Below are 115343 nucleotides of genomic sequence, written 5' to 3' on the forward strand. Positions count from 1 at the left end.
TTTCATGTAGAACCTCCTGCGTTCAAGATACGAGAAAATTCTACTTATGAGCACCTCAGTTTTTCGGGGGGATTACCCAACCAGGCGCACAGCTGGCCAGTTTTGATATGTTCAGGAGTAACTTCGATGACAGACCATCCAAGCAATGTGTAAATCACCCCTGCTCTGCTGGTGACACCATTCCGCCTGTAGGTTCCCAGTAATCGAAAGTCAGGTTGAGTAATGCGAAGAAGCGACGATAAAAGCAGGATTACGGGGCCCGCTTCCTTTGGCTTGAATAAACTAGCTAATGGATAATGATCGGATAGCTTCCGCATAAGCTGGGGTGGAAGGAACCAGCACGCCGCCAGACATTTTCAGCAGAGTCAGCTCCATATAGTGCTAATAAAGACTGGTCTGGTTTGAAGAATTTTAATATTCTTGGTCACGCTTGGCCCTTTTTAGGTTAATAGCCGGATGGTCTAGTTTCGGCATAACCATGGTAAGGCCAAAGTTTGATCAATGTCACGCACCAGTAATTGTGATATTATTGTGTTAGCGAGATATAGAAAACAATCGAGTCTAATCGGATTGATTTTAACAGAAAATAATTCATATCGGTTTTCAATCAAGCCCCAAGCATAATGCTCGGGGCTTTCTCTCAACATCGTGGAGCTCGCTACAGAATGGCCCACATTAACCTTATAAAGCTTAGCCACTAATTTTTACATAAAGCTTGAAATCATGCTTGGCTTTACTGCTTTTGTCTGCCCCCATCTGATAAACTCGAATGGTATAAGTCCCTTTCATCGGCAGCTCACCTTCAAAGCGGTCACCTTTCATAGCACCAGAGAACATGGCATCAGCAGTACTACCAGGAGGAAGGATATTAAAATATGTGTTGTACTTGGTGTCCAATGTCACAAGCATCTTCTGGCCCTTGTTGGCCGTTAACTTATAATCCAAGTTCTGATCACCTTTGATCGAACTGTTAATTGTTGTCTCCGACGTCCCTTTTTTAAACTGAACCTGCTGAGCCTTGCTATCATTTGCAGCAAATGCAGGCCAACTACTACCAAACAATCCAATCGAGCAGGCCAATACTAGCATCGTTTTTTTCACGTTATAACCTTCTTGTTGGGTGAGCCTCGCCAAATTTTACTGATTCAGAGATGAAGGTCTATCTGAAATTTACGTATAAGCTCTAATAACAAAAACAGTAATATCTATTGCTATATCTGTGGTTTCTTACAACCGTCAAACATTGAATAAGCGCCAGAACTTGTCTAATAAAAAACACTGGCTATCAGCCGGTGTTCATCAAAGACATATCCTTTCTCAGGCTTAAATGCGGAATTTCCTGACTACATCTTGTAACTGAGTAGCTAAGTGGTTCAAGTCATGGCATGCCTGGGACATCTGCTTAGCGCCTGCTGCGACTTCTTCCGAAGCATTGCTGATGTTGACCACGTTGCGATTCAGTTCTTCACTCACAGCCCCCTGCTCTTCTGTTGCGGTGGCAATCTGGATATTCATATGCGAAATACTGCTGACAGCACTGCTGATCTCTGCGATTGACGCCCCTGCTTCCCGGGCGGTGGTAACCGTTTCAACCATCATGGTCTGACTTTGCTGCATCGTGGCTCCCGCTTCATTCGCGCGTTCCTGCAGTTCGGAGATGATACCGTTTATCTGGGAGGTGGAGTCTTGGGTTCGTTTAGCCAGCGTTCTGACCTCATCGGCCACGACTGCAAACCCACGCCCTTGTTCGCCAGCTCGAGCTGCTTCAATCGCTGCATTCAGCGCCAGCAGATTGGTCTGCTCCGCAATGCTTTGAATTACCTCCAGCACCATGCCGATATTGCGGCTATCATCGCCCAGCTGGCGGATCACCACTGCAGTATGCTCTATCGCTTCAGCCACCTTCTCGATACGCACGATAGAGTTGTTCACTGTGTTACTACCCTGAAGGGCTGTTGTACTTGCCTGGGTTGCAGCACTAGCAGCATCGTTAGTATTGCGTGCTACCTCCTGCACAGTGGCCTGCATCTCATTCATAGCTGTGGCCAGTTGGTTCAGCTCATGCTTTTGCCCATCCATATTATGGGCAGACTGCAAGGAAACGGCACTGATCTCTTCGGTTGCAGAACCGAGTTGAACCACAGAGCTTGAAACCTCATTGACGAGCATCCGCAAGTTGTCCTGCATCTCGTTCAAGCCCTTGGCCAGCATGCCGAGTTCATCATGGGAAAAGACTTTCATATCGAGCTTGCTGGTGAGGTTACCAGCAGATACCTGATGAATTTGCTCTAACAAAACCATGATCGGATTGCGGATCTGACGGATAAGTAGTAGAGCCGCCAGGATCACAAAAACCACCGTACCTGCACCCATTGAAATGCTGAGTGTCTTGGCGTTGTCATAAACTACCTTGTCATGAGCGGCCATCTCATGAGCAATCCGATCATTTTCTGCACGCAGACTCAAGGCATCCTGCCCAGCCTTTTCCAAGGCTTGCTTAGACTCGTTATTGATAAGGGACTTTGTTTTGGTCACGTCACCTTGCTCAACGGCCGTCAACAGAATGGAATGGGCAGAAAAGTAATCCGATGCAGCTGCGACAAGGTTCTCGAAATATTGTTTGTCCCTCTCTGAGACAAAATCCATCTTGGAATATTGTTGTTGCGCAGCCTCAAAATCACGTTTACTGCTCTCAAAACGTTGTTTGTTGGTACTAATCGCACTCTGATCACTGTCTTGAATACCAATCAGCATGCTCAACTCAGCCCGGCGAGCATCAAGCAAGGCCGTATGCATTTGGCTTGAAGCTCGTATTGACGGAATGACGTTGTTAGTGATCTCGGTTGTATCACGGTAAATGTTCGATAGTTGGGTAACAGAAAACCAGGCAAATCCCAGCATCAGCACCACAAGGGCCGAAAAAACAGTTATCAGTTTATTGCCTATTGTCATTGATTTAAGCATCTGGTTATCCTTATTAACTTTTATGTCAACGTCTTATGTTCCACATTTAATATCGGCATCAAAAGTCAGCACCTTAACAAAAAACGACGACCCTAAACTAATAACATTTCAAACAATACATAGCCCTCTCCTACCTAGCAATAAAATCACCTAACCGTAAGTATAGAATATCGTAACTAAAAATTGATCTAGATTGGCATTGAGATTTTTCCGCTATAACCATGAACATGTGTTAAATCAAATCTGGTTTTTATTACGAGTAAAAAACGAATCCGGCCTCACAAAAATCACATCACACAATTAAATATAATTGACCATCATCTACCGCTCTTTTTAAAATCCCCTGGCTTGCAGAAAATAATAAAAAGCTGAACCATACAGGAGTCTTTTATGAATAAGCTTGTAATACCCGCCATTTTACTTGCCAGCTCTACGCTGGCGCACGCAGATTCAGACACAACAATAAATGGCTTGGATTTTGGTCCCCTGGCACAGCTAGTGGGAACATGGAAAAGCACGGACAGTGGTGGTGTAGACGTAGCTCCAGGGCAAGAAGGGAGCAAGGTTGGTAAGGGTGGACCTGCGGTCGAACCGTACTATGAGACTTTTACCTTCGAGCCCGCTGCGGATGCAAAAAACGCCAGTGACCAATATTTAGTTGCGATGTATTACAAGCAAGAAGTATTCAGAAAAAGTGACAACGGTAAGTTTCATGACCAGCGTGGTTATCTGATTTACGATAAAAAAAATCAGATGATCTACAACTCATACTGCATACCTCGTGCTGTTTGTGTTGTCGTCGAAGGTAAAGCAGGCAATAATGTTGATTTTAAAACAGGGAAGCGTGGAATTGCTGAAAGTAGTTATATGTCAGCAAATGATTCAACAACTGACTTTATGATGTCGCTTGATTTCTCTGTTAAAGATCAGCTCAAGTATAATCAGACGACAAGTCTGCAAGTGTACGGTAAACCATTTGCACATTCTGATAGTGGTACATTAATTAAAATCAAATAATGTGAAGAGCCAAGGTGATTTTACCTTGGCTTTTTTAACTGCAAAATTCATATAGATTCCGTACACAGTTCCAGTTCATCAATAGACCAATTGGTATTCAACACATTTGCATACCATAGCGTCAAAACCACATCCATCTGATTGTTATGCTTCAATGAAGCTGCGGCATCACATGCTGCAATAACTTCTTGCCATAAGTCATCAGGGTTAATCGGTGTGGATTTATCTTTAGAGGAAAGGATGTCGATTGCTGTCGTGACATATTTCTTAGTTTTGATGGCTGTATCATAGTGGATTGGCATAATGCAACTGATGCTACCCAAGCTGCAGAGGGTCAGGAATGTTACCTTCGGGTTGTTTTTATACTGTTTTTTTTCGCCCAAGTCCTCTCCGAACGCTTCGAATATTGCCATATCCCAAGCAGTGATATGATCATAGTTGTTCTGCACCATTAAATGTACGGCCCTAAGTGCTGCCCCACCGTATTTTCCATAGATAATCATAGGCACCCCCAAATTTTCCACATCATATACCACAATTAGCAGGATGAGTTTTTTAATTATCTATTGCTGTTATCGATGAAATCTATTACTGACAACTTAAATTATAATAAAAATAGAACTTGACTTAGATCAAATATATTGTGCTATTAGGCTGCATTAATTGATGTTAATGTCAGAATAAACATATTGGAATATGAAACTGAAAGATGAATCATGCAATTCTTTCTCAACGAGCCCGAACACCTAGGGCTACCTCCCTACATACTCAGGGGCTAGACTGCCCCCCCCGACCTCAATTACTGCTGTTAAGCATTCCAACTCATTATGAGTCTGGCTAGTTTCAGATATTTCTTGAGTTACCACTAAGTAAGAATGCTACGGATATGCAACCTCCTTAACTAGCTTTGTATAGAGAGCCCATACAGTTATCTTATGAATTACCAGGCGATACAGTAAGGAATCCTCATTCCTCCCTTTCTTTAAGCTGTTTCTGCTACCGCCAAGCCAGCTCAAAATCATAAATCTAATGACAATCTCATAATTAATCAACGATATGTAATCTCATATGGCGCTCAAAAATCTAATAACGTACAGTAGTCGAACACTTCACAGGGATAAATAAATGTCGAGTAAACTTCCATTTTTAGACTTGGCTCGCGGTTTGGCTGCAATATTTATGGTGTGTACTCATGTAGTGAGTATTAACACAAAGACTCAAATTGCAGAACATTCTATCTTTGGGAGAGTTATAACATTACTAGGTGAAGCCCCTGCCGCCCCAGTATTCATGGTTGTCATGGGGATTCTATACGCATATAAGAAAGAGCATCAATTTACGCACGATATAAAGCGCTCATTTTCATTGTTTGCTAAAGGGTACTACCTTAATTTATTACGATTAGCAGCCCCCTTTACTCTCGTCTTATTTTATATGCCATTTGATACAAGTGAGCCGGATGATAAATTAACAAACTTTGCCGATGATATCATCTCGAATTTACTTGTGGTTGATATCCTACAAGTCGCAGGCCTATCATATTTGATAATGGCGATAGTCAATAAATTACAACTTAATGATGTTTGCATAACGCTTCTGATACTATTGGTTTTGGTGTACTCCCCTTTTATATGGGGCCTTGGAACCTATGTTCCATTTTGGGGAAGGTTACTCGAACCATTATGGGGTATTAATGGGGAAATGGTTTCATTCCCTCTATTCCCATGGGTCATCTATCCATTGATTGGCATGATCCTTGGTAGAAGATATAGCAATCCACTTACACTAACAACGCAGGCAATGGGGTATCAGTTTGGCTTCGGTGTATTGTTATCCTTTATTGGCATACTCATATCAAAAACTAATATCTCATTTCACTTTGGTGATTACTGGAGAACCGGTCCTGGCGGATTAATATTATACATTGGTTTTATTATGCAATGGCTTGCACTCATGTTCTTTGCATCTCCATACCTTCATAAAGGTTTTTTGAACATAATTAGTTTTATAAGCACACACATCACCAACTTCTATATTGTTCAGTGGGTTATTATTTCAGCAAGCATTGTCGTGCTTGATCAATATAAACTTGATATAACCGAGTCACTCGTAGCTATTATCATAATAATAGCAATGTCGTTTTCAATTTGTAAAAAATTACAGAAGCACAATGTAAACTTATAGTAGGAGAAAACTTATGAAAATATTTATATATATGCTAGGTTTGGTTTTATCTAGTGGTGTCTTTGCAAAGGATAATCGAGATGGGATTGCCTATTCGATAATATCACTTAATCAAAAGATCATAGACTTCGACAATTCATTGAACCTTGATAACTCCATTCGAGAGCAAGGTGTAGATTTTCTATACGACAGCTTATCTCTTGCCAGTGAAGTCTTTATCGAAAAGGCCTCTATCGGTTCCCCATCATTCGTTGATTGGATCACTACATCACGTAAAACAGCCGGTGATAACCCTTGGACACGCTATCGCTCCACAATGATCAAAGGTGAGAGCAGTTATGTTTTAGAAGGTAAAATCGGAGATACGCTTTACCTTGGCATCCAAGTTTATACATTACGTGATGGAAAGAACGTGGCTCTTCCAGAAAAAAATGTTTCAACAGAGAACATCAAAGTTGGGGATAATGGAACTTTCCGTATCGAGATCGGTCCTAGAGCTGCAGCAAATGGGATCACGACTGATGCCAATGACTACATGCTGATTGTTCGCGAGTATTATGCTAATGGAGCCGTTAGAAAAAATGCTCCAGCCGAGTTGATGATCAAACAAACTGATGGTGATTTTGACACTCCATTCATTGCCTCATCATCGGATCGAATTACACGAGCCAGTGCCTTTTTGACTAGTTTGGTTGAAAGCTCGCTTGACCTCACTTCCCAGATGAGTAAAAGCAAAAATACAAGTGCAGAGGTAAACCCTAGACCTGACCTCGTTCAAGCGCTCTTTCCCACCACTGATAATCGCTATGATGGTTTCTACATTCAACTTGAAAATGACAAAGCAATTAAATTGACAGGTAAGATACCTGCCAACTTAAAGTATGCATCCATCACATATTATAATCCTTACTATGCTACTGTTGATTATGAGAAGCATAAGACATACATCACTAAAGATGAATTGGAATTAAATGCAGATGGCAGCTACGAAGTCTATATAACCAAGTTTGACATCAAAGACAAAAAAAACCTCATCACTACTCAAGGATATAACGAAGGCGTTATATCAATACGATACCTTGGCAAAGAAGAACTTGATTTTGAAACCAAGGTTATCGATGTAAATGACATACCAAACAAGGACATTAAGAAGGATGACCGTAATGGTGGTGGCGGTTCAGTACCTGCTGAGTTATTAATTCTAGGTGCTATTTACATGGCAAGAAAGAGCTTGGCAAGCTGACATTAAGCATAAAGCCACCATTACCGGTGGCTTTATGCCACCTCAATACTGACAGGTATATGGGATTTCTGTTGTAAAGCTAATGACCTTTTCTACGGACACAACTGCATCATAATCTTCTGCAAACCCATCGTTCGCCTTCCCTTCATCAACACCATAAAATTCTATATAAACCTTCGGATACATATATCCACTCTCGGCTCTAATTTTGTTTATTGCCTTTTCAACATCATCCATAACCTGGGGTTGTTTCGCATATAACCAAAAGTCCTTTCCCCCACCACAAGGGGTAAAAGCACTTACTTCAAATCCTTCTGAATAAACACCTCGCCAAGGCTTTTGTTCTGTGACCGAACTTGAGCAACCTGTAGCAAGTGAAGCAATAAAAACTGAAAATAATAGCTTTCTCATTGAAAACTCCAATCGAATTGAGGCTTGTAATTTTCTTTTATATCATATCACCAAGTTCCCTTAAAATAAAACTATGACAATCACCCTTACTTGGGTGATGTCATTCTTCTGTCAATATCGCATCGAACATATATAAATAAGACATCGGCTCAGGCCGATGTCTTATTCTTGCTAAACCACATCATTAGTTTACGTTTTGGTTAGCCATTCAATTACTTTTTCCCCTACAAGGGTCTCTTGGCCAGCAAACCAATGATTGGTACCTGGAGCGCATAACGCAAATTCACCCGGATTCATCGGTGCCTTATCTACAGGGCCATCAATTTTCACCAGTGGCGTGTATTGAGCCTTTTCTGCAGCATCAGCATAAAGAGTTGATGAACAGGCATCATTGGTGTGATGAACAAGTAAGGTAGGTTTACCAAGTTGGCTAAAGTCAATTGCTGAAAGCCCTGTGCCACCGGGCGCTTCCTGAGGAGCATCCGCAGGTTTTGCCGCAACCTTATAGCGAGCACTGAGCAAGACTGTGGCATCAACTTCACTTGCCAAAGCACGCGACACATAACCTGCCGAAACCGAACCACGGCTATGACCCATCAGCACAACCTTCGACTTTGGATACCGTTGCTTCAACTCTGAAAGAACTTTTCTCATATCAGTGAAATGTTCTTCAGACTGTCGAAATGACTCACCAAGGCCTTTGCGGTCTGAAGGTGTGTCGATAACCGCTACTGCAAATCGGGGAGAAGTGAAAAGCTCACGCTGTTTTTCTAAAAGGTAAAATTTCTCAGCTTCAGCTTTCCCATCTTTCATCTTCAATCCGATATTACCGTTAGATGAGGGGAAAAAGACGATAAGGAATTCAGGCTCCTGACTTTTCGCCTCCCACAGTAAAACTGGCTGAGTTACACCAGTTCTGGTCTCTAACTGGATCAATTCATCTGCTTTAGCCTGAGTTGTTAATGGCAACATCAACAATGGAATTAGTTTTATTATACTTTTCATCGAATGCTCCTTATTAACAGACTGCGGTTTAGGTGGCTAGCATCATTGATGCTAGCCATTACGGCCACTACCAATGGCGATTGGAATACGATAACTAATATCATGTTCGCCAAACTGGATGTTGATTTCACCACTTTGATGACGTGGGATCTTGATCATGCTCTTCTTCATAGTAAGCATATCGGTGGAAATAACTTCACCATTGCTATTCTTGACAATTACTTGTCCCTTTATGAAGTTGTCATCTTTAAAATTCAAGAAGAGCGATCCTAGATTGTAGCTAACTATAACATTCGCTGGATCTTTCATTACCATATCTGATGCCATCGTACTGGCTTGAGCAGTATTGAGTAGCAGCATGCTAGCGAGACCTGCAAGAATGATTTTTTTCATATGTATACTCCGTGTTTATATGGATGTAACCCAATCAGGCAACCAATTTATCGCCCAAATCTCTAATATTTTATCGAATCCGGTGAATATCATTGTGCTCAACAAAATCAGAGCGATAGCCAGAATATATTTTCCATATCTTGCACTATTACCTATTTTTTTGAGCTGCACACCAGAGGCATAACCGATCCCCACCAGAGGGAGTGCGCAACCAAGTCCAAAGGACAGCATGACAAAGAAAGCCATCACCATATTCTGTCCGGAAGATGCCAAGGCTATGGCTGTACCAAGGGTTGGCCCAACGCAAGGCAACCACACCAGTCCAAGCGACATACCTACAACGAGTTGAAAGGCAGCTCCAGATCCTTGCACATTTCCCCCTGGCATCCTGCTTACAAGCAGGGAGAGCCAGTAAGACATGCGGTCGTTCAGTGCTGGCGTTAGCAACACTGTGCCCATCAACAACATCAAGCTCGCCGAGAAGTACCTCAATATGTCTGGTGAAATCCCCAAGCTAAGCAGAATAAAGGTGATCAGGCTACCGGCAACGGCGAAGGTAACGCTGATCCCCACTGCCAGCAAAATGAGACCCGTGCGTGAGGCCTGCATGGCAGAGCTAGCCACTGCGGGTATCATGGGTAAGACACAAGGCGATAGCAGGCTGAGGATCCCGGCCATAAATGCCAGAGGAATGGATGACATATCCATTACATGGCACTCTCAGCATCTTTCAGAACTTTGAAAATTTTATCTTCACGGGTTTCCGCCACGCTAAACCATATCTGTTTATCCCCTTTATAAAGCATCAGGGTTGATTGGCGAGGCGCCTTGAAATAGGTGACCCAATTTTTCTGTGTATCGAAATTGATAATGAGCTGATTTATTTTACTATTGGGGTTGTCCTTAAAGTATGAGCTAAGGACTTTGTGCTGAGCTTTGCATGTTGGGCACCAGTCAGCATGTACCACCAATAATGTCACTTGATTTTGACGTTGAGCCTCTTTCCAAGCTTGCTCAGTAAAGTCCATGCTTTGTGCGTTATCCATTGCATTAGCAGTACTAAAAAAAAGACCAAAAACAAACGTCATAAAAATTGTGCGTATAGTTCTCTTCATCTTCTACCCTCACTTCTAGATGTTACGACTCACTTCTAAGTAGACCCGACTGACGAGTATTAACTTTCAAAGAATAAAAATTATTTTCTGGAGTAAGTCGCTAAAAAAATGCGCCCGGGAGGGCGCAAAGGCATCAGTACTATTGAGTAGTGAGCAATGCTCGGCATTGATTCAAGTAGTACCAACTCACACCAAGGAACACGATATCCTTAAGGATGAAAAACTCAGTAACGGGGACGCCATCAACCAGTTTCCAAACACCCGGTAAGGTCAACAGGAAGCTCAGGGTCGCCACGAAGGTGACTACAGCCCCCCAGCTACTCCAATAGCCGATGCGTGGCTGCCAGAGCCCTATCACCAACCCTGTGGCGATAACTATCTCAACCAAGCCGATCAGGTTGGATACCCCTTGCTCTGAAAGAAGGCTATAGAGCCAGTTCATCAGAGGATGGCTTGCCACCAGAGGACGAATGGCTGCTGCTTCGGTTGGCGTAAATTTGAACACGCCAATCCAGAGCAGGGTCAGTACTACGCCACCAAGGGCAACCAGAAAGCCTTTATCGTATCGCTGCATACAGACTCCTTAGAGGGTCAGGGCGACGATCGGGAAGTCGATCTCGGTGCCGGCAAGGTGATTGCCGTAGTTAGTCATGGTGTTGACTACTACCTGACCAAGCACCTCCAGCACTAACTCGTCATCCAGCCCGGCGTTGTAGGCATTATGTAGTTGCTCATCACTGACAACCCCCCGTTGGGTGACCAGCAAGATGGCTAGTTGCAGTAAGGCATGATCGACAGGATCTGACGCGTTACCTTGGCGGGCCTCTTTAATGTCTTCAGGCGTGAAGCCCATTTTGTCGGCCAACAGGGTATGTGCGGATAAGCAGTATTGGCATTTGTTGGCTTGGCCTATCGCGAGAGCCAGCAGTTCACGTTGGCGTGCGGTCAATCGCCCTTTGCTCAGTGCGTCAGCGAATGCCAAGAAGCCGTTGAACAGGGCTGGTGAATGGGCCAGTGTTGCATAAAGGTTGGGGACCATACCCAGGTTACGCTGCATGGCGGAAAAACTGGGAGCAACGGGCGGTGAAGGTTGGGTTACGGGTTGAATGCGGCTCATGGTAGTGCTCCTGTGGGTTCATTGAGGTGCAGAGGTAGTTTGCCGCGCATCGTGATATGGTTTATTACCCATAGTCTCTAAAAACTTACTATTCGTCTCAAATATGGATCCTCTTTCTGTTCTTCTGGCGCATACCACCCCACGCGCCCAACTGTTTTTCGCTGGCAACCTGTGCCAGAACTCCAATAGCCAAGACTATCCGGCGGGTGGCCATCTTCATTTGCTGCGAAGCGGTGAGCTCACTCTGTATCACGAGGGTGCGGAGCCGCACTTACTCACAGAACAAACACTGCTCCTCTTTCCGAGCGGGCTTCCCCACCGTATGGAACCCCGCCAACTGGGGGGATGTGACCTCGTGTGTGCCTCTGTATCTTTTGGCCAGGGAAGCACATCACCATTACAACTGGCGCTTCCTGATGTGTTAGTTCTGCCACTGAATGACATGCCAACACTGGCACCACTACTGAACATGTTGTTCGACGAAGCATTTGCTCATCACTATGGCCAAGAACCCCTCATAACAAGGCTGTTGGAAAGCTTATTGATCTTGCTGTTGCGCCATATGGTGGAGAAGGGGCTCTGCCAAAGGGGGATGTTGGCCGGTTTATCAGACCAACGGCTGGCACGTGCGATTGCAGCTATGCATTTACGCTCAGAAGAAGGGTGGACTGTTGCAACATTGGCACAGGAAGCCGGAATGTCCCGAGCCCGCTTTGCCGCACACTTTCAGTCACAGACTGGATTGTCGCCTCTGGGTTACCTGACCCAATGGCGGATGCTGTTAGCCTGCCAACAATTGTTGACTGGGGAATCAATTACTCAGGTTGCGCTGGGGGCAGGATACAGTGGTAGTGTCGCGTTCAGTCGGGCGTTCGAGCGGGAATTTGGAATGAGCCCTGGACGATGGCTCAAAGCAATACAGTGAATTTGAAGAGGATAATAATCCCGCAGTGTGAGTGGGTAATTAACTACGAGTGAGTGGCTCTACAGCAACAGTGGTAGTAGCGAACCTTCCTCTTATGCGAATGATACATATGGCCGCTATACAAGCTTTCTGTTGGTAGCACATCAACCAGTATCCCGCCCTAGAGCTATGGGAAACGGAACATCCGAGAAATAAGGTTGTGATAGTGAAACATAAGGAAGGACTGACGTACTGGATGAAGATATCGGGGTATCACCGTCGCTCGATGAGGCGACGACGTATCGGTTTTCTGGTCGCCTAAGACCAACATAAACGGCTCGCAGAACCAGACCTATATCATCAACCTCACGCTGAGCCTGCGCAGAGATATTGTGATCTCTTACGCCGATGGGTTTATCAAGGACGTTGGTCTGGTCACGGCACCTAGCAAAGAGAAATCCAAGCCCTCTGAATTCGGCAGCGCAGGCGATTCATGGTCAGATGCAGGCTGGGAGGTACCTATCGACTGGGAGTTGCTGGAACAGCCAATTAGTCCCAAGGACCATCTGGTATTGATCTCCCCCCTCCTCCATTCGAATAATTCGCCCTTGCAGGCCAGCGGTAATGGTAACCACGGTTGCTATCTGGCAAGCATAAGCGAAGCACTCAGCAACCTGGTGCTCTCATTGGCCAAGAGAATGAACCCATCTTTTGCTGATGACATCGAGCAGCACTAGGCAGAACTGGAAGATGTGCAATCGAGGCTGGCATCCAGACCTCGACCATGGACGCGACAGAAAAGTTGCAGCTCGTAAAATCGCGCCATGGCCAAGGCCTTTTCCGTACAAACATCGAGAAGTCGAGCCAGTTTGTTGAGTTACCGGAGTCACCGACAAAGCCCTGCTGATTGCCAGCCACATCAAGCCCTGATCAAAATGCGACAACAATGCAGAATGCCTGTATGGGAGCAACGCCCTGTTTCTCTCACCTCACATAGATAAACTATTCGAGCGTGGCTGGATTACCTTCACTGACGTCGGCGACCTACTGTGTGCTGATCTCAGCATCGAACAAACCCTGCTGCAATGGGGCATGAGCCTACAGAGTAGCGTCGGCCATTTTGATCCCAAGCAAGTCATTTACCTCGCCTATCACCGTGAAGTTATATTCATGGGATGATACCGCATACAACTCTCGGTCCACCGCCACCAAGGGGGGCTGGATGATCTGAGTGGTTGTCACCGCCTGCATGAATCATCAAAGCCTTACCACTCAGTTCCGCCAGGGTCAGGCGTGGAGCCAAAACTGGTTGAACAGCGTTACCGACCTCATCGACATAGAGAGGTGGTAAATCCCCCTTGTGGGCATCATCTTGCCAGGGGGCGCCATGGCGCCCTGTTTGCTGGGGATCATAGTGACCACCCGCCGCGCCACCCGCAACGCTTTGCCCATCCTTAATACTGCTGTCGCAGCTCCCGTTTGCGTGCACATGGAATCCATGCAAACCTGCAGGCAAAGAGGACAGTGCCGGAGTAAAGACTGCTCCATATGGACTTTCACTCAACTCTACTTGCCCAACGACAGCTCCACTAGCCAGATCCTTCATCGTCACACTAGCTGCAGTGGCATTGACGCTTACGACCAACACCGCAGCAAGCATCACCTTACTCATTCGAGTATTCATCTTTCTTCCCCTTGCTCTATTACATCGAGGATTAGTCACCCTCGATGTAATTGCCTTTCCCAGCACCAATTGCCAGAGCGCGAAACCGTTCGCCCTGTCCAAAATGTTCGGCAAACTGAGCCGCCGTCATCGTGCTTTTATCGGTAACAGGCTCATCAGCCCGTTTATCACTATCCCAATCACAATCAATGGCATATAGGGTTTTCGCAATACGCCATTCACCCTTGATCACCGCCCCCATTAATGCGGTATGACCGCGCTTGTCACGCAAGCAAGGGTCTGCCCCTCTTTCGAGAAGAGACTTCACAGCCTCCGACTGCCCTTGGTAAGCGGCAATCATCAGTGCGGTGTAACTCTGCTCATTGCGCTCATCGATCGGGAAGCCAGCTTTTACAAATTCATTCAGAACACTCACCTCTCCGCTGCGCGCAGCGGCAAAGAAATATTCTTGTAAGCTGGCAGGCTGCAATTGCTCCGCCTCTGTCGGCTCGCTACCCCAGGCAGGTTCAGACAACCCCACAAGCACCACAAGCAAACTCAGCAGCAAACGGTTAGGTACCATCCTGCACTCCTTCAACATAGTGCCTGCAAGGCCCGGTTCATGATTGCAGGCAGGAACAAGTGGGCCCTGCAGGACTTACCGAGTTACCCCCACCGCCTGCCTGGTGGGGGCAAAATTAGAGTTTGCTCGCGAGTTGTTTGACCTGCTGCTCATCCCCCTTAACGGCACGAGTTAGGGCCATACCATATTCACTGTCTGCTTTGTAAAAGTGGGCCAGCATCTTGTGCTTCACTCCACTGTCACGCACAGCACCGAGATCGGCAGCCAAGTTGCGCACGAGATTAGTCTTTCCTTTAGCATCGAGAGAGCGATAGAAATTGCCGGCTTGGCTGAAGTTATCGGTTTTCTCGATCTGCTTTTGCTGAACTGTACCCTCTAGCGCTGTCGTTACTGCACGCGCCTCTGCCACCATGGTCTTAGGTGCCTGGCTGCTCGGTTCATAGTTCACGTTGCTGATTGTATTGCCAATGTTCATGGCACCATCCTGGTTGTTACTCACAACCGGCACCAATGGACGGTTGATAGGCAACTGTTGATGGTTTGCTCCGAGACGGTAGAACTGGGTGTCACTGTAGGCGAACAGACGCCCCTGAAGCAGACGGTCTTCGGAAGGTTCGATACCAGATATCAGGTTGGCCGGAGCAAAGGCAGACTGTTCGGTTTCCTGGAAAAAGTTGTCAGGAATTCGATTGAGGGTCATGGTTCCTATCTTCTGCTCAGGTACCCCCTCCCACACCTTAGTAGCGTCCAGCGGGTTGTAGCTAAAGTCGTTCAGCTGAGAGGGCTTTAACACCTGAATAGCCAGATCCCATTTCGGGTAGTCGCCGGCCTTGATGGCACTGTACAGATCCCGGGTCAGATGGTTGAAATCCTGACCTTGTAACTTAGCGACCTGATCTAGATCCAGACTGCTCACCCCCTGCCGGCTGCGCCAGTTAAATTTGACGTAATGCACATCGCCCTTGGCGTTGACGAACTTGTAGGCATGCACGCCGAAGCCATCCATTTTGCGATAGCTGGCTGGGGTACCGAGATCGGAGTAAACCTGGGTCAGCATATGAGTAGAGGCCGGATCCTGACTCATGAAGTCAAACACTCGGTTCGGGTCTTGAATATTGTCGACCGGTGAAGGCTTGAGAGAGTGGACCATATCGGGAAACTTGATGGCGTCACGGATGAAGAATACCGGTAGGTTATTGCCTACCAAATCCCAGTTGCCCTGGTCGGTATAAAACTTGGTAGCAAAGCCCCGTGGATCCCGGAGGGTCTCTGGACTATGTTGGCCATGAATAACTGTGGAGAAGCGAACGAAAACAGGGGTTTTCTTGTTCACGGCTGAGAATAGGCTTGCAGAAGTGAGCTCTGGAATAGCATGGGTCACTTCAAACTCGCCATGGGCGCCAGTTCCTCGGGCATGAACAACCCGCTCGGGGATCCGCTCCCTGGCAAAGCGCTGCAATTTTTGGATGAGATGCACATCTTGCAGCAAGACAGAACCATTCTCACCGGCCGTAGTGGAGTGCTGATTATCACCTACGGGCGCACCGTTATCGCGGGTGAGGACATCAGCTTGAACGTGCAATGCAAGGCCAGACATGAGAGCAATTGTCAATTTTGTCATTATTTTCATTTCTTCCCTTATTTTTTCTAGAATTATCCCTGCCTGCGTGCTCAATACTATGCCAGCCATGCATTCTAAAAAAACGATTAAATACGATTAAATCGTTCTGTTTTTACGATTAGGTTTGACTGTGGCTGAAATGAGTGAGAAAGAAATAGGTCACCAACAAGGCTTTGCTGATTGATGGCCATATCTAACCTTGGTGTGAAAGCGACAATGCCGAGCGACTTGATGGCAATAACGGCCTATAGCCCTGCCCTCACATCGGCAAACTGTTTGGTGGTGAGTGGGTAACCGTGAGCGACCCCGGCTATTTGCAGTGCGTAGACAAAAAATTAAGTATTGAGGCAATGGGGAATCAGCTCCCCCTCGATGTTGGAATACTCAACGTTAAACAACTCGAGTATCTCGCTTATCACAGAAGCAAAATATATCGGTCCGCACCGACCTCGGAGTAATGGGAAATAGCCCCTCACCGCGGCGTGTTTGCTAGCAGCTTCCTCAGCTTGTTGACCACAACTTCATCTTTAGGCTGAGGAATCACTACGACTTTGGGTTTGGGTGGCTTGGGGAGCTTGGCAGGCTTGGGTGGCCCCATGGGCGCCCTGGTGATTTTTATCACCCGAACCATCACCATGACCTTTGCTTGCCCATCACTGATAATGCACTTCTCCCGCTTGAACTCTCAGGTAATCCGCGGGTGGGTAATTAACTTGCGGAGGAGCCGTCCTGAAACTGGCATAGATACATTGAACTGGTCACACAACTGCAGGCTGGTGATGAACCGGTCTTGCTGCAGAGCCCAGGCTGCGACCTCTTCAAAGAGTTCTTCTGTTGACATCCTTGTCCTCCCCAGTAAGAAGCGAACTCGCTCCAGCTACCTGTATGTCCCTCTCTTATACAAGCGATCGTTTAGCTTGAGGTTGATATTCTGGAGATTATCAACCAACTAGGACGCAGAGCTTACTACGCCTAATGACTACTAAATCTGTGATCACAACCCAAAATGGAACGCAATCGACTCCATTAATAAACACATATCGGATAAATTCATCAATAATGTCAAGTGTGTTTAGGAGCCAGCCATGCAATATGCAAAATGCACCCTAGATAATAAGAACTGGGAAGCTACATTATTTGAGCAACTTCCTAGTGGAGAGCTAGAGACAAAAAGAACCAGCTTAGTTTGCTCTGAATGTGGTGAGTTTGCTTGGTACAGGAAGCGAAGTATACACGGCCATCCCCCACATTTTTGCGCTCATCATGCTGAGGGTTGCGATCTGAAAGTCGAATATGTCTCATCGACAGAAAACAGAGATGATGCAACAGAAGCTGTTGATAATGTAGAAAACAATGACACGATCGTCGTAAGACTGGATCAGGAAAAAGGCGGTGCAATTGATGTTGTTCAACCCCAGAATCCTCCAATCCCAGGCCAAGGAGAGGGCGGTCGAAGATTTGTCATAGATGGCAATAGTAGGGTTTCATCTCAGCAGTTTACACTTCGTCGAATTTTGCATCGTCTAGTTAAGAGCGAAGCATTCAGGCACTCAGCGAGCCGTATCATCTTCTACAGAACTAACGAAGAAGTGATGCTGGACGGCCAAGTGAAAGACATTGTGGTGAGCTTTGCGGACATAGCTAAAGAGAAGCACAATGACCAGATCAATTTTTATTGGGGTCCTGTTGTATCGGCCAAAAAGACAAAAGATGGGAAAATATGGCTCAACTCTAGCATGAGTTATAACTCTGCCAGCGTAGCAATATTTGAAGATATTGCGGATGACTTCATGCAGTTTTTCGAGGTGGAAGAACTGGACGATTTGCTCGGTGCTTATGTGCTGGTCGCAGGGCGATGCTTGTACAGTAATGGTGGAGATGGCAAGCCCGTAATCTGGTGTGGCACTAAGAACTACATTTTTGTGAAGAAGTACAAAGATCCATATGTCGAGGACGTTTGACGAAACTACACGCCGGCACCACGCCGGCGATTTCCCCATATGTAGGCATCGTTATCCCTCTTGCCTACCCCGCCATTCGCTAACCATCTCGTCCGTTATCTCTTCCTTGTAGCAGATCGGCGCATAGCCACCGGCCCTGCTCTAGGCACTGCGTTTGCCACAACGGCTGCCATTCCTGGCCAAGTTGTATGGGCACGGACAGTTCCCGGGGTAACTCTCGATGGACTCTTGGATAATCTGCTGCTTCACCTGCTCATCAACAAGCCTCACGCCAGGCACTTGCTCCTTAGCGCTGGCGGCACATCCGATGCTCAACAGAGCCAGTAACAGTATGCGTTTCACAACCTACCCTATCTAGTTCTCTTATGGATACCTCTGGTTCTACCACATCGATAATTAATAAATAGCCCACTGTTGATTAATTCCTGATTTGCATCAAAAACATGTCTGATATCACAGAGTTAAGTGACAAATCGCTCAACTTTACGAGATTCGATTGGTAGGCTATTCGACTGGTGCCCATGTCTCACACAGGGCCTTAAGATGGTGAGCTTCAATACCGTCAGACAACTGGTCAAAAGCAGCAATCTGGGGGCTGTAACCTAGGGGCGGTAGCGAATGCAACGCTCAGGGAGCCCTCCCCCACAACAACAGCATCAGATGGACTCGATGCAAACAACCGACAAGGAGAACCCAATGGGTGAATGGTCAGAGTATTTTGAGGATTTTCCGGAAGAGAACCCGGCTAACTGGGTAAACGGAGAGTTCAACCCCCGACTGGCTCAGGAAGTGCGTATTCAAGGGGATCGGCTGAGAGCGACAACCAACAAGGCTCGCTCAGAAATCAACACCGTCATCATGAAGGCTTGGTTAGATACTAAGGCCAAATCTTTTCTTCTAACTGAAGAATGTCCTCAGTGTGGACTGCCTGAGCTGAACACCTACAAGATTAATGACACGTTCTACCTCTGTGAGTGCCAGGACTGTGGAATCCACGGCCTAGGCGAAACTCATGCTTTGGCACTAAAGAACACCTTCGACGCTATCGGAGATGGGCTTGACTGGAGAGATAACACGATTCGGTACGAATGACCAGCATATGGATATCAATACTATTATTCGCACATATACTCGCAATCCTTAATTAAGGAAGATGCGCATGATAAAACATCATAACTTTAAAAGTTTAATATAAGAAATTAGTATTTTGTGTTGTTCGAATGTTTCGCATATCTCTTAGAAGTTTTAGCTCTCTTCATAGTTTTAATAGGCAGGATGCAAATATGGACTCTGATGATAAAAAAGCAGCGACAGGTGCAGTGACTGTTGGCGCTGCAGCAGGTATTGCAAATGCAGGATTAGTTTTCAGCAGTGCTGTTGCCACAGCTAACGCTGCAGGTTTGAGTGGGGCTGCAGCGATTTCATCAGCTCTGGCAACGTTAGGTGGTGGAGCTATAGCCGCCGGCGGGGGCGGTATGGCAGCTGGAGTAACTGCGATAGCTAGTGCAGCGGCTTGGCCAGCAGCAATTATAGCAGTCACCGGTTTTGGTGGTTATCAACTTTATAAATACATTAAAAAGTGAACTACAATAAATTTATAGCGCAGTTACATGCAAATGAATTCACTAATAATTTGTAAGTTCATCTCTGACAAAAAAGCTTAATGGAGACTACATCGCGAGGTATAACAGATAAATAGCTGCGTTACGAGTCTTTACAGTTTTAGTACAAAATGTCCTCAGCGAGTGCCAGAACTGCGGCATTCATGGCAGAGGCGAAACCCATGCTCTAGCACTAAAGAACACCTTTGACGCTATTGGTGATGGACTTGACTGGAGGGATTACACAATACAATACGAATAAAACCACCCCCACATATAAATTTACAAAAATTTCTTATAAAAATACAACACAATAAAAATCATCACTTTAAATTAATGAATAATGGCTTTGTATCATTGCTGTTTACAGCGTAATTTTAAAATCTAAAACAATCAACCTTATATATCCCAAAAATCACCAACATAAAGATTAGGAAAAAATGGCAATTGTAAATGTTATAATTTCAACAACTAACATTGTCGCCAACAAAATAAAAGCAATGCTCCGGGAAAGAGAAACAAATCTAAAGGCACACTACGCGCCATATTATTTAAGTGTAGAGGAAATATTGAGCAGGCACTTAATTGAAATTTCATGGCGGAACAAATACATTTCATCTTTCAGCTCATCTTCAAACGATGACGACATGCGCCAACAAATGATTGATATAAAAGAACACAATGATTTTATATCTGAAGCAGCATCAAAATCTGCAAATGGAATGACATTAAATGACATGCAAATAGAAATATTGAATCTAGTTACAAAACTGCAAGGTATTGTATCCCCATCTTTAATAGAATCTCTAAATCAGTACTCAGAAGAATTAAGAGATGCTCAATATCTTGGTGAATGTGACTTTCTTACTGACCCTTGTCAAAACACGCTTAATCTTACCAGAGACCTCAGAGCAAAAATTCCGACCATTCACAAAGATTCTGACATCGAGTGAATAACAAAATATTTTTGTTGATAAATTGATAAAGTCAAAGGGGTTAAATGTATATTGAATCACAGGAAAGAATTTACTATAGCAATAAAAACCCAATTCCCTTAGATGATGTAATTACATCACTCCAAGGATACTCAGAGCTAATTAAGATGCTCCCATCAGTCTTGGAGCACCTCGATAAGAGCCTGCTCATAAACGACATAAAGGTGTATGTTGATGAGGTTAAAAAAGGCAGCCTATGGGAAGTGCTACTGATTGGGCTGGCATTTGGTAGCCAACAGTCATTAGATTATCACTTAACAGGTGTAAATGATTGGGCTCATGAGAAACTTATGAATGCTGGAATCACTGATAAAAACATACGGAATGGATTGATTGTTTTAGTCGCAATCTTAGCTGTGTCAGGAGCATCGATGGCCTTTGACTACATGCAAAAGCTACTTGGTGGACGTGATGAAAGCGCTTCAACGATTCAAACTAACAACAACATTTTTATTAATATAGGTGCAGAGGCATATGGCACTACACCTGATGCTATCCAAGCAGCAATTTCACATGCAATTGATGTTCATGGTCAAGCAAAAGTGGCAAAAGAAGCTAGGAAAATAATTTTCCCTGCAAAATTAGAATCCGGTTCAGAAATTAAATTTTTCTCAGGAGCAAGCGATTCTGATGTACCAATAATTACTTTTGATAAAGATCTTGTTGCTGCTCTACCTAGTTATGACTTTGATGATGGCGATGTTTCTATTCCCCAAAATGATGTTGAAGTTTTTATAACTAGCATGGATCTTGAACGACATAAGACTGGCTGGGCAGCACATATCCCATCGATATCGGAGAATAAGAGGATTCCAATTAGCTTCAACAACGATGAAAATCTAGAACAAATTGCATTAGACCGTAACTACAAAGCTAACATTACAGTAATTTATAGCAGAGATAAAAAATCTGGAGATCTAAAACCTAGGCGAGCATTGATTATGTCTTTATCTCATAAGTTGGATAAAAATTTTAAGAGCATATCCCAATAGGCTGTTCAACGGCAAATTGTATAGAAAAAACGGGCAATTCAGTTTTCATTTACTCTTACTGACATGTAAGACAATTTCCCCAGAGATCTAGATAAATAACTGCCATTTATAAACTCATTAAAATAGTCATTGCATCACATTAATCCATACAATACAAATCAATTTCTTGTAGAGAAAGCAATATGCAATTTAAAGAAAGAGCCATCACAGATAACATAATTAGCATTAAAAACATAGATACTCCAATATATCGAATCTTTAGCCTTTCACGAATTAAAGAATGGCTTAGAAGCAATGAGCTTGTGTTAGTTAACCCAGGAAAATGGGATGATCCTTTTGAGAACTTTTTCCTAAAAAGTAAAATTGATATAGGTGGCGGTGAAATAGCTAGCTTAGATGCTCTGGCGAATGATTGGTATGGCCAGTGCTGGACAACCAATGAAGATACAGATGCAATGTGGCGGATATATAGTCATAACAAAGATGGTATCAGAGTCAAAACTACAGTTCGAAAACTATTCACTTCTATCTATGATGAAAAGGACACATTTGCATCACTAAAATATTTCATAGGTAAAGTTGATTATAAAACCCAAGATGAGATTATTAACATAATACATGAGACGCCTTTTTCAAGCGTCATTTTTGGAGGGCAAAATAATAAATTCGCCTCTCTTCTATGCATAAAAAGAGAGGCATTTTCACACGAACAAGAGATACGAATTCTAATCAACGACGTTGACCAAAAAAAAGGTGACGCTGGTTGCTACCGTGTGCATTTAGATCCGAGAAATGTCCTTGATGAGATTTGTATTGACCCCAGAGCCAACAATGCTCAACTCAAAATAATAACAAGTGAAATCAAAGCTTTAAATGTGAATTTACCTATTATTCAATCCAACCTTTATAAGATATCTTTACCTGATTTAAAACTCTAAACGTATTGATTTTACTTATCCTGTTAACAGCTGACGCTGGCCTTAAACCGGCGTCTCTTATGATTGTCTCCTGAAGAACGCTTACAACCCCTGTAGCCCAGTCTTCGGTTAATACGGGCTCAGCAAGCCCTCAGGTAAACTTCCTTGCTGCCTCCCAGCCTCTTCTGGCCTCGACGCGAACTACCGCCGCTAAAATAATATAGTGATCCCGCCATTATTGGTACCTCACCAACTCAACAGTTAAAAGCAATTATGTTAAAACATTGACATATGTGGAAAGAGTCAATTGTATGAAAACACTTTATATAATCGGCAATGGATTTGACCTCTGGCATGGTTTACCAACAAGTTATCGCCAATTTTATGATTTCGCACAAGACATTCTTGATGAGGTTGAAGAGCATTACATATTTAATCCTAGTAGAGATATCCCTTGGTATGACTTTGAGAACGCATTAGGTACATTCAATGCAGATGGATTTTTTGATTACCATAATGAAATTGATGTAACAGCTGAGGACTTTAGGTCAAGCTTCGCATTCGCGTTAGAGGATGAGCTTGTGGAAGCATCGGAAAGACATGTTACTACAATAAAAGATGCATTTATTGAGTGGATAGATCAAATTGATGAAACACAAGCAACAATAAAAATGAAATTCAATGATAATGCCATCTTTATAAATTTCAATTACACATCAACACTCCAAGCTGTCTATGATATTGAAGATAAAGACATATTGCACATTCACGGCTGTGCAAAGAAGTATGATGAATTAATTTTCGGACATGGAGAAGAAATAACAAGCAATCCCGAAATAGATGAAAATGGAGACAGCAACCGCACCATGTTCTCCGATGCTGAAAGCGCAGCAAAATATCCTCTATACGCGTTTAAAAAACCAGTCGATGAAATTATAAAAAACATGACTAATTATTTTGAACAACTCGGCGATGTAACAGAGATTGTCATTATTGGCCACTCATTAAATAAAATAGACTTACCGTATTTTTGTCGGATTTCTGAAAAAGCTACTGGCGCAAAATGGAACGTCGCTTGTTATACAGAAAGCGACAAGACCTATTATTTGCAAGCTTTGATAAATTGTGGTATCAGCCAAGATAAAATCAATACACTTTCATACAATGACTTATAGTGTGTACAGATCTAGTTATCACCTGGCACCTCAGGCCGATGTCCTTCTACCTCTCAACAACTTCACTTGCGCACATCTCATCCGTTTTACCTCCTCCACCACTCGCTCAGGTGCCATGTCGACAACCAACCAGTGCCCTGCCCCACGCAGGCAATCGGTGTGCCCCAATGCCGAAAGCTCATCTGCCACCTCCAGCTGTACCCTCTCCCCACTCCAGCCCCGAACGGCTGGGTAGACAACTACCCTGCAGAATTTCGCAGCCTTGACCGCGGCAATCACATCTTGGTTGAACATCCCTGAATCCCCCCTGTGATGGTGTATCCACGCTCTCGACGGTCGGTGATAATCCGCTCCATCTCAATCTTCACAGCTTCGCGAGTAACTTCACCGTCACGTTTTAGCACGATCACGGTCGCCTCCATCTCGCATGCCCCAATGGAGAGCAGGAGCTGGCGTGGCTCAGGAGGTAATCTGCGCAATATATCTGTCCTCACTTCTGCCGGGCGCGGCGCGAACTGGCGCTCGATGTCAGCAGCCATATCAAGCACCACCTCCCTGATCTGAGCTGGTGTAAACCCACGCAATACGCAGCCCCAGGCCAACACTACACCGCGGGCATTGGCGTCCAGGTAGTTTGCGCTTGCCGGCCAGCTACCAGCCATCATCGGCAACAGCTCCTCAGCCATAAACGCCGCCATACGGTCGCTCACCAATGGCCGTTCCTGCATCCCAGGCAGGGCTGTCACGTTAGAGGGGTGTGTTGTCGTCATAGACCCCCCTCCCCGACTCTCTGAGAGCCTGTGCTGCGTTCTGGGCCGCCTGCAGGTTTGCCAGTGGCTTTCGCTGTGCTGCCGTCCTAAACGGGCTGGCAGCACGACGCACCCAGTTTCGCCATGTTTTCTCCCAATCCAGCTTGGTTGCTTTGGCCCCGGGCAGTGACTGCCAGTAATCGGCGAATGTAACGGCCTCAAGGAGGATCCGCTCTCGTGGCCATCCAGTTTCTTGACTGGCCCACCTCCCCCACTCTGCAGGTAGGAACCAGTCATTCGGCAAACGAGTTCCTCGTCGTGGAGATGAGCGCTCGGCAGCGCGCTCCCCCTGGGGGGATATAGGGGGGATCTTTGGATCAATGACTGGATCTAAAGAGTGACTGATTCTATGTGCAGCTCCTGCACTATGAGTCTGTGCAACTCCTGCACATGCTATGTGCATCTCTTGCACATCTGGATGAGCAGGAGATTCACCATCAAGTGTCAGCATGTAGACATTTGACCTCTTCCCATTGGGGCCTCTTCGGGCCTCCTTAACCAAAAGGCCCGCCGCACAGAGCGCATCGATATGACTGATCACTGAGCGACGCGAAATCTCACATTGGTCAGCGATATGTTCACTGCTTTAAAATTTGCTAGAGCAGGCCAAGTGCTTGAAACAGACAAAATTGCCATGCACTGAGTTTTTATTGTTGCTTTCGCCATAGTCAGTAAAGAAGCTAGACCTCAATAAATTGCATACATGTGTCGAGCACCGCGTTATTTCCCAAATCGATGCAGTTTGAAGGGATCTTACTGAGGACTCGGTGATCTGATCACCACCATCCCCTTCAAGTCTGCATCATGGGCACGTCGCTTCATCCCATCACCAACTGGCCTCAATTCAACAAGTTTTTGATTAATCGTGGTTCACTCACCTTCAGGATTGATACCGAGGTCATGCACAACTGATTTCACCAAGACCATCACGGGCTACGGGGCCGCAACCAGCTATACAGCGACCAGAGCATCTGCACCTTTGATGCTCAAGAGGAATTTCAACCTCACTCTGCTGGCCACTCAGGAAATACTCTACTCCTTATTCGCGTTGATGAATGTGCCGCTGTGTCTGTCGGACTATAGGGGTGCCAGCAAGCGGATAAGCACGGTGACGGTGGCGTATCGGCAGCCATTTAAAGCAAAGGTTACCGATCAGGTATCGACTCAACCGGGCTGAAGGTGTTTGGTGAAGGCGAGTGGAAGGTCAGAAAGCATGGTGCTGAGAAGCTGCGAGTGTGGCGCAAGCTGCATCTAGCGGTGGACCCTGCAACCAACGACATCGTGGCAGCAGAAGTGTTATTGGGGAATGTCCATGATACCGAGGTGCTGCCAACCTTACTCAATCCACTGCGGCGCAAGTTGGGCCGTGTTTATGCGGATGGTGCCTATAACAGCAAAGCCAGCCATCAGCTTATCTCGCGCAAAGGGGCGACAGCCTGTATCCCGCCTCGAAAGAACGCGGGATTCTGGAAAAAGGGGACCCCAAGAAATGAGACTGTGCTGGTGATGCGCAAAGAAGGGCTGGCGCACTGGAAGAAGATATCGAGGTATCACCGTTGCTCGCTGGCAGAGACGGCGATGTATCGGTTCAAACAGTTGCTGGCGGGGAAAATCAGTCTGCGTAACTACGACGGCCAAGTGGGAAAAGTAATGGCGTGTGTAAGCGCCATAAACAAACTGAACACTCAGGGTTTTGCCTGTTAGACAGCCCCGAATGTAGCAGTTACCAAAGGCTGGGGTTGTTGCTGCTTGATGATTGATTTGGGAAACAACGCCGTCGAGCACTATCAACAACGTATCGATGGCGCTCGGTCTCATTGGAGGAAAATATGATGCGCTCAATAAAAAAGAATGCGGCCACTTACCTTTAAAATAAACTGTTCTCAATTGTTAAACCATTCAAACCTTAATAAACAGTAGCCTTCCCTCAACACTACTGCATGGCTTCCTCTAAAACTTAAAAAAACTTGAGCGTTAAGCAATTATCACCCCCAAGAAAACATTGACCTTACCTACATAACAAAATTTAATTTCACGCCATAAACAACTGCTCTTAATAGTACTACATCTTGCCGTAAGCCTTTAGCGTAAGGAATTTGTGCAATCTGACGGCAACCCCTGAAATGACAAGGTTCAGCGAAAATGTGTGCTTCATATCACCTGTAGAAGCGGTACGAGTACAGTGTTCTACCATCCAGTTGAACTATTTAGTTCAACAAGCTGTTATGCCGCAAGGGACATCAACAGACCAACCCATCACCATTAAAACACCATTCTTCATGCAGGTTAACTCCAAGCTTTGCTTGATGGCATATAAAGGGTCTATTGCCGTATTATGGCAATTTTTATCGAAAAATTTCCCAGATTTTCGCATGCAAATCGTTGTGGTTTTATCATGTACACAAATCCTAATCATTTAAAAATGGCTCTTTAAAAAACAAAGCTTTAAGCTAATGAAACTACTATCTCAATGTCAAAAATCTGTGCCACTATATGGCAATGAACATTTGGCGCTGCCATATGGTGGCAGACACTTCTACCCAACGACTTGCTGAGCCTGTTCACCATACAGACAACTCAGAAAAACCATCAAATTATGAAGATAAAACGACTGGATATGCAATAACCAACCCTTCCATAATCATCTCAGTATCTTGTTCAAAGATAGTACAATGGGACACCATTAATTATAACCAAGCCATCTTTTTAAACCCAATCGAATCCCAGTTAGAGGGTGACTTATTATGCATTTAATACATGCCTTTGACGCTATCTTGTAGATACTCATGAATTATACCTTTTCATTCTGACCTTCATTTACATCCCCTGTATTTCAATATGAAATACGAACCATATAGAAAACTATCTTAAACAATATGAATTGCTGAGTTATTACTTATACTATCTCACTTGGTGCCACACTGTGATGATATATTTCATTATATGATTAAGATTAAGTGGCATGGCTATGGATTTTATCCGCTGGGATGAAAATTTCAATACGATACGTCTTGTCACCCAGAGTGGGGATTGAATAGTCCTGTATCTAAAGCATAATAAAAACAAAGATTTCACCAATATCTCACCCTGGTAATTAGAATATACAGACCTATTCAACTTGGCGACTCTGGATGTTATTAATCACGCGGGAGATGGTACGCGAGGCGGTGAGTATCTACAACATGGAGCGACCGTATTATATGTTGAAATACAGAGTCCCCGATGTGGTACATCGGGAATTTTGAGTGAAGAATGCTAGTTGAAATTGTGTAAACCGGCATTATTGCCCAAATAGATACAGCTTGAATGGAACTAACTCAGAACTAGGTGACATGATCGGCGTTGTTTCCCAAATCGATGCAGTTTGAAGGGGACTGACTGAGGACTCGGTGATCTGATCACCACCATCCTCTTCAAGTCTGCATCATGGGGACGTCGCTTCTCCCCATCACCAACAGGCCTCAATACAACAAGTCTTTGATTAACCGTGGTTCCCTCACCTTCTGGGTTGATACCGAGGCCATGAGCAACTGGTTTATCCACGACCATCATGGGCGGCGGGGCCGCGGCCAACTCTACACTGACCAGACCATTTGTACCCTCCTGATGCTCAAGGGGATTTTCAGTCTCACTCTGCGAGCAACACAGGGACTACTCGACTCCCTGTTCGAGTTGATGAACCTACCGCTGTGCGCACCGGACTACAGCTGTGTCAGCAAGCGCGCTCGCACGGTGAAAGTGGCCTATCGACAACCCGCCAAGGGGGGTATCACCGACCTGGTTATCGACTCGACCGGGCTGAAAGTGTTTGGTGAAGGCGAGTGGAAGGTCAGACAACACGGCACCGAGAAGCGGCGAGTCTGGCGCAAGTTGCATCTGGCGGTAGACCCGGTGACCCACGATATCGTGGCGGCAGAAGTCTCGCTGGAAAATATCCATGATGCCGAGGTGTTGCCGACCTTGCTCAACCCACTTCGGCGTAAGCTGGGACGTGTTTATGCGGATGGTGCCTATGACAGCAAAGACTGCCCTCAGCTTATCTCGCGCAAAAGGGCGACAGCCTGTATCCCGCCTCGCAAAAGCGCGGGGTTATGGGAAAAGGGACATCCAAGAAATGAGGCTGTGCTGGTTATGCACAAGGAAGGGCTGGCGAACTGGAAGAAGATATCTAGATATTACCGTCGCTCGTAGGCAGAGGCGGCGATGTATCGGTTCAAGCACTTGCTGGTGTGGAAAATCAGTCTGCGAAAATACAATGGTCAGGTAGGGGAAGTGATGGCGTATGTGAACGCGACAAACAAACTTAACAGCCTTGGCCTGCCCGTCAGACAGCCCCGAGTGTAGCGGTCACCTGGGCCGGGGGGGTCATGACTAGTTAGCTGATTTGGACAACAACGCCATTCCATACCCAACAAGCAAGAACTAAAACGAGCCAAAATTGTTATTGAAATTTACATATCATGACCATAAGCCATATTGTTTCATAGCCATTTTCATTGCTTTTATAATACACAAAAACAATTATTGAATTGATTTTCGCAGTATGAAAATGACGACTTGTTTTTCTATATCATAAAAGCAAACCGTCTAAAAATATGGTAAATTGACACATATACCAATCATGTTTAACCTCCTAAAAAAATAGGAGGCCATATGAACAACAATGAACCAGCACTAATAAGGACAAAAACACTATTAAAAAAACTTGGCATATCCAGATCGACGCTCTACAGATGGATTAAAGAAGACAAATTCCCACCACCTATCAATAAGGGCTTTTATTCTGTCGCAGCGATAAATAGCTGGATATCAAGGGGAAATCACTCATCTTAGATGATGAGTCACACCATCCTATGGTTCACTTATATTTAAATATCCTGCAAGGATTTTATTGCTTCCATTAATTTTGTATCCCATAACTCATATGCCTCACGTTGCTCATCAATCCAATCATGGAGATTGTAAATAGCCATGACACCCGGCATCCTGTGGCCAAGAATTTTTTCGGTTACCTGTGGTAGAACTCGTTCCTCCGATAAACGCGTACTCAACGTTCGACGCATGTCATGCATACGCCAATACGGTAAATCCAGTTTATCTCGCACACGCTCTGCTAACTGGATGAGAGATGCGCTACTCAATGACTGCTTTGGATTCACCGGCGAGCGACATACTGGCCCTCCCTTTAGCCGATCTCTCGCTGCCGCCTCTTGCAGCAGCATCATCACCCTGCTGGGAATAGGCCGACGTATTGGCGCCCCACATTTGGCGCGAGCAGCGGGAACCGTCCAAATTTGCTCCTCCATATTGAACTCACTCCACTGTGCACCCAATGCCTCGCCGCTGCGACAACCAAGCAAGATCACCAATTTGGCTGCCAATTTTAATCCGCGGCTGGCCCTGCTCTGTTCAAAGGCAATCCAAATTTGAGCGAGTTCTCGCATGGTCAGCACACGAGTACCTCTCTCGGGTTGAGAGCCCACATCTTCGGTGCGTAATTGGAGCACCGGGGAGCCACCAATGAGATTACGCCGAATACAAAAACTAAGAATGGATTTTAACCTGCGCAATAAATGCCCAGCGTTTTTCGGCTTTTTCTTGCCAATCTTATCAAACCACTCCAGCCAGCTCGAAAACGGGATCTGTTCAACCGGAATACCAATAAACAGAGGTTCGAAATAGCGCTGCATGGTATGCTCATAGAGCATGACCGTACGGGGCCGCAGCTTGGGCAGATGGTGCTCACGAAAATGCTCGCAGCACTGTTTCAGTGTGACATCATGCTTCTGGTGGAGCTTATCCCAGAAAACTCTGGGATGTTCATTACGCTCAAGTGCACCACGGATTGCAGGGATCAACGCCCTGGCATCAGCGAGTTTAAGGTCGGGATAGCGTCCAATTTTGAGTCTCGCCGCTTTTCCTTGCCAGCGATAGCGATATTGCCACGAGATGGTGCCTCGCTCGGTGACCCGAGCTGACAATCCATCACGGTCTGACAATTCCGTCTTGCCAAAGTAGGGCTTACCATAGAGGGCCCGTAGCTTCGTATCAGTAAGTGGCATATGACTCTCCTGTGACTGGTCATCTGATTTTTCACTGACACATTAACGCGTCCTAACGTGTACACAGATATGTACCAAACTGGTCTGAAACGGACTGAATCAAGGTCGGACAAAGTGAGACAATCTGAGATAACACTCCGTATAACGACTTGTTTTTCAAGCATATAGACACAATTCAGAACCACGAAATGAACCAGCAGACAAATCCTACCTTCTATTTCCACGACTACGAAACCTTCGGCATCAGCCCCGCCAAGGACAGGCCGTCGCAGTTTGCCGGTATTCGTACCGATGCGGATTTCAACATCATTGGCGAGCCGCTGGTCATCTACTGCAAGCCGCCGGCGGACTATCTGCCAGATCCGGAGGCGTGCCTCATTACCGGTATCACGCCACAAAAGGCGATGAAGGATGGGCTGTGCGAGGCGGATTTCATTCGCCAGATCCACGAGCAGTTCGCCACGCCGAATACCTGTGTGCTTGGCTACAACAGCATCCGCTTCGATGACGAGGTGACCCGCTACACCCTCTATCGCAACTTCTATGACCCCTATGCCTACGCGTGGCAAAACGGCAACTCCCGATGGGATATTCTCGACATGCTGCGGGCCTGCTATGCCCTGCGGCCAGAGGGAATAGAGTGGGCGTTTGACGATGAAGGCAAGCCGAGTTTCCGGCTGGAGAAGCTGACGGTCGCCAACGGCGTGGCGCACGCCAATGCCCACGACGCACTCTCGGACGTGCTGGCTACCATCGAGATGGCCAAGCTGGTGAAAAAAGCCCAACCCAAGCTGTTTGGTTATCTCTTTGACCTTCGCAACAAGAACAAGGTGAAGGCGCTGATTGACGTGGTGACCATGAAGCCGCTGGTGCATGTCTCCGGCATGTTCTCCCCCTGGCAGGGTTGTGCAAGCTGGGTCTCGCCACTCGCCTGGCACCCCACCAACCAGAACGCGGTGATCATGGTGGATCTGACCCGTGACCCCACCCCGCTCATTGAACTCTCCAGCGAGGAGATCCGCGAGCGCCTCTATACCAAAAAAGAGGAGCTGGGGGATCTGGCAAGCATTCCGGTGAAACTGGTGCACATCAACAAGTGCCCGGTGCTGGCACCGGCCGCCACTCTGACGGCGGAGCGCGCCGACCAGCTGGGCATCGATCGGGAGCAGTGCCGCAAGAGCCTGGATCTGCTGCGCGCCCACCCCGAGGTGCGGGAAAAACTGGTGGAAGTATTCAATCAGGAGTTCGCCGGCAGCAGTGACGGCGATCCCGATACCCAGCTCTACGCCGGTTTCTTCGGTCACGGCGACAAGTCCACCATGGATCTGGTGCGTGCCACCCCCGCGGATCTGCTGGGTGAGCGGGAGTTCGCCTTTACCGACTCCCGGCTGCCGGAGATGCTGTTCCGCTACCGCGCCCGCAACTGGCCACACACCTTGAGCGAAGCAGAGCAGAAACGCTGGCGCCTGCACTGCAGCGACTACTTCAGCCGCCGTCTGCCGGACTACGTGCCCCGTCTCGAGGCACTGGCCGAGCAGAACCAGAGTAACGAACGGAACTTTGCGATTCTAAAGAGTCTCTACCACTATCTGGAAGATTTATGAGTTGTGAGTAGTTTCACAATAAATCCTTCCCGCCCATCCCCTTCTTCAGGTCATAATGACGAAGGGGATTTCCCCAAAAACCAATATCTTGCAACATCCTGAGCGGATGTCTCCCAAGCAAGAGATCTCTTTGGCCGAACGGAAGCCATTTGCTGATGCCTCGTCACCACGCACTGCTCGGATTACTGGCCCTGCTGCCGCTGGCAGCCAACGCCGCATACCGGTTCGATGTGCCGGACTATCTTGCTCGCCTGCCCGAGCAGACCTATCGCATCGTAGAACAGAACTTTAACACCCTTTATCAGCAGACTGATTTCACTCCCCTGATCACCAACAGCTACTTCAACGGTTCCCATCTCTACAAGTTTGTCGGGGTACCGCTGGCCATCAGCGCCCAGTCAGGTTTCCAGCTGGAGGTGTTTGGTCAGGTCTATAACCGCGCTTCGCAAGCCTATATGCACCTGAGCGAGGATATGTCCCTCTATCGGGTGATGCGGGTCGATCTGATGGGGAACCCCAATGATCAGCTGGCCATCGGTTTTGGTCTGGGGGTGCCCATCACCCCGTTGCTGACCCTCAAGGCGATCGCCTCCGGCAGTGATATCCCGGGCTATGGCTCCGCCAAATACGCCGTCGGCTTTGAGTGGCGTTACTGAAAAACATGGCTGATAACCGCTGGTTGAAACAATTCAGGCTCCGTGTAATGGAGCCTGAATTGTATGTGGTGATGTTGTGATCAGGCGTAGCGGATCACCCGCCCCTCGCCCCCTTGCAGGGTGACAGCCGTACCGACAGCCTGCTCCTGCCAAAAATCGGTTCCCCCTTCCGGCAGCAGAAACTCCTGTGGTTGCCCCTCCCAGTTGAACAAGCAGAGCAGAGTACCGCCCTCGGGCAGGCTCACTTCGCCGCAGGCAAAATCCATCGACTCGAAACGGGCAGAGGGTGCACGAGCAGCACAAAGACCCAGCAGCTTGCGCAGTTGCACCGCCTGCTCCTCATCGAGATCTTGCAGTCGATCACCGGCCAGCATCATGCCGCCACTTGCCACCAGCGCTGCCAGATGGAAACTGTAATCCGCCTTGCTTGCCTGCTGGCTCGGCAGATCCCGCAGACAGATGCAGTCGGGGTCGAGGGCCCAGAGCTTGTCATTCTGCCAGGCACGGCAGAAGGCCTCGCGGGCAATTTGGCGATAGCGGTGACCATTGCGCTCCACGTCATCGCTCACCCGCATGCCGTGCACCAGCCCAAGGCTTGGCCAGATGGGGGCATTGCAACCGAGCAGGAAAGCACCTTCACCTGCACCACGCAGGATGGCGGCCATGCCGCGCCGATAGGCTTCAACCCGGGTGGCGGCCGGATCATGGAAACGGCCACCGTGGATAGCGCCCCAGAAGTTGGCATCGAGCTTGAAGTAGTGGATGCCCCACTGCTCACGCAAAGTACGGAACACCCGCTCGAGGTGCGCCTGCACCTCGGGGTGGGTACCGTCCAGCACATACCAGGGGGTGCAGCGCCAGCCGCCATAGGTGACCCGCTCGGAGGGCAACGGCAGGCCGTCATCCCCCTTCACAAACCAGTCGGGGTGATCCTGAAACAGCTGCGAAGTGGGCTCTGCAATAAAGGGAGCGACCCAGAGGGCGGGCTCGCAGCCAGCCCCTTTGATCTCTGCGGCCAGCGAGGCCACCCCCTGCTCGAACTTGGCCGACGGAGTGAGCCAGTCGCCCATCTTGGCCTGATAGCCGTCGTCGATCTGCACATAACGCAGGGCCGGGAAACGCTCGGCACGCACCTGCAGGTTCTCGCGAATATCGGCAGCGCTCACCTCGGCGTAGTAGTGATACCAGGAGCACCAGCCGCTCGGGCGCTCACTCACCTTGCTGATCAGCGAGCCATGTTCGACCTCGATCAGCCGTGCCAGCTCGGCCAGCAGATCCTCGCGCTCCGCTCCTTCGAGGCAGATCAGCGCCTCGCTCTGCCAGTGCTCACCGGCCGCGAATTCCCGCCCTTCGCAATTCATCAGGATCTGCAAGCGACCATCGGGATAGAGGCGAAACTCCCCGCCAAAACGGTGGCAGCTGGCAAAGGCGAGCAGCAGCCACCCCTTGCCATGCTCCACCAGCAACAGGTTGTGAATGGTGTGATAGCCATTGTCATCGGTGATGCGATAAACGCTGGCATCGGGACAACGGCCGACATATTGCGGTGATTGCCAGCAACCCTTGGTCTGGGCCAGCATCTGGAATCCTTCGCCATAGATGGCGCTCTCCACCGGCAGGCCAAGCTTGCCGTCAAACAGCACCCAGCGCTCAACCGGAGTGGCATCAGAACCGGTGTTGTCGAGTCGCACCCGGCACAGGGGCCCCTCCCACTGACGAGTTTGCAGCAGATGGGGTGGCAACGCAGTATCGTTCGCCAGCTGGCGAACTCGGGACAAGAGGGATGTCATCACTACTCCTTGTAGTTCGAAAAGGGTTCTATCAGGCACTTTTCAAAAAATGCCAATCAAATCAGCTTCAAACGAACTGATTTCAGTTGTTATTGTTTTAATGCCGCGACCCGGCCTCTCTGGTAAACTGCGATTTTCTTCCCAGTCGATGAGGTTCACGTGATCGCGCAACGCGCCTTGCTGTACTTTCGTGACTTTTTGGTCATCGTCGCCTGCCTGCTGGCAGGTAAATCCGTGGCAGCCATCCTGCCTTTCGCCTTTCCCGGCAGCATCATCGGCATGCTGCTGCTGTTCGTGCTGCTCTCCCTGCAACTGATCAAGCTGCACTGGGTCGAGCTGGGGGCAGGCTTGCTGCTGCGCCACATGGGCGTGCTGTTCGTGCCGGTTGCGGTCGGACTGGTGGCCTGGCTTGAGCCCCTGCGCCAATCCTTCGGCGTCATCATGCTCTGCATCGTGCTCGGGATCGTACTGATCCTCGCCACCGTCGGTCGGCTCTACCAGAGGATGAACAAATGATCTTCTGGCTCGCCATTCCCTTAACGCTCGCGCTCTATTTCGCCACTCGCGCCCTCTATCGCCGTCTGCCCTGGCCCATCATCAACCCTGTGCTGGTGCCGACCGCGGTGATCATCGGCCTGCTGCTCTGGTTTGATCTGCCCCTTGAGCAGTACGAGCGCGGCAGCAGCCCCATTACCATGCTGCTGGAGCCCGCAGTGGTGGCGCTGGCGCTGCCGCTCTATCAGCAGGCGCGCCAGATCCAGGCCAAGCTCAAGCCCATCCTAATCTGTACCCTCGCCTCCGTCTTGATCTCGGTGTGCACAACCCTGCTGATCGGTCATTTTATGGGCACAGATCCGGCGCTGCTCGCCTCCCTTGCCACCAAATCCATCACCACCCCACTCGCCATGAGCGTCAGCCAGTCCATTGGCGGCATTCCCGCCATCGCGGCGGCCGTGGTGGTGGTAGTGGGGATTGTTGGCGCCCTGATCGGCTACCCGCTGCTCAAACTGCTCAAAGTGACCGATCCGGAAGCCCAAGGGCTCGCCATGGGGGCCTGTGCCCACGCCATCGGCACCGCCACCTCCGCCGAGAAGGGGATCACCCAGGGGGCCTTTGCATCGCTCGCCATGGTGGTGTGCGGGATCCTCACCGCGGCCGTCGCCCCGCTGCTGTTTGCCATCTATCACTGGCTGATCTGATCACCCCATTGACCACCTGTTGACCATTCCGGGGGACCTGCTGGCCTCTCGGGGTGCGACCTGCCGCACAATTTGCACAAGACAAACGTTTCCATTACCATCCCCCTCCGTTTGCCCGTCAGGGCGTGAGCCTGCTCACACATTTACCCGAGCTTGCTCCCTACAATGGCCGCCCAATTGGCCTTTGAGGACACACTATGCATCCCCGTTTTGCCAAGCCATTCGATACCCTCTCTGCCCCGCTCAAAGCAGCCGTGCAGCCCATGCTGGATAGTGCCGACTTCAACGCCCGCTTCACGCCGGAGCAAGTCGCCACCCTGAAAGCCGCCACAGGTCTCGATGATCGCGCCCTGCGCCTCGCCCTGTTGCCGCTGGCCGCCGCCTGTTCTGTGGCACCCATCTCCAAGTTTTATGTCGGTGCCATCGCCTGCGGCCTGAGCGGCACCTGGTACTTCGGTGCCAACATGGAGTTTGCGGGACAAGGTCTGTTCCACTCGGTCCACGCCGAGCAGTCCGCCATCTCCAACGCCTGGCTGGGTGGCGAGACCGGGATATCTGAAATCACCGTCAACTACACCCCTTGCGGCCACTGCCGTCAGTTTATGAACGAGCTGAGCACCGCCAAGATCCTGAAAGTCTCTCTGCCCGATGACCTGAGCGCCCTGCAATCCTTCCTGCCCCACTCGTTTGGCCCGGCGGATCTCGACATCACAGATGCGCTGATGAGCCCGCAGGATCACGCAGAGCTTGAGCTTCAAAGCGAAGACCCGCTGTGGCAAGCCGCGCTGACAGCTGCCCGTCAAAGCTACGCCCCCTATAGCCAGGGCTATGCCGCGGTGGCGCTGCAGTTTGCCGATGGCCGCATCTTCTCTGGCCGCTACGCCGAGAACGCCGCCTTCAACCCCAGCCTGCCGCCGATGCAGATGGCCTGCGCCCATGCAGTGCTTAATGGCGAAGATCTCGCCACCATCCGCCGCGCCGTGCTGCTGGAGAACAAAAACGGCCAGATCAGCCAGCGTGACTCCGCCCAGTCCACCCTCAAGGCACTGGGCTCGGTCGAGCTGGAGTATCAGGCGGTCTGACCCCCGACTTTGCTTAGATAAACAAAAGCCCCCGCACCTTGGTGCGGGGGCTTTTTTACTGGGCTGTTTAACCGGGAACGGCCCTTGGTCTTCACAGCTTGGCGCGGTTGATCACCCCGTCTAACCGATTGCTGATCAGACCGGTTTCAGCCGCGCAGTGAAGTGGCGCAGCAGCGGCGGCTCGTAGTCAAAGGTGAGCCCGCGAATGTCGCTGGCCCGCGCTTTCACCGCGATCAGGCAGTCGGCCACATAGTCCATATGATCCCGGGTGTAGACCCGGCGCGGAATGGTGAGACGCAACAGCTCGAAGTCCGCAGCCTCCTGCTTGCCGGTGGCGGGATCGCGCCCCAGCAGCAGGGAGCCAATCTCCACCCCGCGCACGCCCCCTTCCAGATAGAGCTCGCAGGCGAGCGCATGGGCAGGAAACTGCTCGGCCGGAATATGGGGCAGCAGCTTCTTGGCATCCACAAACACCGCATGGCCGCCGGTGGGGGTCTGGATCGGGATGCCCGCCTCAGCCAGCCGCTCACCGAGATAAGCCACCTGACTGATACGGTAGGTGAGATACTCCTCATCCATCCCCTCGCGCAGGCCGATGGCGAGCGCCGCCATGTCCCGCCCGGCAAGGCCGCCATAGGTGACAAACCCCTCCATTGCCACGCAGCGCACCTGCACCGCGCGAAACAGGTCGAGATCTTCCTTGAAGCAGCAAAGCCCGCCGATATTGACCAGCCCGTCCTTCTTGGCCGACATGGTGAAGATGTCCCCCAGCGCAAACATCTGGCGCACTATCTCCTTGATGCTGTGCTTGGCATAGGCCGGATCCCGCTCCTTGATAAACCAGGCGTTCTCGGCGAAACGGGCGGCGTCGATCACCACCGGAATATGGTGGCGACGGGCCAGTTCGGAAACCGCCTCCATATTGGCCATGGAGACCGGCTGACCACCGGCGCTGTTGCAGGTCACCGTGATGATGATGCCGGCCACGTTGTCGGCCCCCAGGGTTTCGATGGTGTCGGTCAGGCGAGGAAGATCAAAATCCCCCTTCCAGGCGTAGGGGGCCGTGGTGTCGAGGGCTTGCGGGGTGAGCAGGTTGATGGCCCGCGCGCCAGCCAACTCCACGTGAGCCTTGGTGGTGTCGAAGTGGTAGTTGGAGATAAAGACAGGCGCCTTGCCCTTGCAGCGCTTGACCAGCTCGGGGAAGAGGATCTGCTCCGCCCCGCGCCCCTGGTGGGTGGGCATCACATGCTGGTAGCCAAAAATGTCGCGCACCGCGCTCTCCAGCTCGACGAAGTTGCGGCTGCCCGCATAGGCCTCATCCCCCATCATGATGCCGGCCCACTGGCGGTCGGACATGGCACCTGTGCCACTGTCGGTCAGCAGATCGATATAGACATCCTCGGCCAGCAGCAGAAAGGGGTTCCAGCCAGCGGCCTGGAGGGCGGCGCGGCGCTCGGCGCCAGTGGTCTGTTTGATGGGCTCGACCATCTTGATACGAAACGGCTCGGGTATACGACGCATAAAAGACTCCTCACCGGCGCAAGGCCAGTGTGTTTAAACCAGGAATTGGCAAAGAGGCCGGGGCGATCAGGGTCGTCCGGCTGACAAATTCAAACGGCGGGTGCCGCCAATCAGCGGTGAGGAAAATCGAAGGTGAGAATGGGATCCCGGGTATACCAGTGGGCGAGCAGGCAAGCTGCCTGGGGCGTAGCTGTCATGATTGGCATCACTCCCCTCCATATCGGTTGTAGACAGTCGGTGGCCAACAAGATCCATTGATGAATGCTGCCAACAGGCAGCCTCGCCACGTTAACGGCTGGTTAATTGGCAAACAAGGGGCGCACCGACGGGCTGTGCGCCCGCTCACAAAGTGCGCATCTGCGCGGCAAACTGGCAGTGAGGTTGATCCGTCCACGCCTCCGGTTCGTTATTCTCCCTACCCACACGCCACATCCCCCATCAGCCAAGGCCGTAAGCCATCATGCATCGCAAACCCCATCTGCCCGAGAAGATCTGCCCCGTCTGCCAGCGCCCCTTCAGCTGGCGGCGCAAGTGGGCACGCAGCTGGGAGGAGGTTCGCTACTGCAGCGAGCGCTGTCGCCACGCTCGTCACCGCAGCCAGCAACCTGAGGGAGAGCCAACCTGATGGAGCTGCGTCTTATTCTCGGCGATCAGCTGAACGCCGCTCACAGCTGGTTTCGCACCCCGGATCCGGCAATCTGCTATCTGATGGCAGAGCTACGTCAGGAGACTGACTACTGCCACCACCATCGTCAGAAGGTGCTGGCCTTCTTTGCCGCCATGCGCGCCTTCGCAGCAGCACTCACCCAAGCGGGCCACCGCGTCTGTTACCTGTCCCTGGATGAGAGCGCCCGCTGGCCCGATTTGCCCGGCTTGCTGGAGGCTCAGCTCGAAGCACATCAGGCCAGCAGCTTTGCCTGGCAGAGCCCGGATGAGTGGCGCCTCGCCAGCCAGTTGAAAAGCTGGGCGGCGGGCCTTGCCATCCCTGCCACCGAGGTGGAGAACGAGCATTTTCTCACTCCCCGCGATGGCTGGCAGCGCTACCCCCACAGCCGGATGGAGTTCTTCTACCGCGCCCTGCGAAAGCAATACCGGGTGCTGCTCGATGAGCGCGGCCAACCCCTTGGCGGGCGCTGGAATTTTGATGACGAGAACCGCGCCAAGCTGCCGGATCGCCAGCCCATCCCGGCCCCCCTCACCTTTGCCAACGAGGTGAGCGAGATTGATGCCATGCTGACCCGCCACGGGGTCAGTACCATCGGCGAGGCGGATGCCAGCAAGCTGCCGTGGCCCATCACAAGGCGCCAGAGTCGCGAGCTGCTGGCCCATTTTCTCACCCACTGCCTGCCTCACTTTGGCCGCTATCAGGATGCCCTGAGCGAGCGGGGCTGGAGCCTGTTTCACAGCCGCCTGTCGTTTTCCCTCAACAGCAAGATGCTTCATCCGCTTGAGGTGATCCGCGCCGCCGAGACCCACTGGCAGGCCAATCAGGGCACCATCACGTTGGCGCAGGTGGAGGGGTTTATCCGCCAGATCCTCGGCTGGCGCGAGTTTGTCCGCGCCCTCTACTGGGAAAAGATGCCCGACTACAAGCAGACCAATTTTCTCGAGGCCAACCGGCCGCTGCCCGGTTTCTTCTGGAGCGGCGAAACCAGGATGGCCTGCGTGCACCACGCCATTGGCCAGTCTCTTGAGCACGGTTACGCCCACCATATCCAGCGGCTGATGGTGACCGGTAACTTTGCCCTGCTGGCGGGGATCGATCCTGACGAGGTGGATCAGTGGTATCTCGGTATCTATGTGGATGCCATCGAGTGGGTGGAGCTGCCCAACACCCGCGGCATGAGCCAGTTTGCCGATGGCGGCCTGATGGGCAGCAAGCCCTACGCCAGTAGCGGCGCCTATCTCGAGCGGATGGGCCACTACTGCAAGGGGTGCCACTATCAGGTCAAAGCCCGCCACGGCGATGGGAGCTGCCCCTTCAACAGCCTCTACTGGCACTTTCTCTGGCGCAATCGGGACAAACTTGGCGGCAATCCCCGCCTCGCCCTCCCCTATGCCAACTGGGATGGCCAAGCCGCAGAACAACAGCAGGCCATTCTGGCAACGGCGGAGCACTACCTGATCAAGCTGGAGCAGTTGTAAGCGGGCCATGTTCCCTGACACATGCCCTGACAACAGTGCAGCGATTTACGCTGGCAATCAGGCTCACCATCGCACCAAACACCAGCTTGTGACAGGCAAGCAGACAGAGATCCCAATCCTGCGCAGAGCGGTTGAATATCCTGTGGCGGCTGATTATGGTGGTGGCCACATCAGGAGATCAGTCAAGGAAAGACGATATGGAGATAGTGGTTCTCGGTGGTGGCGTGATTGGGGTAACCAGCGCCTGGTATCTGGCCAAAGCGGGTCACAAGGTGACCCTGCTGGAGCGGCAGAGTGGCGTCGCCCTTGAAACCAGCCATGCCAACGCCGGGCAGATATCACCGGGTTATGCGGCCCCCTGGGCGGCCCCCGGCATTCCCCTCAAGGCCGCCAAGTGGATGCTGCAAAAGCATGCCCCCTTCACCGTGCGCCCCACCGCCGACCCCTTCCAGCTTCGCTGGATGCTCAGAATGCTCGCCAACTGCACCCCGACCGCCTATGCCACCAACAAGGGGCGCATGGTGCGTCTGGCCGAATACAGCCGCGACTGCATGAAGCTGCTGCGCGACGAGCTGAACATCGATTACGAAGGGCGCCAACTCGGCACCCTGCAGCTGTTTCGCAGCCAATCCCAGCTCGATGCCAGTCAGCGCGACATCGAGGTACTGGAGGAGTATGGCGTCCCCTACCAGTCGCTCGATGCCAGCGGCTGCGAAGCGGCAGAGCCTGCGCTGGCGCGGGTGCGCGGCAAAATCGTCGGCGGCCTGCGTCTGCCCGGCGACGAGACCGGCGACTGCTTCCGCTTCACCAAGGCCCTGGCCCTTGAAGCCGAGAAGCTCGGGGTCAAATTCGTCTTCAACTGCGACATCGACGAGATTGAGCAAGCCCGCGGCCGCGCCGTGGCGGTGCGGGCGGGCGAGCAGCGCTATCGCGCCGATGCCATCGTCTGTGCGCTTGGCAGTTATGCCACCGGTTTTCTGCGGCCGTTGCTGCGCCCGCTCGGGCTGGAGCTGCCTGTCTATCCGGTCAAGGGCTACTCCCTCACCCTGCCGATGATCAATGCCGAGGCCGCGCCGCGCAGTACCGTGCTCGATGAAACCTACAAGGTGGCCATCACCCGCTTTGACGAGCGGATCCGGGTCGGCGGCATGGCGGAGCTGTCGGGCTACAACCTCGCCTTGAATCCGAGACGCCACGACACTCTGGCCATGGTGGTCGGCGATCTCTTCCCCGCAGGGGGCGATATCAGCAAGGCCGAGTTCTGGACCGGCCTGCGTCCCATGACGCCGGACGGCACCCCGCTGGTGGGGCCAAGCCCCATTCCCGGCCTCTGGCTCAATACCGGCCACGGCACATTGGGCTGGACCATGGCGGCCGGTTCGGGTCAGCTTCTGTGCGATCTTATCAACGGCAGCGAGCCCGCCATCAGCGATGAGGGGCTCACTTTGGCCCGTTACGGCTAAGCGCCCAAGCTGTCGGGCTGTTTCACTCGCCAACTACGCCCTCAGACAACAGCAGAGGACGTTCTCAACCGCTTTATTGACAGGCCACCGCCAAAAACGGTGGCCTTTTCGTCTGATATTGACCTTCTCCCTCCCCGTCTGCCTGAGCGGTGCGCTGGCTGCCGGTTAATGCAGCAAACGGCACAGAATATTGCGCAATTCGACTTGCGCAAGCCGCCACAATCCGTAATGTGGATAGACGCATTTTTCGCAGCGCATATTTTTTAAATGGCCTGTAAACCGCTTGTAAACAGGCGTCGCCAGACAAGGGGTTACGGGTGTCACCGCGAGTTTCTTTAGCAGCAATCCAGGGTAGGACAATATGAAAAAAGTAGGTTTGGTCGGTTGGCGTGGCATGGTGGGATCGGTTCTGATGAGCCGGATGCAGGAAGAGCAGGATTTCGCCCATATTCAACCCACATTCTTCACCACCTCCCAGGCCGGTGAGGCCGCTCCCAACTTCGGCGTCGATGCCGGTACTCTGCAGGATGCCTTCGATATCGCGGCGCTAGCCAAGCAGGATATCATCATCACCGCGCAAGGCGGCGACTACACCAAGGATGTCTATCCGCGCCTGAAAGCCGCTGGCTGGCAGGGTTACTGGATTGATGCCGCCTCCTCCCTGCGGATGGAGAAAGACGCCGTCATCATTCTGGATCCGGTCAACGGCGACGTCATCGAGCAGGCCCTGAACGATGGCATCAAGACCTTCGTCGGCGGCAACTGCACCGTCAGCCTGATGCTGCTGGCCCTCGGCGGCCTGTTCAAGGCCGATCTGGTGGAGTGGGTGAGCGTGGCCACCTATCAGGCGGCCTCCGGTGGCGGTGCCCGTCATATGCGCGAGCTGGTTACCCAGATGGGGATGCTGCGGGATGAAGTGGCGGTCGAGCTGGCGGATCCCGCCTCCGCCATCCTCGACATCGAGCGCAAGATCACCGAGAAGACCCGCTCCGGCACCCTGCCGGTAGACAACTTCGGCGTGCCGCTGGCCGGTGGCCTTATCCCCTGGATTGACACCAAGCTCGACAACGGCCAGAGCCGTGAAGAGTGGAAGGGTCAGGCCGAGACCAACAAGATTTTGGGTATTGAAAACGCCGTCATTCCGGTGGATGGTCTCTGTGTGCGGATCGGTGCCCTGCGCTGCCACAGCCAGGCCTTCACCATCAAGCTGAAAAAAGATGTGCCGCTGGCAGAGATCGAAGCCCTGCTGGCTGCCCACAACGACTGGGTGAAAGTGATCCCCAACGATCGCGATATCACCGCCCGCGAGCTGACCCCTGCGGCCGTTACCGGCACCCTCAGCATTCCGGTGGGTCGTCTGCGCAAGCTCAATATGGGCCCGGAGTATCTGGCCGCCTTTACCGTGGGTGACCAGCTGCTGTGGGGCGCCGCCGAGCCGCTGCGCCGCATGCTGCGCATCCTGCTGGCGCGCTAATCCGCCACAAAAGCAGAGACAACAAGGGCGGGGAGTCACACTCCCCGCCCTTTTTCATTGCCAGTTTTTATAAGCCCTGTAGCAGACTCTCACTCTTGCAGTCACTTAAGCAGAATGCGCTGGCAGCCGCTGTAGATCTCGGCCCGCCCGGGGCGGCAAAAGCCCACCAGCGTCAGCCCGGTCTGCTCGGCCCGCTCGACCGCAAGCTCGGTGGCAGCGGAGATGGCGAGCAGGATCTCGACCCCGGCGCTGGCGCACTTTTGCACCATCTCGAAGCTTGCGCGGCTGGTTACCAGAATGGCGCCGTCACGACGACCCGTGCGGCACAGATGGCCCACCAGCTTATCCAGCGCAATATGGCGCCCCACATCCTCGCGGATGGCGAGAATGTTGCCTTCCCCATCCAGATGCACCGCCGCATGGGTGGCGCCGGTGCGCTGGCCCAGCAGCTGGAGCGGGCGCAGCGCGGTCAATACCTTGTCGATATGGCCCACCGCCAGACGCTGACTGTCGGGCAAGCTTGGCTGGGTGCGGATCACCTGCTCCAGACTCTCGCTGCCGCAGATGCCGCAACCGGTACGGCCCGCCAGCGTGCGCCGCTTCTCTTTGAGGCGATGAACGCAGCGATTGGCCAACGTGATATGCAGCTCAATCCCCTGACAGCCGTCAATCTGCTCGATGTCGTGGATATCGAGCAGGCTGTCGATGATCCCCTCGGATAGCGAAAACCCGATGGCGAAATCCTCCAGATCGGAGGCCGAGCACATCATCACGCTGTTGGCGATGCCGTTGTAGACCAGCGCCACCGGCGTCTCGGAGGGGAGCGCCATCTCGCTGTCGCAGGTCAAGGTATCGGCGCGGTAGTGCACCACCTCGCGATGGATGGCGCAACGGGCCAGCTCGTTCTGTTCGCTCTGCTCGCTAAGCTCGTCACGCGCCTCCAGCTCAAGTAGCTCTCTCATGGTGCGACCCCGTCAATGATCTCGGGATCTCTGGCCGAAATACCGAGCCGCTTCATTTTCGAAAGCAAGGTGGTGCGCTTCATACCAAGGCGGTTGGCCGCCCCCCGCTCGCCAGCGACGATGCCGTTGCAGTCACGCAGGGCGGCGATGATCGCCTCGCGCTCATCAATCGGCCCCTCCTCGGCAAAGAGCGGTGTGGCGGGCTCGTCATAAACCAGGGTCTCAATCTTGTGGTAACCCTTGAGGGGCATCAGCTCATCGGGCGAGAGGTTGAGCACATGGCCACGGGTCATCACCACGGCGCGCTCGATGACGTTCTCCAGCTCGCGGATATTGCCGTACCAGGGGAGTGACACCAGCATTTTCATGGCATCGGCGGGGATCGAGGTGATGGTGCGGCGCATCCGCTTGGCGATCTTCTTGATAAAGAAATTGACCAAGAGCGGAATGTCCTCGCGCCGCTCCCGCAGGGGCGGCAGCTCGATGGGAAAGACATTGAGGCGGTAGTAGAGATCGCTTCTGAAACGCTTGTTCTTGACCATTGAGAGCAGATCGCAGTTGGTGGCGGCCACCAGCCGCACATCCACCGCGATGGGGTTGCTGTTGCCTACCCGCTCCAGCTCGTGTTCCTGCAATACCCGCAAGAGTTTGGGCTGCAAGTCCAGCGGCATATCCCCCACTTCGTCGAGGAACAGGGTGCCTTTGTGGGCCCGCTCGAAGCGGCCGATGCGCTGGGTCAGAGCGCCGGTAAAGGCCCCCTTCTCGTGGCCAAAGAGATCGCTCTCGATAAGGCCGGTGGGAATGGCGGCGCAGTTCACCTTCACCATCTCGTGGTCGTGGCGGGCACTCAGGGCGTGAATGGCCTGGGCGATCAGCTCCTTGCCGGTGCCGGTCTCGCCGAGGATCAGCACGGTACTGTCGCTCTCGGCCACCAGCCGCACCTTCTCCAGCACGCTCTCCATCACCGTGCTCTGGTAGATGATGTGGGGAAACTCCCCCTGCATCTGCGGCTCGTTGATGCGAATGGTCTTCTCTTTTGCGCCGTTGGTGTTGGAGATCTCCTGCTGCGCCTGCACGTTATTCATGGCTATGGCGGTGCGCGCCGCCACCTGCTCCAGCAAGGAGATATCGATATCGGCAAAGAAGTCGGCGTTGGGGTGCGAGAGGATCAACACCCCCAGCAGGTTGCCCCGATAGCGCAGCGGCAAAATGCAGGAGCTGTCGGCCTCGGGCGGCAGGATCTGGGAGGTAAAGCGGCAGCGATTGCTGCAACCGTGGCCGTGTTCGCGATAGACAAAAAACGGCTCGCTGTGGCCAAGGGCCCCCTGCAGACACTTCTTTTCAAAACAGGAGTGATCGATGATGCCCGGCTGATCGCTCTGGTGCTGATTGACCAGATAGCTCTTGAAGCTGTCGGAGGTGGCGTTGTACTCCGCCAGACACAAGCTGCTGATGCCAAAGTGGTGGTGCAGGATGGTAAACAGGCTCTTGGGCAGCTCGGCGATGCGCACCAGTTTGATTACCGCGTTGGTCACATCCACCAGAATTTTGCAGCTGTCGCGCTCAAGACGCAGGGAGTTGGCCTGCTCCAGGGTGCGCTCCTTGTCGAGCACGTTCTCCAGCGCAATGGCGATAATGGCCGCCAGCTGGGTCAGCTTGGCGAGTGTCTCCATGGTGAAGCTGTCGAGCTGGGTGTTGATAAACTCGACCCCGCCAAGGTGGCTGCGGGCAGTGGTGATGGGGAGCTGGCAGTAGGAGCGCAGCCCCCCGTAGACCCCTTCGCGATCCAGCGCCGGACAGCGATTCTCAAAGCGGGCGGCAGCGAGAATGATGGCCTGTTCCGGGGTCTCTTTGGTAGGGCGGGGGGAGAGGTGCAGCTCTGCCTTGGGGCAGACCAGATGCTTTGGGCCGGACTGTCCCATGAAGTAGAAGATGGCCTCCTCGTCCGCACCCATGTTGAGGACCAGGTTGACCCGGGTCACGCCGCCGAAGCTGGCATCTATCTTGTTGAGTTTGTGGATAAAATCATCGAGCGTCACGGCCGACAGGAGGGATTTGGAGAGCAGGAGGAAACCGTCGTCCCAGATGGGAGAGATCTCGTCCAGGGGGATGGCACTCACATTTAGCATTGCGGCCTCACGTTATATCGATTTAGTCACCAGTCAGGCTGTCCATGCCATCGCATCACGACAAGCACCCGTCACCGAAATAAATAGCCACAGCCCGTAAAAACGGCTGCCAATAAGAAAAGCGGTGACGAAAATTGTCGCATGTTGCAATTCCAGAGTTGTTATTAACGAACGACAACAAAAAGTAACATCGTTATCGGGGGATATATTGGAATGGCAACTCATCATAGATGAGCTCAAATTTCATTACAATCCGATTTAATATATCTGATGGCCATATTTAACCGGTTATTTCATCAGTTCTTGATCTCAATTAAGGCGCCCGAAAAGTGGGCCGCCGTCAACTGTCAGATCTGCCTCTCCTCTTCGCTGACTGCTTCACTGGCTGCGGGTTTCAAGATGGCGTTTGCTGCCCATTCATCGGCAGTTTATGAGGTGATGATCCGGCTGTGGCAGCACTTCAGACCACCGAAGATAAAGAGGGCTGACAGGCTCTGGAAGGCCATCAGCAGCCAGCTGGCGTTGTCGGCAAGCTCGGCGGTGACGCTCTGGTGAGTGAGGTAGATCAGCAGGGTGATCACCCCCAGCAGCAGGCCGTTGATCAAGGTGGTGGAGATAAACCCGATCAGCCAGGCACTGGAAATACTCAAGGCAGAAAATACGCTGCTCATGGCGAGCCTTGCTGCCATAAAACAGCCGAAAAAACCGAAGCCGAGCAGAAATATCATCTCGTCGCGCCAAATATAGCAACCTATTCCCAGCAATATCGCCGCCAGATAGGTGCCAATATAGAAAAGTCCGAATAAGCGACCAATTTCATGTTGCATCATTTACTCCCCTTTTTTTGGGTAATAAAAGGGTGCCCGACTCGATAAATCCGAGTCGGGTTCCCTTATTTGTGCAGAACCTCTTTTTTAGGGCGGTCAGCCCTTGGCTGCGCTGCGCAATTTCGCCTTGAGCGCGCTGTATTCAGTCTGGACGTACACTTCCGCCTCAGGCTGATTGTCGATGCGCTCTATCTTCACCGCGCAGTACTTGTACTCCGGCGTGTGGGAGACGGGATCGACGTGCTCGATGGTGAGCTCGTTACAGGCCCCGATCCACCACTGGTAGGTCATATAGACCACCCCGGCGTTGACCCGGTCGTTGTAGTTGGCCCGGGTGATCACCTTGCCACGGCGCGACGAGATCCAGACCAGCGCCTGATCCTTCACCCCAAGCTTTTTGGCATCGCTCGGGTGGATCTGCACATAGCCAGGCTCATCGGCCAGGGTCTGCAGCGCCGAGCAGTTGCCGGTCATGGAGCGGCAGGAGTAGTGACCCACCTCGCGCACGGTGGAGAGCACCAGCGGGTACTCCGCACAGGGCTGCTCCAGCGGCGGCCGCCACTCGGAGGCAATCAGCTGACCCTTGCCGCTCGGGGTGGTGAACACGTTCCCCTCGAACAGGGTGCTGGTGCCCGGGTGATCCTCGGTCGGGCAAGGCCACTGCACGCTCTTGAGATCGGCCATCTTGTCGTAGCTGACCCCGGCGTAGAGCGGGCAGAGCGCACGCATCTCGTCCCAGATCTCTTCGGTGTTGTGGTACTCCATGGGATAACCCATGGCGGTCGCCATCAACGAAAAGATGGCCCAGTCCGGTTTCACGTTCTCAGGGGGCGTCACCGCCTTGTAGAAGCGCTGGAAGCCGCGATCCGCCGAGCTGTAGACCCCTTCATGCTCGCCCCAACTGGTGGCGGGCAGAATGACATCCGCCATCTCGGCGGTCTGGGTCATGAAGATATCCTGCACGATCACCAGCTCCATCCCCGCCAGAGTGCGGCGGAACTGACCCAAATCAGCCTCGGTCTGGGCCGGATCTTCACCGAAGATGTAGAAGGCCTTGCACTTGCCCTCCTCCACCTTGTGGCCAAGCTCCGTCAGACGATAGCCGGGCTTTTGAGAGAGGGATTCCACGCCCCACGCCTTGGCGAACTTGGCGCTGATCTCGGGATCGGCCACCGACTGATAGCCCGGGAACTGGTGGGGCAGCATCCCCATGTCACAGGTGCCCTGCACGTTGTTCTGACCACGAACCGGCCCGCAACCGGTGCCGCGGCGACCGAAGTTGCCGGTCAGCAGCGCCAGACCCGCCAGCCCCTTGACCACGTCCACCGCCTGACCGTACTGGGTCACCCCCATGCCCCACAGGATCATGGAAGCAGGCGACTCGGCATAGGTGCGAATGGCGGCGCGGATATCGGCGGCTTTGAGGCCAGTGATCCCCTCCACATATTCCGGGGTGTACTTGGCCACCGTCGCCTTGAAGGTCTCGAACCCTTCGGTGTAGTTGGCGACAAAGGCCTTGTTGTAGAGCCCTTCATTGATCAACACGTTGGCGAAGGCGTTAACCAGCGCCATGTTGGAACCGTTTTTGAGCGGCAGCCACTGATCGGCGATGCGGGCGGTCTCCACCATACGGGGATCACACACAATCACCTTGGCCCCGTTTGCCTTCGCCTTGAGGATATGGCGGGCGACGATGGGGTGAGAGTCAGCAGCGTTGTAACCAAACACCAGCAGGCACTTGGTCTCTTGAATTTCGGGAATGGCGTTGCTCATGGCGCCGTTGCCTACAGTTGTCTCCAGACCGGAGACTGAGGGTGCGTGTCACACCCTCGCGCAGTGATCGACGTTGTTCGTCCCAATCACCGCACGGGCAAATTTTTGCATCACATAGTTGGCTTCATTGCCGGGGCCACGGGCAGATCCGGTGGTCATGATGGCGTCCGGGCCATATTTCGCCTTGATGGCAGCCAGGCGGCTGCTGGCGAACGCGATCGCTTCGTCCCAGGAGACGGCCTCGAACTTGCCACCGCGCTCACGGCGGATCATCGGGCTCTTGAGACGGGGGGTCAGCAGGTTGGTGTCGTTCAAAAAATCCCAACCGTAATAGCCCTTGAGGCAGAGCTGCCCCTCGTTGGTCCGGCCGTTGGCGCCTTCGGCCCCCACCACCTTGTCGTTTTCAACCAGCAGGTTGATTTTGCAACCGGTGCCGCAATAGGGGCACACGGTAATGACTTTTTTCATGACTCACACTCTTGTTTGTTAACGAAAAACGGCTCGGCAAGCCCGCTCACACCCGCGCCGGCATCGCCAGCAGTGCCTCGGCACTGGCCAGCTGTTTCTGCCGGTTCAGGTTTTCAAGATGCTCCGGCGTGACCAGCCGCAGCGCCTGGGTCGGACACACCTCGACACAGGCCGGGCCCGCCTCGCGGTGACGGCAGAGATCGCACTTGAGCGCCTGCGCCTTGGTCTGCGGACGCTTGAAGAGCGAATCGGCAGCGGGTGCCACCTCTTTGAGCACCACCGCCATGGCGCCGTATGGACAGGCCACCACGCAGGACTTGCAGCCGATGCAGCGCTCCTGCAACACCTTGACGCAACCATCCTCGCTGACGATGGCATTGTTCGGGCAGGCCATGGCGCACGGCTTGTCTTCACACTGGCGGCAAAGCACCGGCGTGGTCACCTTGCTGCCCACGATCACCTTCAGGCGCGGCTGAAAGTAGCTGTCCCTGGAGACCAGATGTCCATCCTCGATGGCAAGATGCAGGCCGCCCTCCCGCTCAAGGGTCCCGCTGCAAGACCCTGACTGGTGTGAAACGGCGCAGGCCACCTCACAGGTACGACACCCAATACAGAGACTGGGATCTGCAATCACGAAGCTGTTCATAGAGAGGGATCCTAAATGGTTCGTTACACCGGGCCGCCCGCCGACAGGCAAAGAGGCGGCCAGCCCCTCACAAAGCATTTATCAGACCAAAACGGGAAAATGGCGCGATAAAAAATCACAAGCAACTGAAAATAAAGGAGTAATAAGAAAACGTAGCGTGCTATTTATCACCGCTGACGAGGGTGACGACGGGGTGGGAAGTGTGATCGACATGACAAAAGTGACGAGCTCGACACTGGGTGACGGGGCCCTGCCCAATGGATAAACGGGAAATCATGGGGAAATAAGTCGCTATCGGTCAGAGGGAACCAAACCGTGCAACATAGTACATTCCGCAACAGGAGATAAAGCGGCAACCCCTTGTTTAACCCGGCTCTCGGCTGTGGAAGGTACGCAAAGCAAAGGGAGCAGAAAAGCCCTTCTACTAACAATTTTATTGAGCAAGATCGGGTTTCTAATGCCTCCCTCTTCTGTTTTTTAATCGACCAGATAGCATGTCCCAGATGGCAACCAGCTCCGTTTAGAGTCGTTCCTATGAAACGGGTAGTTTAAACAATGCAGATAAATAAAAGCAGACTGGAGGGTAGGAGTTTAGGAATAGCGACTTTTCCAATAAAATCGTGTTAATAATTATGGGTTATTTTATCTAGGCCTGACTAATTTTATAATAATATGTATTGATATACAGAAATTAGTCACATTGAACAACATGACTAGTACAGAGATTAGACCATGAATGAGAACTTAGAACTAAACAAGATAATATCAGATGCTTATGATGATGCACTGAAGAAAAGAGGAATTGCAAACATATTGATTGCAGGAAAAACTGGCGTAGGTAAAAGCACTCTTATAAATACTGTTTTTCAAGGTCGACTAGCATCGACTGGACAAGGAAAGCCCATTACACAATCAACTAAGAAAATAACAAAAGAGGGTGTACCAATATCCATTTATGATACAAAAGGGTTAGAAGTCAAAGACTATAACCTACATTCCGCACCTGATTTAGGAATAAATTTGTCGGTAGCGTTCACCCAATACCTCCAAAATGATCTGCTGGTCTCCTGTTAGCTCCGTTATCTGAGGCGGGGCTTCTCCCAGTCGATACTCATGGATGCCACCAAAGCGCAAAAAGATCCAACGGGCGGTTGGCTGCTGGGTCGGCTTCTTTTTCATATCTGCCACACTGCGGTTCTGCGCCACTAACCCCTGCCGGATCCGGTGCTCCAGGGCCGCATAAATCATCAGGCTACAGGTCATCACCATCAGCAACGCTTCAATTCGTTCCGGTTTTTTCAGGTACAGTGAGGAGGTTAAAAATTCCGGGCTCTTGAGAAAACGAAAGCCTCGCTCGACATTCTGCTGTGCCTTATAGGTGGCCAACAGTTCGGCCATGGTCAGCGTGTCGCTGTGGTCATTGGTCGCCAGGATGAACACCCCGGTCTGGTTGCGAGCCGCTTCAACTTGCGCCAAGCTGGTTGCCGCCACACCACTGATGTGAAACTGGTAGCTGACCGGTGCTTCCCCCTTTTTCGGTCTGCCACAACCGGCATAAACGGGGTCACTCACCACCTCGGCATCCAGTTGCAGCAGCATCAAGCTGGCGCTAAAACGACTCAATTCGGCCTGTGCATCCGCTTGGCAGGCAAAGCGTTTGGCACACAATTTGGCGAAGGCTTTGAGCTCGCGGGTGCTCTCTTTAAGCAGGTTTTTAGCCAATGTTTGCTGCTCACGGTTGCTGGCCTGTTCGCTGCGCACCAGCAACCAGCGCTGCGCGACGCCGGCATAATGGGCGGATTGCCAACAGCCATGATAACCATTGCCCAGCGCAACCAGCGACTGGGTGCCAATCGTTGCCACGGCCTGCTTGGCCTCGTTCAACGTGACCGGCACCCGGGTGACAAACAGTTGCTGCTGTTGCGCCAGCAGTTGCAAGGTCTCGGCACAATACAGTGCTGCATCGCCGACCAGATAACGGCAATCCTGCGCAGCCTTGAGGCTGCTCAAGTGGCGACGAACAGTCTGGGCAAAGGCTTTGGTGTCGTTACTGTTGCCACTGAGGGCCTGCATGTAGATGGGTAGCCCGGCCTGATTTTCACAGATGAGTTCCAGGATAACCTGGTTCAGCTCTGGCCGATGATCTCGACTATAACCCCGCACCAATTGCAGCTTGCCGGTCTGCTCGCCATCGGCCTGGTCATAGGCGCCATCGACGTGGAAGCTGGTGATATCGAGGTGCACAGCGGTGCTTTTGAGCCCCAGCCGCTCGACGACTTGCGCCGCCATCACCTGATACAAGGTGCTGACATCGGCGTCGAAGAGGGCATCGAGACAGCGCCCGAGCACATCATCATTGAGGTCATCAGCACAGATCCCGGGGCCGATCAGGCGCTCAACCGGCTTGTTAGCGAAAAATTGCGGGAACATGTGCAGGGTGCTGCTGTGAAAGCCGAGGCCGTTCACTATCATGGCGACCAGCGCTTGACCATGTGAGACCTTGAAAGGGGGCGTTTTGGGGAGCACGGCATCGATCATGCGGGCAATGCCCAGTTCTTGGCAGAGTGCGGCGACCAAACCAAGGTGATCGAGGTTACGGATAGAGATAGCGGGAGCGGCCATGATGATCTACCTGCAAAAGAGAGTAATAGATCAGAATGGCCGATCGCCGTCAAGCTTTGAAAAAGCCAAAATTAGGTGCGGAATGACGGCTATAAACCAATTCTTGACGAATTAATGGGGTTTATAAAAATAAACAACGGACATACCGATCATCAGCAACATATTCATGCTGCATGGATTTGTATCGCCGAAGGTGCGCGACGCATTGAAGAGGCAGAAATATCTTTAGCAAGAAATCTTTCGGAGTTAATGCCTGTTATTATAGTAATAACAACAGCATCATCGGATCAAGGTTTTAAAAGCATTGTTGAAGATTTATTCCCATTTGCGAAAAATGTAGTCAGAGTAAACTCGGTTGCATTGACTCTTGATGGAGGATATACAATACCTGTTCATGGACTTGAAGATCTTATAGATATAACGATGGAGGTGATACCAGAAGGCCAAAAAAAAGCTTTTGCAGCATCCCAGCAAATTAAACTGGAACATAAGCTCAATCAATCTCATAAAATTGTTGCAGCTGCCGCAACATCTGCAGCGGGCATTGCAGCTATTCCTATTCCATTTTCCGATGCTGTTGGCATTGTTCCGATTCAAATAGGAATGCTCGCAGGTATCAGCCTCGCTTTTGGATTAGATACAAACAAGGCATTTTTAGGTTCATTAGTAAGTGGTACATTTACTGCAGTTGCTGGTAGTCTCGGCGGCAGGGCCGCTGTAGGTGCATTGTTAAAGTTTTTCCCAGGACTAGGAAGTACTGCCGGCGCTGCGATTTCAGCCACCGTAGCTGCAACGGTCACAACAACATTTGGTGAAGCCTATATTGCGACCCTGTATACACTTTTAAAAAATGACCCGGACAAAAAGCTGACTGGGGAAGATGTTGCAAAAGCATTTAAGGAAAAGTTAAAGCAATAGTCTAATAGTTATTTAAAGGGTAGGTCTGCCTATGATAAATAAATATATATTTATTAATAGCGAGATAACACAACCTTAGCATATAGAGAACATCCTATTGAGTTCCAGTAGCCCTCGCGATTTATCACGAGGGCTACTTTATACTAAGCCTTCTGCCCCTCAACTGAGTACCTATTAAAGATATCGTGAAAACCTCAATAAGGAATCAGCACCGTAGAGTGCAATAAGCACAGCTAATTGTGCCTCTTGCATTTTAATTAATGGTGCAATTCACTTCGTTCATTGCACCCTACTTGCTACTTGCTTGCTGTTTCTTGACAAATACAGACTCCATTGCTACCCAACCCCCTCCCCCTTGTCATACTGACAGCAATTAATTAGTCACCATTTTATCTTCTGTTTTTCACTCAACCCGGTAAAAAAATAGTGGCCAAACCACTTCCCCAGATAAAACAAACGGTTGCCCGCAGAGCACATGAATATTTCAATCAATGGCCAATTAATAACCTTACTCAAAAGGACGTTTTGATTATTTATACCTGAGCATGAACCCGCAGAGTGTGTGTCATTATAAGCTTAACGACAGATGAACAGACTGTGTCCCATGAAACGCATCTTTATATCCGATTAGCTCCCTTCCCATCGCAATCCTTTGATTTCCCCCCGATGTTGTATCCACACATACCTGATGTGTTCGGGGCGATCTGCTGTGGCAAACGTGTAAACATCAAACTGACAAGATGAACTCATGAACTGTGATAAACAACAAGCCATGTCCGGCGTTATGCTGGCGGCGATTGGCGTAGTCTATGGCGATATCGGCACCAGCCCGCTCTATACCTTGCGCGAGTGCCTGTCAGGTCAATTCGGGTTCGGCGTCGAGCCGTCCTCCATTCTCGGCTTTCTCTCGCTGATCTTCTGGCTGCTGATCCTGGTGGTGTCGGTCAAGTACCTCTCCTTTGTGATGCGGGCCGACAACGCCGGCGAGGGTGGCATTCTCACCCTGATGTCGCTGGCGACCCGCAACGCCTCCACCCGCTGGACGCCGCTGCTGATCATCCTCGGCCTGATTGGCGGCAGCTTCTTCTATGGCGAGGTGGTGATCACACCGGCGATGTCGGTGATGTCGGCCATCGAGGGTCTGAGCATTCTCACCCCCGCCCTCGACCCCTATATCGTCACTCTTTCGGTGCTGGTGCTGACCCTGCTGTTTGCCATCCAGAAACATGGCACCGCCATGGTGGGCAAGCTGTTTGCTCCCATCATGCTGATCTGGTTTATGACGCTGGCGGTGCTGGGGCTGCGCGGCATCATCCACAACCCCGAGGTGCTGGGTGCGCTTAACCCCATCTGGGCGGTGCGTTTCTTTATCCAGTATCAGACCACCTCCTTCTTTGCCCTCGGCGCCGTGGTGCTGGCCATCACAGGGGTGGAGGCGCTCTACGCGGATATGGGCCACTTTGGCAAAAATCCCATTCGCCTCGCCTGGTTTATTGTGGTGCTGCCCTCGCTGGTACTCAACTACTTCGGTCAGGGTGCGCTGCTGCTGAGTAACCCCGCCGCCATTGCCAACCCCTTCTTCCTGCTCGCGCCTAAATGGGCGCTGGTGCCGCTGCTGCTGCTGGCAACCATGGCGACGGTGATCGCCTCGCAGGCGGTGATCTCCGGGGTCTTTTCGCTGACCCGACAGGCGGTGCGCCTCGGTTATCTCTCCCCTATTCGCATCGTTCACACCTCCGAGCAGGAGTCCGGCCAGATCTATATTCCGGTCATCAACTGGATGCTCTATATCTCGGTGGTGATCGTCATCATGAGCTTCGAGCACTCCAGCAATCTGGCGGCGGCCTACGGCATCGCGGTGACCGGCACCATGGTGCTCACCTCCATCCTCTCCTGCTCGGTGGCCAAGAACAGCTGGCACTGGAACAAGTATCTGGTGGCTATCCTGTTTGCCGCGCTGCTCTGTATCGACGTGCCGCTCTTTGCCGCCAACCTCGCCAAGATCTTCTCCGGCGGCTGGCTGCCGCTCACCCTGGGCGCGGTGATGTTCACCGTGATGACCAGCTGGAAGAGCGAGCGTTTCCAGCTTATTCGCCGCCTGAACGAGCACGGCAACTCCCTTGAGCCGATGATCGCCTCGCTGGAGAAATCCCCGCCGACCCGGGTGGCCGGCACTGCGGTCTATATGTCGCGAGTGGTCAATGTGATCCCCCATGCGCTCCTGCACAACCTCAAGCACAACAAGGTGCTGCACGAGCGGATCATCCTGCTCACCCTGCGGGTGGAAGAGGTGCCCTACGTCCACAATGTGCGCCGGGTCTGCATCGAGCAGCTATCTCCCACCTTCTGGCGGGTAGTAGCAAGCTACGGCTGGCGTGAGACTCCGAACGTGGAGGAGATCTTCCACCGCTGCAACGCCGAGGGGCTCAGCTGCCGGATGATGGAGACCTCGTTCTTTATGGCCCACGAGTCGCTCATCATGAAAGACCGCCCCTGGTATCTCTATCTGCGCGGCAAGCTCTTTATGCTGCTGCAGCGCAACGCCCTGCGCGCCCCGGATCAGTTCGAGATCCCGCCCAACCGGGTTATCGAGCTGGGTTCGCAGGTGGATATCTGATGGCGGGTTGATAGCCTCTTGATGGCATTTAAAACGTCAGCAAATAGAGAGGGAGGCATTGGCCTCCCTCTTCTTTTCCGTTAACCCCGATTACCGGCCCCCTCATCCCCAACCCTTCTCCCGCAAGGGGAGAAGGGGGCAAACCACGGCAAATCGAACCAGCTCATTTTCCCTCACACAACAGCCGTAGGGTGCAACAAGCGCAGCGCCGTGCACCGCGAACATATTTGATAGCGGTGCAATTCACTGCGTTCATTGCACCCTACTTATGCTGCCTTTTCCGGGGTGACGAACCCTCTTGGCGGCTTCGTCACAAGTGACGAACGTCACAGTTCGACAGCCACACCAGCGCGTTCACTCAACTACATGAAGATTTTTATTTATTTAAAAACAGTCACTTAAAACCAATTTCCCTGCAAAAACCAATCTGGCCCGTATCTTGCCAACCTGCCCCTACTTTCTCCGTTCGCGACACGACAAGGTAGGCTATGAACCGCTTCGTTATCGCTGACCCCAAGCTTTGTATCGGCTGTGGCACCTGTATGGCGGCCTGCAGCGAGGTACACAAGGCGCAAGGTTTGCAGCAAGCCCCCCGTTTAACCGTTATGCGACACGAGCAGGCGACCATGCCGGTTCAGTGCCGTCACTGTGACGATGCCCCCTGCATCAAGGTGTGCCCGGTCGAGGCAATTCGCCAGACCGGCGATTGCGTGCAACTCAACGAGTCCCTCTGCATCGGCTGCAATCTCTGCGCCGTGGCCTGTCCCTTTGGCGCCATCCAGAGCGGCGGCAGCCGTCCGGTGGCCGTGGCCACCAGTTACGACACCTATATCCCCTGCTCCATCCGCTCCAGCAACCCCTCCACCTCTGCCGGCCTGCGCTGCTTTGGCGAGGATCTGCTGAGCTGGGAGCCGGGGGTGCGCAGCATCGCGGTCAAGTGCGACCTGTGCGAGTTTCGCGCCGATGGCCCGGCCTGTGTCGGAGCCTGCCCCTCCCAGGCACTGAAGCTGGTCAATGACGGCGACACCGAACGCGCCGCCCGTATCCGTCGCCAGCAAGCGGCCGACACCAATCCCCAAGGGGCTTCTGCCTTCTCGGCGCCCGCCACGGCGCTCCCTGCATCCGATTTATCCACCACAGAGGGAGCGTGCTGATGTTGTCCCCCCTTGTAATGGCTACGCTCCTGCTCTTTTTGCTGGGCGCTGCCGCCGGTTTGCTCCTGCAAAAACTGCCCGCACTGGCCAACCGTCTCAATAGCGGTTTTGCCCTGCTGGGCTCGCTCGCGGGTCTGGTCGCCGCCATCCAGATCTTTGCCCAAGACGCGCCCGTCGACGGCCAGCTCTGGCTGCTGGGCTCGGTGCATCTGGATATGCTGGCCGCGCTGATGCTGCTGGTGATTAGCACCGTCGGCGTCGCCGTCGCCCTCTACTCCTTTGCCTATATCCGCGAATATCAGGGCAAGGGGGATGTGGCCATCGGCGCGCTGATGAACCTCTTCCTCTTTGCCATGGTGGGCATGGTACTGGCCGACAACGCGCTCGGTTTCTTGCTCTGCTACGAGTTGGTGACCCTCACCACCTACTGGCTGGTCAAGACCAACCCCGAGGCCACCAAACAGAGCCGGCTTTACTTGGTGATGAACCATATCGGCATGGCGCTGGTGCTGATCGCCTTCTGGCTGCTCTGCCGTGAAAGCGGTTCGCTGGAGTTCGCCGCGCTGCGCGAGCACCATCTGGCGGGCGCATTGGCCTCTCTGGTGTTCCTGCTCAGCTTCTGCGGCTTTGGCCTGCGCGCTGGTTTCGTGCCGCTGCACGGCTGGCTGCCGGTGGCCGAGCCCGTTGCGCCGTCCCATATCTCGGCGCTGATGTCTGGGGTGATGGTGAAGCTGGGTCTCTTTGGCATTTTGCGAGTCAGCATCGATTTTCTCGGTGCCAGTCAGCTCTGGTGGGGCTATGTGGTGCTGATCTTCGGTGCCTGCTCGGCAGTGCTCGGGGTGCTGTTTGCGCTGGCCGAGCACGACCTCAAGCGGCTGCTCGCCTACCACACGGTGGAGAACATCGGCATCATCCTGATGGGGATGGGCATCGGCATGATCGGCATCGCCAACCAGCAACCGGCACTGGTGGTGCTGGGGCTGCTCGGTGCCCTCTATCACCTGCTCAACCACGCCATCTTCAAGAGCCTGCTCTTTATGGGCACCGGCTCTGTGATGTTCCGCCTGCACACTCGCGACATGGACAAGATGGGGGGCCTCGCCAAGCTGATGCCCTGGACCGCGCTGGCGTTCCTCATCGGTGCCATGGCCATCTCGGCGCTGCCGCCGCTCAACGGCTTTGTCAGCGAGTGGTTTATCTACCAGTCGCTCCTTTCCATGACCAAACTCGGCACCTCTGTCGTCGCGCCGCTCGCGGTAGTGATGCTGGCGGTGACCGGCGCCATGGCGGTGATGTGTTTCGTCAAGGTGTACGGCATCTGCTTCTGCGGCGCCCCGCGCAGCGAACACGCGAGCCATGCCCGCGAAGTGCCGGGCGCTATGGTGGCAGGCACCCTGCTGCTGGCCGCGGTCTGTCTGGTGCTGGGTCTGGGCGCCCCCTGGATTGCCCCCCATATCGCCAGCTATGGCCAAGCCTTGGTAAGCGGCCAGATGAACGTGGCCACTGGCGCCACCCTGCTGCCGCTCGATAGCTCACAAGCGATCCTCTCCCCGCCCGTTATCGCCATCACTCTGCTGGGGCTGTTCCTCATTCCGCTGCTGGTACTGGCCATCTTCAAGGGGCCCAAGCTGGGTCGTCGTCACGCCGGTACACCTTGGGCTTGTGGTTATGCCTACGAGGAGCGCATGAGCCTCACCTCTGGCGGTGTCACCCACACCTTGCGCCAACTCTGCACGCCGCTCTATCGCAAGCAGCCGCAGCTCGATCTGGCCAGTGCCCTGCACGGGGTGAGCGATACCAGCGGGACGACCGGCTGGCTGCTGCACGGCCTTGTGCTGGCGCTCTTTATCCTGATGGCTGTAGGAGTCTGATATGCCTGTTCTTGAAATGCCGAGCTGGGGCATGGTTGCCCTCGCCCTGACCCAGGCCATCGCCATGCTGGCGCTGGCGCCGCTCGCCACAGGTTTCAACCGGGTGCTGCGGGCCAAGATGCACTCCCGCCAAGGGCCGGGCCTGCTGCAGGATTACCGGGATATAGCCAAGCTCCTGCGCCGTCAGGAGGTAACTCCCGAGCCTGCAGGCATCATCTTCAACCTGATGCCTGCGCTGCTCATCGCCGCCCTCTTGCTGGTGGGGATGGCGCTGCCGACCCTGACTCACGAGTCCCCCTTCCCCATCGCCGGGGATCTCATCACCGATATCTATCTGTTTGCCATCTTCCGCTTCTTCTTCTCCCTCTCCGGGCTCGACAGCGGCAGCATGTTTGCAGGGATCGGCGCCCGCCGCGAACTGACCCTCGGCATTCTGGTAGAGCCCATTCTGGTACTCGCCTGCTTCATCATGGCGATGATGGTGGGCAGCTCGGATCTGGGCAATATCAGCAGCTATGTGGCGACCCAGCCGCTGGCCGCGCCCATCGCCACCCTGCTGGCCGGCGCCGCCTGCGCCTTCGCGGTGTTTGTCGAGATGGGCAAGCTGCCCTTTGACTGCGCCGAAGCCGAGCAGGAGTTGCAGGAGGGGCCGCTCACCGAATATTCCGGTGCGGGCCTGGCCCTGCTCAAGCTCTCCATCGGTCTCAAGCAACTGGTGGTGGTGCAGCTCTTTCTGGTCATTTTCCTGCCCTTCGGCAAGGCGGCCAACTGGAGTCTACCTGCGCTCATCGGCGCGGCGCTGATCCTCGCCTGCAAGCTGCTGGTGGCCTTTTTGCTGGCTGGCATCATCGAAAACGCCATGGCCCGTACCCAGTTCGTGCGCACCCACAAGCTCACCCGCTTTGGGCTGGGGCTCGCCCTGCTGGCGCTGCTCGCCTATCTGGTCGGGATCTGAACCATGCCCGCCAGCACAGCAACTTTTTCCGATTTCATCATTTGTGAATGCTCATTCCCGAACATTAAAGTGAGAACTGCATGACCATCGCCATTTCGGATCGCATCGGCTGCGATTACATCCAGCAGGTGCGAGCACAACTGCCCCACGCCATCGTCGACGAGGAGTGGCAAACCGCCGATCAGGCCACCATCACCGTCAAGCCCACCAGTCTGGTGGAAACGGCCAGCCTGATCTTCCACCAGCTGGGGGGCTGGCTTCCGCTCTCCTTTGCCAATGACGAGCGCAGCCTCAACGGCCACTTCGCCGTCTACCACGTCTTCTCCATGGAGGGCGACACCAAGTGCTGGATCACCGTCAAGGTGCTGGTAGATGCCGATACCCAGGAGTACCCCTCCATCACCCCGACCATTCCGGCGGCGGTGTGGGGCGAGCGGGAGATCCGCGACATGTACGGCCTGCGTGCCATCGGTCTGCCAGACGAACGCCGTCTGGTGTTGCCGGACGACTGGCCGGAGGATATCCACCCGCTACGCAAGGACGCCATGGATTATCGCCAGCGCCCGATGCCCACCACCGACACCGAGACCTACCCCTTCGTCAACGAACTCGGCAGTGATGCCAACCGCATCGTGCCGGTCGGCCCGCTGCACATCACCTCGGATGAACCGGGCCACTTTCGTCTGTTCGTCGATGGGGAAGACATCATCGATGCCGACTACCGCCTCTTCTATGTCCATCGCGGCATGGAGAAGCTGGCGGAAACCCGCATGGGCTACAACGAAGTGGCGTTTCTGACCGACCGGGTCTGCGGCATCTGCGGCTTTACCCACAGCGTCGCCTACACCACCTCGGTGGAGAACGCCATGGGTATTCCGGTGCCGGAGCGGGCCAAGATGATCCGCGCCGTGCTGCTGGAGGTGGAGCGCCTGCACAGCCATATCCTCAACATCGGCCTGTCGAGCCACTTTACCGGTTTCGACACCGGCTTTATGCAGTTCTTCCGGGTGCGGGAGAAATCCATGACCCTGGCCGAGCTGCTGACCGGTGCCCGCAAGACCTACGGCCTCAACCTGATTGGCGGGGTACGCCGCGACATCTTCAAGGAAGATCGCATCAAGGGTGCCCAGCTGGTACGCGAGCTCCGTGATGAGCTCAAGCCCCTGGTGGCCATGCTGCTGGATACCGCCAACATCTCCTCCCGCCTCATCGGTATCGGCAAGCTCGAGCCGCAGATTGCCCGCGATTTCAGCTGCGTCGGCCCCATGGTGCGGGCGAGCGGCTTCAAACGTGACGTGCGCCGGGTCCACGACTTTGCTGGCTACCGCGAGCTGCCGATGGAGATCCAGACCAAGGCGGGTTGCGATGTGCAATCCCGGGTACTGGTGCGGATCCACGAGCTCTACGACTCCCTCGACATGATTGAGTTTGGTCTTGAGCACCTGCCGGAAGGGCCACTGCTCACCGAAGGCTTCACCTACCAGCCGGGCAAGTTTGCGCTGGGCTTTACCGAAGCGCCCCGCGGCGAGAACGTCCACTGGAGCATGACCGGGGATAACCAGAAGCTGTTCCGCTGGCGCTGCCGCGCCGCCACCTACGCCAACTGGCCTGCTCTGCGCTACATGCTGCGCGGCAATACCGTGGCGGATGCGCCGCTCATCATCGGCAGTCTGGATCCCTGCTACTCCTGTACCGACCGGGTCACCCTGGTCGACCCCAAGAAGGGCAAATCCACCGTGGTCTCCTACAAGGAGATCGAGCGCTACGGCATCGATCGCAAAAACTCTCCGCTGAAATAAGGGGTCATCATGATCAAGCTGTTCAAGACCATCCTCAAGGCTGGCACCCCGACCGCCAAGTACCCCTTCGCCCCTTACGAGGTGAACCGGGATTTTCGCGGCAAACCCAAATATCAGGCGGATCAGTGCATCGCCTGCGCCGCCTGCACCAAGGCCTGCCCGGCCAACGCGCTGGTGATGGAAGTGGATATGGAGACCGGCGAACGGCGCTGGGAGATCTCCATGGCGCGCTGCATCTTCTGCGGCCGCTGCGAGGAGGTCTGCCCGACCCGCGCCATCGCCCTCTCCCCCGAGTTCGAACTGGCGGTGACCAACAAGGCGGATCTCTATGAGGAGGCCCGCTTCGCGCTGGCCCCCTGCACCCTGTGCGGCACCTACTTTGCCCCGAGCAAGCTGGTGGCGCTGGTGGAGGACACCCTCAAGCAGGCGGGCACACCGCTCGCGACCCCGGAGCGACTGCACCACTGCCCCGACTGCAAACGAAAACAGAGCATGCTGAGCCAGCCTGACTCGGCCCTGATCACACCGATAGCCACACCGATGGCCGCACAAAAGGAGTGGATGTGATGAGCAAGATCAAAGGCATAGAACCGGTTGTCGGCCATGCCCATACCCGTGCCGTGCCGCTGGCACAGGATCCCGAGATCACCAAACTCAAGAAGACCCTGCTCAAGGACATTCGCCGCTCGGCCTATGTCTACCGGGTCGATTGCGGCGGCTGCAACGCATGCGAGATCGAGATCTTCGCCACCATCACCCCGCTGTTCGATGCCGAGCGTTTCGGCATCAAGGTGGTCGCCTCCCCCCGCCACGCCGACATCCTGCTCTTTACCGGCGCGGTGACCCGGGCGATGCGGGTACCGGCCCTGCGCGCCTACGAGGCGGCGCCCGATCCCAAGATCTGCATCGCCTACGGCGCCTGCGGCTGTGACGGTGGCATCTTCCACGACCTCTACTGCGTCTGGGGCGGCACCGACAAGATAGTGCCGGTAGATGTCTATATCCCGGGTTGCCCTCCGACACCGGCGGCTACCATCTACGGCTTTGCGGTGGCGCTTGGTCTGCTGGAACAAAAACTCAAAGCCACCAGCCACGAGGTGCAACCGGGTGAACGGGTTGAGCTGCGCCACACCGGCATCCCCAACGAAATCCGGGTGATGATCGAACGCGAAGCGCGCCGCATGGCCGGTTATCGGCAGGGGCGGATCATCGCCGACGAGTTTATGGCCCTGCTCGAAGGGGCGACCCAGCAGGATGTGGATCTGCGTATCCAGAGCTACCTCGATCAGCACGACGATCCGCGCCTCTCGGAGATCGTCAACAACCTCGCAAACGCCTGCCTCAACCGGGCGGCCGGCAAGGGAGAGGCGGTACATGGCTGACGAGGTTTTTTTCTACCGCCTCTCGCGCAAGTTCGTCGACGAGCAGTTCGACGTGCCGGAAGAGGCCAAGGAGGTGATGTACTACAGCCTCGCCATCGGCCATCACCTCGGCATCGTCGATTGCCTGCGAGCAGACCTGGTCTGCTCGCTGATCGGTTATCGCGACTGGGTGGCCAAGCTGCCAGAGGGAAGTGAAGCGCGCCGCAAGATGGAGGGATTTCTCACCTTTGGCGAGATCACCATCTATCGCGAGCACTGCCATATGCTGGCCTGCGCCTTCGACCGACTGCGCAAAGCCGACAATCTACTCGATGAGCAGGAACTGGGCTGGACCAACACCTTTATGGATCAGCTCACCGCCCTCTTTAACGACCCCCATATGTACCTGATGGTAAGGAGCCGCTGATGGGCTGCAATCTCGTGTTGACCGTGGGCAATGCCATGATGGGGGACGACGGTGCCGGCCCTTATCTCGCCGACAAGCTGCAAGCCGCCCACCTGCCCGGCTGGATCCATATCGATGGCGGCATCGCGCCGGAAAATGTGGTCTACAAGGTGCGGGAGCTGCAACCGGAGCGGGTGGTGCTGGTGGATGCCGCCGAGATCGGCGAGAAGGCGGGAACCCTGCAGGTGATCCCCCCCGAGACCATCGCCGAGATGTTTATCTTCTCGACCCACAATATGCCGCTCAATTTCCTGATCGACGAGCTCAAGACCTTTGTCCCCGAGGTGATCTTTGTCGGGGTACAACCGGCCATCGTGGCGTTCTCCTTCCCGATGACCGAGATGGTGAGCGAGGCGATGGATTATCTTTATCAGCACCTTGATGCCGCCAAGGATACCGACTTGTTAATAGAGAAACTGGATCAGTGGAATATTGCCAACGCCAAGCGGTGATTATTTATCGAGTTGTTAACGACCGTTATTGACTGACGCTTTTGGCAATGTGATCGAGGCCCGATGTTAAATTAAAAACATCGGGCTAATTGTGCTGAACTTGATATAAAACAAGGTTCTTTGAATTTTTCAAAAAATCGCTAACCCTCGCTTTTTTATGACAAAAAAAGCGTTGCCAGTCACAGAGATTTGCCACAAAATGGCGGCCGTTACGGAAGTTGATGGGGTCTGGTGGCCTCCTCGGTCTTCAAAACCGATGTGAGCCGAGAAGGCTTTGGCAGGTTCGATTCCTGCCTCTTCCGCCAAATTTATCTATTGAAAAAATACTCTCTCGCTAAGTTTGTCAGCCTGAATATTATTTTCATCGCTTGTTCAATATGTTTGAAGTAATACCTTAAAAAAGGTGCTTGCCGCTTGCCAATATAATCCGACATCAGGTTATCTCGCTGGCCAAAAATTAATTTATCAACATCGATGAAACATTAATTTATACCCGATCATTGATGCACCCCGTTTGCAGTCATCCGCAAATCGCCAGCAGTGCCATAACCCGTCAGCTCGGCCTCTCTATCGGCAAACCGGTGCGCATCCCGAACCCACGCACTGCACTGGTAATCCCATGCCGAACTCGTCTCACGCGTCAGCCATCCCCCACCGCCAGCCCGCATCAGGTCAGGCTGCCGACGATTCACAGCCAGATTCACAGCAACTGCCCAGCCAGCAACAAACGCGACGTTTGCCGCAAGTGGAACAGCTGCTGCAGCAACCCTTTCTCGCCGGGTTTATCGAGACGCTGAGCCGCCCGCTAGTGACTCAGGCGGTGCGCGACACTCTGAGCGAGCTGCGCCAGAGCGAAGATTTTCGCCAGCATGGCGTCGCCCCCGAGCAGATCGAGGCGCTGATTGCCAAACGCTGCCAACAGCAGTTGCGCCAGCGTCAGACCCGGGTGATCAACGCCACCGGCACCCTGGTGCATACCAATCTGGGGAGATCGCCATTAAGTCATGAGCTGTGGGACGAGGTGCGTGACCTCAACACCGGCTACAACAATCTGGAGCTGGATCTCGCCACCGGCAAACGCGGTGGGCGCAAGGGGCTGATCGCCCCCCTGCTCCGTTGCCTCACCCAGGCCGAGGATTCGCTGGTGGTCAACAACAACGCCGCTTCGCTCTTTTTGCTGCTGCAGGAGGTGGCCAAGGAGCGCGAGGTGATCGTCTCGCGCGGCGAGCAGATCCAGATTGGCGGCGGCTTTCGCATCCCCGACATTCTGGCCCTCTCCGGCGCCAAACTGGTGGAGGTGGGCACCACCAATATCACTACCGCCAAAGATTACCTCGATGCCATCACCGATCAGACCGCGCTGGTGCTGATGGTGCACAGATCCAATTTCGCCATTCGCGGCTTTACCGAATCCCCCGATATCGGCGAGGTGGCCCGCGCCCTGCCCGAACATGTAGTGCTGGCGGTGGATCAGGGCTCCGGCTTGACCACCGAGGAGTTTGCACTGGATGAAACCTCGGTGCGCCAGTACATCAAGGCGGGGGCGGATCTGGTCTGCTACTCCGGCGACAAACTCTTGGGGGGCCCGCAAGCGGGCATCATCAGTGGCCGCAGCGACCTTATCAAGCGGCTGGAAAAACATCCCATGATGCGCACCTTCCGCCCGAGCCGCATCGTCTACTCCCTGCTCGAACGTCTGCTCATCCACAAGCTCAACAAATCCCCCATCGGTGAGGGTATTGCCCAGCGCACCTTGAGCAACCCGGCCGCCATGCAGGCGAGAGCCTCCCGGCTGATGGCCGCCCTGCCCGGTTGCTTTGTGCCGGTCCCGGCCCAGCTGGTGGTGGGTGGCGGCACCTTGCCGGACGAGTTCTATCCGGCGCCCGCGCTGGAGTGCACCGACCCGCGTCCGGCCCAGCAGCTGCTCGATGATTTGCGCGAACTGCCGGTGCCGGTCATCGCCACCGTGCGCCAGCAGAAGGTGCTGCTCAATATGGCGACCCTGCTGCCGACCGAGATGGAACTGCTGATCGCCCAACTCAGGGAATTGCTGCTGCCCGCCCCGTTCAATGCAACAAATGCAACCGAGGAGCCCTGATCCCATGACCCCCTATCGCGCCGTTATCGGTCTTGCCGGCCACGTGGATCACGGCAAGACCCTGCTGATCAAGGCCCTCACCGGCATCACCACGGCCCGCGCCCACGAGCAGGCCATCGGCATGACCCAGGATCTCGGCTTTGCCCACTTTGACGACGGTCAGGGCAACACCATAGGCGTCATCGACGTGCCCGGCCACGAGCGCTATATCCGCAACATGGTGGCAGGGCTCTGGAGTCTGGATCTGGTGCTGCTGGTGATTGCTGCCGACGAGGGGTGGATGCCGATGACCGGCGATCACCTGCGCCTGCTCAAGGCGATGGGAGTGCCGCGCCTCTTGGTCTGCATCAACAAGTGCGATCTGGTCTCCCCCGACGAGCTTTTGCTGTTGGAAGAGAGCCTGCTGGAGCGGGTGATGGACGAGAGCGGCATGGTGCCCGATATCGTTAGCGTCAGCGCCAAAACCGGCGAGAATATGACTGCCCTGCACACCGCCATCGTCTGCCAGCTGGGAGATATGGCTGAGCATCATGCTCCCCGCGAACAGGCCGCCCCGCGCCTCTATGTAGACCGGGTCTTTACCGCCAATGGCACCGGCACCGTGCTTACCGGCACCTTGCAACAGGGCTGCCTCAAGCTGGGGGACAAGCTGCGCCTCTACCCCGCCGATCGGGAAGTGCAGGTGCGCTCCCTGCAGGCCTATCACCAGAGCGTCGACGAGATCGGCGCCGTCTGCCGGGTGGCGGTGGGCCTGAAAAAAGTGCCCCACAAGGAGGTGGCCCGCGGCCACTGCCTTACCAGCGCCGCTGGCCAGTGCGAGGCGGCAACCCACCTTATTGTGCGACTCAACGCCGAGAGCCTGAGCGGCAAGGCGCTGCGCACGCAGGAGATCGAGGTGGCCCTTGGCAGCTGGCATAGCCGGGCCCGTTTCGTGCCCATCAAGGATACCCGGCTGGCGCGACTGATCTTTACCAGCCCCATCCCCTGCTTCTTTGGCCAGCCGCTCGCCATCATTCGCCACGGCAGCAGCGAACTGCTGCACGGCGCCCGCATCGTCTGGTGCGGCGACATCCATCCCGCCAGACGCAAGGCGCTGCACACCCTGCTGGGCGAGCTGCCTGATGACTTGGAGCGCTACAACCCCGCAGCCTTGCAGCTAGGCCTCAATGGCTATGTGCTGGCCAGCCGCTTTGACCAGCAGCCAGAGCAGATCACCCCCCTCGGTGAGTGGCTGCTGGATAACTGCTGGCTGGCCCAAAGCCGCGACCAGCTGCTCGCCACGCTGGCCAGCGAACCGCTCAGCGCCGCCGAGCTGGCAACCCGCTTTGGCATCGCCCTGCCGGTCATTCAGGCCCTGCTCCAGCAGCTCAAAAGCGAGCAGCTTGTTCGCCTGCACCATAACAAGTGGCAGCAGGGCAGCGGCGAGTCGGAAGATGATCTGGGGGAAGAGGCGCAGCTGGTGCTCAAGGTGGTGCGAGATCAAGGCAAGGAGGGTTACGAGCCCGGTAAACTGGGCCCCGGCGGCGTGGAGCTGGATCCCTTTATCACCCGCAAGCTGCCCGCCGCCCTGCAGCAGGGCTTGCAGCAAAAAGGCGCCCTGCAAAAGCAGCTGCGCAATCTGGCGCGACTCAAGTATCTGGTGCAGCTCGATGGCCCCATCTACTACGACGCCGAGCTTTACAACCAGATGGTCGCCGCCGTGCTGGCGGGCCAGCAGGTGGGAGATCTGATCGACATGGCATCCCTCAAGGAGATCACCGGTTTGTCGCGCAAATACGCCATTCCGTTCTGCCTGCGCATGGAGATGGATGGCTGGGTGCGGCGCGAGGAGAACGAGCGCCGGGTACTGCGTTTGCCGCAGACTCAAGATGAGATGGAGCCGGCATGATCGCCACCATCGCCCCCTCTGGCTCTGCCAATCCTGTGGCCAACCGGCTGCGCCGCGAATTTCATATCGACGGCATCGTGCAGGGGGTCGGCTTTCGCCCCTTCGTCTATGGGCTGGCACTGCGCCACGGCCTTGCCGGCTATGTGTTGAACGATGCCAACGGCGTCACCATTGGCGCCGAAGGATCGCCCGAGCAGCTCGCCAGCTTTGCCCGCGAACTGCGGGAACTGGCGCCGCCGCTCAGCCGCATCGATCATTTCAGCGAGCGGGAACTGCCCCTTGCTCATGATCCCGACTTCGATGGCCAATTTCATGGCCAGTTTCGAATTAAAGCGAGCCAGCAGCAGAGCTCTGCAACGGTCGCCATCTCGCCGGATCAGGGGATGTGCGAAGCGTGCGCCACGGATGTGGCCAATCCCGCAGATCGCCACCATCGCTACCCCTTTACCAACTGTACCCACTGTGGCCCGCGCTACACCATCATCCGCCGCCTCCCCTACGACCGCCCCCATACCGCCATGGCGGGCTTTGCCATGTGCCCGCGCTGCGCGGCGGCCTATGAAAACCCGCTGAACAGACGCTACCACGCCCAGCCGGTGAGCTGCCCCGAGTGCGGGCCGCATCTCAGCTGGCGAAATGGCCGTGGCGATGCCTTGGCCGAGCGCGAGGATGCCTTGCAAGCAGCTGCCCGCGCCCTGCAAGCAGGCAAGCTGATTGCGGTCAAGGGGATGGGGGGTTATCACCTGATGTGTGATGCCCGCAATGAACAGAGTGTGGCCAGATTACGAACACTCAAGCGGCGCGCGCGCAAACCGCTGGCGGTGATGATGGGCTCCCTTGCCGAGGCCAAATTGCATGTCACCGGCAGCGAAGACGAGTGGCAACTGCTCGCCTCTCAGGCCAGACCCATCACCTTGCTGCGCAAGCGCATTAACGATGATCGGCTCTCAGAATCTGGACCGTCAGCCGCGCCGCTGGCCGCGGGGATCGCCCCCGGCATCCCCTACCTTGGCATCATGCTCCCCTATACCCCGCTCCATCAGCTGCTGCTGGACGCCTGCGCCATGCCGCTGGTGGCCACCAGCGCCAATGGTCGCGGCAGCCCAATCCTTATCGAGTGCGAGGCGGTGGTCAGGGAACTCGGCAGCGAGATTGACGGCATCCTGGATCATAACCGTCCCATCCTGCACCCTTGCGACGACAGTCTGGTGCAGTGGGCAGGCGGGCGGCGCCAGACGTTGCGCCTCGCCCGGGGCTATGCCCCCTGCACTCCCACCCTACAAGAGGCGGTCAAGGTGCCGCTCTTGGCAGTCGGGGCGCAGCAGAAGAACCAGCTGGCGCTCGCCTTCGGCCGCCAGCGCATCTACAGCCCCTATATCGGCGATCTGCACAGCCTGCCGATGCAGGAGCACTTCGAGCAGACCCTGGCCACCTTTCGCGATCTCTACGATCTCAAACCCGAACTGCTGGTCTCGGATCGCCACCCGGGCTACCTCAGCCACCAGTGGGCCAAACGCTATTGCCAGGATCAGGGTGCAACCCATCTCGAGGTGCAGCACCATCACGCCCACCTGCTGGGGGTGATGGCCGAGCACAACATCACGGGCCCGGTGCTGGGGGTTGCCTTCGATGGCACCGGCCTTGGCGATGACGGCACCCTCTGGGGCGGCGAGCTGCTGATCGCAGACGTTAAGGGCTTCGATCATGTTGCCCACCTCAAACCCTTCAAGCTGATCGGCGGTGAGGCGGCCATCCGCGAGCCGGTACGCCAACTGCTGGGGCTGCTGTTTGAATCGCACAGCCCTGAGCAGATCAGCGCCCTCGATATTCCGTTGATCAACAAACTGCCTATAGAGCGGATCAGCAACCTGCACCAGCTCTGGCAGCTGGGTCGCAACACTCCCTACACCAGTTCCATCGGTCGAGTGTTCGATGCGGTGGCGGCGCTCTTGGGGGTGATCGACACCCCGGATTACGAGGGCGAAGCGGGGCTATTGCTGGAGGCGGCTGCCTTGCAGCTGGCCCCCGATGAACAGCCCTTCCCCCTCGCCTTTGATCTGAGCCAATCAGCGGAGGGACCACTGCATATCGAGTGGGCCGAGCTCATCAATACCCTTGTCAGCGAGCGGCGCCAAGGCACCGCCACTGCCAGCCTGGCCGCCGGTTTTATCCGCGCCATCAGCAATCTGGTCATCGCCCTTGCCGAGCGCTTCCCCGGCTATCCGGTGGCGCTCGGGGGCGGCGTCTTTCAAAACCGGGTGCTGATGGACCAGCTGGTGCCCGCTCTCGAAGCAGCCGACCGGCAGGTATTGACCAGCGAAACCCTGCCGCTAAATGACGGTGGCATCGCCGCCGGTCAGCTCTGGTTTGCCATCCACCATCTTGCCACGCATCAGCCTGTCACCACCGGCTGTGCCACCTTGTCGGAGTCCTGAAATTCATGTGTCTATCCATCCCCTCTCAGGTGGTGCAACTGCACCCCGAAGATAACTGCGTCACCGTCGATACCCTGGGGGTGCAGCGGCGCGTCAGCTGCATGCTGCTCGAAGAGCCCCTCCAGGTGGGCGACTATGTGCTGCTCCATATCGGCTTTGTGATGAGCAAGATTGACGAAGAGGAGGCGCAGGCCAGCCTCGAGAGCTTCCGCCAGATGGTGGCCCTGATGCCAGAGCAGGATATTTTGCCATGCTGACCTTGAATGATCTCTTTCAGGGCTTTCGCCAGCCCGAGGTGATCCGCGCCCTCGCCGCCCAAATTACAGAACTGGCCAAAGACCTGCCCGAGCCGCTGCGGGTGATGGAGGTGTGCGGCGGCCACACCCACACCATCATGAAATACGGCCTGCACCAGCTGCTGCCGGCCAGCATCGAGTTCGTTCACGGCCCCGGCTGCCCGGTCTGCATCATGCCAAAAGAGCGCATCGATCAGGCCATCGAGCTGGCCCGCCAACCCAACGTCATTCTGGTCACCCTGGGGGACATGATCCGGGTACCGGGCTCCAAAGGCACGCTGGCCCAGCAGCGCGCTAAGGGGAGCGATATCCGCCCGGTCTATGACCCCCTCGATGCCCTGCGTATCGCCAAAGAGAATCCGGAGAAAACCGTGGTCTTCTTCGCCATCGGCTTCGAGACCTCTACCCCGATGACCGCCGCCTTGCTGGCTGCCGCTGAAGAGCAAGAGGTCGATAACCTCCTGTTTCATATCAACCATGTGCTGGTGCCCCCCGCCATTCATGCGGTGATGGCCGACGGGGTGGCCAAGGTGAACGCCTTTATCGGCCCCTCCCACGTCAGCGTCATCACCGGCGCCGATATCTACCTGCCCATCGTCGAACGCTATCAGGTGCCTGTGGTGGTGAGTGGCTTCGAACCAGTGGATGTGATGGAGGCGCTCTTGATGATGGTGCGCCAGAAGGTGGAGGGTCGCTATGCGCTGGAGGTGCAGTACAGCCGCGCCGTCACCGCCAGCGGCAATAAAGCAGCCCAGCGGATGGTCGAGCGCTTTTTCGAGACCCGTGAGCACTTTCGCTGGCGAGGTCTGGGGGATATCAACGCCTCCGCCCTGCGCCTGCGCGATGCCTTTGCCAAACGCGATGCGGAGCGCCACTTTCAACTCAATCAGACTCCCATCGATGACCACAAGGCGTGCCAGTGCGCCGATATCCTGCGCGGCCTGGCCAAACCGAACCAGTGCAAAGTCTTTGGCCGGGGCTGCACCCCGACCCAGCCCATGGGCAGCTGCATGGTCAGCTCCGAAGGGGCCTGCAATGCCTACTACCGATATATGGGGATCCAGGAACAATGAGAGAAATACAACTTAGCCACGGCGGCGGCGGCGTGGAGATGAACCAGCTGATCAACCAGCTCTTCTTTCGCCACTTTGGTAACGAGATCCTGTTGCGCGGTGAAGATGCCGCCCTGCTGCCGGTGAACGGCCCCGTCGCCTTCACCACCGACAGCTTTACCGTCTCGCCACTGTTCTTCGAGGGGGGCGATATCGGCAAACTGGCCATCGCCGGTACGGTCAACGATCTCGCCATGATGGGGGCCAAACCCGAGTATCTGAGCTGCAGCTTTATCATCGAGGAGGGCTTTCCCTACGCCGATCTCGCCCACATCGTCGAGTCGATGGCAGCAGAGCTTGCCAAGAGCGGCGCCCGCATTGTCTGCGGCGACACCAAGGTGGTGCCCAAGGGAGCCGCCGACAAGATCTTTATCAACACCAGCGGGGTCGGCACCTTCCCTCTGCCTGAGCAGAGCAGGGGCATCTCGGTACGCAACCTCAAGGCCGGTGACGCCATTCTGGTGTCGCGGGATATCGGCAGCCACGGCGCCTGCATCCTGATGGCCCGTGACGCCCTGCAACTGGGATCCGATCTCAAGAGCGACTGCACCACCCTCTGGCCGCAGGTCGAAGCGCTGCTGCAGGCTGGCATTACCCCTCACGCCCTGCGCGATGCCACCCGCGGTGGCCTCGCCGCCGTGCTCAACGAGTGGAGCACCGCCTCCGGCGTTGCCATCGAGCTGGAGGAGTCCACCATTCCGGTGTGCGATCCGGTACGCGGCCTGTGCGAGCTCTACGGCTTCGAGCCCCATGATCTCGCCAACGAGGGGACCATGGTGCTGGCCCTGCCTGCCGAACAGGCGCAGGACGCACTGGGCATCTTGCGACAATTCAACCCCGCTGCCAGCCAGATCGGCGTGGTGCAGGCAAGCGATCGCCACAAGGTGATCCTCAACAACCCCTGGGGCAGCCGCCGTTATCTGGAGCTGCCGCAAGGGGAGCTGCTGCCGCGGATCTGTTGAGCAACCATGCCGTTCCGTCAATTACAGGGAGGAGTCACGGCTCCTCCCCATATCGGTTAAGGAGCTACCATGCACGAAATGTCTCTGGCCATGGCCGCCATCGATCTGGCGGCCGAGCAGGCCACCCAGCGGGGCTTTAACAAGGTGACCGCCCTCTGGCTCGAGGTCGGCAGCTTCTCCTGCGTCGACCCGGACACCATTGCCTTCTGTTTCGAGGCGGCCGCCAAGGGCACCGCAGTCGAAGGAGCCCAGCTGCACTTCCTGCACCAGGCGGCAGAAGCCTGGTGCTACGACTGCAACAAGACGGTCACCCTCACCGAGCGCGGGCAGGCCTGCCCCGAGTGTGGCGGATACAAATTACGAGTCGCGCAGGGTGATAGCCTGCGCATCACCGACATCGAGGTAAGTTGATATGTGTAGCGTATGCGGATGCGGCCAGGCGCGGATCGCCGGCCATGAGCACGATCATGAGCATCATCACGAACATGAACATCACCATGAACATGGTCATGAGCACGACCATCATCATGCTCATGACGCCCATCACCATCATGACCACGAGCAGAGCGCACCACGCACCCTGATCATTCACCACCACTACCACCATCAGGGTGATGTTCATCATCACTACCACGGGGTACGGGCTCCCATAAGCCACGAGGGGCATGTTCAGCCGCATGAGCACCACCATGATCATCCCCACCACCATCCTCATGATCATGCCCACTCTCATGATTACGGGCATGACCATAGCCATGACCATGACCATGACCATGACCATGACCATGACCATCAGCAGGGTGATCTGCACTACGGCAAAGGGGAAGCGGGATTGTCGGTGCCCGGCATGGGGCAGCGCCAGCTGATCGCCATCGAGATGGATGTGCTGGCCAAGAACAATGCCTTGGCGGCCCATAACCGCGAGCACTTCGACGAGGCGGCCCAGTTGGTGCTTAACCTGGTGTCGAGCCCGGGTTCAGGCAAGACCACTTTGCTGTGCGAAACCCTGCGCCAGCTGGCCGACAAGCGCCCCTGCGCCGTGATCGAAGGGGATCAGCAGACCAGCGCCGATGCGGATCGTATCCGTGCCACCGGCGTCCCTGCCGTGCAGATCAACACCGGCAAGGGCTGCCATCTGGACGCCAAGATGGTCCACGACGCCTGCCACCAGCTGCCCGCCAATGAAGGGGGCATCCTCTTTATCGAGAACGTGGGCAATCTGGTCTGCCCCGCCAGCTTCGATCTCGGCGAGAAGTACAAGGTGGCGATCCTCTCCGTCACCGAGGGGGAAGAGAAGCCGCTGAAATACCCGGACATGTTCGCCGCTGCCCAGCTGATGGTGATCAACAAGATCGATCTGCTGCCCTACGTCAGCTTTGACGTGGCCCGCTGCATCGAGAACGCCAAACGGGTCAACCCCTATATTCAGGTGATTCAGGTCAGCGCCACCACCGGCGAAGGGATGGATGCCTGGCTCAACTGGCTGGCCAGTGCCTGAAACTGAACCGGATAAACACCGTTGCTAACTGTGGATAGCAAAAGAGGGAGGCTGATGCCCCCCTCTCTTTATCTGCGCGCTTTGCCAACGGTTCTCTCTGTACAGAATGGCCAGCGTTTTATACTCGCCCCCCTCACCCTGGCCCTCTCCCCAGGGAGAGGGAATCGGTTTGTGGATGCCGACAGCATGCAGCAACTATACGACTCCCTCAAACGCCTCAGGGGGCACTTCGAGCATAACAACCAGCCATATTTTCAAACCCCAAGGTTCTCCAAACCCTAAACCCCGAGCCTGGCGAAATGGCACCTTCTGCTCCCTTCTCCCCTTGCGGGAGAAGGGCTGGGGATGAGGGGGAAGCCAATCCTCAGGCCGCATTTTCAGCCAATACACCAGTCACGGGCTGCATCTCACCAAAGCGCAGCACCCGATGGCAGATCTGGCGCAGCAGCGCCTGCTGGTGACTGAATATCACCATGCCAAGCCCGCGCTGTTCGCACTCAATCATCAACTCCCGCCAGAGCTGGCGCTGAATTTGCGGGTCCAGCTGGGCAGTCACCTCATCGGCAATCAGCAACCGGGTGCGGGGATCGAGGGCGCGCAGCAACGCTATGCGGGCCAGCTCGCCACCGGAGAGCTGACCGGGTTTACGACCAAGCCATTCAGGCTTGACCATAAAGCGGATCAGCATGGCCTCATCGGGACGCCACACATCCCACAGCGCCTGCCCGGTGGTGCGATAGGGATTGAAGGTGAGTTCCGGGTGCTGGGGCACCAGCTGGATGGGGTTATAACCTTTTACCTGTTCAGGCACCGGCTGCCCATCAAGCAGGAGCAGCCCGCCGGCCCCAACCGGTTGCCAACCTGCCAATACCCGTCCCAGCGTGGTCTTGCCATGGCCACTCGGCGCAGAGATACCGAGCCGCTCGCCCGCTTTCACCGTCAGCGATAAACCCTGCCAGAGGGGGCGTTCCCCCTGAGCGATAGTGAGATCCCGTACTTCAAACATCAGGAAACCTCCGGCACAGAGAAGAGCGCATTGAACTCGGGCAGCGCCTGCCAGTGGGCACGGAGCATCTCGCTCCCCTGCCCCTGACGCAGATGGTGGCAGCTCAAAGTATCGCTCACCTGCCCCTGATGCAGCGCCACAATGCGATCGGCAAAGCGGGCCGCCAGCGCCAGATCGTGGGTGACCCAGAGGATACCGCTGCCCTGATTGGCCAATTCACGCAACTGGCCGAGCAGCAGACAGGCCAGCCCCTCGTCGAGCCAGGCGGTGATCTCGTCTGCCAGAATGTAGCGGGCGCCGCCGAGCGCCGCAGTGCAGGCCAGAATGCGCTTGGCCATGCCGCCGGAGAGCTGGCGCGGGTACCTGTCCAGGGTGGTCGTGGGCAGCTGGTAGCGCAGCAGCTGCTCACCGAGCCGCTCGCGGGAACCGTTCTGGCCGCAGAGACGTGCCGCACGGCCCAGCTGGCGCTCCACCGTCAGCAATGGATTGAGGGCGCTTACTCCCTGTGGCACATAGCAGAGAGTGTGACCGCGCAAACGGGCCCGGCTGGCGTCGCACAGGGGTGTGCCATCGAGGGAGATGGCGCCGAGCATGCGCAGGTTGTCCGGCAGCAATGTCAGGGCGCTTTGCAGCAGCAGGCTCTTGCCCTCGCCGCTCCCCCCCACCAGCGCCACTATCTCCCCCGGCGCCAGTTGCAGGCTGATATCGGTCAGCAATGGCTGCCAGCTACGCCGCCCCAGCCAGGAGTAGTGGGCCGCCTCTATGGTCACCTGATCAAAACTCAGCATGGTTCACTCCTGTGCCACAGCAGCTGTTGCAAGGCGCGGGTAGCCTGATCAAAGAGCAACACCAGCAGCAGCAACATCAACCCCGGGAATAGGGCCAGCCACCAGCCGCCACCGGCCAGATAACGCAAGGCATCAGCCAGCAGCAGGCCCAGCGAAGCCTCGTGGGCTGCCAGCCCAAAACCGAGAAAGCTCAAGGCCGCGCTGTGCAGCACCGCATGGGGAAACATCAGCAGGGTGCCGATAAACCACTGGGGCAACAGCCCCGGCAGCAGGTGGATGCGCCAGCGACGCAGCGCCCCCATCCCCTGACAGCGGGCCAGCACCACATAGTCGCTGCAAGCGATCCGCCGCGCTTCTGCGCAAAGAATGAGCGCCAGCTTGGGCCAGTGGGTCAGCGCCACCGCCAGGATCACCCCGCGCATACCGCCCCCCACGGTAAAGCAGATGAGGATCAAGAGCAGCATATGGGGCAGCGCCAGCATGGCGTCGATGAGCAGCCGCACCGCCGCATCACATCTGGGATGAACGAGCGACACGCTTGCCGCCACCATGGCCAGCAGGCCACTGCAGAGCGCCGTGCTGATGCCGAGTTCCAGACTGGTGAGGGTGCCTTGAAAAGCCCGCAACCAGAGATCCCGCCCCATCTGATCGGTGCCGAACCAGTGGGCCAGCGAGGGGGGCTGCTGGCGCGCCAGCAGATCCATCGGCACATCCTGATGAGAGAGGCTCCAGCCGTAAGTGACCAGCAGCGCCAATCCGAGCAGGGCAAAAACCAGCCTCAGTATGGAGGGAAACGGATTAAACAACATGCTCACCCTCCCAACCCCGATTGATGCGCGCCAGCAGCAAACTGGCCACCGTGTTGCCAATAAAGACCAGCAGGGTGCAGAAGAGCACGATTCCCATCAGCAAGGGGATATCGCCCCTGAGCCCCGCATCCACGGTGGCCTGGCCGAGCCCCGGGTAGGAGAAGACCTTTTCGGCCAAGAGCGATCCGCCAATCAGTTCACCGAGGGAGGCAAACTGCAGGCAGAGCGCCGGGGTCAGGGCGTGGCGCAGCACGTGAAAACGCAGCATGGGCCAGCCGCCATCCCCCTGAGCGCGGGCGTAGCGGATAAAGTCGCTCTCCAGCACCTCGGCCACCCGCCCCCGGGTATGCAGGGCAATGTTGCCCAGCCCGAGCAGCGCCAGGGTAGTCACCGGCAGCAACAGATGGCGCGCCCGTAATCCCCAATCGGCCTCATCGGCAGCGAGCCCCGGCGTCCAGGCGCAGCAGACTGGCAGTAGTGGCCAATGCACCGCAAACAGGGCGAGCAGCAAGAGGCCGACCCAGAAGGTGGGCAGGGAGGCGAGCAGGTAGGCAAAACGGCAAATCAGGCGATCGGGCCAGCGGTTGAGATAGCGACCGGCGCAGAGGCCCAGCAAAATCCCGAAAAAGCCGGAGAGCAGCCAGGCACCCGCCAGCAGCAGGAAGGAGGCGGCAAAGCGCTGGCCAATTACCTCACCCACAGGCGCGTTGTAGAGCATGGAGTAACCGAGATCCCCCTGCAGCACCTGGCTAAACCAGTGCCAGTAGCGCAGCCAGAGCGGTTGATCCAGCCCCCAGCGAGCGGCGATGCGGACGTACTGCTCCGGCGGCACATGGAGCAGATCGTTGCCGATATAGGCCTTGATGGGGTCGATGGGGGAGTAACTCAGCAGCACAAAGGTGGCGACCGAGACCAGACATAACAGCCCTGCCAGACGCAGCAGGGCTTTTAGCAACAGATAACCTGAATGACTCAAAGGCGAACTTAACGGCACGTCCACCGCCAATCCTGCAGGTTGTTGAGCAGGGACCAGCTACCGTGGATTTCCGGCGCCCCCTTGCCAAGATCGATGCAACGGTTGGCGAGATAGGTGTGCTGCACATTGAGCAGCCAGGCCCAGGCGGCATCTCCCTGCACTCCGGCGCCGGTCTTGCCATCCCACTCCACCTGCTGCCAGAACGGCACGGCAGCCTGCCAGTTTGGAGCATCCAGCGCCTGCTTGAGGTGGCCATCCACCACAGGGTTGCTGTAGTAGCCCGGGTTGTAGAACTCCACGCCACCGGAGCCGCTCTGGTAGTGGTGATAGAGCTCCATGGGATCCAGACTCCCCCACCCCATCAGCACCGGGTTGGCGTGCATCTCCCGCTCCACCTGCTCCCAGCTGCCGGACTTGAGGCTCACTTCGAGGCCGATGGGTTTGAGCATGGCCCGCACCGCTTCTGCCAAATCCCGGCGGGTGCTGTCGCCACTGGAGTACCAGAGGGTAAAGGCGGCGCGCAGATTGCCCTTGTGGCGAATGCCATCGCTGCCCCTCTTCCAGCCTGCCTCATCGAGTAGGGCGTTGGCGTGGGCGACATCCCCATCCTTGAAGGCGGTGGCTTTGTTCAGCCAGGGCAAGCCTTCTACCGCGCTGTAGGCGGGGATGGCATGTCCTTCCAGCAACTGGTCGGCCAGCAGCTTGCGGTCGATGGCGTAGTTGATGGCGCGGCGCACCGCCACGTCCGAGGTCACGTCGTTGCCGATGGGATAACCCTTGGCATCCTTGCCGCCCGCAGGCGGAATGGGGAAGACGATGCCGCGGTTCTCCACGCTCGGCCGCACCCAGAGCCTGAGGGCGGCAGGCACGGTGGGCGCCAGCGACGGGGCAATGCGCACCACATCGAGCTGGCTGCTCTGGGCAGCAGCATAGGCGCTCTCTTCATCGATAAAGACAAACACTAGCCGTTTGAAGTCATTGTTGCCGCCAGCGTAATAGGGGTTCGCCTCCACCACCAGTTGCTGGCCGGGCAGGAAGCTCACCAACCGGTAAGGGCCGGCACCGACCGGCTTTTGGGCATATGCTTTTGCGTCGTAATCCTTCTTCGACACTATCCCCAAGGATCCCAGCACGTTGACGAAGGTGCTCTGGGGGGCGCTAAGAGTGATGGCAACCTCGGTGGGCGAGAGCACCTTGGCCGAGACAAAGTTGCCCATGTCGATCTTGCCGCCGCCCTTGGCCGCGCTGTTGTAGGTAAAGGCCACATCCTCGGCGGTGAGCGGCGCGCCGTTGGAGAATTTCAGGTCAGGCTTGAGGGTAATGATCCACCCCTTGCCATCCTTGCTCGGGGTCACAGCCTGGGTGAGCACATTCTGCCAACTGAGATCGGCGTTCTGCTTGAGCAGCGGGCTATGCAGCAGCAGGTAGCTGCCGTGGCTCCAGCCAAGCAGAGGGTCAAATCCTTCGGTGGGTTCGGCTCCGATGGCGAGCTTGAGCTCGGCAGGCACAGGTTGGGCAGCGGCCAGCGCCGCGTGAGAAGCGGTGCCCAGCAGCAGGGTCAACAGGGCGGTAGCGCTGGATCTGGCGTAATGGCGAAGGGAATTGCGAGAAACAGTCATGGGGATCCTTCTTGTTTTGTACCACTCACGGATCATCACTCAAAAAAGAGGCGGAATGCGTGTCTGAACATGGGAGTGAGGGGCCAAAATGGCCCCCTATTCTAAACTTGATTTCGCGTGAAACCTAGCGACTATGCCGGTTGACCGCGCCGGGCACCTAATAGCCGTCTGCGACCCAGATCCACGCCGCCAGCCCCTTGTTGTACCGGCAAGGAGAGCAGCATCTTGAGGGTGCTGCTCACCAGTGCTCGCCCCTCCCCGGCCCCGAGATGGGGATCGAGCGGCGACATCAGGGAGCAGGCCAGCAGCTGACCACTTTCGGGCAGATCACCCACCATAAAGGTCATGTTGCCGCAGGGGAGCTGCAGGGCGAGTCGATCGCTGCTGCTGCGCACCGGCCAAAGCTGATCCGGCCCCGGCAGCACCACCACGCTCAGCATCCAGGGGGTGAGCACACAGCCAAGCCACTGACCTTCAAACAGCACGCACTCCGCCACTATGGGCATGTCCGGGTGATAGAAGGGCAACGCCTGCATCTCTTCGCGAGCGATCCGCTCGTACTGGGCTACCAGCAGAGGCGCAGGATTGCTGGCAAATCCGGCAAACTCCTGTGCCGTCTCCGGTACTATCTCCAGCACTCTATCAACCTCGCTTAAATGGGACTGCGCCATAGGCCCTCCCGCGCTTGTTCAGCTTTCTCCTGCTCAGAGAGCGGGATGGCAGGGGCACCGACACTGGCCAGCAGGGTCAAGATCCGATCCGTCGCCTCCCCCATGGCCGCCGCCACCACAGGGGTGAGGCCGATGCGGGGCTCGAGGGATTCGGGTTCTATGCCGATCAGAGTGAGCCGCTTGGGCGACTCCCCCGTCATATGCAACGCCGAGAGCACGTCCGCCAGCCCCAGCTGATGGGGGGAGATCTTGCGGCCAAACAGGGTCGGGATCTCCTCATCTTTCAGAGTCACTACGGTGCCCGGCGGATTACCGCTGCGCACCGCATCCGCCAGAATGATGTGATCGCGACTGGCCATCGCTTCGAGCAATTCCATGCCGGCGGTACCGCCGTCGAGCAGCTCGATGCCGGGGGCGAAACGGTAGTTGCGCCCCAGCGCCTCGACGATGCGAACCCCTACCGCCTCATCGCTCAACAGCAGGTTGCCGACGCCCAAGATCAGGATGTTCATCACAACACCTTCACCTGAGTTGTTTCGCCATTCTGGGTATCCACCACGTGCACCGCGCAGGACATGCAGGGATCGAACGAGTGGATGGTGCGCACCACCTCCAGCGGTTTGGCGGGATCCGCCACCGGGGTGCCCACCAGCGCCTGCTCGTAGGGGCCGGGCTCGTCATTGAAGTTGCGCGGGCCCGAGTTCCAGGTCGATGGCACCACCGCCTGATAGTTCTCGATCTTGCCGCCCTTGATGACGATCCAGTGGGAGAGCATGCCACGCGGCGCCTCTTCAAAGCCCACTCCGCGAAACTCTTTATCCGACGGGATCTCTGCCTTGATGTAGGCGGTGGTGTCCCCCTTGCCGATGTTGTCCACCAGCGCCTTCCACTGGTGCGCCAGGGTATCTTTGAGCACGCAGCAGCGCACCGCTCGACCGATGATGCGACCCATGGTGGAGTGCAGCTGTTCAGTCTTGATGGCAGAGCCGGTGAGCGCCTTGTAGATGCCGTTCAGCTGATCGAAATGCGCCACCGTTTCCGGGTGTTTGGCGGCGAGCTTCACCAACAAGTCTGCGAGCGGCCCCACCTCCACCACCTTGCCGTAGAAGGTGGGGGATTTGACCCAGGAGTATTTGCCGTCATCCTGCCAGCCGGTGTAATTAGGCTCGGTTTTGCCCTCCCAGGGTTTGAGGGGCTCGTCATCCTTGTACCAGGCGTGCTTGTTGCTCTCGGCGATGCCGTCCATCAACCAGCCATCCTGATGACTCTCGATGGGGCGATAACCCGCCAGATTGCCATTCTCGATATAGCCGCCCGGCATCAGGAAGCTGCCGCCGTTGGCGTCGGTGGGGAGCTCCGGCACGCTCAGGTAGTGCTTGGCCCCCTGCCCCAGATGCAACCACTCGGGGTAGTGGGCGGCTATGATGGCGGCATCCACCTTGTAGACCTGCTCGATAAACTCGCCGAGCCGGTCGATAAAGCTCTTCACATAGAGCAGCCGCTCCAGGTTGAGCACGCTAGGTGCATCCAGATTGATGGGGTTGGCCACGCCGCCCACCGCCAGATTCTGGATGTGCGGGCTCTTGCCACCGAGGATGGCGACAATGCGGTTGGCATCGCGCTGGTACTCCAGCGCCTGCAGGTAGTGGGCCACGGCGATTAGGTTTACCTCCGGGCTCAGCTTCATCTCCTTGTGACCCCAGTAACCGTTGGCAAAGATGCCGAGCTGGCCGCTCGCCACCAGCGCGCGGATCTTGTCCTGCACCTTGGTCAGTTCATCGGCACTGTTGAGGGACCAGGTTGATACCCCCTTGAGCATGTCCGCCGCTTTTTGCGGATTGGCCTCAAGGGCCGCGGTGATGTCCACCCAGTCCAGCGCGGAGAGCTGATAGAAGTGGACGATGTGATCGTGGATGTTGTGGGCCGCGATGATGAGGTTGCGGATGTACTGGGCGTTGACCGGCACCTTGGCGCCGATGGCATTCTCCACCGCCCGCACCGAAGCGATGGCGTGGATGGAGGTACATACCCCGCAGATGCGCTGCACTATCATCCAGGCATCGCGCGGGTCGTTGCCCTTGACGATCTCCTCCATCCCGCGCCACATGGTGCCAGACGACCAGGCTTTGGTCACTTTTCCGCCTTCGATTTCGCAGTCGATACGCAGGTGCCCCTCAATGCGGGTGATGGGGTCTATGGTGATACGTTGGCTCATACGTTGGCTTTCCCTCGGGCCTGATAATCTTGGTGAACACGTTCAAGTGATGGCAGTACCGGCAGCAGCCGGATCAACAGCAAATAGGCACACACCTCGATGGCAACGAAGCCCAGAGAGATCAGCACCTCCTCCGCGGAGGGGAAGTAGTGGTAGCCATTGCCGGGGTTGAAGGCGAGCAGGGAGTAATCCAGTCGCCAGAGGGCGGCGCCCAGCAGCATGCTGAGGGCCCCCAGGAACAACATGCGCGAATCCCGGCGGCTCTTGTCCCAGTGGAACACCAGCAGCGGGAAGATCATCAGCGCAATCTCGCTCCAGAACATGATGGAGAAGCGATTGAACTCGGAGAGATACTCCGACTTGTCGTGGATGACGATCTCGGCAAAGCGCAGCGCCACAAACAGGATCAGGAAGATATCGATCACCTGGGTCAGTTTGTAGAAGAGCGACTTCTCGTTGGGGCCCCGCCCCGCCAGTCCCGCCTGCACCAAAGAGCCCTCAAATACCACGATGGAGAAGCCCATGATGAAGGCGGTCAGCAGCGAAAAGACCGGCAGCAACTCGTAGCTTTGCCAGAGCGGATGGATCTTCTCCCCCGCCACTATCATCAACGAGCCCATCGAGGATTGGTGCATGGTGGGCAGCAGAGCCCCCAGCGCCAGCACGAAGAACATGATCTTGTTGAGGCGAATGAGCGACGCCTTCCAGCCGAACTTCTCCAGCAGCACGGGCGCAAACTCCAGCGCCATCACCCCGATATAGATGGTCATGCAGACCGCCGTCTCGAACAGCACCGAGGAGGTGTTGAAGTGACCGGGCAGGTAGAAGTACGGCAGGTTCCAGTAACGCCCCACATCGATGGTGATGGAGAGGCCGCCCAGCGAGTAGCCGAACAGGCTCGCCAACAGGGCCGGTCGCACCAGCGGGTGATACTCGCCCCGGTTGAACACATAGACAGCCCAGGCCAGCGCCCAGCCGCCACAGGCGAAACCGGTACCAATCAAGAGATCGAACGAGATCCAGAGCCCCCAGGGGTAGCCGCCATTCAGATCGGTGACCGAGCCCAGCCCGAAGACGAGGCGTTTCAAGATCAACATGCCGCACAGCACGGCAAAAGGGGCCAGCACCAGCACAGGCCAGCTGACCAGCTTGCCGCCGAGGGGATGTGCCTTGTGATTACTCATGATCCTTGCCTCCCTTTGTAGTGCCCTGATCCTTGATCTGCGCACGCCCCTGATCATGGCCATCATCGTGATGATGATCGTGACCATTCTTGGTGTTGCGGCGAATGAGCACCGAGAGGCCAGTCAGCACCACCATGGGCAGCACCATCCCCTTGTAGAGGGTGTGCTGGATATGCTCGGAGCGGGCACCGGAGGAGAGCTCCGGCAGATCGGGCATGTCGAGCTTGGTATAGGGCACCCCGGCCAGCACCAGCACCTGGGTGCCGCCCCCCTCTTTCTCGCCATAGACGTAAGGCTGGTAGTTGGGCACCTCGTGCAGGTAAGGGTCGTTGGCAGAGAGGGTCTGGCGCGGATAGGCATATTCGCTGCCCGGAGTCGCCAGCAGACGACGCTTGGCCTCGGCCATCAGCTCCTCGCGGGTGCCGAAGATGACGGCGCCGGTCGGGCACACCTCGACACAGCCGGGCAACTTGCCCTGATCGATCCGCTCAAGCCCCTTCTGGTTGCAGAGCTCGCACTTGTGGATCGCCCCCAACGGGTTGTCGTAGTCATATTTGGGTACATCGAACGGGCAGCCCACCATGCAGTAGCGACAGCCGGTGCAGACGCTCGGGTCGTAGTGAACGATGCCGGTCTTGGGATCTTTTGTAAGAGCCTGCACCGGACAGACAGAGACGCAGTTGGGATCGACACAGTGCATGCACTGCTTCTTGATGTAGGCGTAGCCATCCACCAGCTGATCCTTGTGCTCGCCAGTGCCGCTCTTCCACACCTGAATGATGTTGTTGGTGTAGGGGGTCAGCTTGTCGTTGTTGGACCAGGTTTGCGCCCCGGCTGGATTGGCCGGGTTGCCGTTGAGGCGCTGACACTCCGCCACACAGGCCTGACAGCCGACGCAGAGGGTAGAGTCATACAACATGCCGAGCGCGCCAGGAATGGGCGGCTTGTTCTTGGCCGCTGCCAGTGCGGTGCCGGGTACGGCTGTGCCCGCCGCCAGTGCACCGACGGAGGCGAATTTGAGGAAGTTGCGTCTGTTCACGGTTACTCCTCCCGTGATGGGTGCTGCCCGGCTTCGTGGCGCTTCTGCTGGCGACCGAGTTCACGCACCGTCATCAGACTCACCCCCACCAGCACCCCGAGGGCGCCACCGATAAGGCCGGTCGCAGTGGGCGAGGTATAGCCCCCCTCCTGAATTTTCACATCGGGTTTATCCACCCTCGGAGTCGGGTTCTCTACCTTGGCAAGCTGGAAGATCCCCTTGCTAAAACCGACCCCCTGCTCGTTGCAGCCATAACAGGGGTGACCGATGCCGACCGGCCAGATGCCGCCGCCCACATCGCAGAACTCAAGGGTCGAGCAGTTGCCATAGGTCTCCGGCCCTTTGCAGCCAAGATGGTAGAGACACCAACCCTGACGGTGACCCTCATCACCAAACTCCTTGGCAAAACGCCCTGCGTCGAAGTGCGGACGACGCTCGCAGTTCTCGTGGATCAGCCGCTCATAGGCAAACAGCGGGCGCTTCTTGCTATCCAGCGCCGGCAGCTTGCCGTAGGTGATGTAGTAGGCAACCGTGGTGAGGAAGTTGTGGGGATTGGGCGGGCAGCCCGGGATATTGATGATGGGAGTGCCGATATTGCCGAGCGCCTCTTCAAGGCTGACGGCGCCGGTCGGGTTGCCACCGCTGGCAGGCACACCGCCCCAGGCGGCGCAGGAGCCGATGGCGATGACCGCAGCCGCGTCGGCGGCTGCACGGCGAATATGGTCGACGATAGGCTCACCGGCCACCATGCAGTAGACGCCACCATCCTTGAGCGGAATGGAGCCATCCACCACCAGCACATACTTGCCTTTATAGCGCTTGATGGCATTGTGCTTGTTCTCTTCCGCCTGATGACCAAAGGCCGCCGAGAGCACCTCGTGGTACTCCAGCGAAATAGTATTGAGGATCAGGTTCTCGATGGTGGGGTGCGTGGCGCGCAGCAGTGACTCGGTACAGCCGGTGCACTCCTGCGCCCCAATCCAGATCACCGGCGGCCGCTCGGGGCTGGTGAGCGCGGTGGCCATCTTGGCGACGGCATGCTGACTTAATCCCAGGGTTGCGGCCATCCCGGCACACAATTTCATAAAATCACGGCGATTAATCCCATGAGCCGATAAAAAATTATCCTCGACCATTCTACTTATTCCCGTAGTGAGCACTTGTTTGATAAATGCTTAATAGCGGAAATGCTAAGGACTCACCCACCCTGCAGTATTGATCTCTATCAATTTCGACCGGCTTACCCCTATTTTCATAGCGAGCCACATCACAAATGAAATTAATTACCCCCAAAGAGATACTTAGCAACTCCGTAAATTTTATGAACTTAATTGGATATTAAATAATTAATCGCCGCATATCCTCTCTTTCACTGTGAGCCAAATTAACATGATTGAAATCTTGGCTATACCGCTTATTTCACAATACTGATACCCACCAATAAATGATCCATTGAATATATCTTTACTCATCTCATTGCATATTCCATACAGTCATCCACGGGACAACCTCCTGACTTGCCTCCCCATACCAGGACTGTCTCACGGCCAGCTGCCACCGGTAGCAAGCACGGCCTGCACGGCACGATTTACCTGCATGTCGCTTGGTTTCAGTTTGCATTTTACCTGCGCTTCAGTGCGACACGTTCTACTGCGAGCCCACACAGCACAACCCCGCTTGTCCTCCCTGACGTTTAACACCGCTTAATGAAAAGATGCCGCCGAGGTATGCATATCAGTATGACCTCCCCCACTCTTTATTGTCTTGGATGCTGGTGAGTAAAATATCGCGCTCACGGATATGTTTACGCATCATCATGAATCTGCATTCAAATTAATGATGAGAGAAAAGGCAAGGTGGAAGGCTGCCTGCAACATAGTGTACATATTTAACTCGCGATGCATTCGCTCATCTGGTTACAGATGTTACCGCCCGCCTTCACACTATTTACCTTCACGTCACCCCGTTTAATTAACCAGAGCGTAAATATCCATCCCCATTGATAAAGATGATAATTATTCTTGTTCAATGGCAACCCCAAAAAATGAGTTGGGATGACGATAAACATGACAAACTATAAGTGTATTAATCATCAGCCTAGCAGTGCCCCCAGCCACTACCTTGCCTGATCGAACTCGAACTCGTTGACAGCCCTGCTCAGCTCGTGAAATTCAGCCCGCAGCGGCCGCCAGCCTCCCCCTGACTGCCTCTGATAACCACGCCATGGAGCCTTGTTTCTGGCTGGCCCAATGGACACTTGCCAAGTGCGGGAATTGAACAAAAAAACGATAAAAATCAAGATAGATAGCCAAATGAAATGACATAATTGACTATAGTTCAATCAAACGTTTGAAAAACGTGACCACTTCACATGGGCCCAGCGCAATGACCACTGAACGGGAACAGTTGATCCGCTCACTGTTTGATGAGTACATCGAGATGTATTCATCACGGGATGATCGGCTCACCACGCGGTTTAGCGACAATTTCAGCGGTTTTGCCGGCAGCAGTGATGTTCTGGTTACCGATAGGGATGAGTGGATCCGGATAACCCGCCGCGATTTTGCCCAGATCCCAGGCAGGATCCGCCTGGAAATACTCGATGTGACCCTGCAAGATCTGGCCGCCGATGTGGTGGCGGTCACCGCCTTCTTTCATATCCATCTACCGAAATCAGAACCTATCCTCTCCCGCAGAACCGCCAGACTGGTATTGATTTTTCGACACGAAGCCATGGCGTGGAAAATTGCTCACAGCAGTATCTCCATCCCTTACAGTGCGGCTCGGGAAAGCGAAATTTACCCGATGACCAGTCTTGAGGAGCGCCAACATGAGCTGGAGCTCATTATCGAGCTCAGAACCAAGGAGCTGGCGGAAGCGAACCGGAAACTGGAAGCGCTCAGCAATACCGACGGGCTCACCAACATCGGCAACCGTCGTCTGTTCGACAACTCATTGAACCAGGCCTGGGAGCGCTGTATTCAGACAGAGATGCCGATTGCGCTCATCATGCTCGACATCGATCATTTCAAGCAGTTCAACGACCTCTATGGCCACGTTGCCGGTGACGAGTGCCTTCGATTGCTGGCCCATACCCTGGCGCAATCCGGGCGCCGCTCGGGGGAGTTGGTGGCCCGCTACGGCGGAGAGGAATTTGTCATCCTGTTGCCACATGTCGAGCGTCAATCCGCCTATGAAATTGCCCAACATATCCAGCGACTGATTTTTACACTCGCGCAGCCACACGCACAAAATGCCACCGGTCTGGTGACCGTTAGCATGGGTGTTGCCTGCCTCAGACCATCGAGTCACTGGCAGCCATCTGAACTGGTCAAACTGGCTGATGCTGCGCTCTACACCGCCAAATCATCCGGCCGTAACTGCATCAGAGTGGCGGAGTCACCCAGCCTCCCGCAACCAGTCTGCCCATAAGTCCCTCATGCGTGACCATCCTCCCCGTGGGGAACCACTGCGCGCTAACCATGCACGGCAAGGCTCAACGCATCCCATCGCAACATACCTTCCCACTGATCCAGTGTGCTTTGATAGGTATCTGCCGCGTTGTAATGGACCATGGCATGCAGGCGAGCATGATGGCCAAGTCGCTTGACCACGTCGGGCATGGCATTGAGGCTGGCCAGCACCCGCGCCAGATCGCCGGGATCGTTTGGCTGATATTTGCGGCAATTCACGTCATCGGCGAGGTGTCGGTCCCACCAGGCGCCATCGGCCGGGATCACCACGCATAATCCTGCCGCCATGGCCTCCAGAATGGAGAGGCCAAACGGTTCCTGATGACTGGTGGAGACAAAAATGCCGCATCGAGATCGGATCTCGTCAAGATTGGCGGGGTTGGCATACCAATAGGTGTCTGGCAGTTGTGGCTGGGGCTGGCTGCAGGGTTGCAGCGTGCCCTTGGGCTGCAGATAGCACACCATCAGCTCGGGGCGAGCGTCAGGGATCAGTTGATGGGCGGCCAGCATGGTCTCCAGCCCCTTCCAGCGTAGCAACGAGGCCGCCCACAAAATACGAGGCCCCCCCAGGGTCGCTTTGGGCCAATCAATCTCGCTCAAGCCGTTGGTAAATGGCTGCCAGTGTGACGGGAACTCGGTCTCGCCAAGCCGGGCCAGCAATGCCGCCAGGGAGCTGCGGGTTGATTCGAGATAAAACACAAAATTCGCCCGTTGCAAGGCCCTGGCAGAGAGCCCCGAGCACCCCACAGGGCCATGGATCAGCTGAACCACCCGGCACCGCAACCAGCGGGCCGCCCAGTAACAGCAGAGATCCACCCCCGGCCCGGACGCCGCCACCAGGCACTTCACCTGCCCCAAGCGCAGCACAAGCCAGAGGATCAGCAGGGTCTGCCACCCCTGTTTGAGCAGATAGCCGATGCCGGACTCCCGCCCCTTCAATATGTGGGGCAGCCAAAGAGGATGATGCTGACAACGGGGCCAGGAGTCGGGATCCTGGGTCAACACATGGCATGTGAGCCCGGGCATCCGTTTGGCCAACTCATCGAGCAGCACTTCGGTCGCAACCTTGGAGCCACCGCGAAACGGGATAGGATCCACAACGATGACCTTTCCGAACACCGGCTCAGTTTGCATGCTCATCTTGCTGCTCCCTTACTCTGGCACCTTGCGGCGGCCAAACCCCAGTTGCACTCTTTGCGCCACTCTTGCCATCCCACTCGCCAGCATATTGCGCCCTCTGGCAAGGAGTCGTTGCCCCGCCCAGTGAATGAATGGTCGGAAGGGTGTGGAGGCCGTGGCGTGCCAACGACCAGCCAGTGCGGCGTCCCACACCGCCGTGACCCCGTCGACATAGCGCGCCACCGTAAACAACTGTGCGGCACGCAGCTGAGCAGCCCGCCCCATTTCACATCGGCGCTGCGGATTGCTCAATTGCCGCCAGTGATCAGCCATCTCGGCCCAATCCCCCGGGGTTGCCAGCAAACCGGTCACCCCCTCCTCCACCACTTCGGGGATGCCGCCCACTCGGTAGGCACTGACCGGGAGCCCCAACATGCCCGCCTCCGCCAACGTCAGACCAAACACCTCCTCACGGGCGCCGGAGACCAGCAGATCCACCCCGCCCCGCAAGATAGCCGCGCTGTCCGGTCGCTCGCCGAGAAAGTGGACCCGCTCGGCCACCCCGAGCTCGACAGCCAACGCCATCAATGCTTCCCGCTCCGGACCGCTGCCAATAATCAGCAACTGGGCCTCCTCCCCCGATGCCATCAGGGCAGCCAGCGAGCGGATCAGCAGATCAATCCCCTTGCGTTTGATCAGGGAGCCAACGGTTGCGATGATCATATCCCCCGGGGGCAAGCCCAGCATGCCGACGACCGGCCAGTGAGCTCCGCCATTCAGGCGAGCGGCATCCACCCCGTTGGGTACCCGGATCAACCGCTCGGCCGCGCAGCCATCCTGGCGCCAACCGGTCAACACCGGCTCGCTCACCCCGATCAGCACGCTTGCCTGATGAACCCGCAGGCTGAATCTGTCTCTTGGCTGGTAACGGGCATGGAGGTGGCACACCAGCGGTACCTGCAACGCCCGACAGACCCCCGCCAGCCACTGACAAGGAGCCGCGCTGTTGGCGTGCACCAGCCCAATCTGCCGTTCGGTGATGAGCTCTCTGGCTCGCCGGGAGAGGCGCCGATGGGCCGCAAGATCAAAACGGGGCGCCTGCCATCCCAGCAGCAGGCTGAACGGCTCGACCATGGTTTCTACCCCGAGGGTGGCCACCTCTGCCGCCAGCGTCGGGCTATTGCACCAGAGCAACGGCGTAAAGCGGCTGCGATCGAGGTGGGCCAGCAGATCCAGCAGGCAGCGTTCGCTGCCGCGGATCCAGTCCTCTCCGTAGTGAACCAGCAAAACAGGGGTTGCGTTCATCCTCTTGCTCCCTTTGGTGGCACTGCCGGCAACCGGGTTGCCTCCTGATGCTCCTCAGCGGTGGCCTTCACCTCTGTGGCCGCCTGCTGCACGTACTTGATGGCGGCGACGGCCAGCGCCAATTCCAGATAGATGGGCCAGGTAAACCCCTGGGTCAGGAAGGATCCCGAAATCACAAACCCTACCATGCTGGCCATCACCCCCTGCATCGCCGTGATCACTGCAGGAGGCATGCCAGCAAGCTGACAACGCCAGCAACTGCGCAGGGTCACCGTCACCATGCCGATAAACAGCGCCAACCCGACAAAGCCGGTTTCAGCCAGCACCCCGAACCAGGTGGAGTGCACCGCATGATTAAGCCCATCCCAATGGGGGCTGTAGAAGAAGTAGTTGTAATAGAAATTGGACAAGCCCACCCCCACCAGCGGGTGGCCCAGCGCCATCCCCCAGGCCGCTTGCCAGGCGTAGATCCGCCCCATGGCCGAGGCATCGACCCCGCTCTCGGCGGCGCCGCCAGATGCCCGGTCGCTGATCCCGGCGGCGGCAAACAGCACCACCAGCGCGACCATCCCCAGCGAGATCAACAGGGTTTTCGACTTCACCCGCTGCCAGGCAAACAGGCCACCAACGGCGCAGATACCCAGCAGACCACCCCGGCTCTGGGTGGCGATAATGGCGGCCGCAGTCAGCGCAAAGCCAAGCCCCCCCAGCAAACGCCCCCCCACCCCATTGCCCTGATTGAGCAGCAAGCTCAGCGAAAAGCCGGCAGGAAAGAGCAGCACCAGCGCCAGATCGTTGGGATCCCCCAGCACAGAGCCCAGCTCGCGCCCTATGGTCACCCGGGTCCCCTCCACCAGCCCAATTCCGCTCGCCTTGTTGTAGAGGGCCACCAGCGCCACCAGACAGCCCGCCACCACAAAGGTGCGCACCGCCAGCGCAAAATCCCCCGGGGTGCGCACCAGCCAGGCGGTGGCCAGGGTCATCAGATAGATCTTGCTGTAGCTGCCGGTCCAGGTGGCGATCGCCTCGCCCCGGTTGCTGGCAAACAGCACACCGATGGAGACCATCACAAAGAAGGCCGTCAGCCAGCTCAGGGCTGGACTCCAGTAGGGCTTGATCCGGCCGGTCAGCAAAATGTGCCAGACCAGCGCACCGATGGCGGCCAGCGAGAAGAGCAGCGGGATCTTGAGGGGATAGAGCTGAGGGAATACCTCATGCAGCCGGAAAAAGGAGAAAGTGACAAACCCCAGCACCATCAAGAAGGGCCAGCGCAGGGCAAACCAGATGGCGGGAATGGCAAGGCCGAGCACCGGCAGCAGCAAGGGATGGGGCAGCCGCCACCAGAGCAGAGCCAGCACCAGACAGATGGTGCTTGCCCAGATGGCCGACGTTAGACGAGCCATGATCCTGCCCACCATTGGCCGAGCCAGACCATCGCCAGCGCCCCGAGGGAACTGGCCCAGAGGGTGGAGAGGCGATACGGCAGCGGCAGCAACCGCTGGCTCACCAGATAAAAGGCCAGCGCCCGCACCAGATAGACCAGCAGTAGGGTCCAGATCACCCCGGCGACCCCGAAGGGGGGGATGGCGAGCAGAAAGCCTGCGACCCCAAGGGCGCTGCAGCCCAGATTGATCACCATCTGGGCATTGCTCTTCTCGCCGCTAAAGCAGCCGACATTGAGCAAGTCCGAAACATTGCGCACCGCCATGCCCAGCACCAGCAGCGGAATATAGGCGATCGCCCCGTGATAGCTCTCCGGGGTCAGCCAGCGAATAAGCAAGGGGGCGGTAAGCCCGACAATCCCCGCGGTGACAAACCCCAGTACCGACCCCATCACGCTGTAGTGGGCATTGAGTCGCAGTCCATCCGGCTCGCGCAGCAGCATGAAACGACGGGGATACCACCAGAGGGCAAAGGGTTGCAGCAACAACCCCACCGCCAGCGCGAGCTTGCCCGCTACGGCGTAGTAGGCAAGCAGCGCCTCCCCCACCACATCGGCCAGCAGCCAGCGATCCAGTCCGCTCAGGGCAAAACCTGCCAACCCGCTCACCACCAGGGGCAATCCATAGCGCAGCAGCGGCCGGTAGTGTTGCCAGTCAAAGCGGATCCCGCTATCTCGCCACTGCCAGAGGCTCAGCAGCAGCGCCAGTGCAACGCAGGTCAGGGTGCCGGAGGCCAGCACCCCGCTTACTCCCCAACCGAGCCAGAGCCACCAGCCGGTCAGCACCGACTGGATCACCGCCTTGCCTGCGGTCGCCACGAAAAAGAGCCGCGCCTGATTGCGCATCCGCAGCCATGCCAGCGGCACGCCGATCACCCCTTCAAACGGCAGGGCGCAGAGCACCCAGCGCACATCCGCAAGGCGGGTTTCAACTGGCAGCCAGGCTTGCACCACAGGCGCCAGCAGCCAGAGCAGCACCAGACTGGCCAGGGCGATCAGCCAGACCAGACCAAACATGCGGGCCACCACCTGCTGGCGCTCCTGCTCATCTTTCGCCAATCCGGCAAAGCGGTAGAGGGCATCCACCAGCCCGAAGCCCAAAATAAGGGAACCCAGATTGATGAGAGTCAGCAGCACCTCCAGCTGGCCGTATTCACGAGGCAGCAGCTGATGGGTCAACACCGGAAGCATCAGCAGGGAGATCCCCTTCATCAGGAGCAAGCCGCCGGCGTAATAGAGCATGGCAATCTGGTTTACACCAAGTTTCATAGGGCCTCCCAGCCACCCGACGCATCCTGCTCCGGGTCAGCTACCGCTAATGCAAAGCCCACGCCACTCACTCCAGCCCTGAAGCGATAGCCCCTCTGTGCGGCTGAACCGGCCTGAACAAGCCCAGAATGAGACTAGCATTTGCGTTTTGCACAACGCTGGCTGCAAATTGCACCGACCGGCGCAATCTGCCCCTCCTCTTAGCCCCATTTGGCCCGATCTAGCTGGGGCCGTCCTGTTGGCCCGATCCCTGCTTTCTGCTTAGCGAGCAACGGACTGCACCAGAGGGAGAGGTCGCCATGAATACCATCAACCTGCACCGGATGAAAAGCTGGGCCAAACAGGGGGAAACGCCACTGGCTCGCCGGGTATGGCGACTGGCCAAAAGTGCCCGCCACTGGTCATTCCCCGTGATCCCACCCCTGCATCGGCTGCTTTATCGGCTCTATCTGCTGGGCAGCAACGCGCTGGAAACCCTGACCCGCACCCTCTGGTGGACCCCCTTGTTTCAATCTCGCCTCACAGCCCCCGCGCCACGCCTCTATCTCTATGGCGGCATCCCCTATATCAGCGGTCCGGTCACCATCGAAATTGGTGCCGACTGCCGCCTCAGCGCCGCCATGACCATCAGCGGCCGGGCATCGAGCCAGACGCCAAAGCTGGTGATTGGCCGCAATGTCGGCATTGGCTGGCAGACCACCCTGGCGGTGGGTAGCAAGATAGTGCTGGGGGATAACGTCCGGATTGCAGGGCGTGCCTTTCTGGCGGGCTACCCGGGGCACCCGGTCAACGCCCGCGATCGCGCCCGGGGCCTGCCGGATCGCGATGAACAGGTGGGGGCCATTGTGCTGGAGCAGGATGTCTGGCTTGGCACCGGGGTGATGGTGATGGCCGGTGTCACCATAGGCGCGGGCACCATTGTCGCCGCTGGCAGCATCGTCACCCGGGATCTGCCCGCTGGCGTGCTGGCAGCGGGTGTACCGGCCACCGTACTGCGCCCCTTGCTGCCACAGGATCACAGCGACCTCGCACACGCTTCGGAGACCTTGGCATGAAACCACACTCACTGCCGCAACTGGTGGTGCTGGGCGAGGATTGGGGCCAGCACCCCTCCAGCACCCAGCACCTGATCAAGCGTCTGTTGCCCGATTATCAAGTGCTCTGGGTCAACTCCATCGGCATGCGTTGCCCCCGCTTTACCCTTCATGATCTCACCCGCATCGTCCGCAAACTGGGGGCGGTGCTGCGCGGCGCGCGCCATGCTGGCAGCCAGTCGGTTGCGCCAATCGACGCCAGCAGCCCCCGGGTTCTGCCGCCGCTCGCCTTGCCGCTGCCGGGCAGTCGGCTGGCGGGCAAGATCAATGGCCACTGGCTGGCGGCGCAGATCCGGCGCCAGTTGCCCGAGCTGGATCGCCCCTTGCTCTGGATCTCCCTGCCCAGCGCCGTCGATCTGATTGGCAAGCTCGAAGAGCGGGCGGTGATCTACTACTGCGGCGATGACTTCTCGGCGCTGGCGGGGGTGGATCATCAGGCCATCGCTCACTGCGAAGCCCGACTGGTGGAAAAAGCGGATCTCATTCTGGCCGCCAGCCCCGCACTGGCCAGCCGCTTCCCCCCCCATAAAACCCGGCTCCTCAGCCACGGGGTGGATCTCGAGCTGTTTATGCCCCCCAGAGAGCGGCCGGCGGATCTTCCCTCCGGCCGCCCCATTGCCGGATTTTACGGCAGCCTGAGCGACTGGATTGATATCCCCCTGCTGGCAGAGACGGCGGCCGCCCTGCCCCACTGGGATCTGGTGCTGATTGGCCCGGTCCAGACCGATATCTCCCCCCTCAAGGGGCTCCCCAATATCCATCTGCTGGGGCCCCGACCCCACCACACGCTGGCGGCCTATGCCCAGCACTGGCAGGTGAGTTTGCTGCCCTTTGTCGACAACGCCCAGATCCGTGCCTGCAATCCATTGAAATTGCGCGAGTATCTGGCCGCAGGGCGCCCCATCGTCAGCACCGATTTTCCGGCTCTCGATGGCTATCGGGATCAGATCCAGCTCCCCCACGATGGTGAGAGCCTGGCCCAGGCCATCAACCGGGCCGCCTTTGATCAACCCAATCCGGGCTGGTTTCAGGAGAGTGGCTGGGAGGGGCTCACCCGCAGCGAAGGGCGCCACACACGCCAACAGCAGGTGGCCCTGCAAAGCTGGGATCACAAGGCTGCCGAGCTGAACAACTGGTTGAAGGGGCTGGCCGGATGAGCAGAGGGCTTTGGCTGGTTATCCTGCTCTGCGCCAATGCAGCGATGGGCGCTACCCGGCTGGAGGGGCTGACCCCGCTGCCCCTGACAGGCAACCAGACACCCCAGCGGCTCGATCTGAGCACCCACAGCTGGCCAATAGGCAGCGATGATGAACTGGTGATCGAGGGCCATAATCCCAGCGCCCACCCGCAAACCCTGATCCTGCGTATCGACGATGAGGCCTCGGTCAACTACCGAAGCCGGGTCAATCTGGAGCGGATTGTCGCACCCGGCCCCTTCACCCAGCGCTTTGCCTTGAGTGAGTGGCGCACCAGCCAACCCAGAGCGCTGGCGCTGGACAAACTCACCAAGCTCTATCTCTTTATGGCCGATAACGCCCCCTCGCTGACCATTCACCGCTGGTACTGGGTGCCCGGTCTGACCCTGCCTGAGGGCACCATTGCGCTGGATCTGGGGGCGGCGGCTGCGCCCCGCTTTACCGGCTTTGAGGCCCTGAGCCCGGGGGATCCCCGGCTGATTGGCCACCCCACCGCCATCTTGCGCCCCTCCGGCGATGCCCTGGTGCGCGATGGGCTGCGCAATCTCGACGGAGTGCGACTGGACTTGGCCAAAGGGCGCTACCAGCTCACCCTCTGGCTCGATGATCCCGGTGAATGGGAGTATCTGCCCCACCCCTTCGAGCGCAGCGTGCTGGTCAATGGCGAGCCCATCTGGGCCGAACAGTGGCAACCGCAGGAGTGGCTAACGCAGCGCTATCTGGCGGGACAATCCCGCGAGGCACTGCCAAATCCGGATCCCTGGCAGCTGTTCGGGGCTCGTCAAGGCGGCCCGGTCCATGTCACCCTGAACCACCCCGGCGGCCCGCTCACTATTACACTGGTGGGCCACTCACCGGATGCCAAATACCTGGCAGGGCTGCTGCTTGCCCCCTATCCGGCCAGCACCAGCAAAGAGGCTCTCCCGAATAGCGGAAAAGATCGCGCCGTATTGGCTGACGCTACCGCAAGCGTGCTGACCAAGCAGCGCCAGCTGTTTTTGGAGAAGTGGACTCTGGCCCCCTATTCCCCAACCCCAGCCCCAGCTTCGCAGCAGCTCAGCCTCACGCCGATTACGGATGCCGCCCCAACCCTGCAGATCGCCCCGGCATCTGCGGCCGATGCGTTGCAGCAGGCTTCACAACCCGTGCTGGCCGCCCGTGGCAGCCAGCTGTTGCTGGAGTTTGCCATCCACGCTGCCACCGACGATCCGGCCCCCTTGCTGGTGATCCAGCCCCCCGAACAGGCAGGATCACCGCTGGCGCTGACCCACTATTACGGCAAGTGGCATCTGGTTCGCCCGCAGGCGAGCGGCACCCTGTTGGCCCCCTCGGATCAGGAGCTGGTCGAGGGGATCGCCGGGCTCACCCTGCTGGCAGGCGTACCTCGGCGTCTGGTGCTGCAGATCACCGTCCCTCGCGATGCGCCTGCCGGTCGCTATCTGGGCAATATTCAGCTGCTGAGCCAACAACAACTGGTGCAATTGCCGCTAACTATCGAGGTGCTGCCGCTGACCCTGCCCGCAGCCAGCAAGCCGGTCGGCATCTATGTCGAAGCACCCCCTTATCTGAATTGGCTGAGCCCCAATCCCGAGGCGTTAAAAGAGCAGATCGCCGCGGCCAGTCGCTGCGATCTGGCGCGGCTCGCCAAACTCGGGATCAGCGGCCTCTCGCCCGCCCTGCCACAGGATGAAGCGGGGATGCGGGAGATCATGGGAGAGGCGGCCGGGCTCGGCTTTGTGCCGCCCCTGCTGGCCTATACCCCGCTCAAACGCTGGGGGGGAGACCCTGCCAGCCAGCTTGATCAGTGGCAGGCCCGGCAACAGGGGCTGACCGCCAGCGGCTTGCCCCCGCTGGCATGGAGCCTCTTTGATGAGCCCGATCTTGCCACCCTGCCCGCCATCACCACCCTGGCGCGGGAGATGAAACGGCTGGATCCGGCGGTGATCCGTGCGGGTCACTTCAATCATCCGGGTCAGGTTGGTCTGCTGGCAGAGGTGGAGATTGCCCTGATCAACGCAGGCTTTGGCGCCGACAAGAGCGATGTGGCGCGAGTGCGCCAGCACAAGGTCACCCCCTGGTTTTACAATCTGGGCACCCCGAGAGCCGCCGGGTTTTACCTGTGGCAAAGCGGCGCCGAAGGCTATTTGCAGTGGCATGGCCGCATGCCGACCGCCCTGCCTTATGACCCCACCGACGGGCGGGAGAGCGACTTTATGCTGCTCGGCCCGCAAGCCTGCGAGGCGCACCGCCTCTCCCACGATCTGCTGCTGTTGCAGCAAGCCATCGAAGATCTGCGCTGGCTTGCCTGGCTAGAACAGGAGGCCCGCTATCAAGTAGAGGCCGCCGTGCTGCTGGAGCGCCTGCGGGATCAGCTGCCGACCCGCTGGCAGGTGGCAGAGCAACTGCCCTCTGCCGCCTGGATCCAGTGGCGCCGCGAAATTGAACAACTGGCCAAGGGATTGAAAACATTGCAAACTGGTGCCCACTCATCCTCCTGAAGTGACTGCGTATGGCCAACCAGACTCCCCGCTCCACAGCCAAAGACAGCGCCCTGCGCCGCCTGTTGCCCCTGATGCTGCCGTTGCTGATCCTCACCGGTTGCGCCCGTCAGGAGCCGGTCAATGAGACCCTGCCAATCCTCAACCAGTTGCGGGAACAGCAGCTGGCCGAACAGCCCCAATTGCAACTGCAGTACCAGAAAGCGGAGACGCAACTTGCGGCGGATCAGGAGCAGCAGTTGCATCAGTTTTTGGGACGCAAGGATCCGGCCCGGATTGCGCTGATAAGCGGCCCCGGGCTGCAAACCGACATGCTGGAGAGTGCGCGGATGGCGAGCGTGCGCCTGACCGCCCTCACCCGCTTGCTGGGAGCTCGCGCCATTGAGCTGGAGCCCCGCTATGACCCCATGCTGGCCCCCAATACCTTGCTGATCCGCATTCTGCCAAACGGCGAATCGGGGGCGGTCACGCCAGCGGCGGCGCAATAAGGCCGAGGCAGGTGGTCGGCAAGGCCACCCGATAGAGGGGATAAGGGGCCAGCCCCCACAATTTGCGCCAACCCTGGGTAAGACGGTACGAGAGCAGCGGCGGGCTCTGGTGTAGCTCGCCTAAAAACATCACCCCCTGACTCATCCCTTCACCCGCCAGCGTCACTGACATCGCCTCCCGATCCGGCGCCACCAGCATGGCCTGCAGCAGACCATCACAACGAGGATGGGCCAGCTGATAGCTGACATAGGTGCCGCCCAGTACCGGCGTAGCCACCCGCAAGCGCCATCCCAGCTGGACCAGCTCCATCAGCATGGGCTTGGCCCCCTCATTGATCGTCCGGTTCTGATAACGCCAGCCCATGGCGGCAGCACTGCTCAGCGCCACCAGCAACAGCAGCAGATATCCCCTAGATAGACGCATCATGGCGCCCCCTTAGAAACAGGATGGTCATCACCAGCAACATGATGGCCCACTGGTAGAGCTGGGCCAGCGAGCCGGTATGCAGCCAGCCATACCAGCGCAGATCCAGGCTCATCAGCACCAACCGCAGCTGATTGGCCCCGATATAGAGCAGGCAGACCAGCAGCAACATGGGCCACTGCCGGTAGAGGGGGCGCTCCGGCGCCAGCCAGCAGCAGGAGACCAGCCAGGAGAGCACCACCAGATAGAGTTGAGAAAACGAGGAGCACCCCTTGAGCACAATCAGGGCATGGCCCCCCAACCGCTCGATGCGATTGCCATCAAGGCGAGTCTCCCAGCCCAGCAGCTGCAACCACTGGCCTACCCCCCAGGCATCGAGGGCCAGCACAGGGCCAGAGAGCAGGGCAAACACCTGCTGCCCCCACAACACCGCCACGGTAAAGGCGAGCACAATCTGCAACACCGCCCGCTCATCGCCACTCTGATGACGGCGCCATAGCGAGGCCACCAGCAACAGACAGGCCAGCGCCTTGCAACTGGCGCTGGGGATCAGGATCAGCAGGATAAACAGGGCGAGCGCCAGTGGATGCGGGCGCCAGCTCGGCGCAACCCGCGATGCAATTTGCCACCAGATAGCAATCAGCAACACCACCAGCAAGTTGAAGTGGCCCATATTGAGCCACACCATGCCCCACTGATTGGCCAAACCAAGTAGCAGCCAGTTGGGTGCCCACTGCCAGGGACGGATCTCCATCGCAACTCCTGCCGGTTATCAGCGCTTTTGAGTGCTGTCGCAAGTTCCATGCCTGCCCGGCCTCACCCGGATCAAGCCAAGTCAGAGGATGCAACAAAGCTGGCACGCTTTATTCATTCCCCCTGCTGGCACTAGCGCCAGGGAGAAGGAGTGAGCAATGAAACTCAAACCGTTGGTAGGGCTGCTGGGGATGTTGTTGGTAACCTCCCCCGCATACGCCTTGACCGAAGTCGATACCGAACTGCAACTGCTGATGGATGTGTCGGGCAGCGTCAGTTCATCGGAATTCAATTTGCAGTTACAGGGCTATGTGGACGCCTTTTACAGTCAGGATGTACAGAGCGCCATCCTCGACACCAGCGGCGGCAAACTCGGGTCCATCGCCGTACAGATGATCATGTGGAGCAGCAGCAACCAGCAAAGTCTGATGACCGACTGGTTCCACCTCTACGACATGACCTCCATCAACAACTTCGCCGCCACCCTGGATGCCCTGGTGCGTCCCTATGCGGGGATGACGGCCCCCGGTTCGGCCATGGCCTTTGGTGCCCAGCAGTTTGATACCAACAACTTCACCGCTGCCCGCCAGGTGATGGATGTGTCGGGTGACGGCATCCAGAACAACGGGCTGGATACCTCTACCGTGCGGGATCAACTGCTCGCCTCCGGCATCGATACCATCAACGGCATCACCATAGGTCAGGACTACGCCGATGGGGTGCTGCAAGAGTGGTATGTGGAGAACGTGGCGGGAGGTCAGGATGCGTTTGTGATCAATGCCACCACCTTCGCCGACTTTGGCAATGCGCTGGAGCTCAAACTGGCAGCCGAAATTGAGGGGGGCATTATCCCGGAAGGGGCACTGGCCGCCCCCATCGAGGAGATCCCGCTGGCCGCCCAGCTGCTGCTCGGTATGCCGCTACTGCTGGCCTGGCGCTATCAGCGCCGATCTCAAGGCCGTCCGCAGCAAGCCAACTGGCAACAAACGCCAGCTATCGGCTAGCTAATCATCCCGTGTGTCGCGATTAGGGAGCCATGGCTCCCTGATTTTTTTGTGGCGGTGATGACCTGAATACAGCGCGAAAAGGCTAGTCGCCCTGACGAAATTCGCCCGATTGACCAATATGCCAAGTCTGACCATATGGATGATGCGCCGCTTGTTTTTCTGAGGGCAACAACGATAACGCCTTCAGAGTGGATGCGATAAGTTCACTCTTGCCAAGAGCCTGGCGTAGAGAGAGCGCCTCTGACAGCACGGCGCGAGCGTTATCATAGGCGCCGGTCTGTACGAGAGCCTTGCCAAGATGATGCAGTGCGAAATGCCGCATAAGGGATTTTGGTTGCAACCGACAAACTACTTGGGTGGCCAAGCTGACAGCTTCATCTGCACGATCGAGCCGCTGCAAAACCTGTACCAGGCGTAGTTCTGAGCTAACGCGAGCAGCATCGTCCTCTGAAACCATCTGCGCGGAGATCACCTCTCGGAGAATGGCTTCTGCCTGCGCGGCTCGCCCCACACATAGCAACATAAAGGCGGCAGCGCTCCGAGCTCTTGAAGCATCTTTTGATAATGCAGCACAGGGATGTAGGTCTAGGGACTGATTGGCAACAGCCAGCATGGCTACTGGGTCTACCGCTTCGGGGAGCAGAAAAGGAGCGCACAAGCGGTATTCCGTACCGGTGCCTGCGACGCAAAACGTGTAGCCATCAGTGAGCGCCATGGGTTGATTCATCGATCCTCACGTTTGAAATAAGCTGCCTTGCAGCATTCGATACTTGCAGCAAGCAAGGGCTGTAGGTTCGATTAGCACAGCGTAATCGGACGTTCGCGGCCTTTCTGCAATATTTCTATTCAACTCGCTAAAACCCTCCCATCTTGCCACTTCTCCCCTCCCACCAAAAATCACCCTCGAACTGGCACCAGTTGGGACGTTATTGCCACATTGACGTGAAGTTTCACTGCGAGCGTCCGATTACGTTTCGCTAATCGAACCTACGAGCTACTTAAACCAATCAGACCGGCCGTAATCCCAAAAACAAACCGAACGAAAAGTGGCACATGTTTTTGTCCCATTGAGCAGATTGTTAGGCTTATGTCCAACATATACTCATAAAATCATTAAGCTCTCTAACATGTTCAGGGGATACATAGATAGAAATTTTTTCAGATCCTATAGCTTTAGCCACAGCGTAGCGGTGATGTCCACCTTGAAAAATCACTTCGTTATTCTCGACAGGTTTAATGATTGGTGGAGTAATGGGATTACCCTCAGATAAATACACGATCATCTCAGCTAGTTTCGATTGACAGCCCAGCTCCCATAATTCATCACCATCTCGTCGACTATAATGACACAAATGTTTATCGAATTCCAATAAAGGCATGTGGCCAAGAACAAGTCCTTTAGGGTACATTTTTTCAAAATCAGTTTGTGTTACACCATCAAAGCAAAACCTTTGAGATTTCAACCGGTAGTCCCAGTTGAATTCGATTGCTGGCCACTCTTCCGGTGGTTTATTGTAGAATTCTTTTGATTTGTTAGAAATCCGCTCATTTTCATCGACTTCACGTCTATAGTGTTGAGCACTGTCATATCCCAATATTTGAGCTAATTCATCATGAATTTTGTTCATATGCTCCTCTGATAATCCTAACAGCAATTACATGGAATGCGTTATTGACATGTTGACAACTTGTTCCACCTAACTGTATCCACCACTCGTAATTATAATCAAAAAATCATTTTAAAATGATTTTACACTAACACCTCACACCTACTTCACGCCCACTCAACTTGTACTTCCGAGTAAAACCACCGTCAAGAATCGTAAACAGAAAATGAAGCCTATCTCCTCTTTTATTGGCTTGCCGCGATGTTTACTCCACCATCCGTACAATATAAAAAAGGCCTTATCACAAGGCCTTTTCAGAAATATCCAGATTCAGACTGGCAGCCCGCTTTTACGGCTATCAACCCGGTTCCGGTGACAAGGGCAACACCTGCCCATCCAGCGCATGATCACTATTGGATGGATAGTCCGGCACTGGCTCGCAGTAGGGAATGCGGCTTAGCACCGGCGCCTTGACCAGGGCGGCCAGTTGATCGGAGCGGCGCAGGCTGGCATCCGCCAATTCGGCCACCAGCGCCAGACCGCAGCCCAGCCCCAACCCGCCAACAATGCCCGCCAGCAGAAACAGCCAGAGCGGGTAGTTGCTCGGCTTGCTGGGGGCAAAGGGTTTGTCGATCACCTTGATCCGCTCCCCCTGCTCGAAGTTGCCCAGATCGCCGGTCACCTTGGCCTTCTCATAGCGCAGCAGCAAATCCTGATAGAGGGTGCGCTTGACCGCCAGATCCCGCTCCAGCTCGGCGAGCTGGCGCTCGGTATCTCCCTGGGAGTCGACCACCTTGTCCAGTCCATCCAGCTGGCTCTTCAGGCCGGCGGCGTTTTGCTCCGCCTCCGTCAACTGCGTCTGGGCCAACTGCCACTCGGGCCCGCGCGCCATATCCGGTTGGGATTTGAGCTGCTCGAACTCCTGCTGCAACTGGTCAATCTGATAGCGCAGACTCTGTACCTTGCTGTGCTCGTCGCTGTAGCGGGCCCGCAGCAACACCAGCTCGGTGCGCATCAGCTGCAGCTTCTCATCCAGCTGGCGGGCCAGCTGGCTCTCCTGCCCCAGCGATAGCTGATCGACCCGGGCCTTGGCCTGCTGCAAGGTGATCAGGCTCTCGGCGTAACGCTCCTGCAAGCCATAGAGACGGGCGACGTTGGTACTCTGCTGCTGGGGCAAGGCGCTGGCATGCTCCCGTTTAAAATCGGCGAGCAGCTGCTCGGCCGCTTGCAGTTCGCTGCGGCGGCTGTCGAGCTGGCTTTGCAGGAAACGTTCGGACGATTCCGCCGACTCACGCCCCTTGCTGAGCAGGTTGAAGAAAAAGCGCCGCGAAATGGCTTCGAGCAAACCGGCGCTGTTGGCCGCCGAATCCGCTTTTACCTTTATCTCGATCACCTCATCGCCGATCAGCCGCAAAGAGACGGCACTCGAGAGCCAGTCCATGATGGCATCGCGCTGAGCTGGCGGGGTCTCGTCATTGACCAGACCGCGATCCCGCGCCACCCCGTCCAGCACATAACGGCTGCGCAGCAGGGCTTCGAGCACCGCAAAGCGATCCTTGAGACTCTCCTGAGTGATCAGATCCTTGAGGGTCGGGGTCTGGTTGGCATCTTGCGGCACCATAAAGGTGGTGCGGCTCTCATACTCCTTGGGGGTGAGCAGGCCGACCGTCACACCCACCAGCGGCATCACCAGCACCGGGATAACCAGCAGATAGCGACGGCGCCAGGCGGCAAAGAGAATGATGTAGAGGTTGTAATAGAACTGGACAGGCATGGCATCACTCCCTGAGAAAAGCCCTCCCCCCGTACGATGCAAAGGCAGTGCCACCAGAGGTGGCTGATCCCCTCTGTGAGCAGATCGCAAGAGTGGTACAAGATTCGCATTCTCCCGCTATCCGGGGTGTCACCCCTTCCCTTGCCGGAGCGCGAACCATGTTGTCATCAACCCCGTCGCACAGACCCCATCCCCGCGGGAGCGCCAGCGCCCAGCCCGTCGTACAACCTGTTCTGCAACCTGTCGTTCAAATCGTGCAGCACCTGCAGCCCGGCGGGCTGGAGACCATGGTGCTCAACCTCACGCAGGCGAGCCCTGCCGAGCAGCCGGTGCATATCATCTCCCTCGAAGGGCGCAAAGGGGATGTGCTAAGGGCATGGCCCGCCCTGCATCCCTTTGCTGGCAATATTCACTGTCTGGAAAAGCCCGCAGGCTGGTCGCTGGCAACCCTCTGGCGGCTCACCCGACTGCTGCGCCAACTCAAGCCAGCCGCGGTACATACCCACCATCTTGGGCCCATGCTCTATGGCGGCCTCGCCAGTCGGCTGGCCCGGGTGCCCACCCTGGTACACACAGAGCACGATGCCTGGTATCTCGATGATCCCCATCAGCGCACGCTGGCCCTCTGGGGACTGCGCGCCTTCAAACCCATTCTGGTGGCCGATGCCACGCCAGTGGCCAACCAGCTGCTGGTCAAGCTGGGCCAGCTGTCGCCAACCGTGATCCCCAACGGCATCGATGAGCTGCGCTTTGCCCCGGGCGTCGCCGCCCTCGCCCGTCAGGAGATGGGGCTGCCGCAAGGGGTCAAGTTGATTGGCTGCGCCGCTCGCCTTGAGTCGGTCAAGGGACATACCTTGCTGCTGGAGGCGATCCGCGCCCTGCCACAGGAGGTGCATCTTGCGTTGGCTGGGGTCGGCAGTTTGCAAAATGCGTTGCAACAACAGTGTCAGCAACTGGGGATCGCCCATCGGGTCCATTTTCTGGGGCTGGTCGAAAACATGCCGCGCTTCTATCAGGGGCTGGATCTCTTCTGCCTTCCCTCGCTGGCGGAGGGGATGCCGCTTTGTGTGCTGGAAGCACAGGCGTGCGGGGTGCCGGTGGTGATGAGCGACGTGGGGGCGGCCAGAGAGATCGTCTGTCAGGCCAGCGGCCATATCCTGTCGGAGCGGGATCCCGGCCGCCTTGCCCAGCTTCTGGCACAAGGGTTGCTGCAGTGCCATAGCCTGCGTGCCGTCACCCGTGAGTTTGTGTGCCAGCAAAGCAGCTTGAGCCGGATGGCTCAGGCCTATCAGCAGCTTTACAGCCGCTGATCAAGCGACCCGATGACCAGAGGAGCATCCCATGGAATGGATCATGATCGTGTTCTGGCTGTGCGCTGTACTGGTGGTCTACCACCATGTCGGCTATCCCCTGCTGCTCAAATTTGGTGGTCGGCAGGCGCGCAAGGTAGCCAATCCACCCCGCCCTCTGGATCGGGGATTCAAAACAGAGGCCGCCGATGAGGCGCTGCCGACCATCACCCTGCTGATGCCGGTCTACAACGAGGCGGCGACCATCGCGGCCAAGCTGCAAAACCTCGCCAGCCTCGATTACCCCGCCGACAAGCTGTGGGTGCATGTGCATTTCGACGGCTGCAGCGACAACAGCTACCCCATTGCGCTCAGCCAGCTCGGTGATCCCGCCCTGCAGCAGTTGCAGATCAGGCTGTTTGATCACCCCCGCAATCGCGGCAAGGTCGCCGTGCTCAACGAGGCCATGACCCGGGTGCACAGCGATCTGGTGGCCCTCACCGATGTCTCGGCCCTGCTGCCCATCGACAGCCTGCTGCTGGCGGTCGCCCATTTTGCCGATCCCAAGGTAGGGGTGGTCGGGGAAGCGTACCGCTTCTGGCAACCGGGCTCACAGGGCGAGGAGAGTTACTGGCACTATCAAAGCCAGATCAAGCTCTGCGAATCGGCCCTTGGCGGCATGCTGGGAGCCCACGGGGCCTTTTACATGATGCGCCGGGAGTGCCTCACCCCGCTGGCTGCCGATACCATCAACGACGATTTCATCCTGCCGATGCAGGCCATCGCCAAGGGGTATCGGGCTGTCTATGACAATCGCTGCGCCGCACTGGAGCTGGAAGTTTCCAATGCCGCGCTGGAGGCAACACGGCGCAAGCGGATCGGGGCCGGCAACACCCAGCAGCTGCTGCGGTTGCTGCCCCTGCTGCACCCCAAGTTCGGCTGGGTTGCCTTCAACTTTGCCAGTGGCAAGGGGCTGCGAGTATTGATGCCGCTCTGCCTGACCCTGCTGTGGCTCTGCGCCATCCCGCTGGCCACCCAATCCCTGCTGTTTCAGCTGTTGCTGGGGCTGCAACTGCTGGGGTATCTGCTGGTCATCCTGATCCAGCTGACCCCTGTGCACCCCTGGCCCAATCTGTTTCGCAAGATCCACTATCTGGTACTCGGACACTGGTACAACGGCATGGGCACCCTGCGCTACTGCCTGCGCGCCCCCATACGTTTCATGTCACAGGAGAAAGCCGTATGACACACCCCATTCCAAGATTGACCCTGGTGGTCAAACGCAGCATGGATCTGCTCGGTGCCACTCTTGGCCTGCTGCTGACGCTGCCACTGTGGCCGCTGATCATGCTGGCCATCCGGCTCGATAGCCCGGGGCCTGTGTTCTTTCGTCAGTTGCGGATCGGGCGCAGCCATGCCACCCATACCGAGCTCTTTTTCATGATCAAGTTTCGCACCATGCGCGCCGACGCCGAGGCGGCCACCGGGCCGGTCTGGTGTGGCAAGGGGGACAGCCGGATCACCCGCAGCGGCGACTTTCTGCGCAAAACCCGGCTCGATGAGCTGCCGCAGTTTATCAATGTGCTCAAGGGGGAGATGTCGCTGATCGGCCCCCGTCCGGAGCGACCCGGGATCGCCAACCGGCTGGAAGATGCGGTGCCGTACTTTATCGAACGCACCTATGAAGTGGCCCCCGGCATTACCGGTCTGGCACAGGTCAATCAGGGTTACGACGAGTCGCTCGATGATGTGCGCAGCAAGCTGGCGTTCGATCTGGCCTACTCGGTTGCCCTGCTCCACCCCTGGCGCTGGCTGGTGCAGGATGTGCATATCATCGGCAAGACGATCGCCATCATGGTTGGCAAGAAGGGGCGCTAATTCTGCCAATCTCAGCAACGCCTCAACCCCACTAGGCCATTGCTACTGCAATGGCCTTTTTTATGGCGCATCCTTGTGGCACGTCCGCGGTGATCACCGAGAAGTCAGCGACCTGATCGCCATCATCTGGCCCCATCCACAGGCCTGATGTCCGCTTGCCCCACCGCAGAAATCCTAGCGTTGCGTGATCACCGAAGCAATCCGCCCCCTGCAACCCCTAACACCGGCACATAAAAAAACGAGTGGCCAGCGGCCACTCGTTTTTGGCGGGTTTCCCCTTGGGGATTCAGGCGCCGTAGACAGCCAGAATATCGGTCACTCTGTTGCTCACGCTGTACCCGCGGGCGATGGTGTTGCGGGCCGCCTGACTCATTTTGCTGCGCACCACCCCATCGCTGCGCAGCCAGTAGTTGACCAGCTCCGCCATATCCCGCACATGGCCGGGCTCCACCAGCCAGCCATTGGATTTATGGTCGATCAGATTGACCAGCCCCCCCACCGCAAAGGTACAGACAGGTATGCCGTGAGCCATCGCCTCCAGGGCCACCAGCGGCAACCCTTCAAAGCGGGAAGTGATGCAGAGCAGGTCGATGTTGTGCCACTCATTGGCCATGTTCTGGAAACCATGAAGCTGGACGCGATCACCATACTGCTGCAACAAGGCGCTTTTCATGGGACCATCCCCGTAGAGATGAAACGCCCCGTCCGGGCAGAAGGCGGCCAGCTGGCAGAACACCTCCGGCCCCTTTTCCGGCGAGAGGCGGCCGACAAAGGCAATCCGGTTGCCAGTTACCGATGCCGGTGTCGCAGGCATGGGGACAAAGTTGCTGATCACCGTGCTTGGCACAGGCAATTTGCGAGCGATGGGCTCGCTTACTGCAATACACTTCGCAAAACGCGCTGTGGTGCGATCCAGCCAGCTGTAAAACTTCAGCAACCCTTCCCCGTCATCCCCACTGTGAAAAGTCGAGACCACCGATTTACCGGTAAACCAGGCTGTAAGCCGCCCCAGCACTCCGGCCTTGTAGCCGTGGGTATGGATCAGCACAGAAGCCGGCTGGCGGGCCAGACGGCGCATAAAGTCGCGGCTGTTGTGGCACACCTCGTAGGGCAAGCCCTGTTGTTTGAGCAGGGTCGTAAAGGGGGTCATACCGTGGTTGCTCACCAGCACTATGGTGGGGCGAAATCCTCTGGCCAGCAGATCGTTGGCCAAGTGGATAATGTGAACTTCTATTCCACCGACCTGACGCGCATCGATGGCCAGCCAGATCTGCTGCATGGGTAACATAAGGCCCTCCTCCCGTGGCTCCATGCCACCTGAAATGAGGCGCTGCATAGAGCGGGCCAGTCAGGCAAAGAGGGGCAGGATCAGGCGCCGGGACAGGCGACCAGCAGGAGGGTCATGTCATCGAGGGCGGCATCATTGATGCGTTCATCAAACCAGCGGGCAATGCGATGAGCCAGTTGCTCAAGACCGGGCCCCGAAGTCAGGCAGATCTCTTTTAGCTGCGACTCCCAGCGCTGGCGCTCTTCTGCGTCACGGCTATCGAGCAGGCCGTCGGTCCAGAACAGCAGGATCTCGCCGGGCTTGAGCTGACGCTCATTGGTCACGAAGTGGGGATCTGGGCGCAAACCGGGCAAGGGGCCGGTCACGCCGACCTGACGAATGGTGCCGGGCCCGACCAGCCAGGGCGCCGGGTGGCCCGCGCTGGCCCACTGCACCCGCCCCTCGTTGCCGAGCTCAATACAGAGGGTGGTGAGCAGGGTAGCCCCGAGGAGCGGATCACTGTGAACCGCATTGGACAAGATGGTCAGCAAGCGGGCGGGGGCGCGCTCCAGATCGTGGGCGGTCAGCAAACCGCGCAGATAACCGGCATAGGCATGGGCGAAGAACTTGGCTTCCGCATCGTGGCCCATCACATCCCCGAGCCACAGCACCCGATCCTTGACCAGCAGAAAGTCCCCGCCCCCCACGGTGGCCGCGCGGGTTTGCAACGCCAGCTGGTATCCCCCTATGGAGGTGGCGGGCAATAACGGGCGCAGCGCCGAGGTCATGCGCTGATCCAGCTGTTCGCCCCATTGCGACTTGAGCTGCTCCGAGCGTTGCAGCACCCGCGAAACCGCCAGCAACAGGTCCTGCTTGGTGATGGGCTTGACCAGAAAGTCATCGATCCCCAGCGCCCCCGCCCGACTCTGGGTCCACTGATCCTGATGCCCGGTCAGGAAGATAAAGGGCACCCCCTTCATCTTGGGATCCTTCATCAACTGCTGGCGCAGCCCAAAGCCATCGATCCCCTCCATCTCGATATCGGAGAGCACCAGCGCGGGAGGTTGCTTCCCGAGCGCCAGCAGGGCGGCATGGGAGTCGGCATAACTTTCAACCCGGTAGTGCTCATGGAGATAGGCGGTGAGCAGGGCACGCATCACCTTGTCATCGTCGATCACCGCGATCACCGGCTGTTGGTTGACCGGGCCCTGCTGGCGAAGGGTCACACGATTGCGCTCACCGTCGCGAGAGAAGTGCACCTCGGCAAACAGCTGGTGCACCAGCGCCAGCCCGTATCCCCCCTCCTGCAGTTCATCGGGTAACGGCGCACTGGCAAGACCGGGTTGCGGGCCGCCATCATCCTCCAGTATCAGACTCAAGCCGGTTTCATCCTCTTTCAGCGTGAGCCAGAGCCGGGTCGCGGGAGGAGCTGTGTGTTTGACGCTATTGGTGGCCAGCTCACTGAAACAGAGCAGCCAGTTGGCTTGATCCTTTGGGGAGACCTGAAACAGGGAGAGTCCCTGCGCCAGCCGGTTGCGCAGTTCGCGCACCGCCTGCAGGGTTGCCGGAGCAGATCGCAACCAGTCATCCATATCGGGCCTCCATCAGCGGGCGATCAGATCCGGAAATTGAGCAAGGCACTGCGCCGGCACCAGCGCTTGAGCCATTCGGTCACCCGGTTACTGGGCAGCCGGTTGAGTTCGCGCAGGATCTCGCTGGCCAGCCCCGGGTTGAGTTTGTCGTTATAGACAGCGCCAATCAGATTGGCCTCGGCACGGGTCAGTTTATCCACCGCACTTTGTACCACGGTCGTCGGCGTCACTCCCGCCAGCACCACCAGCAGCGCCCCTTCACAGGCCCCACAGACCTGATCGGCCGGAATATTGCCCCGATTGAGAGCAGTGAGCGGTGAGGTATCGAAGATCACCACATCGTAATGCTCCAGCCAGCGAACCAGCAGTTGACGCAAGGTATCCTTGTTGCGAAAAGCCATCAGATCCTTGCCCGGCGCCGGGAGCAAGGACAAGGAGCGGCCAGTGGCCACTGGCTCGGGCACATCATTGGGCCCCCAGGCAACCGCCGTGGCGCGGCCGGGATGATAGAGGTTGAGATCCACCAGCAGGGTGCGCTGCCCATCCGCCTCCGAGCGCCTTGCCAGCGCATCGCAGATGGAGCTCACCCCCTCTCTCCCTTCTGACGAGGTGACAGCCAGCGAGCGGATCCCGCGGGCGACCGTCGCCGCGTAGAGGGATTCGAGCTCCAGATATTGAATGGGGATGCTCATATCAAAGCGTCCCGACCAGGGCCACCACCGAGATCGTGGTCAAAATGTCGCGCATGCCATCCATGAAGATGGCCCAGTTGCTGCTTTTGCTATCAGGGATAAAGACGGTGTCCCCTGCACGCAGCACCGGCAACTGGCTAAAGTCGGGCTCTTTGGCAAAGCCGTCGAGATCGAAGCTGCGGGCCTGATCCCCCTGACCACTGGTAGCCATGTTGATCACCACAATCTTCTTGATATAGGCGCTGCTGGTCGGGCCCCCCGCCTCTGCCAGCAGATCCAGCAGGGTCATGGAGGAGTCAAAGCGGTAGCGACCGGGACGGGCAATCGCCCCCAACACCCGAATGGTGTTCTCCTTGGGCTCGTCGAGCCAAGGGCGATTCTTCTCCGGCAGGTAGATGGAGTCGCCGGGCAGCACCTTGGGCAGCAAGGTTTCATCGCCAGTTTCAAAGTAGAGGGCAAGGTCGAGCTTGCTGACCCGCGCCGTGCTGCCACTGCGATGGGCGATACGCACATTGCGCAGATCCGCCGCCGCAGTCGGACCATCGGCGGCCGACAGGATGTCGATAAAGCCCATCTGCTCATTGAAGGCATAGCGACCGGGGGCCCCGACCTGACCGAAGATATAGATGGAACTGTCCGGTGACTGGCGCACCCACTGGGACTTGTTGTCACTGGGATCGGTGGGCAACTCGGGGATCATGATGGTGAATCCGGCCCGGATCTTCGGCAGGCTGGCCAGCGCCCCCCCCTGATGAAGGAACTTGTCGAGATCAAACAGGGTTGGCGTGGCCTGCCCCCCTTCGGCGGTCAGGATCTGCACCTTGGCGATATCGGCCCGCTCGTTGGGGCCACCGGCGTGGGCGATCAGATCCAGCAACGACATTTCGTCAGACCATTCATAGCGGCCCGGGATCCGCACCGCCCCCATCACCATCACCGCCCGCCCGGGGGCCACCTTCAACCAGGACTTCTCGTTGATATCGGTCTTTTCCGGCACAAAGATGGCATCACCGGGTTTGACTTGGGGCAGCGCCTTTTGCATCCCCTCGGTATAGGCCTGCAAGTCGATGGGTTCGATCGTGCCATCGGTGCGCAGCAAACGGATCTGGCGACTCTCGGCATAGCGGGTCGGGCCACCGGCATTGGCCAGAATATCGAGGAAGGAGTCCCCTTCCCGCCCCTCATAGGCGCCGGGTTTGAACACCTCGCCCATGATGTAGATGGTGCGCGCTCCCCGTTTTATCTGCTCTTCATCCTTGGGCACGAAGATGGTGGCGCCCGGCGCCAGATTGGGCAGCAGCTTGTTGTTGCCGGAGTCGAGATAGGCTTTGAGATCGAACAGTTCGGGGGCATCACCATTGATCACCCGGATCCGCTCCACCCCGGCAAAGCGGGTCACCCCACCGGCCCGCATCAGCAGATCCACGATGGAGTTGCCGCTCTTGAAACTGAAGGCGCCGGGGCTGTTGACCTCGCCAAATACCTTGATCGCCTTGCCGGTATCGCCATCCCCGCCTGCCGCCAGGGTTGCCGCATCAAAATCTATTTGCACGTTGCCGATCAGCGGAGAGGCGGGTACGAACACCACATCAAGGGATTGCAATGGCGGCAACACGCTGGCATCGCCGGTATCGAGATAACGCTTATAGTCGAAGCTCGAGACCGTGCTGCCACGCCGCACCTGCATATTGTTGAGCTGGGCACCGGGCACCAGACCGCCAGCGGCATCGAGGGCCATCTGCACGTTGCCATCGGGCGCCAGATCATAACTGCCGGGTTTTTTGACATAGCCCATCACGCTGATCAGCAGCCGCTTCTCCAACAAGGTGACGGTCAATTGAGAGAGGTTGTTGTAGACAGGTTTGAGGGCGGTGCGGATCAGTTCATCCGCCTGTTGCAGGGTCTTCCCCCCCACCACGACGTTGCCGACCTCAGGCAATGCAATCTCCCCCTGCTTGTTGATCTGGAAAGGCTGATCAAAAGCAGGCTCACCAGGTTGCACTATGGCCAACCGATCACCGGGAGCCAACAAGGTGGAGGCCAATAACGGGCAGGTGAACAACAGCAAGAGAACACAGATCAATCCTTCGAGAGCGCCCCGTTTCATAGACATCCTTTTCGTCTGTTACGTCTGCCCCCATTGGCGTAAGGGGAGCCCTGACCAATCAGCACGACAGCCATCCGCTGTTGTCTGTTGCAGCCGCAAACGTACTTGTTGTAGTGATTGTGCCAACACGGTCTGACGCCAGGCTACATCCGACCAGAGCCGTCCGTGCATATCCCGTTCGATATCAATACGTTGAGATTGTAGTCGTTTCAACTCGGCAGGCATACACCCCTGCAGACTCGCTTGCTTTAATTCCGTCAGCTGCAAGTCGAGTTCCTTCTGACGCTCATCATAACGAGACCAGACCCGCCGTTCATCCTCATTGACCGGAATACGGGTGGGTCTTGCCTCGGCCATGCCACCATATCCCTCCGGCGGCCACTGCGCGCAACCCGACAGCAGAATGGACGATAGCAGGATACCAAAGCGTTTCATGATGCAGCGGCCATCATGCCACGGGAACGCATATAGGCCTTGATGCTCTCATGGCAGGGGATCACCCGGTCGATATGCAGCATCTCCAGCAGATCATGAGGTTGACCGGGTCCGCAGACAAGGGCCATCTGATGCCCGTTCATAATCAATCTTTTATAGAGAAATACCAAGGCTCCGATCCCCGACGAGTCGATAAAATGAACATCGCTGATATCGGCCAGGATATCTCCCGGGTGGGTCGAGAGGGTTTCAAACAACGGGCGGAGCTCACTGACGGCCATCGCGTCAAACTCATTTTCCAGTACCACTACCTGGATATCATTAAGGGTGTAAGTCATGCTTTCCATCGCTAGCTCCTTGTCGATTCTAAGACTATTTGCTGTCACGGCATTCAGCACGCTGCAAATGTTATGCCGGGCAGTGCCACGGCACTTGTTCTCCAAATGATACTCTTTGCGCCTTATTCGCCGACACCCACTCCTCGTTTTGATTGCCAAATTGCAATTAACCTCCCCCGCACGTTGCAAACTGCAATTCACCTTGGCCGAGATCGCCTGATAACAGGCTAAATGGCTGATAATTCAAGCCCATTAGACTGGGCCCGATTATTGCTTGCCTTTGCACACAGCTCACAAGCCACCGTTGGCTCGGCCCCCATGTCGCCATATTCCAGGAAGGAGAGATCATGAAAGCAGGCCTTTACATCGCACCACTGTTGGCAGCCCTTTGCGGCACCGCATACGCAGCCCCCTCCCCTGACAGCGCCGTGTTGAAGGTTGAAGGCGCCATCAGCAGCCCCACTCATCAGTCTCTGGCCCTGTGGGACAGCGCCATGCTGGATCAACTACCGGTACACGAAATCAAAACCCATACCCCCTGGTATGACGAAGCCAAGACCTTTCGCGGCCCGCTGCTGCAAGATGTATTGGCCAAGGTCGGGGCAACCGGCAAACAGCTCACCATTACCGCGCTCAATGACTACTCGGTACAGGTGCCGACAAGCGATGCCGAGCAGTATCGGGTCATCCTCGCCCGCACGATCAATGGCAAGCCACTGTCGGTGCGTGACAAAGGGCCGCTGTTCCTTGTCTATCCGTTTGATCAATATCCCGAACTGCAAAACAAGCTCTATTACGGTCGGGCTATCTGGCAGATCAGCGCGATAAAAGTGGAGTAGATCCCATCATGCGTTCCATGGCGGCCAGTCAACGTTTCTTGTTTGTGGTGCTTTGTGTGCTGCTCCTTGCCTTTGCCGGTACTGGTACCATCCAGTACCGGCAATTTCAGGATCTGCAGCGCAGTACCAGCCAGGGCGAAGACAACGTGATGTGGAACTATTTCCAGCTCTATAAC

106 protein-coding genes, 1 tRNA gene and 2 pseudogenes (1 of these 109 running past the window's edge) are annotated in these 115343 nt (G+C 56.2%); 57 read left to right on the top strand and 52 right to left on the bottom strand.

Annotated elements, in window-relative coordinates; translation table 11 throughout:
- Positions 1 to 154: 154 nt before the first annotated feature.
- The 3 genes from OKC43_RS00005 to OKC43_RS00015 all read right to left on the bottom strand — a co-directional run bounded on the left by OKC43_RS00005 (position 155) and on the right by OKC43_RS00015 (position 2964).
- Positions 155 to 214, bottom strand: a complete 60-nt coding sequence (locus tag OKC43_RS00005) for a DUF1367 family protein (RefSeq protein WP_236272577.1) — start codon at positions 212 to 214, stop codon at positions 155 to 157.
- A 476-nt stretch (positions 215 to 690) separates the two neighbouring features.
- Positions 691 to 1101 (bottom strand): hypothetical protein, encoded by a 411-nt coding sequence (locus OKC43_RS00010; protein WP_041235162.1) that lies wholly within the window; start codon positions 1099 to 1101, stop codon positions 691 to 693.
- Positions 1102 to 1323: 222 nt separating this feature from the next.
- Positions 1324 to 2964: a methyl-accepting chemotaxis protein gene (locus tag OKC43_RS00015; protein WP_236272545.1), complete on the bottom strand. Its 1641-nt coding sequence runs from the start codon at positions 2962 to 2964 to the stop codon at positions 1324 to 1326.
- Between the two features lie 390 nt (positions 2965 to 3354).
- Between OKC43_RS00015 and OKC43_RS00020 the strand changes: the two genes are divergently transcribed.
- Positions 3355 to 3981 (top strand): heme-binding beta-barrel domain-containing protein, encoded by a 627-nt coding sequence (locus tag OKC43_RS00020; RefSeq protein ID WP_236272546.1) that lies wholly within the window; start codon positions 3355 to 3357, stop codon positions 3979 to 3981.
- 47 nt (positions 3982 to 4028) lie between these two features.
- Here the strand turns inward: OKC43_RS00020 and OKC43_RS00025 are convergent, their stop codons facing one another.
- Positions 4029 to 4484 (bottom strand): DUF6979 family protein, encoded by a 456-nt coding sequence (locus OKC43_RS00025; protein WP_236272547.1) that lies wholly within the window; start codon positions 4482 to 4484, stop codon positions 4029 to 4031.
- 622 nt (positions 4485 to 5106) lie between these two features.
- Between OKC43_RS00025 and OKC43_RS00030 the strand changes: the two genes are divergently transcribed.
- The gene (locus tag OKC43_RS00030) at positions 5107 to 6165 is read left to right on the top strand and encodes a heparan-alpha-glucosaminide N-acetyltransferase domain-containing protein (protein WP_270658826.1); all 1059 of its coding nucleotides are present in this window, start codon (positions 5107 to 5109) and stop codon (positions 6163 to 6165) included.
- A gap of 13 nt (positions 6166 to 6178) precedes the next feature.
- Positions 6179 to 7408 (top strand): DUF1214 domain-containing protein, encoded by a 1230-nt coding sequence (locus OKC43_RS00035; RefSeq protein WP_236272549.1) that lies wholly within the window; start codon positions 6179 to 6181, stop codon positions 7406 to 7408.
- 42 nt (positions 7409 to 7450) lie between these two features.
- Here OKC43_RS00035 and OKC43_RS00040 read toward each other — a convergent pair whose 3' ends face one another.
- The 7 genes from OKC43_RS00040 to OKC43_RS00070 all read right to left on the bottom strand — a co-directional run bounded on the left by OKC43_RS00040 (position 7451) and on the right by OKC43_RS00070 (position 11449).
- Positions 7451 to 7819 carry a hypothetical protein gene (locus tag OKC43_RS00040; RefSeq protein ID WP_236272550.1) on the bottom strand — a complete coding sequence of 123 codons (369 nt, stop codon included), beginning with the start codon at positions 7817 to 7819 and terminating at the stop codon, positions 7451 to 7453.
- A gap of 189 nt (positions 7820 to 8008) precedes the next feature.
- The gene (locus tag OKC43_RS00045) at positions 8009 to 8824 is read right to left on the bottom strand and encodes an alpha/beta hydrolase (RefSeq protein WP_120414201.1); all 816 of its coding nucleotides are present in this window, start codon (positions 8822 to 8824) and stop codon (positions 8009 to 8011) included.
- 51 nt (positions 8825 to 8875) lie between these two features.
- On the bottom strand, positions 8876 to 9217 hold the full coding sequence (locus OKC43_RS00050; protein WP_236272551.1) for a hypothetical protein: 342 nt from the start codon (positions 9215 to 9217) through the stop codon (positions 8876 to 8878).
- A gap of 15 nt (positions 9218 to 9232) precedes the next feature.
- A complete protein-coding gene (locus tag OKC43_RS00055) occupies positions 9233 to 9925 on the bottom strand; it encodes a cytochrome c biogenesis CcdA family protein (protein WP_115523135.1) in 693 nt (230 codons plus the stop codon).
- Positions 9925 to 10332, bottom strand: a complete 408-nt coding sequence (locus tag OKC43_RS00060; protein ID WP_201944848.1) for a thioredoxin family protein — start codon at positions 10330 to 10332, stop codon at positions 9925 to 9927. Before OKC43_RS00060 ends, OKC43_RS00055 begins: the two co-directional genes overlap by 1 nt.
- A gap of 139 nt (positions 10333 to 10471) precedes the next feature.
- Positions 10472 to 10906 (bottom strand): DUF417 family protein, encoded by a 435-nt coding sequence (locus OKC43_RS00065; protein ID WP_045790060.1) that lies wholly within the window; start codon positions 10904 to 10906, stop codon positions 10472 to 10474.
- A gap of 9 nt (positions 10907 to 10915) precedes the next feature.
- A complete protein-coding gene (locus tag OKC43_RS00070) occupies positions 10916 to 11449 on the bottom strand; it encodes a carboxymuconolactone decarboxylase family protein (protein ID WP_115523136.1) in 534 nt (177 codons plus the stop codon).
- Positions 11450 to 11552: 103 nt separating this feature from the next.
- Here OKC43_RS00070 and OKC43_RS00075 point away from each other — a divergent pair, with 103 nt between their 5' ends.
- The 3 genes and pseudogenes from OKC43_RS00075 to OKC43_RS00085 all read left to right on the top strand — a co-directional run bounded on the left by OKC43_RS00075 (position 11553) and on the right by OKC43_RS00085 (position 13090).
- Positions 11553 to 12374 (top strand): helix-turn-helix transcriptional regulator, encoded by an 822-nt coding sequence (locus tag OKC43_RS00075; RefSeq protein ID WP_236272552.1) that lies wholly within the window; start codon positions 11553 to 11555, stop codon positions 12372 to 12374.
- A gap of 166 nt (positions 12375 to 12540) precedes the next feature.
- Positions 12541 to 12642: pseudogene (locus tag OKC43_RS00080) on the top strand (IS5/IS1182 family transposase); the annotation flags it as partial.
- Between the two features lie 103 nt (positions 12643 to 12745).
- A complete protein-coding gene (locus OKC43_RS00085) occupies positions 12746 to 13090 on the top strand; it encodes a hypothetical protein (RefSeq protein ID WP_236272553.1) in 345 nt (114 codons plus the stop codon).
- A gap of 431 nt (positions 13091 to 13521) precedes the next feature.
- Here OKC43_RS00085 and sodC read toward each other — a convergent pair whose 3' ends face one another.
- The 4 genes from sodC to OKC43_RS00105 all read right to left on the bottom strand — a co-directional run bounded on the left by sodC (position 13522) and on the right by OKC43_RS00105 (position 17061).
- Positions 13522 to 14037, bottom strand: coding sequence for a superoxide dismutase [Cu-Zn] SodC (sodC, locus tag OKC43_RS00090; RefSeq protein WP_236272554.1), 516 nt, complete (start codon positions 14035 to 14037; stop codon positions 13522 to 13524).
- A 31-nt stretch (positions 14038 to 14068) separates the two neighbouring features.
- Positions 14069 to 14599, bottom strand: a complete 531-nt coding sequence (locus tag OKC43_RS00095) for an ankyrin repeat domain-containing protein (protein WP_236272555.1) — start codon at positions 14597 to 14599, stop codon at positions 14069 to 14071.
- A gap of 115 nt (positions 14600 to 14714) precedes the next feature.
- On the bottom strand, positions 14715 to 16220 hold the full coding sequence (locus OKC43_RS00100; protein WP_218972434.1) for a catalase: 1506 nt from the start codon (positions 16218 to 16220) through the stop codon (positions 14715 to 14717).
- 685 nt (positions 16221 to 16905) lie between these two features.
- Positions 16906 to 17061 carry a hypothetical protein gene (locus OKC43_RS00105; protein WP_180349290.1) on the bottom strand — a complete coding sequence of 52 codons (156 nt, stop codon included), beginning with the start codon at positions 17059 to 17061 and terminating at the stop codon, positions 16906 to 16908.
- 244 nt (positions 17062 to 17305) lie between these two features.
- Between OKC43_RS00105 and OKC43_RS00110 the strand changes: the two genes are divergently transcribed.
- The 7 genes from OKC43_RS00110 to OKC43_RS00140 all read left to right on the top strand — a co-directional run bounded on the left by OKC43_RS00110 (position 17306) and on the right by OKC43_RS00140 (position 23861).
- Complete coding sequence (locus OKC43_RS00110; RefSeq protein ID WP_236272556.1) at positions 17306 to 18181, top strand: hypothetical protein; 876 nt, start codon at positions 17306 to 17308, stop codon at positions 18179 to 18181.
- 696 nt (positions 18182 to 18877) lie between these two features.
- Positions 18878 to 19273 carry a hypothetical protein gene (locus tag OKC43_RS00115; protein WP_236272557.1) on the top strand — a complete coding sequence of 132 codons (396 nt, stop codon included), beginning with the start codon at positions 18878 to 18880 and terminating at the stop codon, positions 19271 to 19273.
- A gap of 191 nt (positions 19274 to 19464) precedes the next feature.
- Positions 19465 to 19764 (top strand): hypothetical protein, encoded by a 300-nt coding sequence (locus tag OKC43_RS00120; RefSeq protein ID WP_139123893.1) that lies wholly within the window; start codon positions 19465 to 19467, stop codon positions 19762 to 19764.
- 458 nt (positions 19765 to 20222) lie between these two features.
- Positions 20223 to 20735, top strand: a complete 513-nt coding sequence (locus OKC43_RS00125; protein ID WP_236272558.1) for a hypothetical protein — start codon at positions 20223 to 20225, stop codon at positions 20733 to 20735.
- Positions 20736 to 20782: 47 nt separating this feature from the next.
- Positions 20783 to 21769 (top strand): hypothetical protein, encoded by a 987-nt coding sequence (locus OKC43_RS00130; protein WP_236272559.1) that lies wholly within the window; start codon positions 20783 to 20785, stop codon positions 21767 to 21769.
- Positions 21770 to 21951: 182 nt separating this feature from the next.
- Positions 21952 to 22707 carry a DUF2971 domain-containing protein gene (locus OKC43_RS00135; protein WP_236272560.1) on the top strand — a complete coding sequence of 252 codons (756 nt, stop codon included), beginning with the start codon at positions 21952 to 21954 and terminating at the stop codon, positions 22705 to 22707.
- Between the two features lie 290 nt (positions 22708 to 22997).
- Positions 22998 to 23861 (top strand): bacteriophage abortive infection AbiH family protein, encoded by an 864-nt coding sequence (locus tag OKC43_RS00140; RefSeq protein WP_236272561.1) that lies wholly within the window; start codon positions 22998 to 23000, stop codon positions 23859 to 23861.
- A 275-nt stretch (positions 23862 to 24136) separates the two neighbouring features.
- On the opposite strand, the gene OKC43_RS00145 is transcribed toward OKC43_RS00140, so the two are convergent.
- Entirely contained in the window at positions 24137 to 24631 is a 495-nt protein-coding gene (locus tag OKC43_RS00145) for a hypothetical protein (RefSeq protein WP_236272562.1), read from the bottom strand.
- A 904-nt stretch (positions 24632 to 25535) separates the two neighbouring features.
- Here OKC43_RS00145 and OKC43_RS21715 point away from each other — a divergent pair.
- The 4 genes and pseudogenes from OKC43_RS21715 (at position 25536) to OKC43_RS21725 (ending at position 29503) form a co-directional block, all read left to right on the top strand.
- Positions 25536 to 25847 carry a transposase gene (locus OKC43_RS21715; RefSeq protein ID WP_409010833.1) on the top strand — a complete coding sequence of 104 codons (312 nt, stop codon included), beginning with the start codon at positions 25536 to 25538 and terminating at the stop codon, positions 25845 to 25847.
- Between the two features lie 2 nt (positions 25848 to 25849).
- Entirely contained in the window at positions 25850 to 26374 is a 525-nt protein-coding gene (locus tag OKC43_RS21720; RefSeq protein ID WP_409010834.1) for an IS5 family transposase, read from the top strand.
- A 1722-nt stretch (positions 26375 to 28096) separates the two neighbouring features.
- Positions 28097 to 29014: pseudogene (locus tag OKC43_RS00155) on the top strand (IS5 family transposase).
- A 309-nt stretch (positions 29015 to 29323) separates the two neighbouring features.
- A complete protein-coding gene (locus OKC43_RS21725; RefSeq protein ID WP_409010835.1) occupies positions 29324 to 29503 on the top strand; it encodes a helix-turn-helix transcriptional regulator in 180 nt (59 codons plus the stop codon).
- A gap of 35 nt (positions 29504 to 29538) precedes the next feature.
- Here the strand turns inward: OKC43_RS21725 and OKC43_RS00160 are convergent, their stop codons facing one another.
- Positions 29539 to 30732 (bottom strand): tyrosine-type recombinase/integrase, encoded by a 1194-nt coding sequence (locus tag OKC43_RS00160; protein WP_236272563.1) that lies wholly within the window; start codon positions 30730 to 30732, stop codon positions 29539 to 29541.
- 188 nt (positions 30733 to 30920) lie between these two features.
- Between OKC43_RS00160 and sbcB the strand changes: the two genes are divergently transcribed.
- The gene (sbcB, locus tag OKC43_RS00165; RefSeq protein ID WP_236272564.1) at positions 30921 to 32336 is read left to right on the top strand and encodes an exodeoxyribonuclease I; all 1416 of its coding nucleotides are present in this window, start codon (positions 30921 to 30923) and stop codon (positions 32334 to 32336) included.
- A gap of 155 nt (positions 32337 to 32491) precedes the next feature.
- Positions 32492 to 32992 (top strand): hypothetical protein, encoded by a 501-nt coding sequence (locus tag OKC43_RS00170; RefSeq protein WP_005360277.1) that lies wholly within the window; start codon positions 32492 to 32494, stop codon positions 32990 to 32992.
- 80 nt (positions 32993 to 33072) lie between these two features.
- Here the strand turns inward: OKC43_RS00170 and OKC43_RS00175 are convergent, their stop codons facing one another.
- The gene (locus tag OKC43_RS00175; RefSeq protein ID WP_236272565.1) at positions 33073 to 34782 is read right to left on the bottom strand and encodes a glycoside hydrolase family 36 protein; all 1710 of its coding nucleotides are present in this window, start codon (positions 34780 to 34782) and stop codon (positions 33073 to 33075) included.
- Positions 34783 to 34941: 159 nt separating this feature from the next.
- Here OKC43_RS00175 and OKC43_RS00180 point away from each other — a divergent pair, with 159 nt between their 5' ends.
- The 3 genes from OKC43_RS00180 (at position 34942) to cdd (ending at position 37063) form a co-directional block, all read left to right on the top strand.
- Complete coding sequence (locus OKC43_RS00180) at positions 34942 to 35298, top strand: CidA/LrgA family protein (RefSeq protein WP_144713015.1); 357 nt, start codon at positions 34942 to 34944, stop codon at positions 35296 to 35298.
- Complete coding sequence (locus tag OKC43_RS00185; protein ID WP_005333281.1) at positions 35295 to 35981, top strand: LrgB family protein; 687 nt, start codon at positions 35295 to 35297, stop codon at positions 35979 to 35981. Before OKC43_RS00180 ends, OKC43_RS00185 begins: the two co-directional genes overlap by 4 nt.
- Before the next feature lie 197 nt (positions 35982 to 36178).
- Entirely contained in the window at positions 36179 to 37063 is an 885-nt protein-coding gene (cdd, locus tag OKC43_RS00190) for a cytidine deaminase (RefSeq protein WP_236272566.1), read from the top strand.
- 135 nt (positions 37064 to 37198) lie between these two features.
- On the opposite strand, the gene OKC43_RS00195 is transcribed toward cdd, so the two are convergent.
- On the bottom strand, positions 37199 to 38584 hold the full coding sequence (locus tag OKC43_RS00195; protein ID WP_236272567.1) for a tryptophanase: 1386 nt from the start codon (positions 38582 to 38584) through the stop codon (positions 37199 to 37201).
- A 460-nt stretch (positions 38585 to 39044) separates the two neighbouring features.
- Here OKC43_RS00195 and OKC43_RS00200 point away from each other — a divergent pair, with 460 nt between their 5' ends.
- The 4 genes from OKC43_RS00200 to asd all read left to right on the top strand — a co-directional run bounded on the left by OKC43_RS00200 (position 39045) and on the right by asd (position 43666).
- Positions 39045 to 39209: a DUF2256 domain-containing protein gene (locus OKC43_RS00200; RefSeq protein WP_236272568.1), complete on the top strand. Its 165-nt coding sequence runs from the start codon at positions 39045 to 39047 to the stop codon at positions 39207 to 39209.
- On the top strand, positions 39209 to 40729 hold the full coding sequence (locus OKC43_RS00205) for a cryptochrome/photolyase family protein (protein WP_236272569.1): 1521 nt from the start codon (positions 39209 to 39211) through the stop codon (positions 40727 to 40729). The genes OKC43_RS00200 and OKC43_RS00205 overlap by 1 nt, the downstream gene beginning before the upstream one ends.
- A gap of 155 nt (positions 40730 to 40884) precedes the next feature.
- Positions 40885 to 42192 (top strand): D-amino acid dehydrogenase, encoded by a 1308-nt coding sequence (locus OKC43_RS00210; protein ID WP_270658842.1) that lies wholly within the window; start codon positions 40885 to 40887, stop codon positions 42190 to 42192.
- A 361-nt stretch (positions 42193 to 42553) separates the two neighbouring features.
- Positions 42554 to 43666 (top strand): aspartate-semialdehyde dehydrogenase, encoded by a 1113-nt coding sequence (gene asd / locus OKC43_RS00215; RefSeq protein ID WP_033112620.1) that lies wholly within the window; start codon positions 42554 to 42556, stop codon positions 43664 to 43666.
- 101 nt (positions 43667 to 43767) lie between these two features.
- Here asd and fdhD read toward each other — a convergent pair whose 3' ends face one another.
- The 5 genes from fdhD to OKC43_RS00240 all read right to left on the bottom strand — a co-directional run bounded on the left by fdhD (position 43768) and on the right by OKC43_RS00240 (position 50471).
- Positions 43768 to 44628, bottom strand: a complete 861-nt coding sequence (fdhD, locus tag OKC43_RS00220; protein ID WP_270658802.1) for a formate dehydrogenase accessory sulfurtransferase FdhD — start codon at positions 44626 to 44628, stop codon at positions 43768 to 43770.
- On the bottom strand, positions 44625 to 46757 hold the full coding sequence (locus OKC43_RS00225) for a sigma 54-interacting transcriptional regulator (protein WP_270658801.1): 2133 nt from the start codon (positions 46755 to 46757) through the stop codon (positions 44625 to 44627). The genes fdhD and OKC43_RS00225 overlap by 4 nt, the downstream gene beginning before the upstream one ends.
- Before the next feature lie 428 nt (positions 46758 to 47185).
- Positions 47186 to 47428, bottom strand: a complete 243-nt coding sequence (locus OKC43_RS00230; protein WP_234784138.1) for a hypothetical protein — start codon at positions 47426 to 47428, stop codon at positions 47186 to 47188.
- A 252-nt stretch (positions 47429 to 47680) separates the two neighbouring features.
- The gene (gene fdhF / locus OKC43_RS00235; RefSeq protein ID WP_100653846.1) at positions 47681 to 49825 is read right to left on the bottom strand and encodes a formate dehydrogenase subunit alpha; all 2145 of its coding nucleotides are present in this window, start codon (positions 49823 to 49825) and stop codon (positions 47681 to 47683) included.
- 46 nt (positions 49826 to 49871) lie between these two features.
- Entirely contained in the window at positions 49872 to 50471 is a 600-nt protein-coding gene (locus tag OKC43_RS00240; RefSeq protein WP_047435276.1) for a 4Fe-4S dicluster domain-containing protein, read from the bottom strand.
- A 732-nt stretch (positions 50472 to 51203) separates the two neighbouring features.
- Here OKC43_RS00240 and OKC43_RS00245 point away from each other — a divergent pair.
- On the top strand, positions 51204 to 51545 hold the full coding sequence (locus tag OKC43_RS00245; protein ID WP_270803703.1) for a GTPase: 342 nt from the start codon (positions 51204 to 51206) through the stop codon (positions 51543 to 51545).
- Here the strand turns inward: OKC43_RS00245 and OKC43_RS00250 are convergent.
- A complete protein-coding gene (locus tag OKC43_RS00250; RefSeq protein ID WP_270660751.1) occupies positions 51480 to 53093 on the bottom strand; it encodes an IS1634 family transposase in 1614 nt (537 codons plus the stop codon). The two genes, OKC43_RS00245 and OKC43_RS00250, sit on opposite strands and share 66 nt — an antisense overlap.
- Positions 53094 to 53168: 75 nt before the next feature.
- Here OKC43_RS00250 and OKC43_RS00255 point away from each other — a divergent pair, with 75 nt between their 5' ends.
- The 18 genes from OKC43_RS00255 (at position 53169) to hypA (ending at position 73888) form a co-directional block, all read left to right on the top strand.
- Positions 53169 to 54011, top strand: coding sequence for a YcjF family protein (locus OKC43_RS00255; RefSeq protein WP_270803704.1), 843 nt, complete (start codon positions 53169 to 53171; stop codon positions 54009 to 54011).
- A gap of 748 nt (positions 54012 to 54759) precedes the next feature.
- On the top strand, positions 54760 to 56628 hold the full coding sequence (kup, locus tag OKC43_RS00260) for a low affinity potassium transporter Kup (RefSeq protein WP_270658797.1): 1869 nt from the start codon (positions 54760 to 54762) through the stop codon (positions 56626 to 56628).
- Between the two features lie 488 nt (positions 56629 to 57116).
- Entirely contained in the window at positions 57117 to 57782 is a 666-nt protein-coding gene (locus OKC43_RS00265) for a 4Fe-4S dicluster domain-containing protein (RefSeq protein ID WP_201885969.1), read from the top strand.
- Positions 57782 to 59653: a hydrogenase 4 subunit B gene (hyfB, locus tag OKC43_RS00270; protein ID WP_270658793.1), complete on the top strand. Its 1872-nt coding sequence runs from the start codon at positions 57782 to 57784 to the stop codon at positions 59651 to 59653. The genes OKC43_RS00265 and hyfB overlap by 1 nt, the downstream gene beginning before the upstream one ends.
- 1 nt (position 59654) lies before the next feature.
- The gene (locus tag OKC43_RS00275) at positions 59655 to 60608 is read left to right on the top strand and encodes a respiratory chain complex I subunit 1 family protein (RefSeq protein ID WP_043819836.1); all 954 of its coding nucleotides are present in this window, start codon (positions 59655 to 59657) and stop codon (positions 60606 to 60608) included.
- 80 nt (positions 60609 to 60688) lie between these two features.
- Positions 60689 to 62407, top strand: coding sequence for a hydrogenase large subunit (locus tag OKC43_RS00280; RefSeq protein WP_040065714.1), 1719 nt, complete (start codon positions 60689 to 60691; stop codon positions 62405 to 62407).
- A 9-nt stretch (positions 62408 to 62416) separates the two neighbouring features.
- Entirely contained in the window at positions 62417 to 62974 is a 558-nt protein-coding gene (locus OKC43_RS00285) for a formate hydrogenlyase complex iron-sulfur subunit (RefSeq protein WP_005345227.1), read from the top strand.
- Positions 62974 to 63789: an NADH-quinone oxidoreductase subunit B family protein gene (locus tag OKC43_RS00290; protein ID WP_005333324.1), complete on the top strand. Its 816-nt coding sequence runs from the start codon at positions 62974 to 62976 to the stop codon at positions 63787 to 63789. The genes OKC43_RS00285 and OKC43_RS00290 overlap by 1 nt, the downstream gene beginning before the upstream one ends.
- Positions 63782 to 64195: a formate hydrogenlyase maturation HycH family protein gene (locus tag OKC43_RS00295; RefSeq protein WP_040065718.1), complete on the top strand. Its 414-nt coding sequence runs from the start codon at positions 63782 to 63784 to the stop codon at positions 64193 to 64195. Before OKC43_RS00290 ends, OKC43_RS00295 begins: the two co-directional genes overlap by 8 nt.
- Positions 64195 to 64686 carry a hydrogenase maturation peptidase HycI gene (gene hycI / locus OKC43_RS00300; protein ID WP_270658787.1) on the top strand — a complete coding sequence of 164 codons (492 nt, stop codon included), beginning with the start codon at positions 64195 to 64197 and terminating at the stop codon, positions 64684 to 64686. The genes OKC43_RS00295 and hycI overlap by 1 nt, the downstream gene beginning before the upstream one ends.
- Before the next feature lie 213 nt (positions 64687 to 64899).
- A tRNA-Sec gene (locus OKC43_RS00305) sits at positions 64900 to 64991 on the top strand.
- 314 nt (positions 64992 to 65305) lie between these two features.
- Positions 65306 to 66784, top strand: a complete 1479-nt coding sequence (selA, locus tag OKC43_RS00310) for an L-seryl-tRNA(Sec) selenium transferase (protein ID WP_270658786.1) — start codon at positions 65306 to 65308, stop codon at positions 66782 to 66784.
- A gap of 4 nt (positions 66785 to 66788) precedes the next feature.
- The gene (selB, locus tag OKC43_RS00315; RefSeq protein ID WP_270658785.1) at positions 66789 to 68672 is read left to right on the top strand and encodes a selenocysteine-specific translation elongation factor; all 1884 of its coding nucleotides are present in this window, start codon (positions 66789 to 66791) and stop codon (positions 68670 to 68672) included.
- Positions 68669 to 71107, top strand: a complete 2439-nt coding sequence (hypF, locus tag OKC43_RS00320) for a carbamoyltransferase HypF (RefSeq protein WP_270658784.1) — start codon at positions 68669 to 68671, stop codon at positions 71105 to 71107. The genes selB and hypF overlap by 4 nt, the downstream gene beginning before the upstream one ends.
- A gap of 5 nt (positions 71108 to 71112) precedes the next feature.
- Positions 71113 to 71364, top strand: a complete 252-nt coding sequence (locus OKC43_RS00325) for a HypC/HybG/HupF family hydrogenase formation chaperone (RefSeq protein ID WP_017784111.1) — start codon at positions 71113 to 71115, stop codon at positions 71362 to 71364.
- Entirely contained in the window at positions 71358 to 72476 is a 1119-nt protein-coding gene (hypD, locus tag OKC43_RS00330; protein ID WP_270658782.1) for a hydrogenase formation protein HypD, read from the top strand. The genes OKC43_RS00325 and hypD overlap by 7 nt, the downstream gene beginning before the upstream one ends.
- Positions 72473 to 73477, top strand: coding sequence for a hydrogenase expression/formation protein HypE (gene hypE / locus OKC43_RS00335; protein ID WP_270658781.1), 1005 nt, complete (start codon positions 72473 to 72475; stop codon positions 73475 to 73477). Before hypD ends, hypE begins: the two co-directional genes overlap by 4 nt.
- Positions 73478 to 73546: 69 nt before the next feature.
- Complete coding sequence (gene hypA / locus OKC43_RS00340; protein ID WP_098969481.1) at positions 73547 to 73888, top strand: hydrogenase maturation nickel metallochaperone HypA; 342 nt, start codon at positions 73547 to 73549, stop codon at positions 73886 to 73888.
- Here hypA and OKC43_RS00345 read toward each other — a convergent pair.
- Entirely contained in the window at positions 73866 to 74246 is a 381-nt protein-coding gene (locus tag OKC43_RS00345) for a hypothetical protein (protein ID WP_270658841.1), read from the bottom strand. The two genes, hypA and OKC43_RS00345, sit on opposite strands and share 23 nt — an antisense overlap.
- Here OKC43_RS00345 and hypB point away from each other — a divergent pair.
- On the top strand, positions 74127 to 74975 hold the full coding sequence (gene hypB / locus OKC43_RS00350; RefSeq protein ID WP_270658840.1) for a hydrogenase nickel incorporation protein HypB: 849 nt from the start codon (positions 74127 to 74129) through the stop codon (positions 74973 to 74975). The genes OKC43_RS00345 and hypB overlap by 120 nt on opposite strands.
- Before the next feature lie 364 nt (positions 74976 to 75339).
- On the opposite strand, the gene OKC43_RS00355 is transcribed toward hypB, so the two are convergent.
- From OKC43_RS00355 to hybO, 11 genes are all read right to left on the bottom strand, one after another.
- Positions 75340 to 75981 carry an ATP-binding cassette domain-containing protein gene (locus OKC43_RS00355; protein WP_270658780.1) on the bottom strand — a complete coding sequence of 214 codons (642 nt, stop codon included), beginning with the start codon at positions 75979 to 75981 and terminating at the stop codon, positions 75340 to 75342.
- Entirely contained in the window at positions 75981 to 76769 is a 789-nt protein-coding gene (locus OKC43_RS00360) for an ATP-binding cassette domain-containing protein (RefSeq protein ID WP_270658779.1), read from the bottom strand. The genes OKC43_RS00355 and OKC43_RS00360 overlap by 1 nt, the downstream gene beginning before the upstream one ends.
- Positions 76763 to 77578 (bottom strand): ABC transporter permease, encoded by an 816-nt coding sequence (locus OKC43_RS00365; RefSeq protein WP_270803705.1) that lies wholly within the window; start codon positions 77576 to 77578, stop codon positions 76763 to 76765. The genes OKC43_RS00360 and OKC43_RS00365 overlap by 7 nt, the downstream gene beginning before the upstream one ends.
- Positions 77568 to 78578 carry an ABC transporter permease gene (locus tag OKC43_RS00370; RefSeq protein ID WP_270658777.1) on the bottom strand — a complete coding sequence of 337 codons (1011 nt, stop codon included), beginning with the start codon at positions 78576 to 78578 and terminating at the stop codon, positions 77568 to 77570. Before OKC43_RS00370 ends, OKC43_RS00365 begins: the two co-directional genes overlap by 11 nt.
- Positions 78563 to 80173 (bottom strand): ABC transporter substrate-binding protein, encoded by a 1611-nt coding sequence (locus OKC43_RS00375; protein ID WP_270658776.1) that lies wholly within the window; start codon positions 80171 to 80173, stop codon positions 78563 to 78565. The genes OKC43_RS00370 and OKC43_RS00375 overlap by 16 nt, the downstream gene beginning before the upstream one ends.
- Before the next feature lie 131 nt (positions 80174 to 80304).
- Positions 80305 to 80844, bottom strand: a complete 540-nt coding sequence (hybE, locus tag OKC43_RS00380; RefSeq protein WP_064337830.1) for a hydrogenase-2 assembly chaperone — start codon at positions 80842 to 80844, stop codon at positions 80305 to 80307.
- Positions 80826 to 81356 (bottom strand): HyaD/HybD family hydrogenase maturation endopeptidase, encoded by a 531-nt coding sequence (locus OKC43_RS00385; RefSeq protein WP_064337829.1) that lies wholly within the window; start codon positions 81354 to 81356, stop codon positions 80826 to 80828. Before OKC43_RS00385 ends, hybE begins: the two co-directional genes overlap by 19 nt.
- The gene (gene hybC / locus OKC43_RS00390) at positions 81356 to 83059 is read right to left on the bottom strand and encodes a hydrogenase 2 large subunit (protein ID WP_270658775.1); all 1704 of its coding nucleotides are present in this window, start codon (positions 83057 to 83059) and stop codon (positions 81356 to 81358) included. Before hybC ends, OKC43_RS00385 begins: the two co-directional genes overlap by 1 nt.
- Complete coding sequence (gene hybB, locus OKC43_RS00395; protein ID WP_005351459.1) at positions 83056 to 84243, bottom strand: Ni/Fe-hydrogenase cytochrome b subunit; 1188 nt, start codon at positions 84241 to 84243, stop codon at positions 83056 to 83058. The genes hybC and hybB overlap by 4 nt, the downstream gene beginning before the upstream one ends.
- The gene (hybA, locus tag OKC43_RS00400; protein ID WP_158113072.1) at positions 84236 to 85282 is read right to left on the bottom strand and encodes a hydrogenase 2 operon protein HybA; all 1047 of its coding nucleotides are present in this window, start codon (positions 85280 to 85282) and stop codon (positions 84236 to 84238) included. The genes hybB and hybA overlap by 8 nt, the downstream gene beginning before the upstream one ends.
- A gap of 2 nt (positions 85283 to 85284) precedes the next feature.
- Positions 85285 to 86418 (bottom strand): hydrogenase 2 small subunit, encoded by a 1134-nt coding sequence (gene hybO / locus OKC43_RS00405; protein ID WP_005345182.1) that lies wholly within the window; start codon positions 86416 to 86418, stop codon positions 85285 to 85287.
- 1249 nt (positions 86419 to 87667) lie between these two features.
- On the opposite strand from hybO, the gene OKC43_RS00410 reads away from it, so the two are divergent.
- Positions 87668 to 88714, top strand: a complete 1047-nt coding sequence (locus tag OKC43_RS00410; RefSeq protein WP_270658774.1) for a GGDEF domain-containing protein — start codon at positions 87668 to 87670, stop codon at positions 88712 to 88714.
- A gap of 44 nt (positions 88715 to 88758) precedes the next feature.
- Here OKC43_RS00410 and OKC43_RS00415 read toward each other — a convergent pair whose 3' ends face one another.
- From OKC43_RS00415 to OKC43_RS00430, 4 genes are read right to left on the bottom strand one after another with little or no spacing between them, the layout of a single operon-like run.
- Positions 88759 to 89895 (bottom strand): glycosyltransferase family 4 protein, encoded by a 1137-nt coding sequence (locus OKC43_RS00415; RefSeq protein ID WP_270658773.1) that lies wholly within the window; start codon positions 89893 to 89895, stop codon positions 88759 to 88761.
- Between the two features lie 12 nt (positions 89896 to 89907).
- Positions 89908 to 91179, bottom strand: a complete 1272-nt coding sequence (locus OKC43_RS00420; protein WP_270658772.1) for a glycosyltransferase family 4 protein — start codon at positions 91177 to 91179, stop codon at positions 89908 to 89910.
- Positions 91176 to 92582, bottom strand: a complete 1407-nt coding sequence (locus OKC43_RS00425) for an O-antigen ligase family protein (RefSeq protein ID WP_270658771.1) — start codon at positions 92580 to 92582, stop codon at positions 91176 to 91178. Before OKC43_RS00425 ends, OKC43_RS00420 begins: the two co-directional genes overlap by 4 nt.
- On the bottom strand, positions 92570 to 93889 hold the full coding sequence (locus tag OKC43_RS00430) for a lipopolysaccharide biosynthesis protein (RefSeq protein ID WP_043819779.1): 1320 nt from the start codon (positions 93887 to 93889) through the stop codon (positions 92570 to 92572). Before OKC43_RS00430 ends, OKC43_RS00425 begins: the two co-directional genes overlap by 13 nt.
- 299 nt (positions 93890 to 94188) lie before the next feature.
- Between OKC43_RS00430 and OKC43_RS00435 the strand changes: the two genes are divergently transcribed.
- Genes OKC43_RS00435 through OKC43_RS00450 form a run of 4 tightly spaced genes read left to right on the top strand, consistent with a single transcriptional unit; the run spans position 94189 to position 99165 of the window.
- A complete protein-coding gene (locus tag OKC43_RS00435; RefSeq protein WP_270658770.1) occupies positions 94189 to 94944 on the top strand; it encodes an acyltransferase in 756 nt (251 codons plus the stop codon).
- Positions 94941 to 96140, top strand: a complete 1200-nt coding sequence (locus tag OKC43_RS00440; protein ID WP_270658769.1) for a glycosyltransferase — start codon at positions 94941 to 94943, stop codon at positions 96138 to 96140. The genes OKC43_RS00435 and OKC43_RS00440 overlap by 4 nt, the downstream gene beginning before the upstream one ends.
- The gene (locus OKC43_RS00445) at positions 96137 to 98677 is read left to right on the top strand and encodes a hypothetical protein (protein ID WP_270658768.1); all 2541 of its coding nucleotides are present in this window, start codon (positions 96137 to 96139) and stop codon (positions 98675 to 98677) included. The genes OKC43_RS00440 and OKC43_RS00445 overlap by 4 nt, the downstream gene beginning before the upstream one ends.
- Positions 98678 to 98688: 11 nt before the next feature.
- Positions 98689 to 99165, top strand: coding sequence for a hypothetical protein (locus tag OKC43_RS00450; protein ID WP_270658767.1), 477 nt, complete (start codon positions 98689 to 98691; stop codon positions 99163 to 99165).
- On the opposite strand, the gene OKC43_RS00455 is transcribed toward OKC43_RS00450, so the two are convergent.
- Together OKC43_RS00455 and OKC43_RS00460 are read right to left on the bottom strand one after the other, a co-directional pair.
- Positions 99143 to 99589 (bottom strand): hypothetical protein, encoded by a 447-nt coding sequence (locus tag OKC43_RS00455; protein WP_270658838.1) that lies wholly within the window; start codon positions 99587 to 99589, stop codon positions 99143 to 99145. The genes OKC43_RS00450 and OKC43_RS00455 overlap by 23 nt on opposite strands.
- On the bottom strand, positions 99576 to 100343 hold the full coding sequence (locus OKC43_RS00460; RefSeq protein WP_270658766.1) for a hypothetical protein: 768 nt from the start codon (positions 100341 to 100343) through the stop codon (positions 99576 to 99578). The genes OKC43_RS00455 and OKC43_RS00460 overlap by 14 nt, the downstream gene beginning before the upstream one ends.
- A 157-nt stretch (positions 100344 to 100500) precedes the next feature.
- Between OKC43_RS00460 and OKC43_RS00465 the strand changes: the two genes are divergently transcribed.
- The gene (locus tag OKC43_RS00465) at positions 100501 to 101346 is read left to right on the top strand and encodes a DUF1194 domain-containing protein (RefSeq protein WP_270658765.1); all 846 of its coding nucleotides are present in this window, start codon (positions 100501 to 100503) and stop codon (positions 101344 to 101346) included.
- Positions 101347 to 101431: 85 nt separating this feature from the next.
- Here the strand turns inward: OKC43_RS00465 and OKC43_RS00470 are convergent, their stop codons facing one another.
- The 3 genes from OKC43_RS00470 to OKC43_RS00480 form a co-directional block, all read right to left on the bottom strand.
- Entirely contained in the window at positions 101432 to 102076 is a 645-nt protein-coding gene (locus tag OKC43_RS00470; protein ID WP_270658764.1) for a hypothetical protein, read from the bottom strand.
- 358 nt (positions 102077 to 102434) lie between these two features.
- Complete coding sequence (locus OKC43_RS00475; protein WP_270658762.1) at positions 102435 to 102977, bottom strand: transcriptional regulator; 543 nt, start codon at positions 102975 to 102977, stop codon at positions 102435 to 102437.
- Between the two features lie 337 nt (positions 102978 to 103314).
- Positions 103315 to 104730 carry a GumC family protein gene (locus OKC43_RS00480; RefSeq protein WP_270658761.1) on the bottom strand — a complete coding sequence of 472 codons (1416 nt, stop codon included), beginning with the start codon at positions 104728 to 104730 and terminating at the stop codon, positions 103315 to 103317.
- Positions 104731 to 104888: 158 nt separating this feature from the next.
- On the opposite strand from OKC43_RS00480, the gene OKC43_RS00485 reads away from it, so the two are divergent.
- From OKC43_RS00485 to OKC43_RS00495, 3 genes are read left to right on the top strand one after another with little or no spacing between them, the layout of a single operon-like run.
- Positions 104889 to 106040, top strand: coding sequence for a glycosyltransferase (locus tag OKC43_RS00485; RefSeq protein ID WP_270658760.1), 1152 nt, complete (start codon positions 104889 to 104891; stop codon positions 106038 to 106040).
- A gap of 31 nt (positions 106041 to 106071) precedes the next feature.
- Positions 106072 to 107265, top strand: coding sequence for a glycosyltransferase family 2 protein (locus OKC43_RS00490; RefSeq protein ID WP_042083499.1), 1194 nt, complete (start codon positions 106072 to 106074; stop codon positions 107263 to 107265).
- Complete coding sequence (locus tag OKC43_RS00495; RefSeq protein WP_005333398.1) at positions 107262 to 107897, top strand: sugar transferase; 636 nt, start codon at positions 107262 to 107264, stop codon at positions 107895 to 107897. Before OKC43_RS00490 ends, OKC43_RS00495 begins: the two co-directional genes overlap by 4 nt.
- A gap of 286 nt (positions 107898 to 108183) precedes the next feature.
- On the opposite strand, the gene OKC43_RS00500 is transcribed toward OKC43_RS00495, so the two are convergent.
- The 6 genes from OKC43_RS00500 to OKC43_RS00525 form a co-directional block, all read right to left on the bottom strand.
- A complete protein-coding gene (locus OKC43_RS00500) occupies positions 108184 to 109185 on the bottom strand; it encodes a glycosyltransferase family 4 protein (RefSeq protein ID WP_128816445.1) in 1002 nt (333 codons plus the stop codon).
- An 80-nt stretch (positions 109186 to 109265) separates the two neighbouring features.
- Positions 109266 to 110756, bottom strand: a complete 1491-nt coding sequence (locus tag OKC43_RS00505; RefSeq protein WP_270658759.1) for a SpoIIE family protein phosphatase — start codon at positions 110754 to 110756, stop codon at positions 109266 to 109268.
- A 23-nt stretch (positions 110757 to 110779) separates the two neighbouring features.
- Entirely contained in the window at positions 110780 to 111448 is a 669-nt protein-coding gene (locus OKC43_RS00510) for a capsular biosynthesis protein (RefSeq protein WP_270658758.1), read from the bottom strand.
- A gap of 1 nt (position 111449) precedes the next feature.
- Positions 111450 to 113555 carry an SLBB domain-containing protein gene (locus OKC43_RS00515; RefSeq protein ID WP_005360128.1) on the bottom strand — a complete coding sequence of 702 codons (2106 nt, stop codon included), beginning with the start codon at positions 113553 to 113555 and terminating at the stop codon, positions 111450 to 111452.
- Positions 113556 to 113573: 18 nt separating this feature from the next.
- Positions 113574 to 113990: a hypothetical protein gene (locus OKC43_RS00520; RefSeq protein WP_005351415.1), complete on the bottom strand. Its 417-nt coding sequence runs from the start codon at positions 113988 to 113990 to the stop codon at positions 113574 to 113576.
- On the bottom strand, positions 113987 to 114337 hold the full coding sequence (locus OKC43_RS00525; protein WP_005333409.1) for an STAS domain-containing protein: 351 nt from the start codon (positions 114335 to 114337) through the stop codon (positions 113987 to 113989). Before OKC43_RS00525 ends, OKC43_RS00520 begins: the two co-directional genes overlap by 4 nt.
- Positions 114338 to 114675: 338 nt before the next feature.
- On the opposite strand from OKC43_RS00525, the gene OKC43_RS00530 reads away from it, so the two are divergent.
- Together OKC43_RS00530 and OKC43_RS00535 are read left to right on the top strand one after the other, a co-directional pair.
- Complete coding sequence (locus tag OKC43_RS00530; protein ID WP_043819743.1) at positions 114676 to 115167, top strand: molybdopterin-dependent oxidoreductase; 492 nt, start codon at positions 114676 to 114678, stop codon at positions 115165 to 115167.
- A gap of 8 nt (positions 115168 to 115175) precedes the next feature.
- A protein-coding gene (locus OKC43_RS00535) for an ATP-binding protein (protein ID WP_270658756.1) crosses the window boundary here: on the top strand, positions 115176 to 115343 show its 5' end (the start). Its footprint extends 1659 nt past the window's final position; 168 of the gene's 1827 nt are visible here — the first part of the coding sequence; it begins with the start codon at positions 115176 to 115178; its stop codon lies beyond the right edge, outside the window.

Source organism: Aeromonas sp. Y289-2 (assembly GCF_027705925.1).
Classification (GTDB): Bacteria; Pseudomonadota; Gammaproteobacteria; order Enterobacterales; family Aeromonadaceae; genus Aeromonas; species Aeromonas veronii.

What these genes read in the sequence shown, in the direction of transcription:
- OKC43_RS00200 (WP_236272568.1), top strand. Translation starts at nt 39,045, where the DNA reads ATGCATCGCAAACCCCATCTGCCCGAGAAGATCTGCCCCGTCTGCCAG.
- hybE (WP_064337830.1), bottom strand. Translation starts at nt 80,844, where the DNA reads ATGGCGCAGTCCCATTTAAGCGAGGTTGATAGAGTGCTGGAGATAGTA.
- OKC43_RS00460 (WP_270658766.1), bottom strand. Translation starts at nt 100,343, where the DNA reads ATGGAGATCCGTCCCTGGCAGTGGGCACCCAACTGGCTGCTACTTGGT.
- OKC43_RS00510 (WP_270658758.1), bottom strand. Translation starts at nt 111,448, where the DNA reads ATGAGCATCCCCATTCAATATCTGGAGCTCGAATCCCTCTACGCGGCG.
- OKC43_RS00360 (WP_270658779.1), bottom strand. Translation starts at nt 76,769, where the DNA reads ATGCTGAGTTTTGATCAGGTGACCATAGAGGCGGCCCACTACTCCTGG.
- OKC43_RS00025 (WP_236272547.1), bottom strand. Translation starts at nt 4,484, where the DNA reads ATGATTATCTATGGAAAATACGGTGGGGCAGCACTTAGGGCCGTACAT.
- OKC43_RS00505 (WP_270658759.1), bottom strand. Translation starts at nt 110,756, where the DNA reads ATGGATGACTGGTTGCGATCTGCTCCGGCAACCCTGCAGGCGGTGCGC.
- OKC43_RS00420 (WP_270658772.1), bottom strand. Translation starts at nt 91,179, where the DNA reads ATGAACGCAACCCCTGTTTTGCTGGTTCACTACGGAGAGGACTGGATC.
- OKC43_RS00450 (WP_270658767.1), top strand. Translation starts at nt 98,689, where the DNA reads ATGGCCAACCAGACTCCCCGCTCCACAGCCAAAGACAGCGCCCTGCGC.
- OKC43_RS00280 (WP_040065714.1), top strand. Translation starts at nt 60,689, where the DNA reads ATGACCATCGCCATTTCGGATCGCATCGGCTGCGATTACATCCAGCAG.
- OKC43_RS00105 (WP_180349290.1), bottom strand. Translation starts at nt 17,061, where the DNA reads ATGTCAACAGAAGAACTCTTTGAAGAGGTCGCAGCCTGGGCTCTGCAG.
- OKC43_RS00325 (WP_017784111.1), top strand. Translation starts at nt 71,113, where the DNA reads ATGTGTCTATCCATCCCCTCTCAGGTGGTGCAACTGCACCCCGAAGAT.
- OKC43_RS00355 (WP_270658780.1), bottom strand. Translation starts at nt 75,981, where the DNA reads ATGTTTGAAGTACGGGATCTCACTATCGCTCAGGGGGAACGCCCCCTC.
- OKC43_RS00185 (WP_005333281.1), top strand. Translation starts at nt 35,295, where the DNA reads ATGATCTTCTGGCTCGCCATTCCCTTAACGCTCGCGCTCTATTTCGCC.
- sodC (WP_236272554.1), bottom strand. Translation starts at nt 14,037, where the DNA reads ATGAATACTCGAATGAGTAAGGTGATGCTTGCTGCGGTGTTGGTCGTA.
- OKC43_RS00425 (WP_270658771.1), bottom strand. Translation starts at nt 92,582, where the DNA reads ATGGCTCGTCTAACGTCGGCCATCTGGGCAAGCACCATCTGTCTGGTG.
- OKC43_RS00230 (WP_234784138.1), bottom strand. Translation starts at nt 47,428, where the DNA reads ATGAGCAGCGTATTTTCTGCCTTGAGTATTTCCAGTGCCTGGCTGATC.
- OKC43_RS00140 (WP_236272561.1), top strand. Translation starts at nt 22,998, where the DNA reads ATGAAAACACTTTATATAATCGGCAATGGATTTGACCTCTGGCATGGT.
- OKC43_RS00295 (WP_040065718.1), top strand. Translation starts at nt 63,782, where the DNA reads ATGGCTGACGAGGTTTTTTTCTACCGCCTCTCGCGCAAGTTCGTCGAC.
- cdd (WP_236272566.1), top strand. Translation starts at nt 36,179, where the DNA reads ATGCATCCCCGTTTTGCCAAGCCATTCGATACCCTCTCTGCCCCGCTC.
- OKC43_RS00385 (WP_064337829.1), bottom strand. Translation starts at nt 81,356, where the DNA reads ATGAACATCCTGATCTTGGGCGTCGGCAACCTGCTGTTGAGCGATGAG.
- OKC43_RS00470 (WP_270658764.1), bottom strand. Translation starts at nt 102,076, where the DNA reads ATGAATCAACCCATGGCGCTCACTGATGGCTACACGTTTTGCGTCGCA.
- OKC43_RS00245 (WP_270803703.1), top strand. Translation starts at nt 51,204, where the DNA reads ATGAATGAGAACTTAGAACTAAACAAGATAATATCAGATGCTTATGAT.
- OKC43_RS00160 (WP_236272563.1), bottom strand. Translation starts at nt 30,732, where the DNA reads ATGCCACTTACTGATACGAAGCTACGGGCCCTCTATGGTAAGCCCTAC.
- OKC43_RS00095 (WP_236272555.1), bottom strand. Translation starts at nt 14,599, where the DNA reads ATGGTACCTAACCGTTTGCTGCTGAGTTTGCTTGTGGTGCTTGTGGGG.
- hybB (WP_005351459.1), bottom strand. Translation starts at nt 84,243, where the DNA reads ATGAGTAATCACAAGGCACATCCCCTCGGCGGCAAGCTGGTCAGCTGG.
- OKC43_RS00480 (WP_270658761.1), bottom strand. Translation starts at nt 104,730, where the DNA reads ATGCCTGTCCAGTTCTATTACAACCTCTACATCATTCTCTTTGCCGCC.
- OKC43_RS00440 (WP_270658769.1), top strand. Translation starts at nt 94,941, where the DNA reads ATGAAACCACACTCACTGCCGCAACTGGTGGTGCTGGGCGAGGATTGG.
- OKC43_RS00430 (WP_043819779.1), bottom strand. Translation starts at nt 93,889, where the DNA reads ATGAAACTTGGTGTAAACCAGATTGCCATGCTCTATTACGCCGGCGGC.
- OKC43_RS00045 (WP_120414201.1), bottom strand. Translation starts at nt 8,824, where the DNA reads ATGAAAAGTATAATAAAACTAATTCCATTGTTGATGTTGCCATTAACA.
- OKC43_RS00210 (WP_270658842.1), top strand. Translation starts at nt 40,885, where the DNA reads ATGGTGGTGGCCACATCAGGAGATCAGTCAAGGAAAGACGATATGGAG.
- OKC43_RS00145 (WP_236272562.1), bottom strand. Translation starts at nt 24,631, where the DNA reads ATGACGACAACACACCCCTCTAACGTGACAGCCCTGCCTGGGATGCAG.
- OKC43_RS00205 (WP_236272569.1), top strand. Translation starts at nt 39,209, where the DNA reads ATGGAGCTGCGTCTTATTCTCGGCGATCAGCTGAACGCCGCTCACAGC.
- hycI (WP_270658787.1), top strand. Translation starts at nt 64,195, where the DNA reads ATGGGCTGCAATCTCGTGTTGACCGTGGGCAATGCCATGATGGGGGAC.
- OKC43_RS00225 (WP_270658801.1), bottom strand. Translation starts at nt 46,757, where the DNA reads ATGCTAAATGTGAGTGCCATCCCCCTGGACGAGATCTCTCCCATCTGG.
- OKC43_RS00195 (WP_236272567.1), bottom strand. Translation starts at nt 38,584, where the DNA reads ATGCGTCGTATACCCGAGCCGTTTCGTATCAAGATGGTCGAGCCCATC.
- OKC43_RS00415 (WP_270658773.1), bottom strand. Translation starts at nt 89,895, where the DNA reads ATGAGCATGCAAACTGAGCCGGTGTTCGGAAAGGTCATCGTTGTGGAT.
- OKC43_RS00520 (WP_005351415.1), bottom strand. Translation starts at nt 113,990, where the DNA reads ATGAAACGCTTTGGTATCCTGCTATCGTCCATTCTGCTGTCGGGTTGC.
- OKC43_RS00495 (WP_005333398.1), top strand. Translation starts at nt 107,262, where the DNA reads ATGACACACCCCATTCCAAGATTGACCCTGGTGGTCAAACGCAGCATG.
- OKC43_RS21725 (WP_409010835.1), top strand. Translation starts at nt 29,324, where the DNA reads ATGAACAACAATGAACCAGCACTAATAAGGACAAAAACACTATTAAAA.
- hybO (WP_005345182.1), bottom strand. Translation starts at nt 86,418, where the DNA reads ATGGTCGAGGATAATTTTTTATCGGCTCATGGGATTAATCGCCGTGAT.
- OKC43_RS00135 (WP_236272560.1), top strand. Translation starts at nt 21,952, where the DNA reads ATGCAATTTAAAGAAAGAGCCATCACAGATAACATAATTAGCATTAAA.
- hyfB (WP_270658793.1), top strand. Translation starts at nt 57,782, where the DNA reads ATGTTGTCCCCCCTTGTAATGGCTACGCTCCTGCTCTTTTTGCTGGGC.
- OKC43_RS00525 (WP_005333409.1), bottom strand. Translation starts at nt 114,337, where the DNA reads ATGGAAAGCATGACTTACACCCTTAATGATATCCAGGTAGTGGTACTG.
- OKC43_RS00490 (WP_042083499.1), top strand. Translation starts at nt 106,072, where the DNA reads ATGGAATGGATCATGATCGTGTTCTGGCTGTGCGCTGTACTGGTGGTC.
- OKC43_RS00120 (WP_139123893.1), top strand. Translation starts at nt 19,465, where the DNA reads ATGGACTCTGATGATAAAAAAGCAGCGACAGGTGCAGTGACTGTTGGC.
- hybC (WP_270658775.1), bottom strand. Translation starts at nt 83,059, where the DNA reads ATGAGCCAACGTATCACCATAGACCCCATCACCCGCATTGAGGGGCAC.
- OKC43_RS00475 (WP_270658762.1), bottom strand. Translation starts at nt 102,977, where the DNA reads ATGAACAAAATTCATGATGAATTAGCTCAAATATTGGGATATGACAGT.
- OKC43_RS00130 (WP_236272559.1), top strand. Translation starts at nt 20,783, where the DNA reads ATGTATATTGAATCACAGGAAAGAATTTACTATAGCAATAAAAACCCA.
- OKC43_RS00265 (WP_201885969.1), top strand. Translation starts at nt 57,117, where the DNA reads ATGAACCGCTTCGTTATCGCTGACCCCAAGCTTTGTATCGGCTGTGGC.
- OKC43_RS00170 (WP_005360277.1), top strand. Translation starts at nt 32,492, where the DNA reads ATGCCTCGTCACCACGCACTGCTCGGATTACTGGCCCTGCTGCCGCTG.
- OKC43_RS00275 (WP_043819836.1), top strand. Translation starts at nt 59,655, where the DNA reads ATGCCTGTTCTTGAAATGCCGAGCTGGGGCATGGTTGCCCTCGCCCTG.
- OKC43_RS00250 (WP_270660751.1), bottom strand. Translation starts at nt 53,093, where the DNA reads ATGGCCGCTCCCGCTATCTCTATCCGTAACCTCGATCACCTTGGTTTG.
- OKC43_RS00110 (WP_236272556.1), top strand. Translation starts at nt 17,306, where the DNA reads ATGCAATATGCAAAATGCACCCTAGATAATAAGAACTGGGAAGCTACA.
- hypF (WP_270658784.1), top strand. Translation starts at nt 68,669, where the DNA reads ATGATCGCCACCATCGCCCCCTCTGGCTCTGCCAATCCTGTGGCCAAC.
- OKC43_RS00015 (WP_236272545.1), bottom strand. Translation starts at nt 2,964, where the DNA reads ATGCTTAAATCAATGACAATAGGCAATAAACTGATAACTGTTTTTTCG.
- sbcB (WP_236272564.1), top strand. Translation starts at nt 30,921, where the DNA reads ATGAACCAGCAGACAAATCCTACCTTCTATTTCCACGACTACGAAACC.
- OKC43_RS00030 (WP_270658826.1), top strand. Translation starts at nt 5,107, where the DNA reads ATGTCGAGTAAACTTCCATTTTTAGACTTGGCTCGCGGTTTGGCTGCA.
- OKC43_RS00070 (WP_115523136.1), bottom strand. Translation starts at nt 11,449, where the DNA reads ATGAGCCGCATTCAACCCGTAACCCAACCTTCACCGCCCGTTGCTCCC.
- OKC43_RS00375 (WP_270658776.1), bottom strand. Translation starts at nt 80,173, where the DNA reads ATGACTGTTTCTCGCAATTCCCTTCGCCATTACGCCAGATCCAGCGCT.
- OKC43_RS00485 (WP_270658760.1), top strand. Translation starts at nt 104,889, where the DNA reads ATGTTGTCATCAACCCCGTCGCACAGACCCCATCCCCGCGGGAGCGCC.
- OKC43_RS00240 (WP_047435276.1), bottom strand. Translation starts at nt 50,471, where the DNA reads ATGAACAGCTTCGTGATTGCAGATCCCAGTCTCTGTATTGGGTGTCGT.
- OKC43_RS00410 (WP_270658774.1), top strand. Translation starts at nt 87,668, where the DNA reads ATGACCACTGAACGGGAACAGTTGATCCGCTCACTGTTTGATGAGTAC.
- asd (WP_033112620.1), top strand. Translation starts at nt 42,554, where the DNA reads ATGAAAAAAGTAGGTTTGGTCGGTTGGCGTGGCATGGTGGGATCGGTT.
- OKC43_RS00455 (WP_270658838.1), bottom strand. Translation starts at nt 99,589, where the DNA reads ATGCGTCTATCTAGGGGATATCTGCTGCTGTTGCTGGTGGCGCTGAGC.
- OKC43_RS00035 (WP_236272549.1), top strand. Translation starts at nt 6,179, where the DNA reads ATGAAAATATTTATATATATGCTAGGTTTGGTTTTATCTAGTGGTGTC.
- OKC43_RS00285 (WP_005345227.1), top strand. Translation starts at nt 62,417, where the DNA reads ATGATCAAGCTGTTCAAGACCATCCTCAAGGCTGGCACCCCGACCGCC.
- OKC43_RS00175 (WP_236272565.1), bottom strand. Translation starts at nt 34,782, where the DNA reads ATGACATCCCTCTTGTCCCGAGTTCGCCAGCTGGCGAACGATACTGCG.
- OKC43_RS00020 (WP_236272546.1), top strand. Translation starts at nt 3,355, where the DNA reads ATGAATAAGCTTGTAATACCCGCCATTTTACTTGCCAGCTCTACGCTG.
- fdhD (WP_270658802.1), bottom strand. Translation starts at nt 44,628, where the DNA reads ATGAGAGAGCTACTTGAGCTGGAGGCGCGTGACGAGCTTAGCGAGCAG.
- OKC43_RS00100 (WP_218972434.1), bottom strand. Translation starts at nt 16,220, where the DNA reads ATGACAAAATTGACAATTGCTCTCATGTCTGGCCTTGCATTGCACGTT.
- OKC43_RS00465 (WP_270658765.1), top strand. Translation starts at nt 100,501, where the DNA reads ATGAAACTCAAACCGTTGGTAGGGCTGCTGGGGATGTTGTTGGTAACC.
- OKC43_RS00365 (WP_270803705.1), bottom strand. Translation starts at nt 77,578, where the DNA reads ATGTTGTTTAATCCGTTTCCCTCCATACTGAGGCTGGTTTTTGCCCTG.
- OKC43_RS00065 (WP_045790060.1), bottom strand. Translation starts at nt 10,906, where the DNA reads ATGCAGCGATACGATAAAGGCTTTCTGGTTGCCCTTGGTGGCGTAGTA.
- OKC43_RS00055 (WP_115523135.1), bottom strand. Translation starts at nt 9,925, where the DNA reads ATGGATATGTCATCCATTCCTCTGGCATTTATGGCCGGGATCCTCAGC.
- OKC43_RS00500 (WP_128816445.1), bottom strand. Translation starts at nt 109,185, where the DNA reads ATGTTACCCATGCAGCAGATCTGGCTGGCCATCGATGCGCGTCAGGTC.
- OKC43_RS00060 (WP_201944848.1), bottom strand. Translation starts at nt 10,332, where the DNA reads ATGAAGAGAACTATACGCACAATTTTTATGACGTTTGTTTTTGGTCTT.
- hypE (WP_270658781.1), top strand. Translation starts at nt 72,473, where the DNA reads ATGAGAGAAATACAACTTAGCCACGGCGGCGGCGGCGTGGAGATGAAC.
- hypA (WP_098969481.1), top strand. Translation starts at nt 73,547, where the DNA reads ATGCACGAAATGTCTCTGGCCATGGCCGCCATCGATCTGGCGGCCGAG.
- OKC43_RS00345 (WP_270658841.1), bottom strand. Translation starts at nt 74,246, where the DNA reads ATGGTCATGGTCATGGCTATGGTCATGCCCGTAATCATGAGAGTGGGC.
- OKC43_RS00445 (WP_270658768.1), top strand. Translation starts at nt 96,137, where the DNA reads ATGAGCAGAGGGCTTTGGCTGGTTATCCTGCTCTGCGCCAATGCAGCG.
- selA (WP_270658786.1), top strand. Translation starts at nt 65,306, where the DNA reads ATGCCGAACTCGTCTCACGCGTCAGCCATCCCCCACCGCCAGCCCGCA.
- kup (WP_270658797.1), top strand. Translation starts at nt 54,760, where the DNA reads ATGAACTGTGATAAACAACAAGCCATGTCCGGCGTTATGCTGGCGGCG.
- hypD (WP_270658782.1), top strand. Translation starts at nt 71,358, where the DNA reads ATGCTGACCTTGAATGATCTCTTTCAGGGCTTTCGCCAGCCCGAGGTG.
- OKC43_RS00435 (WP_270658770.1), top strand. Translation starts at nt 94,189, where the DNA reads ATGAATACCATCAACCTGCACCGGATGAAAAGCTGGGCCAAACAGGGG.
- OKC43_RS00530 (WP_043819743.1), top strand. Translation starts at nt 114,676, where the DNA reads ATGAAAGCAGGCCTTTACATCGCACCACTGTTGGCAGCCCTTTGCGGC.
- OKC43_RS00290 (WP_005333324.1), top strand. Translation starts at nt 62,974, where the DNA reads ATGAGCAAGATCAAAGGCATAGAACCGGTTGTCGGCCATGCCCATACC.
- OKC43_RS00515 (WP_005360128.1), bottom strand. Translation starts at nt 113,555, where the DNA reads ATGAAACGGGGCGCTCTCGAAGGATTGATCTGTGTTCTCTTGCTGTTG.
- selB (WP_270658785.1), top strand. Translation starts at nt 66,789, where the DNA reads ATGACCCCCTATCGCGCCGTTATCGGTCTTGCCGGCCACGTGGATCAC.
- OKC43_RS00125 (WP_236272558.1), top strand. Translation starts at nt 20,223, where the DNA reads ATGGCAATTGTAAATGTTATAATTTCAACAACTAACATTGTCGCCAAC.
- OKC43_RS00075 (WP_236272552.1), top strand. Translation starts at nt 11,553, where the DNA reads ATGGATCCTCTTTCTGTTCTTCTGGCGCATACCACCCCACGCGCCCAA.
- OKC43_RS00040 (WP_236272550.1), bottom strand. Translation starts at nt 7,819, where the DNA reads ATGAGAAAGCTATTATTTTCAGTTTTTATTGCTTCACTTGCTACAGGT.
- OKC43_RS00115 (WP_236272557.1), top strand. Translation starts at nt 18,878, where the DNA reads ATGGGTGAATGGTCAGAGTATTTTGAGGATTTTCCGGAAGAGAACCCG.
- OKC43_RS00050 (WP_236272551.1), bottom strand. Translation starts at nt 9,217, where the DNA reads ATGAAAAAAATCATTCTTGCAGGTCTCGCTAGCATGCTGCTACTCAAT.